Consider the following 115,343-nt stretch of genomic DNA (forward strand, 5'->3'; position numbering starts at 1 on the left):
ACCGTTATTTCGAATTTTATCGAACACTTGCAAAACAAACTTACTGTCTAGCTCGTTTTTCATGTTCCCCTCCTCGCAATTCCATATGTGTTTTGTACTGCACGCTGCGAGAAATAGATCGATGCAGCGTGTAGGAAAAAAACCTAGTTGAAATTATAGCGAATACCCAAAGAGATCATACTGGTGTCGAAGCCATCCTTGCCGCGCATATATTCCGCTTCAAGGCGTACAAACGTTTTGGTTGCCACATAGTAGTCAAACCCCAAACCGATAATACCGGCCGCGATGCCTTCGTCGAACTGACACAAGGTTTGTCCGTTTACAGCCCCCACTGCTGCACCAAACTTACATTGCCCGTCTGCTGAGAGCTCTTGTGCGTGGACGTCAACATTCGCAGCCCCTAAGCGATAAAAGAGTTCGCCGACCGCATGCGATGCCTTTCCGACGACTCCCAGATACAGCCCATTGGCCTGAACACCCAATGTGGAATAGTCGCTCTCAGTGTCAATGTCTGCAAATTGAATAAAGCCCGCTTCTACATACCATTGCCGGTGAAACTCATGACCCAGAATCAGCTTATAACCAAACGACTCTTCTACGGTATTGCTGTACTCTAAATCGGTATAACCAGCACTCACAACGCCGTACATTTTTTCAATCGCGACAGCAGATTGAGACATCAGTCCGCCAGCAATAATTATTGCAATACTTGCTATTTTCATACTTCACATTCCATTTTGACAGTCATGCTGTTCTGTCTCACTGCCAGTTATTCAGTTTCAGATATCCATGCTGTGATATCAGAAGAAATACTCTACGTTGATTTCAATATGATCGTCACGACGCACAAAGAAATACGGGTCTGATTGTGACTGAGTGGAAAAGAAATAACCGTTTAGCGTCCACTTCCAGTTGTCTGTCATACGGCTCGACGCTTCCACAAACGCGCTGTACGTTTCCATGTCATCCAGATCCTGAACATAGCCCACCAGCACCTCGGTACTATCCGGATCATTCCATATCCACCGCACGCCAACCATTAAGTCGTTTTGAGCCGGCACAAAAAAACTGGCATCACGCTCATCGTATTGATACTCGGCCAGCCATCCGATGTCATACACCGAATCAAAAATGCCGACACTGGTGTATTCAAGCCCAGCCACTGCGGCCACGAAACTTTGCGTGTTGCTCTTGCGATGGACTGCCTCAAACTTGTACAACACCGCACCATTGACCCAAAGCAGATCCGCACCAACCTGTTGCATTTGTTCATAGTAAGGGCGCAGGACCAGATCATTTGTTTCAAGCCCCCCCTCAACAATCAGTTGTGGCTCTCGATTCGTGCCGTCAAAATAAGACAGTCCGACTTCCCAGTCGCCAAGGGTTTGTTGCCAGCGCAGGGCGTAATCCAGGTTCGATTGTTCGTCTTCTGACTCATACACAGCATTGTCATTGCTAATTGGCACTATCGGACGCAAACGACCTTCTGCCCCGGCAAACGTGCGCTCGCGGAAATACGGCAGCACATAGACGCTAACCGCGCCACTTTCCATCAGGTAAGAGGCACTTAGCATAGGTTGTCCAAGTTTTTCCTCACCATCAACCCGCTCGACGGAGTCGGTTTGATTGATCACATCAACCAGATGAACCGACTCGGCCTGCCCCCAAAATACTTTGCCGATCCCAGCGCGCAATTCATAGCTATCGGAGGCATGCAGCCACATTAACTCCCGAATATCGGCATGCGTTCGCTCAGAGTCATACTGGTCTGCACGAACAAAGGGCTTAAACGTCAGGCTGTCATAGCCGTCGTTCCAACTCATAAACACTTCGGGTAACAAAGTAACTGATGTTTGGGCACGTTGCTGTTCAGGGAAGAGCGGATCCTGTAAAAAATACCGCTGCTCGATTGTTGCGGTTCCGCTGTATTCAATATCTGCCTGTGCGATGGGTGTGATCGCGCCGCAACACAGTGCAATAAATGGAAGTAACTGACGCATGAATTATCGGGCCCTCTTCAGACTGTCTTTGTCTAAATCGCTATCTTTCAACCCGGTTTTAAATTCGATTTCATTAATAAACATTGCGGTACTTTTCCCTGTCTGTTCATTAAACATCTCTGAAGTATGCGGACGCCAGTACTGATCGAGATACAACTCGTAGTCATCTAAGATCAGGGTTTTCAGCAAATCCCCTTTTTTATCGAAGAAGTCCATCTTTAATAAGCGGTAGTGTTCCTGATCGATAAACGCGAGCTGCTTTGAATAACCCGAAAATTTGTCGACAGGTGTTTGTTCCACCACAAATACCGATTGACCATCAAATTCGTCATCTCGAAGGTAATTGAACGTGTATTTTTCTAATTCAAAGGACGCCATGTCTTCGTAAGCAAATTCGCTGCTCATGAAAGGCCCGGACTTATTTTGCGACGCGATGCGTTTCACTCGCTTTACTTTGGGCAGGTACATCCATTGATCGTCAGGCGTTAAAGTATTTGAAAAGCTGAGAAACGCCGCACCTTTCACGTCTGCCGGCGAATCAAATACAGTCAGGGATTTGTCTCCCTCGTCAGCCCGTTCCAACGTATACACGCGCAATTCACGCTCTGATTCTTTACCCCGCGTGTCGCGAAGCACCATAGTGGTAGACGCCACTGTATCTTCCCAGCCGGAATTGCGTGCTTTACGCTCCGTTGCAATTCGTAAACCTTCGGCTTCATCGGCAATAACCGTTGACGTCGCCACGCTGGTAAAACAAATTGCCAGCAAAGTGCGCGCAAACACCCGTCCGAATTTAGTCATAGGTAATTCCTTCTTATTATGATGATGCCACTATACCCATTGGCAGCGTAAAGCACCATCGCATCATAGTAATTCGATGTCACTCAACAACACCCATTGTTTTTTTACTCGTCTCAGTGTAGCCCAGTGTGCCGGAAACAGGGGCTTTGCGCGGACGTTGTATCGGAAACTTTCCGAAGCCCTATTCAAAAACGTTTATTTTTTGCGCTCTTTTTCTGTTTCTTCCGTAGTGGTAAGTGTCTGATTTTTCGTATCAGATTTACAAGCACGGCTAATAAACTTCTACATTCTTCATACTTTTCAACAAATTAACAATAAATTTGCAAAATAAAAAAAAGGATGTAGTATTAGCCTCACACAACTGGTCAGATGAGCGGATGAGTTATGAGTATCAGAACAAGTTTGAAGAAAGTTTTACCTCCAATTTCAATTACAGAACAGGAAGCACTGGACGCCGGTGATATTTGGCTGGAGTCGTCTATTTATCGCGGACTGCCTGATATGGAGGCGTTACGTGCAGTTCCTCAAGCCAAGCTGAGTGCTGACGAGCAGGCATTCCTTGATGGCCCTGTACAGAAATTACTGGAAATGATCGATGATTTTGAATTAAGCAATTCAAAACACATCCCCCAGCACGTGCTGGATTTCCTGGGCGAGAATCGATTCTTTTCAATGATCATTCCGAAGAAATTCGGTGGCCTGGAGTTCAGCCCTTACGCGAACTCTACTATTGTAGCGACTATCGCTGCTAAGAGTGGCGCACTGGCAGTTACCGTAATGGTGCCTAACTCGTTAGGCCCGGGTGAACTGTTAATGCACTACGGCACAAAAGAGCAGCAAGACTACTGGTTGCCTCGTTTGTCTGTAGGTAAAGATATTCCATGTTTCGCACTTACCAGCCCGGAAGCAGGGTCAGATGCCGGCGGCATTCCTGACGCAGCAATCGTGACCAAAGGTCAATGGGAAGGTAAAGAAGTTATCGGCTTAAAAGTAAGCTGGGACAAGCGTTACATCACACTGGCACCAATCGCAACAGTACTGGGTCTGGCTTTCAAAGTATTCGACCCGGACCAGTTACTTGGCGACAAGTTAGAACTGGGTATTACCTGTGCTTTATTACCTAAGTCACACCCAGGTGTGCAACTGGGTAATCGTCACGACCCAATGGGCGTTCGTTTCTATAACGGTACAACACGTGGTACTGATGTATTCATCCCAATGGATTTCATCATTGGTGGACAGAAGAACATTGGCCGCGGCTGGCAGATGCTGGTTAGCTGTTTAGGTGCAGGTCGTGGTATCTCATTACCAGCGATGGGTACGGCAACAGCGCAAAGCGCACTGAAATCGACTGCTGAGTACGCGTTTGTACGCGAACAGTTTGGTCTGCCAATTGGACGTTTTGAAGGTATTCAGGAAAAACTGGCTGAGATCGCGGGTAAAACGTTCCTGTGTGAATCCATGCGTGTACTGACAACCGAAGGCCTGGGTCTTGGACTGAAGCCGTCGGTAGTAACCGCTATAGCGAAATACCACATGACCGAACTTGGTCGCGATGTAATGAACGCAGCGATGGATGTTCAGGCAGGTAAAGCAATTCAACGTGGTCCTCAAAACACGTTGGCTGCAGGGTACTCTGCACTGCCGATTGCCATCACGGTTGAAGGGGCAAATATTCTTACCCGTAACCTGATGATTTTCGGTCAGGGCGCGATGCGATGCCACCCATACCTTAAAGAAATGGTTGACCTGATCCACAGCAACGACAAGAAAGCTGATGGTGAGTTTAACAAAGTACTGCGCAAAACAGTGGGCTTTAGTGTTGGCAATGCATTCCGCAGCCTGTTCAAGAGCTATTTGCCGTTTACTCGCGGTGCGCAATCGAGTCTGCCTGAAGTACGCAAGTACGAGAAGCGCCTGAACGCCCTGTCGGCAAAGTTGGCGCCTTTGGCTGACTTGTCGCTGGCTGTACTGGGCGGCGATCTTAAGAAAGCCGAATTGTTGTCTGCACGTCTGGGCGACATCATGAGCTACCTGTACGGTGCAATGGCGTCGATTCGTTTCTACGAGCAGCGCATTGAAGACCGTCAGCAAGCTAAGCCGTACTTTGACTACGCTATGCAGTGGTCTTTACAGCAGGCTGAACAAGCGCTGGTTAACTTTGTTCGCAACTTCCCGAACACAGCGACTCGCGGTTTGATGCGCTTACTGACCTCTACGTACAGCGGCAGTGTGAGTACTATCAGCGATGACCTGATTCGTGAGTTGTCATTGGCAGCACTGCAAGACAACAGCGTAAAAGCGCAGTTGACGCATCTTGTGAAAACAACGCCAAACGATGGTAATGACATCAACGAGCAAGCGTTCAAGGCTAAGCATGCTGTACTGCCATTACTTGGCAAAGTACAAAAAGCCTTGCGCAAAGAGCCTGTTGTACCGTTCTTATCGTTTGAACACGCATTGAACAAGTTGCAGGAGCGCGGTGTAATTACTGCTGAAGACGCGGTAGCACTGCACGACTACAACGAGAAACGCAAACTGGCGATTCGCGTGGATGAATTTACGTTTGATTTGGAATTACTTTCCTCTGAAGACACAGCGTCAGAAACAAAAGACGCAGCCTAATCCGTACTCAATAAGTACCTGTTTGCCGGACGGTTCGCCGTCCGGCTTTTTTTTATCTGCCAAAACCTCAGGTTAAGGCAATAGCTCGCTTTGCTGCCGCTGGCGAATGGTTAAAACTTTACTATGCTTAACCCTAGGCACCAGACCTGTTCCTGGCCACTTAAAGCACATGCCACACTAAACAGGGTTTCTCACCGGAAGTAGAAAGAACAACCATGCAGCAAGCCCCAAAACTCTCCAGACTCAGTACAGTTAATCAGGACGTGGTGGAATTACTTTATTCCAATGTGTTTAACGGCCTGGCCATTACGTTGTTAAGTATTAGTGCTATCACTTTCGGGTTTGATTCTGGCAGCGCCCAATACACCAAACAAGTCATTTGGGCAGTAATGCTGGTGCTTTTACTGATAAGAGCGCTCGACGGGGCTTATTGGTTTGTAAAGTTGAAGCACGCACCCTACTCACCGCGAGCGCCTTTCTATCGTTTTTGTGCCGGTTCGCTTGTGACTGCCGTGCTATGGGCGGCGTTTGGTATAGCTATATTTCCAACCTTGTCGACCCTTGAAGTCGCGTCCACCATGATCATCATGTCGGCTATGGCCGGGGGCGCGGCAACTGTTTTAGCGCCCAGCCTGCCCTTGGTTATAACCTACACCACCATTATGGTTGTGCCCATGTCAATGCGTGCAATTTACGACTTCCGAGATGAATACAATATGCTTGGATTCCTTGGCATGCTGTTCTGGCTGTCAATGTGTGGCGCGGCTAGCCGAGCCAATATATTTATACTCAGAGCGATCGAGATAAAGCACAAAAATGATGAACTCGTCGAACTCATGCGCAAGGAACAAAATGAAGTAACACGAGTAAACAAACAGCTGCTTGAGTCAAACCAGAAACTCGACACTGCTAATAACACCCTTGAAAAAGAAGTCCTGCGGCGAACCAAAACAATCCACCAGCTATCCAATCTGGACCCACTCACCGGCCTGATGAATCGAACCGCTTTTATGCAACACTTTGAGGGGGTGATTGAACAGTCATTACAAAGTAGTAGCCAATTGGCCATCCTCTTTATTGACCTTGATGGGTTTAAACAAATTAACGACAGTTTTGGTCATGAAATCGGTGACGCTGCACTGGAGCAGGCCGCCAAACAACTGAGTCAGTTTTGCGATAGCCAGTGTGTAGGGCGTTGGGGCGGTGACGAATTCATTATGGTGTTGCCCTACGCCGATGAAGAGACCGCTATCGCGGTGGGTCAGGCCGTGCGACGCAGTCTGACGAATATCCAACACGTTAACGGCAATGATGTCAGTCTGGGTGCAACAATAGGGATAGCCATTTATCCCGATCACAGTAAAGACGCGGCAACGCTGGTACAACTGGCAGATCTCACCATGTACCAACACAAGCGGGTGACGCCTGGCGTCGTTGGCGTATTTTCCAGCTTACTGTACGATAAACTCAACGAAGAGCAGCGCCTTCGTGACGGCTTGCGTCAGGCTATTCAGCGGCAGCAATTTCACGTCGTTTATCAGCCTATCGTGAATGCGAATGACAGTAGTTTATGGGCCGTCGAAGCATTGGCCAGATGGCAATTTAACGACCAATGGATAAGCCCGGCACTGTTTATTCCGCTGGCCGAAAAAACCGGGATTATCCACGATATCGGCAATTGGGTTTTACACCGCGCTTGTATTGATACTGCGCAATGGCCAGATGACACACTGGCGGTGTCAGTCAATGTGTCGGTGCTGCAAATGCTCAGCGATTCCTTTATTCGCCAGGTCGACCAGGCCATCAATAGCTCCGGACTGGCACCGCACCGGTTGCATTTAGAGGTAACGGAGTCCATCTTCGCCGACGACATGGCTATTCTGACAGACCGCATTGCCGCGCTCAAAGCCCGCCATATTAATATTGCCATTGACGATTTCGGCACCGGTTTTTCGTCTCTCAGCCTGTTACAGGCACTGGACTTTGATCTGTTGAAAATTGATCGGGCATTCATTCAACAAATCACTGACGGCAATGACACTATCGTTCGTGCCACGTTATTAATGGCAAAAGAATTCGGTTGCCGCACGGTTGCCGAAGGTATAGAGACCACCCAACAAGCTGAAGTACTCACTGCCATGGGGGTCGATTGCTTGCAAGGTTACCTATTTGCCAAACCCCTAGAGAAAAAAGCACTGTTAAAGTGGTACACTGACCGAACTGGCTAGATAACCATTAAAAAACGACAGCAACATGGCACAATTGTATTTCTATTATTCGGCAATGAATGCCGGTAAATCGACCTCCTTACTTCAATCCGCCTACAACTACAAAGAAAGAGGAATGCGGGCAATCATCTTCACCGCCGCGGTTGATGACAGATACGAAGTGGGCAAAGTCACATCGCGCATTGGATTGCAGGCCGATGCCCAGCTCTATCGCTCCGAAGACAACCTGTACCAGGCAATATCATTACTCCACAACGAAAAGCCCCTCGACTGCGTGTTTATTGATGAAGCCCAGTTCCTTACCAAAACACAGGTATCTGAGCTCATTGAAGTGGTCGATGAACTGGATATCCCGGTATTGGCCTATGGTCTTCGCACCGACTTCCTCGGTGAGACATTCGAAGGCAGCCATTACCTGCTGGCGTGGGCCGACAAGCTGTTTGAACTCAAAACAGTATGTTACTGCGGGCGCAAGGCTAACTTCGTGGTCAGACTCGACGAAAGTGGCAACGCCGTCACCAGCGGAAATCAGGTCGAAATTGGAGGTAATGATCGCTACGAATCCATGTGCCGGAAACACTTCAAGGCACTGGTCTGGGATCGACAGGAATAAACTATTCCCCCTGTTAATCACCTTAAATATTATTTATGCTAACTTATCCCCATTGACGCCACCCTGAACATTCAGCGACAGTGAGCTTTCACGTTGACTGCTGAATGCTCGATATCGTCACGGGTAATAACGCCGCATGCGGTAGATACAAGTCTAAAAGGAAGCATAGGTATGGTTTTACACAGGATTTCACAGCTGGTTGCAGGTTTATCACTCTGCGCTGTCACCGCATGCGCGGCTTCTAACCCCACTTCGTCTCAGCTGAACCAGCTCGATTCAGTTATCGACAACGCGCTTACTACATTTCACACACCGGGCATGTCGGTGGGCGTAATACACAACGGCAAGGTGCTGTATGCCAAGGGCCGGGGATACCGTCACCTCAACAACAAGCAGCCTGTTAATGCTGACACCCTGTTTCGACTAGCCTCAACGTCAAAGGCATTTACTGCTGCGGCACTGGCACTCGCCATCGACGAATTTGATTTAAGTTGGAAAACCCGGGTTACCGACATACTTCCCGAGTTTCAAATGCAGGATCCCTGGGTAACCAGAGAATTTACCTTGCTGGATCTCCTGACCCACCGCTCAGGGCTCGGCGGTGGCGCCGGTGACAGCATGCTTTGGCCGGAACCAAGCGGCTTTTCCCGTACAGAGATTATTCATAATTTGCGCTACCTGACGCCCGTTAGTAGCTTTCGCAGTGAATATGCTTACAGTAATGTTATGTACATTACCGCCGGCGAGGTGGTCGCTGCGCTTTATCAAAAGCCTTACGCTCAGGTGATTCAGGAAAAATTCTTTACGCCTCTGGACATGCAGTGTTTCGCCGGCGACCTGACCGATGCCGCACTCAACAATGTCGCCATGAGCTATGGCCATAACGACGAGCGGGGTATTTACGCGATTCCGCGCAACAGCATCGATGGGCGTGAGCTAGTTTCTGCTGCGGCTGGCGGCATTGTGTGTAACGCCAATGACATGCTCAAGTGGCTGCAAATGTGGTTAGACAAGGGTTCATCACCCGACGGGCAGCAAATCCTGACACCGGCCCAAATCGAATCCCTCCAGCAGGCCTATACGGTATTGCCGGTATCTGACACCGAAGAAGAGTGGGATGGCACCTTATTTAAGTCCTACGCACTTGGCTGGCGTCTGTCGGATGTGTCCGGTAAGAAAGTGATTTCTCATACCGGTACCTTGTCTGGATATCAGGCCTATGTGGCCCTAGTCCCCGAGTTAAATTTAGCGGTCGCAGTACTTAACAATGGTTCTAATTACGGTGCCCGTGGCGCCGTAATGCAGCATATTCTGAAATCATTTATCAGTCCGTCAGATAATCAGGACTGGGTTCAGCGCTATGTAGACTATCAGGATGAACGAGAGCAACGTTATCTGGCGAATTTTGCTCCGCCGTCGGGCTCCGGCGAAGTTATTTTAGATCCCATTGCCTACGCTGGAGATTTTGCCGATACCTGGTTCGGAACCTTGTCGATAACCACTAAGGCCGATACATTACGCATTGCCTCTGAAAAAATGCCCATGTTAACAGGCTCGCTGGAACCCTTTGAAGATCATACTTTTGTAATACGCTGGGACAATCAAAATGCCGCCAGTGATGCCTTCATTCACTTTGATGTGAACACACAGCGGCAGGTTACTGGTTTCTCTCTATATCCGTTTACCAACAAAACCAGAGAGAATCACGAATATCGTGACATGTACTTCACGGCCAAAGATTCAGAAAATTAATTACATTGATAGATTTTAATTAATTTAACAAAACACAGATGCGCTCTATGCTTTACCCATCAATCACAAGGAGAGCGCATCATGGCGACATTCATTAAACAGATCATTAGTAAACCAACAACAAAGGGCACATCTGGTAAACCTGTCGAGTGTAACTACAGTAATAACTACTATGGCGATCAGGTATGCAGGCCTGCCAACCCGGCTGCGACTGATAACCGCTAAGCATTAACCTCAATCACGGTCATTCAGTCGTAGACAAACAACAATAAAACCCGCTATTCTGGGAATGTGAGTCTAACGACTTTAGGTGAGCGGGTGCTAATGTGCTGCCCAACCAGGTACATGGCACCCGATTCATCTTTCACTTGTGTTCCGAAAAACAAAAAACCGTCCAGTTCTGGCATGGGGTATGACACTGTGGTACCGCTCACCGTTTCATAAATTAGCCATTCAGGCACACTGCCTCGGCGCCGGCTCGCGCCCATCACAAATTGTTCGCCGTCAATACTGAACAAACTGGGAATATTCGCTTCTCCGGCAGGATTAAAGAACCCGATCTTCTGTAATTTTTCGTCCTTGCTGCCCTCAGCTCGCAAGTGAAATAGTTGCCCTTTGTGCAGCGTAAAGAACACATCGCCGTTTTTCATTGTTGTATACCCAACAATCCCCCGATACGATGACATGTTTTTGTCAACGTACTCAGGTAAAGCAAACTCGTGTACCACATTCAGGTTGTGGTCCAGTTCAGCCAACATGGGGACAAACCCTTGTTCATTTCCCGCTGGACTTAGTTTAGGCACATAAACATGCCCTTCACCGTCCACCAGTATTTGCCTCGACACGTGGCCCGGTACAGCCCCCACTTCGGTTTTGTTTACCCGCCCGGTCAATGTGTCGAACTGATACAGCACATGTCCCCAGTAACCCAGCGCATAGACATAGTGACCATCTGTATTGATGGCAATTAAGGCTTCAGGCGTCTGTAACAGATGTTCCCAGTGCTTTGCTATTGGATCAAAGCGCCATAAATGTCCACCCCAGGTTGGCAGCCTGGTATCGCTCTCCCCTTCCTCGTCGAAACTGGTAAAGTAAACCAAGCCATCAGCTGCGGTAACAAACTGGCTATGGATTTTCCCCTGACTGGCAAGCGGTTGTGCGAGCTGATGTTGTTTGAGGGCTTGCATGATATTACCGAGACTCTCTACATTCTGGCTGTCCGGTTGCCATCGCAACATACTGGCACTTCGGGACTCTCCATAGGATTCAGACAACCCTACATAAATGTTACCTGACCTATCCCGGCCTACGGCCCCCCATGACACATCACTACTTCCCACTTTCGGTAACAATACCTCCTGCACCTGAGGCGCTTTGAAATGACGGGGGCTTGCTGTGAAAAAAGGGCCACTGTCTAACCTTATCGGCGCAAAACCTCTCTGGCTAACGCTTTGCAAACCTGACGACCCGGTACTCTCGACATCAGCTAGCCAGCCATATCCTGCCAACGCGACAACTGCGACTAAAAAAAGTAAGACAACGTACCTCATTTACAGCTCTCCTTTTCATTACAACGTGTCGCAGTTTACCTGCCTGAAACGGCGCGCTCAGCCTACTGAGCCTTAATTGAAAATAACAGACGACGTGAAATCAATAAGCTAGCAAAATTACTTATGACTTCACAACAAAAAATCGATGAAATATCAGTCGATTTACTCGACTTATTCAGGACTTAAGCTACGCTTATTAACATTCATTAACATCATGTACTCCCCGGCCTTTTATACGGTTAGAAAAAACCACAACATCAACAGCTGAACGTGTACTTTTTGTTAATGCAGCCGCACCTCATGTAAAAAAATATCGACTGAAAACCCTTTCGATTTTGTATGACTTAATCGAAAAAATCTAAATCCATTAAGTATCTACCTAATAATCACATAAACCATAACCATTACTGTTAATTTTATTTTCTTAATTGATTAAGAAAATAACTTGACCTGAGCGCAAGCATTAACTATTGTTAACATCGATGTAACAAGCTTACGTAGATATTTATCTGACTTAGGGCACTAAAACATGAAAACCAAACACATATTCAAACCTGCGATTTTGTCACTTGCTGTGACGTCTGCCATGTATGCTGGACAGACGTTTGCACAAGAGGGCAATGGCGCAACAGATCAAAACGTTGAAGTAATTGCGGTAAAAGGTATCCGCGGTTCACTTATGCGTGCTCAGGCGATCAAGATGGACAACACATCAATCGTCGAAGCAATCTCTGCGGAAGACATTGGTAAGCTTCCGGACTCTTCAATTGCAGAATCACTGGCGCGTCTGCCAGGTCTTGCCGGTGAACGTGTAGGCGGTCGTACGTCAGGTATCTCTGTACGTGGCTTTAAAGAAGACTTTACGGGTACATCACTAAATGGCCGTGAGTTAATCGGTATTGGTGATAACCGAGGCGTAGAATACGATTTGTATCCGTCAGAAATCATGACCGGCGCCACAATTTACAAATCCACTGAAGCCAACCTGGTCGTTCAGGGCATTGGTGGTACCGTCGATCTGCAAACCGTTCGTCCTCTGGCAGCAGAAGAAACCCTCACGTTAACTGGCGTGTATGAAATGGGTGGCAACGACTCTGACAACCCTGAGTTCACTAACACGGGTAAGCGTTACGCTCTGTCTTTTGTAGAGAAGTTTGCCGACGACACAATTGGTTTAGCCGTCGCCCTGGCTACTACCGAATCACCTCGTAACGAACGTAAATATGGCGTTTGGGGTTACAACGCGAACGACGCAGGCCAAATTTTGCCTTCAGGTCTGGACACTCAGGCAATCAGCCGTGTGTTAGACCGTGACACTATCTCAGCTATCCTGCAATTCCGTCCTACCGACGATTTGGACATTGTTGTTGATGCACTAAGCATCGATTACTCTGACTCTGGTGTAATCCGTGGTTTCATCGAACCCTTCAATGCCGATCCAGACTCGCTGGCTGGCAGCGGTATCAATGCTTCAGGTACCCAGGTTGGTGCCAACCCGGTATTGCGTACTGACCCGGCTCAAAAAGACGGTGAACTGCAAACCTTCGGCCTGAACGTTAAGTACAACATTGATGAAAACTGGTCAGTGATGCTGGATGCAGCAAACAGCCAGTCTGAAAAGCGCGATCTTCGCGGTGAATCCTATGCAGGTCTGGCCCGTAACGGCGCCATCGACGAATTTGGTACGCGTGACTTCCAAATGAGTTCTGACGGCGTGTTCTTTACCGGTAGTACTGGTCTGGGTGCGTTTGCTGATGCGTCTCAACTGCAACTGACCGGCCCACAACAGTGGGGTGGTGGTATGGCGAATATCGCTGACCAATTCGCGTCAGACGTGAACACTGTATTTACCGACGCAGACGGTAACCCGGTTCCATTCAGCTACCTGAATGCACAGGACGGCTTCCTCAACTACGCTGATTTCGAAGAAGAGCTAACTACCGTTCGCTTGGAAACAGAAGGTTATGTCGAGTGGGGCGTAATCAATAAAGCGACCTTTGGTATTTACTACAGCGATCGCTACAAAATGAAAGACAACAAGGGCTTCTTTGCTACTGCGTCGTCTTATCCGTATTCAGAATCAATTCCAAGCGAGTACCTGTACAACGGTCTGGCTGACCTGACCTGGGCTGGTTTGGGTATGGTTGTTGCGTACAACGGTTTTGCCCCTTACCGCGACGGCGAGTACACGCTGAATGACGCGGGTCTGCTTGAGCCGGATCGTTTAGGTGACAGCTACGAGGTTAACGAAGAAGTCACTACCCTTTACGCTAAGTTTGATTTCGAAACTGAAATCGGTGACTTCCCGGTAATGGGTAACTTTGGTGCTCAATACGTCAGTACTGATCAGTCATCAACAGGTTACCTGGGTATTGTCGGCTCAAACTTCGCGGTATGTGACGACGACAACAATGGTGTTGTTGACGCAGACTGTGTGCTTTCTGGTGGTGACTCTTACAGCCACTTCCTGCCTAGCCTGAACCTGAGTGTTGAAGTAGGTGACAACCGCTACGTGCGTTTCGCAGCGAACAAAACCATCAGCCGTGCTCGCGTAGACCAAATGAAAGCCTCGGGTTTTGTTAAGTTCGACCAGAACATTGACCTGATTGCTATCCCGAATACGGAAGCAGACGTAGAACAGTATGGTACGCCATGGTCTAAGTTCCAGGGCAACCCAACACTGCGCCCACTAGAAGCGAATAACTTCGACCTGTCGTTCGAAAACTACTTCGAAGACGAAGGTTATGTGTCGTTGGCATTGTTCTACAAAGACCTGGTTAACTGGACAGATGATGCCCGTGACCTGATCAACTTTACCAATGATACTACCAACGATGGTGCGAACTACTTTATTCCAGGGTTCCACGACCGTATCATTCAAACATCTGGCCTGTATGGTCCGGCTAACGTTGCCTATGAAGCTGGCGACCTGGCTACACCACCAGACTTCGGTTACTTCTCATACTTCCAGGACGGCCTGAAAGGTGAAGTGAAAGGTGCTGAAATTACTGCAAACATTCCACTGGGTGGCTTTGTTGACGCACTGGAAGGCTTTGGTGTTGCAGCCTCTGCAACCTTTATCGATGCAGAGTTAGACAACGGTAGCCCAATTCCTGGTCAGTCTGACGAAGTACTGTCAATCACTGCCTACTATGAAATGGATGGTTTTGAAATTCGTATCGCGGCTACAGACCGCTCTGAGTTCTCAACCTACCAGCGTGGTGGCTCTAACAAGATTGACACTGCAACGCGTGATGCTATTACTGTTGTGGATGCGCAAATCAGCTATGACTTCGAAGGTAGCGGTATTGAGTACCTGGAAGGTCTGCGTATTTCACTGCAAGGCGTTAACCTGACCGACGAGAAAGAAGAGACTATCGACAGCAACGGTATCGTTACCCTGCGTCGTGAATTCGGTCCTTCATACATGTTGAACTTCAACTACTCGTTCTACTAAGCAAGACCTCAAGCCCCGCTGTTTCAGCGGGGCTTTTTACTTTTCTTTGTAATTCATTTTGCTTTTGGCGCTGACTCCGCTAGAGTCAAAAGCACAGTGAATTAAATCAGTCAGTGAGCGGTTTGCTCCCAGGCACTCATCATTCAGCCTGCTCTTCGCATTCTCCTCATCTCGACACCGTGGTAACGCAATACAGGAAAACCAATGCCGCAAACTATTCAAAATGTTGTGATTGCAGGCGGGGGAACCGCAGGTTGGATGACCGCAGCACTGCTTCGCAGAGTCCTCTCCCCTACTATTCGAATTGAACTTGTTGAGTCGGAACAGATTGGCATTGTGGGCGTTGGCGAAGCGACGATCCCGCCCATTCAGACCTTTAATCAGTTTCTAGGCATCGACGAAAAAGCCTTTTTGCGCGAAACACATGCCACTATTAAACTCGCGATTAAATTTGAAAACTGGAAAACCCAGGGTGACAGTTATTACCACACCTTTGGCGCACCGGGCACAACCATGGGTTTTTGCAGCTTTCACCATTACTGGTTGAAAGCCAAACAAGCCGGTCTGGCGCAATCCCTGTGGGATTTCGACCTCAATTACTTGAGCTGTCTGCAAGGCAAATTCAATAAAATCAATACCCCAAACCCGCTCTATGAAATGCAGTACGCTTACCATTTCGATTCGGCGTTATACGGACAGTTTTTACGCAAGACAGCAGAACAAGCCGGTGTTGTACGTACAGAAGGCATCATTGAATACGTTCAGCAGGACCCGGACAGCGGTTTTATTACAGCGCTGCAACTCACTAACGGCCAGCAGATTCAAGGCGATTTATTTATTGACTGTACGGGTTTAAGCGGCCTGCTCATTCAACAGGCGCTGGGTGTAAGCTATGAGGACTGGAGCCACTGGTTACCCGCAGACAGCGCACAAGCTGTACCCAGTGAGCGTTTCGACAAAACGCTACCCTACACACGCAGCATCGCCCATCGGGTTGGCTGGCAATGGCGTATTCCTCTGACACACCGCAATGGCAATGGTATTGTCTATTCCTCGCAATACCTTAGCGATGATGAAGCTGGTCAGACACTGCTGAATAACCTGGACACAAAAGCGCTCGATACTCCGCGTACCATTCGCTTTAAAACCGGGCGAACCGACCAGCAATGGTGTAAAAACGTGGTGGCCATCGGGTTATCCAGCGGCTTCCTTGAGCCTTTGGAGTCTACCAGTATTCACCTGATTCAGTCGGGTATTGTGCGATTGATGAAAATGTTCCCGAATCAGGGCATCTCTCAGGCCATGGTGGATTTATACAATGCTGAGTCCAAAGATGAATTTGAAACCATCCGCGACTTTATCATTCTTCACTATCATGTTAATCAGCGGGATGATTCTGATTTTTGGCGCGACATGCGCAACATGGCAATCCCTGATCGTCTGGCACAAAAAATAGCTGCCTTTGAAGACACCGCGGCTATCTTTAATGAACAAAGCGACATCTTCCGGGACGCATCCTGGGTGCAGGTGATGATGGGGCAAGGCCTGGATCCGAAGGACTACCACCCTGCTGCCGATGCCATGGACAACGCCCAGCTTATGGACGCCATGCAGCAAATCTACAAAGCCAAGCAACAGCCTCTGGACAAACTAATGAACCACGACGAGTTCATTAAGCGGTACACCGCATGAATGCCAGCCCGCTGAACATTGTTATTGTCGGGGGCGGCACTGCCGGGTGGATGGCCGCAAACCTATTGGCCAAACGCTGGCAGCACAAGGCTGTTAGTATCACATTGGTAGAATCACCGGATATCGGCATCATCGGTGTCGGTGAAGGGTCAACGCCCACGTTAAAACGCTTCTTTGAAGACATGAACATTGCTGAATCTGACTGGATGGCAGCCTGTAACGCCACCTATAAAGTCAGTATTCAGTTTGATGGCTGGAGTCCTGAATCCGGGGTTGGTAGCTACGCTCACCCGTTTATCAGCCAGTTAGATACCTTTAGCGAGAGGCCTTTTTATGTCAACTGTCTGACCCGCCGTATGGGGCTCGACGTCAACGTCACGCCCGGCGATTTTCTGTTTAACGGCTGGCTGGCAAAGCACAAGCGCTCACCTCAAACCCCGGCGAATTTCCCGTTTCGGATTGAATACGGCTATCATTTTGACTCCGGCTTGTTAGGCGCATTTCTGCAACGCCATGCTCACACTCTGGGGGTGAACCACAAGTCACGAAATATCGAAAGGGTACAGTGCCACCCAAATGGCGACATCGCCTCCCTGCACACCCGAGAAGGCGAAATCATCGAAGGCGACCTGTTTATCGATTGCTCCGGTTTTCGAAGTTTATTACTGCAACAAACGCTGAAGGTGCCGTTTAAATCTTTCAAAGACAATCTATTCAATGACGCTGCGGTCGTTTGCGCCACCGATGCCTTAGAAGACCGCCCTGTAGAAACCCGTTCAACCGCGTTGTCGACCGGTTGGGCCTGGCAAATCCCACTGACTAATCGCACCGGTAACGGCTATGTGTATAGCTCTGCGTTCATTTCGCCGGAAGATGCCGAAAAAGAATTACGCGCGCATCTTGGTGTAAATGATGACGATGCGCAAACTCGTCATTTGACCATGAAGGTGGGTCAGGTTAGCGAGCACTGGAGCCGTAACTGTCTGGCGCTGGGCCTGTCCCAAGGGTTTATTGAGCCCCTTGAAGCAACAGCCCTGCATTTGGTTCAGACCAGTGTTGAAATCTTTATGGATCACTATGAAAAAGGCGGCTTCAACGACCAATACCGAGCGGCATATAATAAGGTTATTGGAGAGCGCTTTGAACGCGTAAGGGATTACATCGTCGCTCACTATAAACTCAATACGCGCAACGACTCTGAGTACTGGCGGGCGAATCGCAACAACGACGTGCTGTCTGAATCGCTGCTGCAATTATTGGACGTCTGGTTTCGACGAGGGGATTTACAGCAGGAAATTCAGCGTCAGAAGCTGGACTCTCACTTTGGAGCAACGTCCTGGCATTGCTTGCTTGCGGGATATGGTGCGTTTCCTCGTCTGGCTGCCCAGCAGCCTAATCAAGGCGATTTGTACAAAGACAATAATCTGGCGCAGTTCTTTTCGGGGTGCTTACTTAACTTCTCTGCGCAATAACGCGACGACTCACATTTATGAGCCTGTGAATACTGATTTGCAGGCTCACATCAAGCCCGCTTATCAGCCAATGGTTTCGCCCAGCTTCAGCTCGTAAGACAGCGACATCGACTGGTTTTCGCCACTGAGTAACAGGTTGGCGGCTTGCATACCTTTCTCAACACTCGACTGACACACTGTAGACAAGTAAGGACGGGTGCGGGAAGCCTCTTCGATACCATCGAAGCCGGTGATCTTAAGCTCGCCAGGTACATCAATACCCATCGACAATGCGCATTGCAGCAGCTCTAGCGCAATGATATCACTCATGCACAGAATGACATTTGGCCGTGGTTGGCTGTAAAGCACTTCCTTAGCAGCCTGCACTGCATACACCACGTTGTTTTCAGGCAGGCTCCATATCCAGTCTGAATCTACCGTGATCCCCGCTTCTTTCAGTGCTTCACTATAGCCATCTAAACGGCGGTGGGTAATGGAGGACTCTACGTTTAACAACGGGTTGTCGTAAATGCGGCAGGTGCTGGGTGAATCAATTAAGCGCAATCCCAGAATTGCTACGTGATCGCCCGGCTTCAGTGCCGCTTTGGCAATTTCATAACTGGCTTTCTCGTTGTCGATGTTGATTGCCGGGCGGCCTTCAAGGTTAAAATCGACAGTCACCACGGGCTTACTTTGTTGATTCAACTGTTCGGACAATGCAGCATTGCGCGGCGCCCCATAACATATGAACCCATCAACAAAATCCACAACGTCGGCAATCGATTCAGAATCACCGGCGTAGAGTAACAAGTGCTTTTGATTTTCCCGCAATACCCGGGAAACACCCTGAATAAATGTACTGGCAACCGGGTCCGTGACCATGTAGTCCAGGCTGTCCGCTAACACCAACGCTACAATATTAGACTGGCCTTTGCGCAAAATCTGCGCGGCGCGATTCGGGCCGGTATAGCCGATTTTCTTGCAGGCTTCGAGGATTTCCGTGCGCTTCGCCGCTGATAGTTGATCCGGGCGGTTAAACGCATTCGAAATTGTAGCAGTAGACACGCCTAACTCTTTGGCGACATCTTTTAGCGTGAGCTTCTTCATAGCAAGTGTACTGTTCTTGTAATTGTGTATTTACGCCTACTGTGTGCAAAAGGCAATCAAAGAGTAGACCTTCTTAATCAATTTAAGTTTAACTTATTTTTAAAAAAATATTAGCATAAAACAACATCTTAAAAAGCTAAATCGTTTAACTTTTTTGATTTTGAAAGCGGTTGCAATTGGTTAATAATAAAACAAGATTAAGAACAGTAAGTTAGCCGTTAAGTTGCCAATTAACGGGTACCGAAGATTTTGTCGCCGGCATCTCCCAAACCTGGCAGGATGTACCCTTTTTCATTTAAACGGTCATCAATAGCCGCGGTGTAAATGTCTACGTCAGGGTGCGCAGCAACAACAGCATCAATGCCTTCTGGTGCAGCAACAAGAAATAACCCCATGATTTTCTTACAGCCTTTTGCTTTCAGCAAATCGATGGTAGCGATAAGCGTGCCGCCCGTTGCCAGCATAGGATCAACAATCAGCGCCGTGCGCTTGTCGATGTTCTTCACGACTTTGTCAAAATACGCAACCGGCTGCAATGAGGTTTCATCACGGTACAGCCCAACCACGCTGATTTTCGCATTCGGGATCAGTTTCAATACACCATCCAACATACCTAAACCGGCGCGAAGAATCGGCACAATGGTAATTTTCTTCCCTTTAATGCTCTGCACTTTTAACGGTTTACCCGTCCAGCCACTGATCTCTACGGTTTCAGTAGGCAGTGCGCGTGTCGCTTCGTAGGTTAGCAGATTGCCGATTTCACCCGCCAACTCGCGAAAATCCTTACTGCTTATTTGCGCTTCCCGCATTAAGCCAATTTTGTGTTGAATCAGTGGATGTTGAATTTCGTGAATGGCCATAATCAATCAGTCCTTTAATAACGGGGCATGCGCACAAATATACCTTAGAGCCCCGCTCAGGAAAAGTCAGCGACGAGCAGTTACTGAATAGCGGCGATTACCCGGTCGCTATGCCGCGAAAATAGCTCTCGAATTGTGTCGACTGGCTGGCCTTTCCGAAGATTCACAATCACAGCATAACGTTTGTTTCGCACCGCTTCTCGCACCACATCGATAATTTCAGTGCGGTCAGGGCGCAAACTCAGTAATCCGGCAACAAATAAACCAATAAAAATACCCGGGCTGATCATTGCAATATAGGTGAACAGTGGATTGTTCTGCGTAAGTGCAGGTCCGAACTCTACTAACACATACGCCACAATCATCCCGATCAACAATCCGGCACCACCGAGAATAAGATGCGAGTACCACATCATTTTACCCAGTTCTTTACTCTCGCCTTCCAGTTTGCGATTGAAGTTCGGATCATTAGGACTGATAACCGTAATTTGCTCAGGCGCTAAAGAGGTTTGGCGAATCACTTCACTGATCGTCTGTTTTGCTTGTTCCTGTTCGGTAAAAATTGACGCCAGCTGGGTATTATCGGCCCCCGCTAACTCTGTACGAATAGGATGTTGGGTTGTCATCTTAAACTCCTTCGACATCTCAATCATTGAACTCTACGCTATTACATTCAAGCCCCACGCCATAATTTTAGCCAACTGATTTTATTTAGATTTTTTCATTTTGTGTGTGTTATTAAGCAGCACTTTGCTGCCAGCGAGGTCAGTATTTGCTGGCCCGATTGAAAAAATTTCCCACCCGCAAAGTATTGACCCAAATTAAAACAAGTGTTTAAATTTGGCCAAATTAAAACACTTGTTTGATTTTTTAAATCAAACTGCAGTACGCCTACACATTAAGGAACCTCAATGCTCTTCTGGATAATCGTTATTGTTGCCGTAGTCTATGTATTTCGGTCAACCTCATTGCGTCAGCAATGGATAACCGGCCCTGCTTTTAAACTGTTTAAGCGCGTGTTACCGCCACTCAGTCAAACAGAACGCGAAGCCATGGAAGCGGGTTCTGTGTGGTTAGAAGCGGACTTGTTTAAAGGTCAGCCCGATTGGCAAAAGCTATACGACCTTGCGCTGCCAGAGCTGACGGCAGAAGAGCAGGACTTCATTGACAATGAAGTGACCGAGCTCATGTCGCTGATCGATGATTTTGATGCGGTACACAACCGTAAAGATTTCAGTGATGCAGCCTGGCAATACATGCGTGAAAAAGGCTTTTTCTCGCTGATTATTCCTAAAGAGTACGGCGGTAAGGCATTCTCAGCACTCGCGAATTCAACCATTGTATCTAAGATTGCCAGTCGTTCACTGAGTGCCGGCGTGACGGTGATGGTACCCAACTCCTTGGGTCCCGGCGAACTGCTCAGCCACTATGGTACAGAGCAACAAAAAGACTACTGGTTGCCTCGCCTGGCCAGTGGCCAGGACATTCCCTGCTTTGCCTTAACCGGGCCAGAGGCGGGCTCTGACGCTGGGGGAATTCCGGACACAGGCATTGTCACTCTGGGTGAGTTCGAAGGCAAAGAGACGTTGGGTATTCGCCTGAACTGGGAAAAACGTTACATCACACTCGCCCCTGTTGCTACAGTGCTGGGCCTGGCGTTCAAACTTCAGGATCCGGATGGCTTACTGGGTGACAACAAACACATTGGCATTACCTGCGCGCTTATTCCAACCAGCCATGCCGGCGTTGAAGTGGGTAACCGTCACCTGCCGCTTGAGCAGGCATTTATGAACGGCACAACCCGCGGTAAAGATGTGTTCATTCCACTGGATTGGATCATTGGTGGCAAAGACTACGCAGGTAAAGGCTGGCGCATGCTGATTGAGTGTTTATCTGCAGGCCGCGGCATTTCATTGCCCGCTCTGTCTGCAGGTAATGCACACCTTAGCGCGCAGACGACCGCAATTTACAGCGCTATCCGCCAACAGTTTGGTTGCTCTTTGTATGAGTTTGAAGGTGTTCAGGACGGTCTGGCCCAACTGGCAGCCAATGCCTATAAAGCTGAAGCGATTCGACGTTTAACCGCAGGGGGAATCGACCTCGGTCAGAAGCCCGGCGTTGTAACCGCCATTGCAAAATATCACATGACGGAGCTGGCTCGAGAAAGCATCAATATCGCCATGGATATCCACGGTGGTAAGGGTATCCAGATGGGACCGAATAACTACCTGGCTTCCCTGTACACGGCACTTCCTGTCTCGATCACCGTAGAAGGCGCTAACATTCTTACCCGCAACCTGATGATATTTGGTCAGGGTGCGACACGCTGTCACCCTTATGTATTTGAAGAAATGATGGCTGCCGCAGAGCCTGATTTCCAGACAGGCTTAAATCAATTTGAACCCTTGCTGTTTAAGCACGTTAAATTTGCCGTGGGTAATGCATTTGCAGCATTCTTCGGCGGGCTCACCGGTGCGCGTTTTGTCCGTGTACCCAAACAGGATGCCAACAAGCGACACATGCAGCAAATCCACCGAATCAGTAAAGGTCTGGCATTCTGCTCAGATATCGCCATGCTGATGCTGGGTGGTGAACTGAAACGCCGTGAAATGCTGTCGGCCCGCCTGGGAGATGTATTAAGTGAGCTGTATATGGCGAGTGCCGTACTCAAACACTTTTATGCGACTGGCGCCAACCCACAGCAGCAGCCTTTAGTTGACTTTCTGATCCGCGAGAGCCTGGTAAATTGTGAAGCCGCACTGAAAGGTTTCTGTCGCCACATTTCTAATCCGGTTGTCGGCGTGTTACTTAAACGCCTGCTATTCCCGTGGGGAACCAGTTTCACCGCAGTTAGCGATGGCGTTAAAACCCAGTTAGCCACAACGCTTTGTACCGACGATGCATTCAGAAATAACCTCACGCCACTGTGTTACGTTGGACGTGAAGAAGACGATGCCGTGCGTGTACTGAATGACGCAATGACGGCAATCGATAACCTGACGCCGCTGATGAAAAAGGTGCGGGCTGCTCAGCAAGCGAAAACTCTGCCTCGCAAAGGCAGCATTTTCCAACTTCGCGAAGCCGCACTGGCAGCCGGTGTACTGTCTGAATCTGAAGCAGACCAGGTAGCCCAGGCAGATGCGCTTCGCATGCGCGTTATTAACGTAGACGAATTCGACTTCTCGTTAGACTCAGTCGTCAACGCCTAACCCACAAACAATTGTTCCACCTCATTGGCTGGCATCGGTTTTGCCAGCCAGTACCCTTGAATATAGTCACATCCGAACGAGGCCAGTAATTCGCGCTGCGCCTCGGTTTCCACCCCTTCAGCAATAACCGACAAGCCGAGGTTTTTCGCAAGCTGACAAATGGTTAATACAATGGCCTGCTGCTCGGGCTGTTCGTCCATATACTGCACGAATGAGCGATCAATCTTGATTTTATCGACCGGGAAACCGCTCAAATAGGCCAGCGACGAATAGCCGGTTCCAAAGTCGTCAATTGACAGACTCACGCCTAATTCACGCAATGCCACCAGCACCTGACGGGCAGCTGCACCGGTTTCCATTACCGAGGTTTCCGTCAATTCGAGTTCTATAAGCGATGGCGGCACACCGTAACTGTCGAGTCGGCGAGCGATGCCCTGCACAAAATCGGGCTGCATAAACTGACGCGGCGAAATATTGATGGCAATTTGGATGCCCTTCCCTTGTTGATGCCATCTGCGCACCTGATCAAATGCCTGGTCCAGCACCCATTCGCCCAGCGGCAAAATAAGACCACTGCGCTCTGCAATCGGTATGAATTCAGCAGGCGAGATAAAGGTGCCATCATCAAACCAACGCAGCAGGCTCTCACAGCTTTTTACCTGCCCTTCAGCAAGGTGTTGTTTGGGTTGAAAATACAGCGTCAGCGCGCCGTCGTCGATGGCTTTCTCCAGCCTTTGCGTGATCATCAGGCGGCGCTGGTGTCGGTCACCGTCGTCATTACTAAAATAGTGAACCTGTTTGCTGGCCGAAATTGCCGACTCAACGGCAATATTAGAATGCAACATAATACTGGCGTAATCCGCACTTTGCGCAGGGTATACGGTGCATCCAAACGTTAAATGAAACCGCATATCGCCAATTGGCGTGTGCAAGGCCTGGGTAAACTGTTTAGCCAGATGGTCTATGCACTTTGTCGCCAGGGTGTCGGGCGCGACTAGTAACATAAAGCATGCATCGGCGATGTGAAACAGTTGGATCGTGTTCGATAAGTTGTTCGCCAATGCGGTGGTTCTGGCCTGTAGCACTTCACCAACCTGATAAACACACAACAACGCATCGGCCAACCCGTAGTTTTCACTGAGCACCTTAAAATCAGTCACATCGATCATGATGGCCGCAAACCCGCGTTGCTGCTGTAGGTGATCGTTTACCACCTTTTCAAGAAACGTGCGGTTACCAATATTCGTCACAGGGTGATGATATGCCTGAAACGCCAGTGCATCCTCCGCTTCCTGACGCTCAGTAATATCCCTCAGGTGCAAGTCAAAGGTTTGATGATCCGCAATCCAATGGCTTTGCATCAGGTAATGCCGATGAGCAATTGTTCGCGTGTGCTGCGAACAGGCATCGCCGGCATACTTAGCGGATTTCAGATAGTTATTTAGCCAGTTGGCGGGCAATGTCGCTTCCGCCTCATGGTTCTCGAATAGCTCACCCAGGAGCGGTGTTGCGGCGGGATTGGCATAAAGCAGGTGTCCTTTTGCATCCAGGCGAATTACCGGATTGGGGTTACGCTTGGGAAACAAAGCCAGCTTTTCGTTCTCTGAGCTGAGCAGGATAAACCGGGCGGCATGTCGTCCAAGGTAAATGCTCATCCCCCCAACGCCCACAGAAAAGACAATAACCAACCACACGGTAACCGACAGTAAGTCACGAATATTGTCGTAGCCGTGTGCCACTGATGCATTAATCTCGGCCTCGATTTCCGTTAGCAAAGGTAAAGAGGCTCTGCGCAATTCACTGATCTCCGCTAACTGTTCACGGGCAAGATCCCAGTCGGTGAAATCCGCCGCCAGATTTTCATCCAACGCTTTGGCCGTGTCATAGGCCGACAACAAGTACGCGTTCACCATCCCAATGGCATGGCTATCGCCACCGTCGTTACTCACCGTAGTCAGTAAGCTGGTGAGCTGATGAAAGTTGTGCATGTAGTTGTCGGTATACAGTGCCGGCTCGGTCGTGGCGTAGTATTCGTACAGGATACGTTCTTGTTCGCTAAGCAGTCGACCAACCTGTTGGGTCTCACTGTAAAGCGCCAGGTCATGAGACATAAATCGCATGGCCGTCTCCTGCACTGATTGTGCAAGTGCGTACACGCTCAATGCCAGCAGGCTGCCGAGCAAGGTTATTACAATATAGGTCCGTCTGGTTTTTGTGGCTAAGTGCGTTTCATTCATGATGTGCGTGCCTCGTTGTCTCTAAGTGAAGACCTTGTCTTTACAAGGAAACTTTCAAATTAAGATGAACTACCTGAACAAATTAGCAGTAGCTATTACAATTAGCATGAATGCGAATAAAAAGGAGGTGCGTAATGGATAAAATCACCGAGCTTTCTGAAGTCGTTGAGAATTTTTTAAAAAGAGAATCGTCAGCCGGCATTATTCTGATGGCGGCCACTGCCCTTGCCCTTATCATCGCCAACTCCCCGCTTGATGTGTATTACGATCAACTCATCTCACTTCCCGTGATAGTCGCTGCCGGGGACTTTCGTATCGACAAGCCGTTACTGCTATGGATAAACGACGGCTTAATGGCTGTTTTCTTCTTTCACGTCGGGCTGGAGCTAAAGCGTGAATTATGCGAAGGCGAACTGTCTAACCCGCGAAATTTAATCCTGCCAGCCAGCGGTGCCGTTGGCGGCATGGTGTTTCCTGCCCTGATCTACGTGGCCATTAACTGGGGTAATCCCACTGCCATGTCAGGCTGGGCCATCCCTGCTGCTACCGATATTGCCTTCGCGCTGGGGATTATGGCTTTATTGGGCAGTCGGGTACCGGCCAGTTTAAAAGTCTTCCTGGTCACGCTGGCCATTATTGATGATATCGGTGCCATTGTGATCATTGCGCTGTTTTACACCGACAACATTACAGAAGTTGCGCTCATGATTGCCGCGGCGTGTTTTGCCGTTCTGTGGTTAATGAATCGCCGACGCGTTGTTGACCTGCCCGGGTATATCATTGTTGGCGTTGTACTGTGGGTCGCACTGCTAAAATCCGGGGTACATGCCACGCTTGCAGGCGTTCTGTTAGCGGCTTTTATCCCCATGCGCAACCCAACGGATCCCCTCGACTCTCCGGTGATCCGGCTTGAACACGAACTAAACTCGGCGGTTAGTTTTGCAATCCTGCCTATTTTCGCCCTGGCTAACGCCGGTATCAGCTTTTCAAACATTAGCCCTGAAGGCATTTTCCATCCGGTGACTTGGGGTATATTTCTGGGCCTGGTAGTGGGTAAACAGGTTGGCGTATTCCTGTGTTGTTGGCTGGTCGTCAAAATGCGGCTTGCCACCCTGCCAGAGGACCTGAATTTCCGCCACCTGTATGGCTGCGCTGTTCTTTGCGGTGTGGGCTTCACGATGAGCTTATTTATTGGCGGATTAGCGTTTGAACAAACAGGAGTTAACTCTATTTTCGATGAACGCGTTGGAATTCTGGCCGGCTCAGGGCTCTCTGCTCTGCTTGGGTATGCTGTGCTCTATTGGGTCGGACAACAGCAGGTACGCAAGTAATCAACGGGCTTTTAACGCAACAATTCGTTGGGACACGCGAACAAGTGTGTCCCGTTGCTAAAGCGATTTATTCATGTAGTCAAAAATATAGTCCCGCAGACATTGCGCCCGTTTTGACAGCAGTTTTCCACCTGGCCAGATCAGGAAGATGTCCCGCACTTCGCCTTTCCAATCTGGCAGAATACGAACGGCTTCACCGTTGTCGAGTTCGTTTTTCACTTCTGTTAGAGGTACCAGTGCGATACCTTGGGAGTCCAATACAAAATACTTCACAAAAACCGGATCATTGATTTGCGCGCGACACTGCGGGTAAAGCGTGAAGTTCTGGCTGTTTACGTGATTGTGTAACACCCATTTTTTACGCATGGAAATTCCTATCAGATTGTGTTCAACCAATTCTGATGGATGAGATGGTTCCCCATGCGCTTTCAAATACGCTGGCGTGGCAATCAATACCGTTTCCAGCTCGCCCAGGCGGCGTTGATAAAAAGAGGAGTCGGGCTGCTTTCCAATTCGAATAGCCAAATCAGCCTGGGATTCTATCAGGTCCATCTGGTGGTTACTGAGTTCAAGATCCAATTGGATATCCGGGTATTCGTTAGTAAACGACACCCACATTGCTCTTAGAATCCCGTGTGAGATATTGACCGGCGCCAGCACCTTCACTTTTCCTGCCAGCTGTTGATTCTCCTGACTCAACACCTGTTGCGCCTGATTAAACTGCTGAACTAACTCGGCATAGGTTTGAAAATAAACCTCTCCGTCATGTGTAAGCACCAACTTTCTTGCAGAGCGATGCATTAACTTTACACCCAGCTGCGCTTCTAAACGCTGAATGCGTCTGGTGACCGTGGCGGCGGGTAACTTTACCTGTTTAGCGCCGGCGGCCAGGCTACCTCGGTTAACCACTTCTACAAACAAGGCGATGTCATCAAGCATGATTTCATTTTTGCAATTTTAAATTATCAGATAAGACATATTTAACATTAACGCAATCGAATATACTAGGTACTGTTGCTTATTTAAACGAATTACAGGAGAACAATCGATGATCCATAGACGATACACGCAATTAGTCTTCTCCTTCATGATGGCGTTATTCATGTCGGGGATTATGTCTTTAGCGGTGTTGCTCATTAATGTGGGCGCCAACGCAGGCACTATCACTCGCTGGCTAACAACCTGGCCGATGACCTTTTCCATTGCACTGCCGACAATACTGCTGGTTTCACCCGTAGTGAAACGACTCGTCGACCTGATGATGGTAAATCCAGCCGAAGCAGACATTGAAGTAGAGTAAAAAACGCTTAGCACTCAGCTGTGTCGCGCACCCTTAACGGCGCGACACCGCTAAGTTTCAGACACAAAAAAGGCACCAAGCGGTGCCTTTTGTTGTTTATTGTAAGGTGGCGTTACTGCGCCGCAAGAAAGGCGTCAAAGTCAGACTGGTAGGTATCTTTCAACCGTAAGCACTGATTCGATTCATCCATCATGATGTCATAACTACGCGCCATGCCTTCAAACTGGTCTTTCAGCGGGCCGTAGAACGCGATGGCCTTTGCCAGATTATCAGCGTCACAGGTAGTAGACACAAACTCAGGCATACGCGATACGTGATAAGCCGGCATTTTTGCAACGAGTGCATCGGTGTTGGCTTTTAACCAGGTATACAGTGGCGTTTGATCTTCCAGGTTACGTGCAACCGTTACGACCATATACACAGTATTGGCAGGCGTTACGTCATCACCCAGTGCTAAATCAAGCAGCTTATTCACCGTTGCTTCATCGTCAAAGCTCATTGAATACAACAGCGTATTCTTAACATTTGGCAGTTGGCTCGCACGGAATGTTTTCAGAATAGTATCGAACCAGGCAGTTTTACCGTCCTGTTCAGTGGTAACACTGAGTGCAGTGCGGGCTATACCACTTGGTACGCTTGTTGTGTCTGCAACATACTGTTTTGCCAGTGCTTCACTCTTTTCAATCAACGAGGCATTTTGGCTGTGGTGACCCAACAAAGAATACAGTTGATTTCTCAGACGAATCACACTCTCTTCATCGTTGTCACCCTGAGTCAGTGTTAGCTTGTCCAGTAATGGCATGTATTTGTCATTCAATAACTTGGCAAACGCCTCTTCGTTGTCGTCATTTACCAGGTAAAGGAACTCGCTCAGCGTGCCTACCGACGCACGAATAACAACAGGGTCATCGTCCTGTGCTAAGGCGTTCAGTACTTTCATTACACTGTCGATACCCACTTTGCCGCCATTTAACAGCGCCTGCATGTTGTACAACACGTTTTTCTTTTCACGGTTGTTCAGCACGTTCAGGTCGGCTAACAGGTTGTCTAACTGGCTTTCCGGAATCGACCAACGGAAATAGCCTGTCGCATTGTCGTTAGGGAATACCCAGTCAGCCTCTGCTAGCTGCGGTAAACGGGTTGACGATTTGTCGACAAACACGATTTCACGAGAAATTTTGCCGTCTTTTTTGTAGCTGATATTCAGCGGCACCGCCCAGTTTTGCGCGTCAACTTTAGCACCAGCATAGTGATAACGCTGTTGCGAAACCGAACCATCTGACGCAACTTCAATAAGCGGATACCCTGGCTGTTCCAGATACGCTTTCATCATGGCGCTCAGATTAAAGTCCGAAACTTTGTCCAGCGCAGCCCACAAGTCGTCGGCCTGAGTGTTGCCCCATGCGTGCTTTTTCATGTAAGCACGGATACCTGTACGGAAGTTGTCTGTCCCGATCAACGATTCGATCATTTGCAGAATAGATTCGCCCTTCGAATAGTTCAGACCCAGCCCGTCCATTACGTCTGGCTGACTCTTCACCACTTTCTTGACGGGTTTTACGGTTGGGCTGGCATCGGCACCAAACGCGCCTTCCTGAATAATACGGTCGCGGAAATTTAGCTCCGGGTACAATTCCATCATGACATAACTTGCCATCCAGGATGCAAAGGCTTCATTCAGCCACAGGTCATCCCACCATGCCATGGTAACCAGGTTGCCGTACCATTGGTGAGCAAGCTCGTGGGCAATGACATTCAGAGGGCCTGAGCGCTCTGCTAAACCCGGCTCATCTTCCAACAACAGCAGGCTGTCACGGTAGGTAATTAAGCCCGCGTTTTCCATTGCGCCGTGGGTAAAGTTTGGAACTGCAACGAAATCCAGTTTGCGGTAGGGATATTCAATACCGAAGAAGTCTTCCAGCGCCGTTAAAATTTCTGGTGTGTGTTTTACGACAAATTTGGTTTTGTCTGCATAGCCTTTTGGCACGTAAATCTTACCCGGCACTTTCAGGCCTGTCAGTTCAACGCTGTCAAATGGGCCGACTGTATACGCAATCAGATACGTTGGCATTGGCTTGGTTTTCATGAACGTTACGGTTTGCATACCGTCTTTCACTTCATGTTTTTCCACCGGCGTATTCGATACCACCACCTGTTTCTCAGGCGAAGTAATGGTCATTTGGTAAGGAATTTTGAAATTTGGCTCGTCGAAGCTTGGGAAAGCACGACGGGCATGCATGTCTTCAAACTGCGTGAAAATATAGTTTTTATTTTCAAAACTGGACAGGTACATGCCATCAGAAGAGGTGTTCACCTTGCCATGAAAATGAATCTTAAGGGAATAAGTACCAACGGGTATCTCGCGGGTCGCATAACCCCAGTTAATATCGTAGTCGCCCTTTTCAATAGCTAACGGGGTAATTCTTTGGTTCTGGACCAATTCCGCACTGTCTACCTGTAAATCCAACTGGTAGAAGCCGACGCGCTGGGTAGGCTTGGTAATGTCAATGTCGATGATGGTGACACCGCTGTATTCAGGGGTATCAGGGTCGATATTTAAATGGATTTTTTGAAAAGTTGGCTGAATGCCCGATGGCAAACGATACTCAACGTCCCTGGCCATTGCGTTTGTTGCAAGCAACAAAAGCACACAACTGGCCCACGCCAATAGTCGTTTCATTATTTGTCTCCACTGTCGAAAGATGAACGTGTTTTGGTTTTTATTGAGGTGGGAATAATACCACTTACTCCCATTTAGCGTGACAGAATAAAGTGTAACGAACTGTTGTGCTGTGTAAACTGAACCGAAATACAGGTAATTCGTCTAAAATTGGTAACCCAACAGTGCAATTTCAGGGGCAAAGGCCCGTTCAATATGCTGGCGCTGCTGCTGGCTGTAGATTTCCCGATAGTGCCGACGGTCCTTGCGATAATTGCCTTTGGCGTTAACTAAACGCGCTCCCGCGCATGGCACTCCCAATTCGCTAAGCAACTCAAACAGCTCTGCATTCAGGTTCTCATACCGCAGCACGCGGTCAACCATAACCTGCCCTTGTTCGTCAGAATACAGCGGGTAATTCAAACAAAGTGCCGTATTGGCTAGATAATCCGTGAAGCTACCCGGTGGATTAGACCCCCGCAAACACATATGAAAATGTGACAGCGTTTTGTCCCAGGGATTGCGATCGACGCAAAATGTGGTGTAAGACCGCCAAATGTCAGCGCCCACGCGGTGCTTTACATCCTGAGCACCGGAATGATTTCGAAAGCGTCGTCCTTTTATCCAATCTGTCGCCGATTTAACGTTATACCCGGTTCGTTGCCGGGATAGCTCGGCTGATAGTGGCCAGCGCCCTTTGTAGTTGCGGGCCACATGCCCAAGCTCTGGCGGGTAAATGGGTGTACATACATCCCTGTCGTCACACAAAGACGATAAAAGCACTTCTATGCTCGTGCCGGCAGTCTTGCGTGTTTTTATGAAAATAAAACGGTATTTGTGGGAAATTATCACAGTAGAAACACTCAATATCACAACGAGAATACGCTATAGAGTGCGCATCTATTGAGTGTTTCACTCCTTTAAACAACCTTTACAATGACTTACTTATTAGAAAGGTACTTTACCCAGTCAATGACGTTGGCGAACCAGTCTACGCGGTGGCGCATACCAAATCCGTGACCGCCATCCGGCACAATTAACATTTGTACGCTGACGTCTTTTGTCCGCAAGGCATCAAAGTAGTGCAGCGCGTTTTCCACTATCACAACAGTATCGTCTGTGGCGTGAACGAGATACGCCGGTGGCGAGTCAGCCGTCACGTTCAGTTCATTGGAAAACCGAGTGATAAGGCCGGTGTATTCCGGCGTGTCCGCGGGCTCACCAATAAGCAGGTTTCGCGAGCCTTCATGGGTTAACTCCGCAGTCATACTGATCACCGGATAAATCAATATCTGAAATGCCGGCTTTACTGAGTTTATGTGCTGTTTCAATACCGGTTTCGCAAACTGGGTTGCCGCACTGGCAGCTAAATGCCCACCCGCTGAAAAACCCATTACACCAATGTTGTCAGGGTCTACAGAGAACGATTTAGCTTGTTCTCGCACGGTAAAAAGGGCTTGTTGCACGTCCTGAAGGGGGCCTTCATAGGTGACTTCCATAGTGGAAGGTTTGGGCATACGGTAGTGCAACACAAAGGCTGCGATGCCATTGGACGCAAACCGGCGGGCAACATCCTCGCCTTCTTTGATTGTAGATAAACCAAAATAGCCGCCACCCGGGCAAATAATAACGGCGGGCGACAACGCATGTTGTTGCTCGGGTAAATATGCCGTCAGAGACGGTTTAGACACAGCGGCAACAAATTTATCACCCGGGCTTTCCCGATGAATCACTCCGGGGTTATCTGACACTATGGCGCCGGGTATGCCGTCTTTGTAAAGCTGCACCGGTTTAACAGACACCTCAGCATTGGTTTGAAATGCCAGTAACAGTAACGAAATCACTGCCAGACGCAGACAGCAAGACACAGATGTTAACCACGAACGCATAAAATTCCCTTGTTAAGTTCCTGTAAACAAAGACCATAACACCGGATAACGTTAGCGCACAACGAATATACCAGCCATCAGCCTCGTTGGTTCAGATGTAAAACGACCGGCAAGTGCCGGTCGTTATAAGTTGCTTGAGCCTTTAAGATTGAAGCTCGAATGGCTATTCCACGAAACCTTCGTTTGCTTTTACCGTAAGCGGGTGATAGCCAGGCTTGGCTTCCTCAAAGGCCTTTTTAGCAAATGCTTTGCCTTCTTCGGTTTTCGATAATGCCTGATACAGTGGTTTCACCAGTTTGTTACGGCCAATCGATACCAGGTAGCTATACAACCGCTCGTAGGCTGGCTCATAGTTATTCTTCACCGCGATCATCAACCAGCTATGCGCAATTTCATTGTTCGAAGACTGAGTTAAATTAAAGGCTTCATCCAGCGCAGCCAACTGTGCATCAGTTAATGCTTCCGGCATATTGTTCAGGAAGTACAGCCACTCGTGCACTGTCCAGCTTTGCGTATTAATACTGCTGGCTGGTACCTCTCCCGCTAAAAAGTGACTTCTTGCCTGATCGATAAGTTCAAACGCGTCCGATGTAGGTACTGGCGCACCGGCAGGAATGCCCGGGGTAAAAATCCATTCCTGAATGCGGGCTTTGTCGAGCTTGTCTGCGTGATCGGCTAACAATGTTTTATCGAGGTAAGCAACAAACTCGTCAGTGGTAATACTCTTAAACGCAAAATGCTGAAAATAATTCACCAGGAATTTATCGAACTCTGCTCTGCCGACTTTCTGCTCCAACTCTCTCAGAAACAGTGCGCCCTTCTCGTAGGGGATATTTGAAAATACGTCGTCCGGGTTCCGACCACGTAAATCAATCGCCAGAATCTCATCGTTTTCGGGTAACGCTGCCACATCGTCTGTCAGATCCTGATAGCCCAGTACCGCTTCTTTGCGATAACGGTCGTGGCCGTACACCATTTCCATGATGCGATACGTGAGATACGTGGTGAAGCCCTCGTTCAGCCACAGATCGCGCCAGGTGGCATTCGTGACCGTATTACCCGACCAGCTGTGCGCCAGCTCATGGGCAATAAGCGACACCAGGCTCTTGTCGCCGGCTATCACGGTAGGCGTTATGAAAGACAGGCGGGGGTTTTCCATACCTCCAAACGGAAACGACGGCGGCAGAATTAGTAAATCATAGCGATCCCAGCTATACGCACCGTAGGTCTGCTCCGTGACTTCGAGCATACTTTCGGTATCTTCAAACTCCTCGGCGGCGGCATCCAGTAACGCTGGCTCGGCATAAACGCCGGTTCTTTCACCCATCGCTTTGAACTGTAAATCACCAATCGCCAATGCAATCAGATAAGACGGAATTGGCTGTGGCATAGTAAAGTCATACTCGCCGTCTCTCGGCGTGTCCGGGTCGTTCGAAGCGCTCATCACTGCCAGCAGCTCTTCAGGCGTTTTTATTTTAGCCGTATAGGTTACGCGCACCTGAGGAGAATCCTGCAGGGGAATAAAGCTTCGTGCATGCACGGCTTGCGCCTGGGTAAACAGGAAAGGATGTTGCTTTCCGGCCGTTTGCGCAGGCGTTAACCATTGCACGCCCGACGCTTGTGGAGAGGTCTGGTAAGAGACGGTGACCTGATTAATACCATCCGGCACCTGAATACGCAGCGCAGCACCCAGTTCAGGATCCGCCTCGTCCAGCGTGAAAGCGAGGCTTTCGCCGTTGGCAGAAACCGACTGAATATCCAGATCCCGGGTATCTAATACTAGCTCGCTGGCATCCGCAGCAAGCTTGTCAAACGTGAGAGTCACGCTGCCTTTTAACCGTTTTGCGTCGAAGTCTGCGGTTAAATCCAAATCCAGATGAGTGACCTTCATCTCTCCAGGATTTGACAGCGAATGATAGTCTACGCCGGATTTGATTTCTGCCGTCGCAGGCCCAGCTGCATCAGAAGAAGTGGTAGAAGGTTCAGGTGTAACGCTCTGAGGAGAGCAAGCTGCAACAGCTACCGCCATTGCGACAGAACTTAAAAACTTTTTCATGGTATGTCGTCTGTTGTGATTATTATTTCACAACATGATGCCATAAAATGGCGGCAAGACGGCATTAAACCATCATGTTTTTTATTGTGCCCACAGCATTTTTAAACGCACAAAATAAAAGCGCCTTTCAAACAAAAGGCGCTTTGGGTAACACTTAACTAACGAGTGAGTGCGTTATAAGCGGAACTGACCAACCAGAGATTCCAAATGGCGCGTTTTGTCGTTCATAACGTCGCAGGCGTCTTTGTTCTCGGCAGATGAATGCGCAAGCTGACTCGTTTGCTCATTGACTTCGTTTACGCGTACGCTGATATCGCCAGATACCTGACTTTGTTCCTGCGCAGCAGACGCAATTTCTGCGTTCATCTGATTAATGGTCTGTGTAGCTTTAGCGATGGCCAGTAATGCTTCCCTGGTAGCTTCAACCCGGTGTTGCGTTTCCTGACTCTTGGAAATACTGGCTTCCATGGTGGTAAGCGCTGATTGAGAGCCGCTTTGTAGCCGCTGTATCATGTCCTGAATTTGCTCAGTACTGGACTGTGTTTTACTTGCCAGGCTACGTACTTCGTCAGCAACAACAGCAAATCCGCGACCCTGTTCCCCTGCCCGGGCGGCCTCGATTGCCGCGTTCAACGCCAGTAAGTTGGTCTGCTCAGCGATATTCTCGATAACCTGCAGTAGGTTAACAATAGCATCGACGTCGCCACCGACGCGTTTCACCACCTCACTGGCCCGACTGATTTCATCTACCAGTTCATTCATACTGCTGACGCTTTCCCATACCGTCTTGTCGGCAATATTGCCTTGCTGCTCGGCTTCCTGGGCCGCATCGGCAGCAGCGTCTGCATTTTGGGTCACGTTCATCGACGAAGCTGACAGCTCAGTAATCGCGGCCGCAATCTGGTCGGTATTACCTTGTTGTTCCGCTGCAATTCGGTCTAATCGCGCCGCACGTTCATCCAGCTTACCCGTCTCCGCCTTAATATCCTGGGTCACATCGCGGATCATGCACATCATACTATGCAAATTGCCGAGCAACTGATTGACATATTTAGCCAGTAAGCCAATCTCGAACTGATCATCGACTTTGACCTTACGGGTAAGATCACCATTACCTTCAGACAATAGCTTGATTGAGCTGGTGATCTGATCCAATGGCTTGCTAATGCTGCGTCTAACCAGTAGCCCAACAAAAAAGACCACCGCCACTAACACCACGCAAGTCAATACCAGCAGCGTAACCAGCCCATTTCGTGTGGAGTATACGTCTTCTTCTATGCCCGCAAGATGCCGCTCAACTTCGTCAATGTAGAAACCGGTACCAATCATCAGGTCCCAATTGGGAAAATACGCAGAATACGACAGCTTGGGATAAGGCTTAGTATCGCCAGGTTTCGGGAAGTAATAAGTCACATAATTACCGCCTTCGGCGAATTTATTCAGCTTACCGGCCTTAACCAACTCGCGAATGAGATAAGTACCGTTGCTGTCTTTCAGATCCCAATAACTGTTGCCAATACCCGCCGGATTGCTCCCGTTGAATACGCGTATACCGTTATTGTCGTAGCCAAAAAAGTAGCCGGACTCACCGTAAGAAAAACGGCTTAGCAAGGCAACGGCTTCGTCTCTGGAGCCGCCATTTTCATAGATAGGCTTCACTAAACTCACCGCAATTTCTACCAATGATTTAGCTTCGTGTTCACGATCATCAACAAGCAGCGTTCTGCTGCTATCCAGGCGATTTTCAGCCAAATGATTTACCTGAAAAACAGTGAAGGCTGTTAACACAACCCCCAGCACCACAACGGGTACCAACGACAGTAACAATAATTTTTGTTTTATGGAGAGTGCCACCTTCTTACTCCTGTTACTTAACAATTACATAACAACTAGGCTAAGTATGGACACTGACTAGGTTTTTGCAAAAAAAAGAGGATAAACCGAGGGAAAAAACGCACGAACTGAACAACTTAACAGTTTGGACAAAACAGAATCAAAAAAAGATAACTCTACTTCTTTGTTTTATATGAAAAAGCCCTGCGTTCAATTGAACTACAGGGCTTTCGAATAATACGAACTTAACCTAATAACTTCGTCTATTCTGGAGTTGTCTGATCAGCGTGGTTCTATCAACGGGTACTGGAAAATCATGACTGGAATCCAGTACAAGTGAACTACCGTCTCTGAACACATATTGGGTGAGGTCTGAGGAAAGCTCCTTGCATTCTTTGCAGGTTCTGAAGCAATGTAACCAAAGATGCCCTCTGTCTACATTGAGGGCTGAATCTGCCTGTGTTGCGATTTTTTTTGATGTAGGAAAAGCACTTAAGGACATAACATGTCTCCGCGGCGTTACGTGTTTCTCGTACAACATTCGGAAGCACTATTTGTAGGGTGAGCCTTAAGCTTAGCAGCAAAAAATAAATAAATTTTGATCTGTATCTAAAATTTTAAGATTTCTTAAATTGCTTAATAATTTTAGACAGATACTCGCATACAAGTTAACAAATCGGCTTAGTTGGCCGTTTTGACCTTCTCTATAAAATCGCGCCAGGTCTCATTGGGTGTCCAGATCGCTTCCATGTCGGCGCGTGCAGTTGCTTCGTCTTCATTGAGTTGAGTAACGCGGTACAAATAAGTAAACGCTGAGCCTCGCCAGTTCAATTTGCAATGTGTGAGAACCACTTCACCGTTGTCTTTGGCTTCATTCATTATGTCTGTGTAACGCTCAAAGTCCGCTAGCGTCGGATTGTGCCAATCAACGGAAATGTTGTGGTACTGCATGCCCAGCGACTCTGCGATTTGCCGCTCCGCCTGGCGATCTCCTGGAATTAAATCGACAACACGATTTACGCCGCTTTTCGCCAACACTTCCAGGTGCGTATTGTCGGGCAAACCCGCACTGACCATTGTTTCGCTATTGATTTGGAAATTTTTAAGGCCACTCACATTGAGTTCGTTTTGATTTAACTTCGCTGGCGCGTTCAACGCCATTACCGCCAAACAGGCTCCCAGAAACAGTACATACATGTATTTCATTGACGTCAGATCCTTTTGATTTTCTCGTTATCGCTTCGTTAGTCTTGAATTAGCTTTAGTGTAGACAAATAACAGCAAAGATTCAGGAGCCGACCAACGAAGAAAACCTTGTTCTCATCTTATCTTACGTGAACACCCACGCCTAAATATCGCGTCATCTTTGTTTTAAACCAGTAACTGCAGAATCACAGGACGTTCCACTGCACAGGCAATGTTAACGATATTGACTATACTTTAACCAATATGCAGTAAGAAGGTGCCTCCTATGCTTAGTTCACATCTAACATTTCAATTTCTCGCCGAGCCAACAGATATTAACTTTGGCGGCAATGTGCACGGAGGTATGGTGATGAAATGGATTGATCAGGCCGCTTATGCCTGTGCAGCTCAATGGAGTGGCAAATACTGCATTACCATTTCAGCAAATGGCATTCGCTTTATTCGCCCAATCAAAGTCGGACAGATGGTGCGGCTCGACGCCAGTGTTGTGCATACCGGCAGATCGAGTATGCATATCTACGTTGTTGTAAAAGCCATTGAGCCAAAGGTCAACGAACAGTGGATCACTAACCGGTGTTTTATTTCGTTTATGGCCGTAAATGAACATGGTGAAGCGGCGGCAGTGCCTATGTATACGCCGCAAACTGAAGAAGACTTTCAACTGGAGTTAGTGGCAATGCATGCAAAGAATTTTGCCAAGCAACTGGACAACGACTTTGAGCAGTCTTTAAATCACAGCCACTAACCGCGCCGCAAAGTTGCGGTTATTCGCTGGGTTTGTCCTGCCAGGCCTGAGGTTGCCACAACTCAATTTTGTTGCCTTCCGGGTCCATGATCCAGGCGAATTTGCCGTTTTCATGTGACTCTGGGCCGGCTTCAATTTCTATGCCTTTACTCTGCAACTGCGCCAGCAGCTCGTCTAAATCGTCGACCCGATAATTGATCATAAACGGCGACTGACTGGGCGAAAACCACTCTGACTCCTTCGCAGCAACATGCCATACCGTTAACCCGTTGTCGTTCGCCGTATCTTCAGCCCAGTTGAGAATAGCACCACCAAAGTCCTCTAATTTAAATCCCAGGTGCTCGCTATACCACTTGGCCAACTTTCGATCGTTGTGCTTACTTTTAAAAAATACGCCACCAATACCGGTTACTTTAGCCATCATATTCTCCATGCGTTGTGTTTAGGTATAGCTGGATAAAACGGCATTGCAGCAATATATGCTCACCGAGAAAAAATCAGACATAAGCCTGGTCTTACCTGGCGTTGCTTACCGCCACGATTTTTTCAGGCATTAACCCTACGGAATGCACCAAAGCCATGGCGTACCCTGGTCCTTCGTTTGTCAGTGCTGATGCAGGCAAATAAAAATGTTTGAGCGCTGTCGATTGCAATAAGGCGGCGTCAATGATTTGCCAGCTATTCTCGTAATACACTTCCGTCCACGCGTGCCCAAATGCCTGTATTGACGTTGATTCCTCGACAATGACCGTGCCAACAACCAGCCGTGCCGGCAAACCAAGTGAACGAGCCAGGGCTGTCGTGAGTGCTGCGTATTCAGTACAATCACCGCTGCGTTGAGTGGCTACCACAGACGCAAAGTTAAATCCGTGAATATAGCTTGGCTGGTCAATGTATTGATTAACGTACTCCGTAAGATCAGACAATTTCCAGGGCTGTGCCACCCAATGCATAAACTCACTGGCAAACTGCTTGGTGCTGGGTTCGTTAATATCGATAACAAAGCTATCGGCTAAAAAGGCAGTTTCTACGCTACCGTTGTAAACCGGCCGCGGTTTAATGGTAAGGGTCAACTCAGTCGCCGTTGCCTGCAAGATGTTTATGCCTTCCCACGCCTTCAACGCCGCTTTTAATTTGGTCGCTTCAGAGGTGACCAGAGTCGCCTGAATAGTATTTTCTAAAGGCAAAGATTGCTCTGAAGTGAGCTCAACCGAAATCGAAGCCATTAACGGCGCAGTATCGGCGCTGACCGGAACATGCCAGAACAGCACCCATAACGAAACCAGCCACCTCACGGCAGCACCGGTTTACCATGCAGATAAATAAGTTCCATCTGCATTTTCAAAGCACCTCTGGACAATGTGCCTTGCTCAAAGATACCGTGTTCTTTGGCCTGGAATTCCATCACTAAAGCACCCATGTCCAGTTTGAAATTGGCGTTCGGACTGTCGATTTTGCTTAAATTTACTTCCAGCGCACTGAGAGGATCGGCGTCTGGTGCCCACATATGGAATGTCGCAGAGGCCTTATCTGATTGCTTCAGTATTTCTGTTTCCAGGTAGCTGCCAAGACCAGACAATAGCCAACTGTTGTAGTCTAGCTTGCCGCTAACCGCTTTGCCTTGCAGTTCGCCTTCAACATACCAGGCATCTTCGTTGTAGCTAATGGCATATCTAGACGCCAGGGTACTGTTTTCAATCGCATATTGATTCGCATTAATTAACGAACCATCGGCCCGACTCCAGGAAGTTGAAACGTTGTCAGAAGTGGCAACAGAACTGGCATCAACGGGGAAAATATAAGCGCTGTAATTTTCAATACCAACGTCACCGTCACTGTCGACACTGAATACTTCACGGCTAAAACCAACGGGCATGCCATTGATGGAAATCCGATAAACCGGACTGAAGAATGTAGCGGCATCGTGAGGTTGAGCAAAAGCCTGAACAAACGCGTCGAACACTGAACGGAAGGTCGCGCGATAACCAATTTCGTTGTGGGTACAAATTTGCAGGCTCTGTTCAGTTTGCGCAGACATGGCCTTAATGACACCGGATACTTTATCTGCGCCCTCTCCGAGCATGTATAACGTATCGAGTTGCAAATAAGGTGTAGCGCCAGTTAGCCCACTGTCGATGGCATAGTTGAACTGACCCGATAGACTCTTGCCGTTAAGTGCTTCAGCACCTTGCAGGTTGTGCTTGATAATGGCGTTCAGGGAATTAGCAGGGCCGTCAAATTCAGTAAATACATAACATTCAACTGGCGAGCCGGTACCAATATTGATGTTATAGTACCAATACCCTTCTTCTTGCTCTTCTAACGACAACGCGCCAGGCACTTTACCTTTTGCACTCAATGCGGTGAGCTCAAAATCACTGGTGTTTGCAACGGTGACTTCTCTGGCCATCGCGTCGGTAAACCACGCAGGGAAATCTCCCAAATCGATTAAATCCACCGCATTGGCAAATGGCGCAACAACAGCGAAACTCCCCGCAATACCAAGTGATTTCAGCGAGTTTAAAACAGCAGACTTCATATTCGTCCCTTTGAATAGTTATTTCCTGACCGTCTAGCATACGCATTTGTAAAGACTTTGACTATTTAAAATAAATGCGAGACCAGCGCTCAACAAATCATCGTCTATACTCAATAGTGAAGTCTAATGACCCAACTTCACTACGCGCTTCTGCACAGCGCCTGGGGTGGTAGAAAACATCGAGCTGAGGGTAAATGAAAAAAGCACAAGTACCGCACGTGTCTCAGATAGATCCATCGGAGCAGGAAAAGCTGATTGAATCAGAAAAAATGGCCGCGATGGGTGGGTTGGTTGCCGGTGTTTCTCATGAAATAAATACACCACTGGGCGTAAACATTGGTAACTGCTCATTACTTATAGAGCTGTTAGCTGAAGTACGTCGGGACTTCGATGACGGTAAGTTAGATGCGAATCAGTTTGACGAATTCCTCAATACGGCCCAGGACCTGACATCGAGCATGCTGAAAAACATGCAGAGGGCGTCTAAGTTACTATCGAGTTTTAAGCGCGTGGCAGTGAAAAACACCGACGAGGCGTCGAAGTTAGAAACCGTTGATTTGGCTGAATTAGTGGCCGAATTTGTGCAAACGTATAACGCCACTTCGAATAACTCAATCATTACATTCAATACCCGAATCCCCCCTAACGTTAATGTATCCACCTACCCTACAATCATCCTTCAAATTCTGGCTGCGCTTACTTCAAATGTTATTATTCATGCCTTTGCGCCTGGCCAGAAACAGTGCGAAATCACCATTAGCGTTGCGCCCGCCGGTGACGGCTATCAGCTTTCATTTACCGACAATGGCAAAGGCGTTGAAGAAGACGAACTAAAGAAACTGTTTGAACCTTTCTATACCACCAAACGCGGTGCAGGCAATGCCGGTCTGGGTTTAAGCATTGTGTACAACATGGTTAAAGCGGTGCTTCACAGCGATATAAATTATGAAAGCGCGCCAGGTAAAGGCTTTAGTGTGTCATTTAAACTACATAATATTCTGGAAGAGTCTACTGAGTAGTAGCGATTACCAAGTGATTACCACCAGCAACTCAAGCACCTGTTTTCACAGAGTGATAATGGCCTGGCGTTGTACTCCAACTCATCGTCGCGATAGCGTTGTACCGCGCACTGCAGGCCCCTCTTTTTGACTTAAACAACAGCTCCCCAATTACCAGATACTTTTCTACCTGTACCACTGTATCAAAACCACCAAATTGTTAATTTAATTAACATTTTCGAAATAAGAATTAAACATTATGAAATGTTGTTTATTGCTAGAGATCACGACCGGATCACCTAGTATCGGCCCTTGTTGCGGTCTCATCCTGCCTCTCTGAGTGGCGGCAATGATGTCTGGCAGCACACCTTTACACATCTTTGAATGGCACAAACAAAGTTAAAAGGAAACAAAAATGGGCACAAAATCAAAACGCTTGGCAATGGGACTTTCATTGCTCACCTGCAGTTTAGGCGTCACGGCACAAACACTATACGAAAATGAAACCGGCACTCACGATGGGTTCTACTACTCATTCTGGAAAGACAGCGGCAATGCCAACTTCACTTTGCAACCCGGCGGACGCTACCAGTCTCAATGGAATAGCGGCACCAACAACTGGGTAGGCGGTAAAGGCTGGAACCCCGGAGGAAGAAAAACCGTTAATTATTCCGGCTACTATGGTGTAGACAGCTCTCAAAACTCCTATTTAGCGTTATACGGTTGGAGTCAGAACCCGCTCGTTGAGTATTACATCATCGAAAGCTATGGCTCTTACGATCCGTCTTCCTGCGCTGGCGGGGTGGATTACGGCACATTCCAAAGTGATGGCGCGACCTATAAAATCCGGCGTTGTCAGCGCGTACAGCAACCCAGTATTGAAGGTACACAGACCTTTTATCAGTACTTCAGCGTTCGCCAACCTATCAAAGGCTACGGCAATATAAGCGGCACAATTACCACCGGCAATCACTTTGATGCCTGGGCCAGTGTCGGGCTAAACCTGGGTACATTTAACTACATGGTTATGGCCACTGAAGGTTATCAAAGTAGCGGTAGCTCAGATATTACGGTAAGTGAAGGCAGTGCGAATTCGGGCGGCGGTAACTCGGGCGGCGGCTCTACAGGCGGCACAGGCTCTCCCTCTTCAACGGATATTGTAGTAAACGCAAGAGGTGTCACCGGTACTGAACATATCAATTTGTTAATCGATGGCAATGTAGTAGCCGATTGGACACTGACTACCACAACATCGTCCTACGTGTATTCCGGCAATGCTGCCGGGGACGTGCAAGTCGAATACGACAACGACACTTCGGGTGCCGATGTCATCTTAGACAGTGTGTATGTAAACGGCGAAACTCGCGAAGCTGAGTCCATGGAATACAACACGGCAACCTACGGAAATGGTGAATGCGGTGGTGGCAGCTACTCTGAAACCATGCACTGCAATGGTGTTATCGGCTTTGGCGGCACAGGCGCATGCTTTAGCGGTAATTGTGCATCGGCATCACCGGGCGGAAATAGTGGCAACGATACCATCACGGTAAGAGCTCAAGGGGTAACCGGTAGCGAGCATATCAACCTGGTGATAGACGGTAACGTGGTAGCCGACTGGACACTGTCATCAACAATGGCTGACTACACCTATTCAGGCAGTGCATCCGGTAATTTACAGGTTCAATATGATAACGATGCCTCAGGCAGAGACGTCGTTGTTGACTATGTATTCGTAAACGGAGAAATCCGCGAGGCAGAAGACATGGAATACAACACGGCGAACTATGCCAACGGACAATGTGGCGGCGGCAGCTACGCCGAAACCATGCACTGTAACGGTGTCATCGGATTTGGCGATACCAATGCCTGTTTTAGTAACAGCTGTAACTAATCAGGCGAATTCACAAACTGTGTACATATAAACGAAAAAGGCGAACCACATTTGGGTTCGCCTCTTAAAGTACATCGTCTTGGTTTAGTAAGTCATTGACTTAGGTCACGACAGACGGTTACATCACTCCTCAATATAACTATCCAGTGTTGGGCAGCTACAAATCAGATTGCGGTCGCCGTACACATCGTCGATACGGTTTACGCTTGGCCAGAACTTGTTGCGTGCAACGGTTGGTACCGGGTAGGCCGCTGTGGTGCGGTCATAGCTGCGGTTCCAGTCGTTATCACAAATGTCAGCCAGGGTATGAGGCGCATTGTGCAGCGGGTTGTCCGTTGCATCCCACTCGCCGCTTTCCACTTTAGCGATTTCTTCGCGAATGTGAACCATGGCTTCTACAAAGCGATCCAATTCAAATTTTGACTCAGATTCAGTTGGCTCAATCATCAGTGTACCCGCTACCGGGAAGCTCATGGTTGGCGCATGGAAACCGTAGTCATTCAAACGCTTGGCGATATCCAGTTCAGACACACCAGACGCTTCTTTCAGCGGGCGCAGGTCGATAATACATTCGTGTGCAACACGACCGTTACGGCCTTTGTAGAGTACCGGGTAATGTCCTTCCAGGCACTTCGCTACGTAGTTTGCATTCAGAATGGCCACTTCGGTTGCTTTGCGCAGTCCGGCACTGCCCATCATTTTGATGTACATGTAGCTGATAGGCAGAATTGAGGCACTTCCCCATGGCGCAGCCGACACGGCGCCACAGTCTTTGCCCGCACCGTCAATATTCACCACAGTGTGGTTAGACAGGAATGGTGCCAGGTGTGCTCTAACACCAATGGGTCCCATACCCGGGCCACCACCGCCGTGTGGAATACAGAAGGTTTTGTGCAGGTTTAGGTGCGACACGTCTGAACCAATAAAGCCCGGTGCAGTAATGCCCACCTGCGCGTTCATGTTTGCGCCGTCCATGTAAACCTGACCACCGTACTGATGCACGATGTCACAGATTTCGCGAACTGTTTCTTCGTATACACCGTGAGTAGACGGGTACGTGATCATGGCACAAGACAGGTTGTCGCCCACTTCTTCGGCTTTCTTGCGAAGATCGGCCAGGTCAACGTTACCGTTTTTATCACAGGCAACCACAACCACTTTCAGGCTAACCATTTGCGCAGATGCCGGGTTAGTACCGTGTGCAGAGCTTGGGATAAGGCACACATTACGGTGACCTTCACCACGGCTTTCGTGGTAGCGCTGGATTGCCAGCAAGCCGGCGTATTCGCCCTGTGCACCTGAGTTAGGTTGCATAGACAGCGCATCGTAACCGGTAATGTTGATCAGCCAGTCGCTCAGTTCCTGAATCATTTCCTGATAACCCTGCGCCTGGTCAAGCGGTGCAAACGGGTGCAACTGACCAAACTCAGGCCAGGTCACCGGGATCATTTCGGCTGTGGCGTTCAGTTTCATGGTGCAAGAGCCCAGCGAAATCATCGAATGATTCAGCGCTAAGTCTTTGTCTTCCAGGCTCTTGATGTAACGCAGCATTTCAGTTTCAGATTGATAGCTGTTAAATACGTCGTGCTTTAAGAATTCGCTGGTACGAACCAGTTCGGCCGGAATTGAGTGGCTGCCCTGTGTTGTGACTTCGGCATCCAGATTTTCAATGGTTAAACCGTGGTCATCGCCCAGCAATACGCTGAACAGATTCAGGATATCAGCACGGGTTGTGGTTTCGTCCAGTGCGATACCGACTGCGCCTTCAAGGTCGCTACGCAGGTTCATGCCTTTTGCTGCCGCGGCTGCAAGAACAGCGTCTTTGTCGCTAACCTGAACAGTAACGGTATCGAAGTATGTGGCGTGCTTCAGCGCCAGTCCTTTTTGCGTTAAACCGGTTGCCAGAATGTCAGCAAAACGGTGAATGCGGTTCGCAATGGTTTTTAAGCCTTCCGGACCGTGATATACCGCGTAGAAAGACGCCATATTGGCCAGTAACACCTGTGCAGTACAGATGTTGGAGTTGGCTTTCTCACGACGGATATGCTGTTCGCGGGTTTGCAGTGCCATACGCAGTGCCTGACGACCTCGGGTGTCTTTACTTACGCCAATGATTCGGCCTGGCAAAGAACGCTTGTACGCGTCGCGAGTTGCAAAGAATGCAGCGTGCGGGCCACCGTATCCCATTGGAACACCAAAGCGCTGTGCACTACCCAGTGCTACGTCAGCACCCAGTTCACCCGGCGACTTCAGCATGATCAGGCTCATCAGATCAGCGGCAACGGCCACAATCCCTTTTTTGGCTTGTACAGCAGCAATGACCTCAGACAGGTCTTTTACTTCGCCGGTTGTGCCGGGATATTGCAACAAAGCACCGAATACGTCGTGCTCAGCGGCCTGTTCAGCAGGACCAGTAATGATACCAAAACCGAACATTTCAGCGCGGGTTTCAACTACGTCCAGTGTTTGTGGGTGAACGTCATCAGCCACGAAGAACAGGTTTGCTTTCTTGTTTTTAGATACACGCTTGGCCAGTGCCATGGCTTCTGCCGCAGCGGTACCTTCGTCAAGCAATGATGCTGACGCTAATTCCAGACCGGTTAAATCAATGGTCACTTGCTGGAAGTTCAGAATGGCTTCCAAACGGCCTTGGGCAATTTCTGGCTGGTAAGGTGTGTACGCTGTGTACCAACCAGGATTCTCCAGCACGTTGCGCAGGATCACATTCGGCACGTGGGTGTCGTAGTAACCCATACCAATAAAAGAACGATAGACCTTGTTCTTCGCTGCAGTCGCTTTTAATGCGGCTAGCGCCTCAACTTCCGTAGCGCCCTCACCCACCTCAATAGGTTTGTCCAGGCAAATTCCTTTTGGAACGGTTTGCGACATCAAATCGTCTAACGACGACGCGCCTACTTTTTCCAGCATGGATTGAATTTCATCTTCACCCGGACCAATGTGGCGACGAACGAAGGCATTTTTTTGCTCTAACTGAGCCAGTGAAATTGAAGCATTAGACATAATAGTGTTAAGCATTTGCAATGGGTTGGGGGGATTCAACTCAGGGCTTAGCGCCCCTTCAGGCTAAACAGCAACATCGGGATTTGAGTTGCTGCATAACCTGCAGGTTGACACGCAATCGAAGGCGTCGAATTAGTCTTCGTCTTCTTCAATGCTGCTGCCGTAAGCTTCAGCATCCAGTAATTCAGCGATTTCAGCTTCGTCTTCAGCTTTAACCTTAAACATCCAGCCATCACCGTACGGGTCAGAGTTAACCAGTTCAGGTGAGTCTTCCAGGTCTTCGTTTACCGCCAGTACTTCACCGGTGATTGGTGCGTACACGTCAGAAGCGGCTTTAACTGACTCAGCTACGGCAACGTCGTCGCCAGCACTGATTTGGTCGCCAACGTCTGGCAGTTCAACAAATACCATGTCACCTAAAAGTTCCTGAGCGTGTTCGGTGATGCCAATGGTATAAACGCCATCGCCTTCCGGACGAACCCACTCGTGTGATGATGCATAACGTAAATCTGAAGGGATATTACTCATGAGATGTTCCTGCTCTTTTCTAAATTCGTTTATAAAACACTTTTACCATTGCGGACAAAGCTGGGCTTAACCACTTCTACTTTAACCCACTTTTTGCGCATTTCCACCTCAACGGTGCTGCTATTAGTCGCAGGAATACGCGCCATGGCAACGGCGTGGCCCAATGTTGGAGAGAAAGTACCAGAAGTAATAATGCCTTCTTCACCTTCTTCGGTTTTTACTTTCAGGCCAGCGCGCAATACGCCTTTTTCTTTCATTACCAGGCCCACCAGCTTTTTGGTGCCAGCAGCACGCTGCGCTTCGAGGACGTCACGGCCCACAAATTTGCGGTCAGTGGGTTCCCAGGTAATAGTCCAGCCCATGTTGGCTTCAAGCGGAGAAATGGTTTCATCCATGTCCTGACCATACAGGTTCATACCCGCTTCCAGGCGTAATGTGTCACGCGCACCCAGACCACTTGGTTGAACGCCTTGGTCCAGCAGTTGCTGCCACAGTTCAGGGGCTTTTTCTACTGGCACCATGATTTCGTAACCAGCTTCTCCGGTATAACCTGTGGTCGCGATGAACAGGTCTTCAGCCTGAACGCCGTAAAACGGCTTCATGCCTTCAACCGCTTCGTTTTGCGCAGTAGAAAACACCTTCGCGGCCTTTTCTTTGGCATTCGGGCCCTGTACGGCAATCATCGCGAACTCAGGACGCTCGGTAATGGTTACGTCAAAGCCTTCGGCCTGGCTCATCAGCCAGTTCATGTCTTTTTCACGGGTCGCCGAGTTAACTACCATGCGATAGTTTGTCGCGTCGAAGTGATACACAATGAGGTCGTCAACTACGCCGCCCTGTTCGTTAAGCATGCCGCTGTATAGCGCTTTGCCTTTGTCTTGCAGCTTTTCTACGTCGTTGGCTAACAAATGACGCAGGTAAGCTTTGGCCTGAGCGCCTGTAACATCCACAATGGTCATGTGCGATACGTCGAACATCCCGGCATCGCGACGCACTGCATGGTGCTCTTCGATTTGTGAGCCGTAATGCAATGGCATGTCCCAGCCATGAAAGTCGACCATCTTGGCACCTGATTCCAGATGCTTGTTATATAACGCTGTGCGTTGTGCCGTTGTGCTTGTCATAGTTGTCACTCAGGTTATGAATCGTATTGAGTAAAAAGTATAGGGAGGCATTTTCGACACAACAAATTGGAAATTCTTATCCATACATTTAAAATACTTATATAAATAAACCTTAGCATCAGCATTTCTAATCTTTATGAAGCAGTTATCCTTAGACAATTTGCGTACGTTTGTGGGCGTTATCGAGCTCGGAGGCTACGCCAAAGCGGGCGAATGGCTGGGTCGGTCGCAGCCCGCCATCAGCCTGCAAATCAAAAAACTGGAAGAACAGTTGGGCAAAAAGTTGTTCACAAAAGTAGGTCAGCGGCACCTGCCGAGTGCCGACGGCAACTGGTTGTACCCCAAGGCCAAAGAATTACTGGCGCTTAACGATGCTATTTTCAGAAGTGTCGACCCTACTCCGTTGCGCGGACGGCTGCGTTTAGGTATTCCCAATGAGTTTGCATCTACCCTGCTGCCCGGTTTAATCGGCGAATTTTCTAAACGCTACCCTGATGTGTCACTGGAAGTCACCTCTGCGCTGAGTAGAGAATTATTGCATCCCTCACGTCGCAACGAATTCGACCTTATTCTGGCGTTAGTGAATCCCGATCAGCAGACCGAAGGGGAACTGGTTCTGGAAGATGAAATGGTGTGGGTAGGCGACCCGCTGCATCCGGCCAACATGGATGCCATTTCGCTGGTGCTGGCACCAGACGGCTGCATATACAGAAGCCGGGTAATCAACCATTTAAAACAGCAAACCACAGCCTGGAAGATTACCTACACCAATGCCGACCTCACCGGCCTGGTAGCGGCTATTCAGCAGGGTTTAGGGATCACCGCACTCGCTAAATCCAGCATGCCAGCCAACTTACAGGTGCTGAATCATCGGAATTTACCCAAGTTGGGCACCATTAATATTTGTTTATTTCAGCTATCCAACCAGCACCCGATTGTCAGCGAAACGCTGGGCAATTTTATTATTCACCGTCTGCGGGCACAGCAATAAGCAGGAAGCTGATAAAACATGCACAAGAACTGGCTGTTTTTACGCCTGACGGCCAGCTTTATCAGCAAAATAACTTCGATAGAGTGTACACACTGCCCGAATCCAATGTTGCAAGGGCAGCCATTGACTAACTATATCGGAGCAAAAAATGAAACAAACAACATTGAAAGAGTTGAATACCGAGGCATTACACCTGGTTCAAGGTGGTTTGATCAGCCTGCCAGGCTTTCCCTACAGCCCAAAACCCATGCCAGCGCCAATTGAGCCACTAAAGCTGCCAACGGCATAACCATTGTGTCACGCACCGGGTCTTCGATTCTGAATACCCGGCTGTCGCCCCGGTTAAGAAAAGGTGGCGCTTATACCGACTGAAGCGGGACCAACTTGCCAAACGGATCTTCCAGTGAAGACGGCGGCTCCGTAAAATACACAGGGCCTTTGTGGGTCATATACAAGCAGTCTTCCAACCTGACACCAAACTCTCCTGGAATATAAATGCCCGGTTCATTTGAAAAACACATACCCGCATTGAGTGGCGTGCTTTCGCCGCGCACAAAATTCACACTCTCGTGCCCTTCCATGCCAATACCGTGACCGGTGCGATGCGACAACCCCGGTAAAGCATAATCAGGGCCGTATCCTTCGGAAAGGTAATAGGCACGCACAGCGTCGTCCACACTGCCTGCCGGTGCACCGACCTTCGCGGCGGCCATGGCTACGCGTTGCCCTTCACGCACCATGTTCCACACCTTTTGTTGTTTCGCATTTGGTTTACCAAACACAAAGGTACGGCTAATGTCGGCCTGATAACCTTGTACCGCACAACCACAGTCCATCAGCACCACCGAGCCATTACTTATTACCTGCGACTGTTTGGTACCATGTGGATAAGCACTCGCTTCGTTAAACAGTGCCAGGCTCCAGGGGCGTTCGCCGCCCAAGGCTGACATAGCCCTGTTCATCAGGCTCTTCACCTCGCCCTGTGACATGCCTTCCTGCAGTTGGCTATACACAAATGCATAGGCTTTTAAAGTAATCGCATTGGCCCGATGCATTAATGCAAGTTCGTGATTTGTTTTATACATGCGGCAACCGCGCGTAACGGGCTCAGCGCTGACTGCAACCAGCTTGGAATTTGCTTCTGTAATGCCTTGGCTAACAAAAAAGCGAACACTGTGTTCAAACCCTACACGGCCTGCACGAATTCCCCGATCTTTTAAAATAGCCACTACCTGTGCAAACGGGCTTTCATGCTCCTGCCATACACGCACGTCTTCCCCAACCTGCAAAGACTCACGAATACTGGGCTCTTCAAAGAACGGGCACACTACGGCCACGTCACCTTTTCTGGGTATCACGACGGCTGTCAGTCGCTCGCTGCGCCACCATTGAATGCCCGAGAAATACACCATGGCCGCGCCGGGTTCCAGCACAATAGCGTCGATATCTTGCTTTGCCATAATCGCCTGTGCATTGGCGATCCTCGCCAGTCGCTCCTCGCGACTTATGGGAGCGATATCATCCACCATGGACGTCAGGCTTTCCAAACCTGACTTAGCGGAAGTTGGTGAGTTTGCCGACACTGTTGTGGCAAATAATCCGGCTGTCGCCAGGCCGCTGAACTTTATAAAGTCTCTTTTATTCATGTTAAAACCGATGTGAAAATGTAGATTGTGACGGGATCACGTGCAATGCACGCTGCCGCCCGTTGAAATACCAAACACCGCTGGCATCAAAAAAGGCATCTTCCTCCAGCATGATACGAACGCTTTTACCCCAGGCTTCCAGTTCAACCGCGTTGTTCAACTCAATGCTGTAAGCACTGTTTATGTGTAATGGGTAATCGCCGTCACCCGGCACGCCGCCTTGTTTGTCCCACATACCAAGCGTGGTGCCCGCTGCATGCCCGTGTAACCCCAACGGATGGGTATAAATAGTAGGTTGAAGCCCTTCGGCTTTGGCCTCAGACAAACTCATGGCCAGTACTTCATTACCCGTTCTGCCTGCCGCAAAATTGCCGGTAAAAATATCCTGCAGTCGATTCGCTTTATTCAGCGCATCGGTTAAATACGCCGGCGGCTTGCGTTCGCTGGGTCTCAGCACATAAGCGTGTTGCTGTGTATCCGTGTTCAGACCCATATAGGTGATACCGAAATCCACATGCAGTAAATCGCCCGGAATAACCGTTTGTATGCCATATCCGGCAGTAAAGCTGCTTTCGTGATCGAAGGCTTTTTCGTCGCTGCGCTGAATAGACACCGACGGATGAAACCAGGTATCCAGCTTGAGCAACGCCACCTTCTCACGGAACCACCATACAAGGTCATCCGTTGTGGTTACGCCCGGTGTAACCACCTTCTCAGAAAAACCTTCGGCAATGATTGCGTGAGCCACTGCCACCATGGATTTCATTAATTCAACTTCTTCAGGAATGCGCGTTTCCAGCCAGCCAACGGCTAAGGGCTCTGAAGACACCACGCGTTTTTGGTATTTCTCTGACAGCGAGTCCATGAGTTTGCGGTGCTCAGTGAGGGTAATACCATCGGCATGCGCCCAAATAGCCGACTGATTAATAGCAATTTGCTTTGGGTCATGTTTAGCAACAAATTCGCTTAATGCCTGCCATTGGTCGGGCTGGGCTTTTTTGTCCCAGGCACGCTCGAATAAATCTCCGACTTTGTACGGTGCGATGGCATAGGTACCTATACTGTTATCACTCTAGCGGGTGATCACCAGCATTGTAGTGCGCCTGGCGGTTTCCAGCCAGGTCGCCGGCAGCATGGTTTTGATCACCGGATCTTCATTGTATTCACGGCTGATCAAAATCCACATATCGATGTTGGTGCGCTGCATGAGGTCGGGCAGTAACTGTATTACCCGTTTCGACAATATATCGTCATAAAGCGCCGCCCTTTCTCTGAGCGGCAGAAGGGTGTTGTAGGGTGTGTCCAATGCCGCCGTTTTGGCGGGCGTGGCAAGCGCACTGCAGGTTGTAAGCAGCAGTGCACCGAACAAACAGGCTAGCTTTTTCATTCTTGTCAGTACCTTGGTCAAACAGACCAAACTACTCTAAGCCGTTACTTTCGCCTGCGCAATGGCACTGGTCCTATGAAATACCTTACCAGCCCATGGCTTGAGTAATGAATTTTTGTTTAATACCTGGAATGGCATCTGCTGTGCGCATACCCACGCCGCGGATCAGTTTTTTCAATGGGTTGTCGCCACCAAATAGCTGCTTGAAGCCTTCCATCGCGGCAATCATTTTTACCGCTTCCGCTTTGCGGGCGCGCTCGAACGGCCGCAAATGACGCGCTAAATAGAAGGGCTTTTCATCACGTACTAACTGCTGAATACTGTCTGCCAGAGCAAAGGCATCCTGCAACCCCAGGTTCGCGCCCTGTCCGGCTAAGGGGTGAATGGTGTGCGCTGCGTCACCAATAATCACCAGCCCGTCGCTCAGCCACTGACGGGCGTAGCGCATGGTTAACGGGAAGTGCATTCGTGCACTTTCCACTGTGATATGCCCTACCTCGCCATTCATGGCAATCTGCAGCCCTTTGGCAAACTCAGCATTGTCCTGCGCTAGCAATGACTGTGCTGTTTCACTGGTTTGCGACCACACAATTGAGCACAGATTCGGGTCTCGTAACGGCAACAGTGCCAACGGTCCACTTGGCGTGAATACCTGTCTCGCGACTTTTCCATGGGGTAATTCAGTGCGCACCGTCGCCACAATGGCGGTGTGGCCGTAATCCTTAAACGTAAGCGGGAAATTCCCATGCTGGCGAATGGCTGAATTCGCGCCATCTGCGCCAACCACCAAGCGACAAGACACCACGTCGTCGTTATTCAGCATTAACATGGTTTCAGACTTCCCGGCCAGTACTTTGTCGATGCGAACCGACGGCAGCAGAGTCACGTTTTGCTGTGTTTTCACCACCTCAGACAACGCATTCACCAAAGCCTGATTTTCAACAATATGGCCAAGGCTTGGAGCGCCTAAGTCATCGCAATTAAAGGCAATGCGGCCAAAGCTGTCATGATCCCACACTTGCATATGGGTGTATGGGCTTAGTCGGTTTTCCGGCAGCGCCTGCCAAACCGCGAGTTCACTCAATGCCTGCTGATTGGCCGCATTGATGGCTGACACCCGCAGTTCAGGTTTATCTGACAGCGGCTTGTGAATCGGTGACGTATCTATGACCACAACAGAAACCGGCGCATCTTTAAGCGCTCTGGCTAACGCCAGCCCCACCATGCCAGCGCCTACAATTGCAATATCTGCCTGATACATACGTTTAATCCTGCTCTAATTCTGAAACGGGCGCGTGGCGGGTCCGAATCCCGTCGTTTGTCGCACGAATTGCCCGGCCATTGCGTCACAATATTCCATGGCCAGTAATCCCAGATTACGACCAACGACTATGGGCCAATGATGATTTGAAAACACGGTCACCAAACCGTCGGTTAATCCAATAGTCGCGGCTTTGTCTGCCTGACGTTGTTGCCGGTAGCCATTAAGTACCGCAAACGCGCCGGGGTCCGGCTGCGATTTCAATGCGCTCACCAGGTCCATTACGTCGCGCAGGCCCAGATTAAAACCTTGCCCGGCAATAGGGTGCAGTGCCTGCGCGCCATTGCCTACCACCACAGTGCGGTGGCGCACGCAGTCATCGGTTTGTTGTAACGACAACGGATAAGCATAACGCTCACCCACTTTCACAATGTGGCCGTGTCGAAATCCAATGGCTTGCTGTAACTGCGTTGCAAACTCTCCCTCTTCCCACTCACAGGCCTGCTGTGCGTCATCATGAGGTAACGTCCATACCACAGAAAAGCCGGCACCTGAGTCGTCTCCGGCCGCGCCGGTTGCAAACGGCAGCAACGCCAACGGACCGTGCTCGGTGAACCGTTCATGCGCCCAGTTATTGTGCGGCTGACTCATCTGGATATTGGTAACAATGGCTGTTTGCCCGTAGTCCCGCTGCGTGCGGCTGAATCCCAGGTTAGCGGATACCGGGCTTCGCCCTCCGTCGGCCAGCACCAGCAATTTTGTACAGATTTGCTTACCGTTACTCAGGGTTACCGCTACCGACGTATTCGTTTGCGTAGCATCGGTAACCGTGACGTTGTCAATTAAATGAAAGCGCGGTTGTGGTTCGGGCAACAGTTGCGTGCCCAACGCCTGGATACTGACTACCCGTCCGAAACTGTCCAACTGATGTTCATGGGCATGTAAATGCGTTTTACCCAAAAAGCCCCTGTCTGACACCACAATATGCTCAATGGGTGTAGACGGGCACATGTGGGTATTGAGATTCACGCCCATGTCAGATAACGCGTCAACAGTGCGTTTGGCTAACGCGATCACACGGGCATCAAATCCGGGTGTAGACAAGCTGTCCTGCTGTAACGCGTTGGCGTCAACCAGCGTTACGGTCAGGTCCGTCGACTGAAGAAGTCCGGTTGCCAGTGTGCAGCCAACTGCACCACCACCAACAATAAGGATGTCTGTTGTATCCACCGGTTGTTATTGCTCCATCAGGGCTTCAATGTCTTGAATGGTTTTCGGTACACCGTTGGTGAGCACCTCGTTACCAGTTGCGGTGATCACCAGGTTATCTTCTATGCGTATGCCGGTGCCGCGAAACGATTCTGCTATGTCAGGCTCATTGGGAACATACAATCCCGGTTCGACTGTAATGACCATGCCTGGTTCGAGCGGCCGCGGGCTCCCCTGTTGGGTATACTCTCCGACATCATGCACATCTAACCCAAGGTAATGCCCGAGTCCGTGCATGAAGAACCGTCGCCAGCTTTTATTTTCCAGCGCGTCTTCAACTGACTCCTTGAGTAACCCCAATTCGCACAACCCGGTTGTGAGTACTTTCACTACATTTTCAGTAACGCCGGGTAAGGTTGCGCCCGGCACCAACTGGTCAATGGCTAACTCCTGAGCATCCAGAACCAGTTGATAAAGTGCTGCCTGAGCTTTACTGAATCGACCGTTTACCGGAAACGTTCGGGTAATGTCCGCAGCATACCCGTTATATTCTGCTCCGGCATCGATCAGGATCAAACTTCCGTCTGCAATGGCATCCTGATTCTCGGTGTAATGCAAAATACAGGCATTTTCTCCACCGCCTACGATAGTGCCATACGCAGGGTACCGCGCACCGGCCATCGCGAACTCGTGATGAATTTCAGCTTCAAGCTGATATTCGAAACACCCCGGGTGAGCAAACGTCATGGCCCGGCAATGAGCGCGTGCTGAAATATCCGCGGCGGTGCGCATGATGGCAATCTCATCGCTGGATTTCAACAACCGCATCTCGTGTATCAACGGCCTGCAATCTACCAGTGTTGCTGGTGCTTTATTTTGTTTAGGGGTGTTGCGAAGTGTAGATAACGCATCAAATATCGCATCGTCTGCCTGGGTATATTCGCCCTGAGGAAAATACAGGTTGTCGTGCTCGGCTAACCACTCTGTTAACACGTCAGCCAGTGATTCGGTGTCATACGCTTCGTCATAACCCAATTCGCAGACAGCCTGCTCCGGCCCGAGTCGACGACCATGCCAAATCTCCATGGTGGGATCTTTCGGCAGGCACACCAGCGCCCGATAGTCGCCGTCAAACCGGCTGTGGTTAGACAACAATAACCAGGCCTGAGGCTCGTTAAATCCGGTTAAGTACCAGAAGTCGCTGTGTTGCCGAAAACCAAACTCGGTGTCTCTGCTGCGGGTCTGCAAATCAGCCCCGGGAATAACACACACGCTGTTTTCAGGGAGTTTTGCCAACAGACGGGTCTGGCGCTGCCGGTATTGCTTGAGGGTAATCATGTGCTGAGCGCCCTAGTGCACCGACGGGGTATCTTGCTGATCGTCCAGTAACGACTGCCCCAACTCGTTAAAGCAAAGCAAAGACGAAATTTTCACGTATTCGATAACTTCAAACAGCGCCTGTTCAGACTCTTCGTCATCGTTCATGGGCTCTTCCATGCGGGCGATATCGGAAAAGTCTTCCAATACTTCACGCACGTCGTCGGAGCAATTGCTGAGTTTTTGCTGGTACAACCCAAACCCCGCCATAAATCCTTGTACCCAGTTGATCAACGCCAGTCCACGATCGTTAATCGGGCTGCTATCGTCGGGCAGCAGTAGCACTAGACCAAACTGACCATCAACGAGTTGCTGACAGGTTTGATTAAATAAATTCTGTAAGCATTCTGCCACCGGCTTATCCAGTGTCTGGCCCTGATTCATGGTGTCCTGCAACACCTCAAGCCATTGCTGCTCACTTAATGACATACCGCCGCACAACATGCCACACATCATGCCGTGGATCTCGGCACCGTCTACTACCATGTCGTGATTGGTCAAACACTGAGTGACCGAATCGAAATCTGCTGTTTTATTCACGCAAAGAATGTCCTGATAATTTTCACAAGATACTACCAAAACCACCGAATTATTGCCAAAATTGCGTGGTGTAAAAGTCAGCCAAGGCATTTCCTAACCATTTGGTCAGGTTTTTTACTTTTAGGGGCTGGCAGTTGTGCGTTGTTTACACTATGATCAGGCGCTGAGTGCCATTTTCAGCACTCTTGCAAGGATTCACTTGCAACCCAACGAAGAGGGCGTACACTATGCGCCCTTTCACGACGCATACAACAATGTTTCCTGGGGTGTTTGCCAGTCTATTCATGTCCCTGGCCGATGCTTTAAACCAAGGAAGTTGACATACAGCTATTGTGCAGGCTCGGCGCGTATCGAGAAGCCTACGGTTGTAGAGATGCTTCCGCCCTGAACTTTTCGGTTCACGGGCGAATAATAGACAGCGGCACTCTGGGAAGCGCCATTTATCGACGGATACAATAATGGCAATAATAAACTTTGGTTCGATAAATATTGATCATGTTTATCAGGTAGACCACTTCGTAGCGCCCGGTGAAACACTCGCCTCAAAAGGCTACCAGCAACTGTTAGGTGGCAAAGGCGCGAATCAATCTATAGCGCTCGCAGCCGCAGGCGCTGAAGTCCGCCACGTAGGTAAAATTAATCAGGCCGATGTCAGCTTCAAACAAACGCTGATCAAGCACGAAATTGACTGTCAGTACCTGCAATGCACCGAAACACCATCGGGCCACGCCATTATTCAGGTTACGCCATCGGGTGAAAATGCCATTGTGCTTTTCGGCGGTGCCAATCAGGAAATCAACGATAAAGACGTCATGCGCGCATTGGACAAAACCAAGAGCGCCGACTGGGTACTCACGCAAAATGAAACCAGTTGCCTGGAAGAAACCTTGCGTCAGGCACACGACAAGCACCTTAAAGTCGCCTTCAACCCGGCGCCAATGAGCGAGTCGGTGAAATCCTTGCCGTTTGAATGTATCGACCTGCTAATCGTTAACGAAGTTGAAGCCGCCGCGCTGTCGGGTCAACAATCACTCGACGACATCGTTACGCATTTCAAAACTCACTGGTCACACGCTGAAGTTATTATTACGCTGGGCAAGGCCGGTGTCATGATGCTGAGAAAGCACGACACCCTGCAGGTCGACGCCTTTGTGGTAGATGCAGTAGATACCACCGCAGCGGGCGACACCTTTATTGGTTATTTCCTGGCAGCGTACAGCAAACACGCTGATGCCAAACAGGCGTTAAAGCGCGCTTGTGCAGCATCTGCAATCTCCGTTACACGCGAAGGCGCAGCACAGTCCATCCCAAAACGAGAAGAAGTGGACCGCTTTTTGGCGAAGCACGGCAGCTAACGAAAACAGAATTTAGGAACCCCTATTCATGACCCACAAAATAATTATCGACACAGATCCGGGCATCGATGATGCAATGGCTATCTTTTTTGCTTTCCAGTCTCCTGATATTGAAGTACTGGGGCTAACGACCGTTTACGGCAATATTCCGGTTAGCATGGCAGCCCGCAATGCACTTACGTTATGCGACGTAGCCGGGCGCCAGGACATTCCGGTAACGGAAGGCGTTGGCATGCCATGGGTGGGACCTGAATCGGGTTATGCGCACTTTGTTCATGGTGATGATGGTTTTGGTAACATTGGTTTTCCGCCTTCAACCCGCGACGTCGATCCGCGCAGTTCAGCCGAATTTATTGTAGAGATGGCGCGCAAGCACCCGGGTGAAATTACGCTGGTCGCCATTGGCCCGCTGGGCAACATCGCGTTAGCACTGCGTCTTGAGCCAAATTTGCCTAAGCTGGTTAAAGGCTTGAGTATTATGGGCGGAGCCGCCTTTGTACCGGGTAACGTGACCCCGGTTGCAGAAGCAAACATCTGGAACGACGCACACGCGGCAGACATCGTATTCTCAGCAGACTGGGAAGTAAAAATGTTTGGTTTGGACGTAACCCTGTTCGCACCCACCGACCCGAAATTTGTGGACGTCCTGGCCGATAAAAACCCCACCATGGGCGGTTTTGTGCAAAAAGCAGCACAATTTTACATTGAGTTTTATTCTCAGGGTCGCGACGAAAAAGTTTGTTATTTCCATGACGCCTTCCCTCTGGCGCACCTGGTACAACCGGATTTGTTCGAATTTACCCAGGGTAACATTCGCGTTTCAACCGACGACCTGAACCGCGGACAAACCATTGTCGCTCCGTTTGGCACTACAGCCAGCCCGCTGTGGACGGAAGCCAAAACTGTTCAGGCTGCCACAGGCGTCGACCACGAGCGTTTGTTCCAGCTGTTTGTTGATACCTACGCCCTGTAATCAATACGCGCTGTGAGTACATTCTCACAGCGCACTCACTTATCGCCCTGTTTCACTATGTCAGAGCCTTCGGTAACCAGCAGACAATCACTGCGCAAGTCACTGCGGCAAGCACGTCGCGCACTTTCAGCCGATGCACAGCAACGGGCGGCACAGGCGTTACAGCAGCAATTAAGCGAATATCTGCCATCCCATACAAAGCAACTCGCCGGCTACCTGGCCAGTGACGGCGAAATTAGTCTGTTGCCCACGCTGTCGTGGTGCCATCAACGAGGCATCCTTACTTCACTGCCGGTTATCCACCCGTTTACTGGTAAGCATTTGCTGTTTCAACACTTTAGCCACGACACGGCAATGACCCGCAACCGGTTTAATATTGAAGAACCCGCGCTTGATAGCACTGCGATCATTGAATTAACCGCACATGATTGCTTACTTATGCCATTAGTGGGCTTTGATGCAAAGGGTAATCGACTTGGCATGGGTGGCGGCTTTTACGACCGCACGCTCGCGCCATTGCAGCAGCTACGCGATGGCACACCCAGACCTCTGCTTATTGGCGTTGCCCATGACTGCCAGCAGGTGCCGGTCCTGCCCATTGAGCCCTGGGATATTCCGCTGGACGTGATCATTACCCCCACACAATGCATCGAACTATAAAAAAATCACAATAGTTGTTTAATGATCCTGCAGTTTCGCTAAAATAACGCCTCATTTTCAGGCGGGAACCACTATGGATCAAAATGCGAAGAAGCAGGCCGTAGGCCGTGCAGCCCTAAAATACGTTGAACCAGACACCATCATTGGCGTGGGAACAGGCTCAACAGTCAATCATTTTATCGACGCGCTGGCCGACATTAAACACACCATTACCGGTGCAGTATCCAGTTCTGTTGCCTCAACAGAGCGGTTAAAAGCACTGGGTATTGAAGTGTTCGACTTAAACAGCGTTAACAGCCTGTCGATTTATGTAGACGGTGCCGACGAGGTAACCGAGCACAAGCATATGATCAAAGGCGGTGGTGCAGCGCTGACACAGGAAAAAATTGTGTCTGCGGTAGCCAAAACATTCGTGTGTATTGTCGATGACAGCAAAGAAGTCGGTGTATTGGGCGACTTCCCGCTGCCGGTTGAAGTGATCCCCATGGCCCGCTCTTACGTGGCTCGCGAACTGGTGAAACTGGGCGGCGATCCGGTTTACCGTGAAGGTGTGGTAACCGACAACGGCAACGTGATCCTGGATGTGCACAACCTATCTATTGTGAACCCAAGAGAAATGGAAAAGACCATTAACAATATTGCGGGTGTGGTCACAAACGGGATTTTTGCCCTGCGTGGCGCAGACGTTGTGTTAGTTGCCACCAACGAGGGTGTGGTAACGCGTTAAGCATTCACTATTTAGCCGGGGCCGGCAGTCAATTGCCGGCCTATAAGTTAAATAAATGCATATTATTCCAAACTGAACTATACAAACCGCTTTCACCGCTGGAACAGTTTGTGTTATTTTAACCATATAGACGTCCAGATGTCTCTTAACCCCTGACTGAGAAGCGATGTAATGAGCAAATATTCACTTTCTAAAGATAAGATCCGTATCCTTTTGCTGGAAGGCGTGCACAAAAGTGCCGTTGAAACCCTTGAGGCAAATGGTTACACCAATATTGAATACCTGAAAACGTCTTTGCCTGAAGACGAACTGATTGAGAAAATCAAAGATGTTCACTTTATCGGTATTCGCTCGCGCACGCACATCAGCGAAAAAGTGGTTGAGGCTGCCAGTAAACTGGTTGCGATTGGCTGTTTCTGTATTGGTACCAATCAGGTGGATTTGTCTGCCACTAAAGCACGCGGTATCCCGGTATTTAACGCGCCTTTCTCGAACACGCGTTCAGTAGCTGAGCTGGTATTAGGCCAGTTAATTCTGTTGTTACGTCGCGTACCAGAAAAGAATGCGCTGGCACACCGCGGCGGTTGGGACAAGTCTGCTGTAGGCTCTTACGAAGCGCGCGGTAAAACACTGGGTATTATCGGCTATGGCCACATTGGTACACAGTTGTCGATTCTGGCTGAACACCTGGGCATGAAAGTCCGTTTCTACGACATCGAAGACAAGCTGGTGTTGGGTAATTCAGAACAAATCAAGACCATGGACGAGCTACTGGCGATGTCTGACGTAGTGTCACTTCACGTTCCGGAAACGCCACAAACCAAGAACATGATTGGCAAAGCACAGTTTGCCGCTATGAAGCCTGGCGCTATCTTCATTAACGCGTCTCGCGGTACTGTTGTTGATATCGATGCATTGGCTGCGGCAATGGCTTCTGGTCACTTAGGTGGTGCGGCGATTGACGTATTCCCGGTAGAGCCTAAGTCAAACAACGAAGAATTCGTGTCACCGCTGCGTGAATTCGACAATGTGATCCTGACTCCACACGTTGGCGGCAGCACACAGGAAGCGCAGCAAAATATCGGTATTGAAGTTGCGGGTAAACTGGCTAAGTACAGTGACAACGGCTCTACCCTGTCTGCGGTTAACTTCCCGGAAGTATCTCTGCCAGAGCACGTTGGCCGTTCTCGCCTGTTACACGTTCACGAAAACCGCCCGGGTGTGTTAACCCAAATCAACCAGGCGTTTGCAGAAAAAGGCATCAACATCGAAGCCCAGTACCTGCAAACCAGTGCCGATATTGGTTACGTGGTTATTGACGTGGAAGCAGACAAAGCCGACGACGCATTGGCTGAGCTGACAGCTATCAGCGGCACCATCAAGACCCGCGTTCTGCACTAAGGCGTCATTCTCTGAATAGCAGGCGCTGTAAAGCGCCTGTAAAAAATCCCCGCTGCGTTGCCGCAGCGGGGATTTTTTTATCTATTCGCAACGAGCGTATATTTCGCTCAGAGTCGTTCTTCTTAAAAGAAGTTGTAAACCAGGGTAACAGCCGTTTCAGTATCCAGGTTTTCAACACCCGGGTTAACGTCGCTGTTGTGGTCAAGGCGCAGTGACACCTTCATCGACAATGAACCACTGATAGTGGCCGTCAACGCAGACTCTGCACGCGATTTTGTGTTCTCAGAACCCACTTCCGTACTCACGGTTTGAGTGAATTTAGCCGTGTCGGAGATAAACCATTTGTAAGCCAGTGAACCACGAACAATGAAGCTACTGGTGTCTTCGCCGGTTTGAGTTTCAGAGAACGAGTAACCCGGACCAATGCTGTATTCAAACGCAGATTTATCTGTTTTCCATACTTTTTGTGACCAACCGCCAGCGATTGTCGCCTGGTAGTCGAAATTGCTCAGACGGTCATCTTCATATGAAGAAAACACGAACAAACGGTGATCAGGATTTTCTAACTTGTAGTTACCCTGAGCAGAGGCGAAAAACTTTTGTGCAGAGGTACGTTCTACTTCTACGCCATCTACCGGAACGGTTTCTTTTTTATATAAACCTTCCAACGCGTAATCGTTTGACCAGTTTTCGAATTCCTGCTGCGCAGTAATACCGGCAGTCATTGAAGATGTTTCGGTGTTACCCGTAGTCACAATGAGGCCGAACTCGCCGTCCATTGTAAAAGGCTTGGTTTCATCCTGAGCAACTGCAGATGTAGCAACACCCGCAATAGCAGCGGCAAGTAGTAGTTTTTTCATGGGATTTCCTAAATTGACTCAATTCCTGGCAGGCCAGACTGAAAACAGGCCTAGAACGCGCTATGTTAAAGCAAACTAACGCAAAATCAATTAATCAATTTGATAATATTCAGAAAAATCTATATACCACAGCAACCGAAGTTTCTGTATTCAATGCCGTATTGCTATCGGTGGGATTGCTGTTGTGCTGCATAATAAAAGACAGCTTAAGTGCCAGTGACTCAAACAGGTTTGCCGACAACGACGTTTCTGTTCTGGACTTGATATTGTCTTCTCCGGCTTCGGTACTCACAAACTGTCTGAGCTTCGCGCCGGTTGGCCAGATGTAGTGGTATTCGGCAGATGCCCTGACTATAAAACCGTGAATATTCTCGGCCTTCTCACCAGATTCAAGCTTAGCCAGACTGTAACCCGGACCAACAGAAAATCGAAAATCGCTGATTTCGTTACGCCAGACCAATTGTGACCAACCACCAGCAATAGACGAGCGGTAATCATAACCATTGAAGCGATCGTCTTCGTAGTCGCCATACACAAACAATCGCTGGTTTTCGACTTTAAGCTTATAGTCAGACTGTACATAGGTATACAGGCGCTGAGCAGTCGTTTGTTTTACCCTGCCTTGTTCGCCATCGACTTCTGATTGCTTGTAAAGGAACTCTACCCAATACTGATTGGCAAAAACATTGGTCTCGTGCTCAGATTTGAGGCTACTTTTTATCGAGGATGCATTGGTATTACCCGACGCAAAAATAACGCCTAACTCGCCATCCAGTGTGAAGCGGTCTTTGGGCTCATCGTCGTATTCTACAAAATCGGCGTGATAGAGTGTTCTGATCAGGTCTTTATCGGCAGCGTTCGCGCTAAAGCTGCTCAATACCAGTGAAACTAATGCACTGACAATTATTCGGTGTACCATTAGAAAGCGTTTTGTTTATTGTTTTATGCCTGTTGGTGCTACATCACAGACACTGCCACTTTATTGGTTTCCTTTTGTGCATAAAGTTTGGCGTTTTGTAGCACTTCTTCGTCAATCGGCAATAAGCGGGTCATATCAGGCGTAATGATATCCAAATCTGCGTATTTATCGCGCTGATAACATGCTGTTGTAAGCCGTATGGCACAGGTTAACAAAGACACGTCTAAGTCGCTAGCCAATTTCACTCTATTGTGGGCAAACTTCACCGGATAATACAGCGGCATGGGTAAACGCCATAATTCCATGATCTCACCGCTACATTCACTAAAGCAAAATCCGAAGTGGGATTGTTGACGTTCCCACGGCAAACCTGGCTGTTCATCCTGCATATAAGCCTGGTATTTCTTCGGATCTTTTTTGGCAACAACCAACTCACTGAGGTTTTGCAGGATCCCCATAACAAAGAACCGGTCACTGCCGCGCACATTCAATTCTTTGCCGAGGTATTTAGCCACCATGCCGGTGAAAACCGACTGTCGCCAGTGTTCATCCAAAATCAAGCACTCGTTGTCGAAGTGTTTAAATGCAATATTCGCGGTTTCGGCCAGCACTAAATTGTACAGCGCTTCCCCACCAATCACGCTAACCGCTTTGGTTATAGAGTCAACCTGTGATGGAAACCGAAACAACGCACTGTTTGCCAATCGAAGGATTTTTGCAGTAAGGGAAGGATCAACACTGATCAACGCGGCAATATCATCCATATCAGAACGAGGATCGTCCAGCACATTGCGCAGCCTCAAACAAATATCAGGCAACGTAAACGAATTGGTCGCGTATTCTATGTATTGATTCATTAATGCTAAAACCTCTCACTTTTCAAATTAGTATATCAGCGAATTTGAAGTTTACCGTGATTTTTAACGCGAAAATTATCGAAAATACTGACGCTTATCACTCACTACAAGCAACTAATCTTCATCCGGGAATAAACTCCCCTGTTGCGTTAGTGCATTGCTGGCAGCATCACTGCCAGTGGACTTTTTACGCTGCGCATAGCGCTTTCTGCGCTGACAGGCGTCCAGAATAACCCGCCGTGTTGCATCGTCAATTTGCAACCAGTACAAACGCTCTTCCCGCGAACGAAAGCAGCCTTTGCAATAGCCTTTTGGCCCGCTTTGGCAAATGCCTATACACGGGCTTTGAAGCGCAAAAAATTCGAGTTGGGCCGGTTGTTGGGAGTCCGCCATAATCGCATACATAAGCTATTAACTATAAACAGCTTAGCATGGCTTTGGTTATCGTTCCTATACTCGCGGTACCGACTAATCGACCAAGGTATATTCAATGGTCGACACCACCCGCACTTTTTTAATATGCGGATGCTGGCTGTCTCGATCAAAAATGGAAAACTGCCCTTGATTAGCACGCTTGATTTTTCCCAGCGTGCTGTTGGAATCCTGAGCAAATTTTTCGGCCACTTCACGGGCATTGACCGTCGCTTCTTCAATCATGGCCGGCTTAACATCGTTTAACCGGGTAAACATAAACTCCGTGCGCGCCTGGTAGCTTTCGGTGCTCAAGGCGATGCCTTTTGCCAGCAATGCCGACATGTGCTTCATAGCTTCGCGAACTTTGAGTACCTCATGAGTAAATACCGTAACCGTTTGTGTGGCACTATAGCGAAACTTAATGCCTTCATTACCACCGTAGCGCTGTGCGAGCTTGTCGGTAATTTCGGGCAAGCCAATACTGATGGTTTCCTCGTCGATTCCTTGCTGAACCAGAAACTGTTTAACCAGCTCACTATTTTGCGCAGTAGATGCGTACAAGGCGGTCAAGTCATTCCCGGCTTCTACAAATTGTACGGGCCAGATGACCTGATCAGCCATATATTCCTGCTCGGACAGTCCCTTAACAACAATGGAACGCTCCCATTGCTTTGCCTCCAGCAGAGCATTACCTGTTAAGCTCCCCAATGCTGCCAACCCAATAACTAAGCCCACCGCCAAAATGGTCGCTGCACCTTTATTCATCTGTTCATTCCTTTTATTTTGGTATTACGCAAATCCTACTACCTGATTCTGACCATAAAGAGGCAGCTTAGTGCAGATCCAATTGCATTTGTATATCGCAGCGACTGTATGGCGACGGTGTGCTGTCAGTCACTTCGGTAAAACCGAGCTTTTCATAAAGATGAATAGCAGGGGTTAATTTGCGGTTGCTTTCCAAAAACAGACGTTTGGCTTTTAGTCGTCTTGCCAGGCTAATGGCTGCCAGACCGAGTTCAAAGCCAAGTCCCCGGCCTTGGTGGGCATCACTGACTGACATTTTTGCCAGCTCAAAGGTATGCTTGGGCATGGAAATAAGGGCAACCGTACCGCATACCGAGCCGTCGGGTGCTAACATCAGCAAAATATGACCACCTTTATTCACTATGTAGTTTTCGGGGTCCAGCAAGGCGGCTCGGTCTGAGTCCTCCATTTCAAAGTGGCGTTCGATCCAGATTTTATTTAGTGTGTAAAAGGCGTTTTCGTCTCCCTGCCGGAAAGGAACCACACGATACCCCTCCGGCAACCTGCCACGCTGTGTCACAAGGTCGATTAAGCTGGTGTTGTTCAGCCCGTTCTCGAGTTTTTCCAGTGCTTTTAGGAAGTCTGGTGACACGTCATTTAACCAAACAGACAACGCCTGCCCAATGTCATTAACCTGCCTGTCCAGCACTGGCATTAACGCCTTTCCTTGCTCACTCAGGGTGAGTGTATTTACCCGTTTATCCGCTTTTGACGGAACGCTTTTTAACAAGCCAGCCGCCTGTAGTTGCTTCACGCTTTTACTTATAAATGGATGAGATTGACCAGTCATGCCTGCCAGCTCGGTAATACTCGCCGCACCGTGCTGATTTAGTGCATATAACACCGGAAACCACGCGGGCTCCACTTGTAATTCATAGTGCTTATAGACTTCTGCGGCCTGTAGGGACAATCGTTCAGCCAATCGACGAAATCGGCTCCCCAAGGCACTGGCGCCAGCTTGCTGCAAAATATCCATGACTTCCCCCAGATAAATATACGTAACTAGTTACGTATATTTATCTGAAAAAACAAAAAGTGCAAGTAATAATATGCGAGACGAAACAAAAGCCGACTCACAAGCAATAAAAAACCCCGGCAAGCCGGGGTTTCATCAATGCGTAATTAGCGTATTACTTTTTCTTCGCTTTTGGATTAGGCAAGTCAGTGATGCTGCCTTCGAAGATTTCTGACGCCAAACCAATAGATTCGTTCAGCGTTGGGTGAGCGTGAATGGTCAGTGCCACATCTTCTGCATCTGCGCCCATTTCGATAGCCAGGCCAATCTCACCTAACATCTCACCTGCGTTCGTACCCACCATGGCACCACCGATAACACGACCCGTGTCTTTATCGAAGATCATCTTAGTCATACCGTCAGTCGCGTCAGACGCGATAGCACGACCAGACGCCGCCCATGGGAATACGGCAGTTTCGTAGCTTACGCCCTGCTCTTTCGCTTCTTTCTCAGTTAGACCAACCCAAGCCACTTCTGGCTCAGTGTAAGCAACTGAAGGAATGCAACGCGGATCGAAGAAGTGCTTCTTGCCCGCAATGTTTTCTGCAGCAACGTGGCCTTCGTGAACCGCTTTGTGTGCCAGCATTGGCTGACCAACGATGTCACCGATAGCATAAATGTTTGCTACGTTAGTTTTCATTTGCTTGTCGACGTTAATGAAGCCACGCTCGTCAACGGCTACACCGGCTTTCTCAGCATCGATTAGTTTACCGTTCGGGCGACGACCTACTGCAACCAGTACTTTGTCGTAACGCACTGGCTCTGCAGGTGCATTTTTGCCTTCGAATGTTACGTAAAGACCATCGTCTTTCGCTTCTACGCCTGTAACCTTCGTTTCCAGCATGATGTTGAACTTCTCTTTGTACGACTTCATGAACACCTTGATGATGTCTTTGTCGGCCGCTGGGATCAGTTGATCCAGGAATTCAACAACGTCAATTTTTGAGCCCAGCGCTTCGTACACTGTACCCATTTCCAGACCGATGATACCACCGCCCAATACCAGCATTTTTTCTGGAATGTCTTTCATTTCCAGTGCGCCGGTTGAGTCGATCACACGCTCGTCCTGAGGAATAAATGGCAAAGATACAGGCTCTGAACCCGCTGCAATAATGGCCTGGTCGAAAGTAATGGTCGTTTTACCGTCTTTACCTTCTACTTCCAGGGTATTTGCACCGGTGAACTTGCCCAGACCCTGAACGTGCTTCACTTTACGCATTTTAGACATGCCAGCCAGACCTTTAGTCAGCTGACCTACAACGCCGTCTTTGTACGCGCGGATTTTATCCAGATCGATTTGAGGCTCGCCAAATGTTACGCCGTGGCTCGCCAGGTGCTTAGCTTCTTTCATTACCTTAGCAACGTGCAGTAATGCTTTTGATGGGATACATCCCACGTTTAAGCACACACCACCAAGGGTTTCTCTTGCATCAACCAAAATCGTTTCGATGCCCAAATCAGCAGCACGGAAAGCTGCTGAGTAGCCGCCTGGTCCGGCGCCTAGTACCACTAACTGCGTTTTAATTTCGCTCATCGTGACCTCAAATCTGTCCTGTTCGTCTTGCGTTGTATAGCGTTTGTAGGGTGAATTCTAACTAGCTGTTGCCAGTTGGTAAAGCCAAAGCCGCGAATTCTTTAAATGTGCATCCCGCGGTTAAAAGCGGGATGCAACAGTGATTTACAAAATTAACTGGCGTAAATCTTCCAGTACGTTTTTCAGGTGTACAGCAAACCTTGCTGCGACCGCGCCGTCAATAACACGATGGTCGTAAGACAATGACAACGGTACTGTTAAACGTGGTTCAAACTCTTTGCCATTCCACTTAGGCTTAATGTCTGACTTAGACACACCCAGTATAGCCACATCAGGCGCGTTAACGATTGGCGTAAAGCCGGTACCGCCAATGCCACCAAGGCTAGAGATCGTGAAACAGCTACCCTGCATGTCAGCCGCTTTCAGCTTGCCGTCACGGGCTTTTTTACTGATTTCCATCAATTCTTCAGACAGCTCGTAAATGCCTTTCTTGTCCACATCACGAACGACTGGCACTACCAGGCCTCCGGGAGTGTCCACTGCGAGACCAATGTGAATGTACTTCTTCTGGATCAGGGTTTCACCTGATTCACCCAGTGATGTATTGAAGATTGGATAAGCACGCAGTGCGTCAGCCGCCGCTTTCATCATAAACACCAGCGGGGTAATTTTAACGCCCAGCTTGCGCTTTTCAGCGATGGCATTCTGCTCTTTGCGGAACGCTTCCAGGTCAGTGATATCGGCTTCTTCGAATTGCGTAACATGTGGGATAGTCACCCAGTTGCGATGCAAGTTCGGACCAGAAATCTTCTGGATACGGGTCAGCGGCTTCTCTTCAATTTCACCAAACTTCGAGAAATCGACCTTAGGCTGAGCCAGTACTTGTAAACCACCGTTACCAGAGGCAACTGCACCTGGCGTCGCTTTCGGACGTGACAGCTCGTACTTCACATAAGACTGAATGTCTTCTTTCAGAATACGGTTTTTCGGTCCGGAGCCAGATACTTCTGCCAGGTCTACGCCAAATTCGCGCGCTAAACGGCGAACTGAAGGCGAAGCGTGTACCTTACCCGTTTTAGGCTTGTTGCCTGCAGACGGATGATGCGGCACAGGTGGCGGCTTAGGCTTACCAGGTTCTGGTGCTTTCGCTGCCGGTGCAGGTGCACTTGCTGCTGGCTGAGGTGCAGGTGCTGCCGGCTTGGCTGCGCCTTGCACTTTCAGAATACACACTTTAGAACCCTTTGATACTTTATCGCCGGTATTCACCAACAATTTGGTTACTACACCCGCTTTAGGCGACGGCACGTCCATAGTGGCTTTGTCGGTTTCCAGCGTGATGAGGCCATCTTCAATGGCAACCGTATCGCCTTCGCTAACCAGTACTTCGATAACATCAACGTCGCTGGCGTCACCAATATCCGGTACGGTAACTTCAATTTCTTCATCAGCGGCCGGCGCTGACGCTTCTGCAGCTGGCGCGGCGGCAGGTGCCGGAGCGGCTTCTGCTGCTGGTGCTGATGCTTCAGCAGCCCCACCTACTTCCAGTAACAGTACCAGTGAACCTTCACTGACTTTGTCACCTTCTTTCACTTTCAGCTCTACCACTTTACCCGCTTGCGGGCATGGCACATCCATAGTGGCTTTGTCGGTTTCAAGGGTAATCAAACCGTCTTCGGCCTGAACCTCATCGCCAACACTAACCAGAATTTCGATGACGTCTACGTCTGCAGCGTCGCCGATATCCGGTACAGTCACTTCAATAGTCTGTGAAGCACCACTGGCAGCAGGCGCTGGAGCGGGTTCCGCTGCAGCTGCCGGAGCAGCAGGTTCAGCGGCAGCAGGTGCTGCCGGTGCTTCAGGCTCGCTGGCGGCAGGGGCTGCACCAGCACCTGCGACTTCCAGTTTCGCCAACAAGTCACTTTGCTTGATCTTGTCACCAACGTTTACGCACAGCTCTTTTACTGTACCGGCGAAAGGTGCAGGTACATCCATACTGGCCTTGTCGCTCTCTACCGTTACCAGCGCGTCTTCGGCTTCAACGCTGTCGCCAGGCGACACGCAAAGCTCAATGACTTCAACTTCATCTTCACCTAAATCCGGTACGAATACGTCTTTAATGTCTGACATCGTTTATAGTCTCCCTGAACTTATGCGTACAGTGGGTTGGTTTTTTCCGGGTCAATGCCCAGATCCTGCATAGCTTTATTCAGTGTCTTGCCATCCAGTTCGCCCTGTTTAAACAGCTCATACAAAGCTGCAAACGTTACATACTCTGCATCAACCTCAAAGTGGCGACGCAAGTTCGCGCGGCTGTCTGAACGACCAAAACCATCGGTACCCAGTACACGGTAAGTACCTGGTACATAAGCACGTACCTGCTCACCATAGTTCTTGATGTAATCCGTCGCTGTGATGGTCGGACCGTCAAAACCTTCGCTCAGTACTTCAGTGATGTAGGGTACTTTGGCGTCTGCTTCTGGATGCAGCATGTTAAAGCGGTCACATGTCTGACCGTCACGAGCCAGTTCGTTGAACGACGGCACGGAATAAACCTCTACCGCTACGCCGTAGTCGTCATGCAGTTTAATTGCTGCTGCACGTACCTGCTCCAGGATAGTACCTGAACCCAGCAGTTTAACTTTCTTCTTGCTGTTAGCACGACCAAGGGTTTCCAGCTTGTAGATACCTTTGATGATGCCTTCTTCAACACCCTTAGGCATTTCAGGCTGCTTGTAGTTTTCGTTCATTACAGTCAGGTAATAGAACACGTCTTCCTGCTCTTCGAGCATTCTGCGCAGACCGTCCTGAACAATCACTGCCACTTCGTAGCCGTATGTCGGGTCATAGCTTACACAGTTAGGGATAAGCGCTGCCTGAGTATGGCTGTGGCCATCCTGGTGCTGCAAACCTTCACCGTTTAGCGTTGTACGACCAGCCGTACCACCTACCAGGAAGCCACGAGTCTGACTGTCACCAGCTGCCCAGGCTAAATCGCCCACCCGCTGGAAACCAAACATCGAGTAGTAAATGTAAAACGGTACCATTGGCAGGTCATTGGTGCTGTAAGACGTACCTGCTGACAGCCATGACGCCATAGCGCCCAGCTCGTTAATACCTTCCTGTAGTACCTGACCTTTCTGGTCTTCGCGGTAGTAAGCTACCTGATCAGAATCCTGCGGCTCGTATTTCTGGCCCTGACTTGAGTAGATACCGACCTGACGGAACAAACCTTCCATACCGAAGGTACGGGCTTCATCCGGGATAATAGGTACGATACGCTTACCGATTTGCTTGTCTTTCAACAGTGCAGTCAATACGCGTACAAATGCCATGGTGGTGGAGATTTCACGGTCACCAGAGCCCTTGGTTACCGCTTCAAATGCTTTTAACGCTGGTGCTGGCAGCTCTTCGGTAGACTTAGCCAAACGGCGCGGCATGTAACCTTTCAGGGCTTCACGACGCTCGCGAAGATACTTCATTTCAACGCTGTCTTCGTCGAACTTGTAGTAAGGCAGGTCAGCCAGTTTGTCATCTGACACAGGGATATTGAAACGGTCGCGATAATGTTTAATCGCGTCCATGTCCATTTTCTTCACCTGGTGAGCAATGTTCTTACCTTCACCCGCTGCACCCATACCGTAACCTTTAACGGTTTTGGCAAGGATAACCTGTGGACGGCCTTTGGTGTTTACAGCGCGGTCGTAAGCAGCGTAAACCTTAACCGGATCGTGACCACCACGGTTCAGGCGCCAGATGTCTTCATCTGACATGTTTGACACCATTTCTTTCACTTCCGGGTACTTGCCGAAGAAGTGTTCACGGGTATAGGCACCGCCTTTGGCTTTAAAGTTCTGGTACTCACCGTCAACCGTTTCGTTCATGATCTGCAGCAATTTACCGGTAGTATCACGCGCTAATAGCGGATCCCAGTAACGGCCCCAGATGACTTTAATCACTTCCCAGCCAGCGCCGCGGAAGGTACCTTCCAGTTCCTGAATGATTTTACCGTTACCACGTACCGGACCATCCAGGCGCTGCAGGTTACAGTTAACAACGAAAGTCAGGTTGTCCAGACCTTCGCGAGATGCCAGGCCGATTGCCCCCAAGCTTTCCGGCTCATCAATTTCACCGTCACCCAGGAAGCACCATACGCGCTGATCAGAACAATCTTTTAAGCCACGGTTAGTCAGGTACTTCAGGAAACGCGCCTGATAAATCGCCTGCATTGGGCCCAGACCCATAGATACCGTGGGGAACTGCCAGAACTCTGGCATTAATTTAGGGTGCGGATAAGAAGACAGGCCTTTGCCGTCTACTTCCTGACGGAAACCGTCTAACTGCTCTTCAGTTAAACGACCTTCGATGTATGCGCGTGAATAGATTCCCGGCGCTACGTGACCCTGGTACATAATAAAGTCGCCGCCGTCTTTGTCGTTTGGCGCTTTAAAGAAGTGGTTAAAGCCCACATCGTAAAGCATGGCAGAAGAGGCAAAACTTGAGATGTGACCACCCAGTTCCAAATCTTTTTTCGATGCACGCAATACCATCATCAAGGCATTCCAACGCAATGCGTTGCGGATGCTACCTTCAATCGTCTGGTCACCCGGCATTGTTGGCTCTTGCCCTGGTGGGATGGTGTTGATGTACGCGGTCGTCGCGTCATAGGGTAAGTGAGCGCCGTTGCGTCGCGCCTTTTCAATTAATGATTCTAATAAAAAGTGCGCGCGTTCAACCCCTTCTTCTTCCAGTACTGACTCTAACGAGTCCAGCCATTCCTGGGTTTCCTGAGGGTCAACATCTTGGTGCATCATTTCAGTCATGGTGCCGTCCTATAGTTACTGATATAGAAAAACATCCACGCGTACCCGGCGAAGGCCGACGAATGGATGAATACCTAACATTTTTATTGATATGCAACACAGACTGCCCGTTGCATACCCGCTTTACCACTAATACCCGGCCCGAAGGTCAGGTCAAATTTCCAGTCTTCGCAACGCCCGCTGTACGCGGCTGTCGCGTTGATTAATTGCCAGCAACGTTCTCTCGATATAAGCGAGGTGAGCATTACAGGCTTGCCTTGCCGCTTCTGGATCGCGGCTGGCAATTGCTTCAACTATTTCTTTACGCTGGCGGGCTATGTCCTGCCCGGCCTCTTCACTGGCATGTAAAGCCAGCATTTCGAGGTTGCGCTCAATGTTTTCTACCAACATGGTTTGCATGGTGCTCATTACGTGTAATAACACCATGTTGTGTGACGCTCTTGCCATAATGACGTAAAAGCGTCCAAGGCATTCGGCCTGCTCCCGCTTACATTCACTGCGGCCGGGCATTGGCATGTTATCAAGCGCCTCGCGCAACGCCGCGTAATCTTCTGGTTGTCCTCGAAGTGCTGCGTAATAAGCTGCCATTCCTTCCAGTGCGTGTCTAAATTCAAGCAAGTCGAACTGAGTTTCAGGACGTCCGCTAATTAGTGCCATCAACGGGTCGGTCATTGCCGCATTCAACTGACGGCTGACAAACGTGCCACCACCTTGTTTGCGTTCAACCAGGCCGCGAGCCTGAAGATTACCAATAGCCTCGCGTAACGACGGACGAGATACCTGGAATTGCTCGGCAAGTTCACGCTCCGGTGGTAGTTTTTGACCGGCTAATAACGATCCGTCCAGAATCATTGATTCCAGTTGTTCCGTGATCACATCAGCAAGTTTTCTACGTCCGGGTTGCATCCAGTCAGCGCTCCGCCAATAATCCTTGTAAGCGCGTAATCGATGATTTTGTAAACAAACTCACATTGCGCTCAAAATTGGTATTACCATTTTACCTATCTATTTAGTGTAGTGCAGATTATCACTCAGGTAAATAGTAAGCATAGATAGAGTTTTATAAAGACTCTTTTACATTTTGCTTAACTTTTGAAATATTTAATAAATATTTGCAATACCAACTGGTCGTACAAGCTGTTTTACCCCGTATAAATCGGTAATAATCCTACACTTAATCACGCTTGATACACCTGGGTACAAAATTTAGCCAGACAGTTTTACATTACCAATTGCATAAAATTGCGGTTTTTATGCAGTCATACCACTATTGAAATAGGATTCGTTTCCCCAATTGTTAAACGAATCCCGTGCTGCATAGGCAAACTTTCTGTTTTGCCTACGCAGTCAGGCTGGTTGGCAATAAATAGAAAATGGCATCAGAAGATACTTGGACGACATTCCGTCGGCAGAAACCGGATGCAAAAACGCCGCTAAGCAAGCGGCGTTTTTAATGGTGTAGGTTAACTACTGCGCTGCGATAGGGTTTTAATCAATTAACCCCAACATGGTTAACACTGCAATGACAGCCAGAATCAGCATAACGTTGCGTTTCGCTAATGTAACCAGCGCTTTGGGTTCACACGCAGGGTCGCGGGACTGTTCGTCATTTAGTTCCACTTCCTCGGCTTTGGACGCCACCTCCGTCAGTAACACCTCTGCAGGCACCGCAGAATGTGTTAAGTATTTCAGCCATACCGGCATTGCACGGGAAAAATGACCGACTAACAACAAACCACAAGCGGTAATGCGGGCCGGGACAAAATCCAGAATATGCATCCAGGTAGCCAGTCTGTCGGCGCGTTCATCGGCACTTTCACAGGTTAAGCGGTACCACTCACGGCTGGTAACGTAAAGAATAGCGCCGGCTGCACCAAACACGGCAAACCAAATAATCACCGCGGCATAGTGCTGGTAGTTCAACCACAGTAAATGCTGACCGAAACTTTTGCCTTGCTGGCTTTCGTCAGTTTCAATATCCAAAGCGGTGCAATGGCCTAGTTGTTCCGTGTATAAATGACAGGCCTCTAAATCGCCTCGCTCTGCTGCCTGCAAGAATGACTTGTACGTATCTCTTAACCTATCGCTGCCTAAACACAGGTACAACAGCACACTTTGTAAAACAAAGCTGATAAATCCACTAAATACCCATTGTGCAATAACAAACGTTATAACAACCGGAAGCGCAACCTGAATAATCAATCTGAGTTGCGCAGATTGTTTATTGATCCACGATTGCGATTGCGCCCAGTCCAGGTATTTCGCCAGGTGGGCCTCAATATGCCAGCCTGGCGTTTTGCGCATCGAGCGCTCTATTGCCAATACTAACAATACACTGATCAATATCATGTTATCGGTCCTGCAGAATTGCAGCCAGCGCTTGTCGGTATGCTGGCCAGTTAAAAGCGACACCCGGGTCAGTTTTTCTGCCGGGTGCGATATCGTTATGCCCCACTACCCTGCCAAGCGTAATCAGCGGATATTGGTTTAGGATTTCTTTGCTTACCTTTATAAGGCTGTTGTATTGGGCATCTGTATACGGCAACACGTCGGTGCCTTCCATTTCTATGCCTATGGCAAAGTCATTACACTTTTGTCTGCCCTGAAATGACGACACCCCGGCGTGCCACGCCCGATAATTAAAAGGCACGTATTGTTCGACATCGCCGTTGCGACGAATAACGCAATGCGCAGACACCTTCAAATGCGCGATTTCCGGGTACACAGGATGGTCATCGGGGTTGATAGTCCCGGTAAAGAGCTGCTCTATGCCTGGCGTACCAAACTCCCCGGGTGGCAACGAAATATTGTGAATCACTAACAAGCTGACATCTGCCGCATCCGGGCGCTCGTCATAAAACGGCGAGGCTTTGCGTAAAGCCGCGGAATAAGTGATCGCTTCTGATTGATTTTCCATACCTTTATTGTGTAGCGTGTACCCATTCTCAGCAATGTGGGATAGTGTGACAGTGAAGCATTATAATCACAACAAAAATCCGGAGCCGGTATGACCTCTGCTGACAACCAACACAACGGAGCAGCCAAGTGGATGCTGATCCTGGCATGGGTCAGTGCATTTGCATTGCTTATTTATGTGTTTAGTGACCTGCTGGAAAAGCAAATCAATCCGAATAGTCAGCCGGAAAGTGCCTTTCAGGGCAATCAGATTACTGTGAATCTGGTGCAAAATAAACAAGGTCACTATGTGGTAACTGGCGCCATAAATGATATCCCCGTGGTGTTTCTGGTAGACACCGGCGCCACAGATGTTGCCGTGCCCGCCAGTCTGGCCGGTGAGCTGGGATTAACCAGAGGCAGGGCTGGCTTGGCAAATACAGCCAATGGCACCGTCACGGTATACCAAACAGAGATCAACAAACTCAGCATTGGGCAAATAACCCTGTATAATGTCGACGCCAATATTAACCCAGGCATGCAGTCCGGCCATGTATTACTTGGCATGAGCGCTTTGAAGCAGCTCGAGTTTACCCAGCGTGGAAACACCTTAATACTGCGTACCTTAAACTAAGAAGACAGCTATTGTGAGCCAACAACCTTTACCCTCTCAGGACGAAATCAACAGTCAGGTTACCGCTGCATTGGCCGAGGATCTCGGTGGAAATGCCGATGCCAGTGCCGACATTACCGCAAACCTGATCCCTGCCTCTCAACAGGCAACCGCCACAATTATTACCCGCGAAAACTGTGTTGTGTGTGGTGTAGCCTGGGCAAAGGCCGCGTTTACGCTGGTCGACAGCACAATTGAACAGCACTGGATGGTAGAGGACGGCGACAAGGTTGAAGCGAACGCCACTTTCGTTACCTTAAAAGGCTCAGCTCGCGCATTGCTTACCGCAGAACGCACTGCACTTAACTTTTTGCAACTGCTGTCAGCGACGGCAACGGTGACGTCTTATTACGCCAGTTTGCTGGAAAACAGTGAAACGCGCATTCTGGATACACGTAAAACACTTCCTGGCCTGCGTCTGGCCCAAAAATACGCAGTCGCTTGCGGCGGCGGTAAAAACCACCGTATTGGTTTATTTGATGCTTTCCTTATAAAGGAAAACCATATCGCCGGTTGCGGCAACATCGCTACAGCCGTTTCCAATGCGCGACAACTGGCACCCGGTAAACCGGTGGAAGTGGAAGTGGAATCACTGGACGAGCTGCAACAAGCAATCGATGCAGGGGCCGACATTGTGATGCTGGACAACTTTACCAACGAACAGATCCAACGCGCAGTTAGCATTAACCAAAAACGCTGTAAACTGGAAGTCTCAGGTAATGTAACGTCTGAGCGTCTGTCAACCCTGTCAACATTGGGTGTCGATTTTATTTCATCGGGTGCATTAACCAAGAACGTGAGTGCCATTGATCTGTCGCTAAGGCTGGTATTGTAAGGCCTCTGGCGACCCTGATATCAGTTGGCAGAGTGTTAGGTATAAACGCATACACCCTACATGGCAGCAAATATAGACATGAGTATAATTTCTAATACTTGTCAGATGCTTAGATGGTTCTATACTGAGAATCAAGTACCGGGGACGTAAGTGACGACGAACCAGGTATCAACTTTAAACTTTATGCAAAATGACTGTTATCGCTTACGCGACCCGGAGATGTGACCATGCAAAATATCAAACTGAATAACAAAGGTTTTACCTTAATCGAATTGATGATCGTTGTAGCTATCATCGGTATTCTGGCTGCGGTAGCCTTACCGGCTTATCAGAACTACACCACTAAAGCGCGTTTCTCTGAAGTAACACTGGCCACTCAGGCACACAAAACTGGCATCGAAGTCTGTGCTCAAACTGAACTGGATTTAACTTCATGTGGTGCCGGTTCAAATGGTGTTCCAGCTAATATTTCTACTGCTAGCGGCCTGGTTAACTCTGTAACCTGGACAGCGGCCTCGTCTACTTCTGGTACTCTGGTTGCCACTGCAATTACAGGTAGCGGTCTGTCTGGCCAGACTTACACGCTGACTGCAACACTTGACGCGGCGACTGGTAAAGTAACCTGGGCAGAGTCTTGTTCTGACGCAGCACTGTGCTAATCAGATGACATAATCAAAAGCCCAGTTTAAGCTGGGCTTTTTGCTTTCTGAACAGGTGGAAATTACATGGCCAAAACAGAATCACTGACAACCTATACCTGGCAGGGTAAAAATCAGAAAGGTCAAACCATCAAAGGCGAGACCAGTGCCAAGTCCATTCAGGAAGCGAAAAACCTGTTACGTCGCCAGGGCATTTCTGCCACCAAAGTCAGAAAACTGTCCAAGCCAATGTTTGGCAAAGGGCGAGAAAAAATAACCGCCGCTGATGTGTGTGTTATTTCGCGTCAGATAGCTACCATGCTGGCCGCCGGCGTTACGCTGATTCAAACCATCGACATGTTGGCAAAGGGCCATGCTAAAGCCGAGATGCGCAAAGTACTCACGCAAATTGGTGATGAGGTAAAAGCCGGTAATCCACTCTCAAAAGCGCTGCGCAAACACCCTAAACACTTCGATGACCTTTACTGCGATTTGGTTGAAACCGGCGAGCACTCAGGTGCACTGGAAACCATTTACGACCGAATTGCTACCTACAAAGAAAAAGCCGAAGCGTTAAAGTCTAAAATTAAGAAAGCCATGTTTTACCCTATCGCGGTATTAGTGGTCGCCTTTATCGTTACAGCTGTACTACTTATTTTCGTTGTGCCTCAGTTTGAAGAGATTTTCTCGAGTTTTGGCGCTGAACTCCCTGCCTTTACCTTATTTGTACTGGCGATTTCGAGGTTCGTGCAGGACTTTGGGGTATTTATCGCCGCCGGCATGGCGGTAGCCGGTTACCTGTTCAAACAATATTACGCCAAGTCCAAAGATCTACGCGACAGTATTGATGCTAAATTACTCAAAGTTCCGGTGATTGGCGAAATCCTGAAAAAAGCGTCAATCGCCCGCTTTACCCGCACACTGGCAACCACGTTTGCGGCCGGTGTACCGCTTATCGGCGCTCTCGAATCAGCCGCTGGCGCATCGGGCAACGCGGTGTATCGCGATGCAATTTTGTTTATTCGAAAAGAAGTCGCAGGTGGTATCCAAATGAATACCGCCATGCGCGGCACCAATGTCTTCCCCGACATGGTGACGCAAATGATTGCCATTGGTGAAGAATCCGGTGCGGTCGACGAAATGCTCAGTAAGATAGCCACCATTTACGAGGCGGAAGTTGATGATATGGTTGACGGGCTAACCAGCTTGCTGGAGCCTATGATCATGGCGGTGCTGGGCGTGGTCATTGGTGGTTTGATCGTTGCGATGTATTTGCCAATCTTCCAAATGGGTATGGTAGTGTAACGCCTGCTAAGGTGTTATTCTTGCGTTAGTTTTTAATCCAGTTTTCATACCCGACGAAGCCACATGCAACCTATTATTGATCTGAGTCTTTCTTCGCCCTGGTTCTTCTACAGCATGGTAGGCATTGTCAGCCTGATGATTGGCAGTTTCCTCAATGTGGTCATTCATAGATTACCCATCATGATGGAGCGGGCCTGGAAACAGGAGTATCAGGGGTACTTTCACCCCGACGACAAACCAGAAGTCTTTGAACGCTATAATTTAGTTAAACCCGACAGCACCTGCCCTAAATGCGGACACAAAATCCGTTTTTGGGAGAATATTCCTTTAATCAGCTACGCCATACTCGGCGGGCGTTGTGCCGGCTGTAAAACGTCCATATCTATACGCTATCCGCTGGTAGAGCTGCTTACTGCGGTACTATCGGTGTGGATTGCTATGCATTTCGGCCCTGGCAAAGCGGCTTTGGCCGGCGTGGTATTAACCTGGTTGCTGGTTGCCATGACCTTTATCGACCTGGACAAAATGCTGCTCCCCGATCAACTCACTCTGCCCGCATTGTGGTTTGGCTTGCTACTAAGTCTTGATCACGTATTTGTTTCCCCACAGGATGCCATTCTGGGCGCAGCGTTTGGTTATTTGATTCTGTGGAGTATTTACTGGTTATTCAAATTACTTACCGGTAAAGAAGGCATGGGTTACGGTGATTTCAAATTGCTGGCCGCATTGGGTGCATTCACCGGTTGGCAGGGCCTGCTGATTATCGTGTTATTGTCATCGTTTGTGGGTGCTATTTTCGGTGTGGTGATCATGATTAAACAACGTCAGGGTAAAAACCTGGCCATTCCTTATGGTCCGTACCTCGCCATTGCGGGCTGGATAGCCCTGCTCTATCAGCAAGAAATTAAAACTGCGTACTTCAATTGGGTATTCAGCTAAATGGCAGTATCTGCGCAAAGCCGCCCTTTCCTTGTGGGCCTGACTGGCGGCATTGGCTCCGGTAAGACACTGGTAAGCGATACGTTTGCCCGGTTGGGTGTCGACATTGTCGATGCCGATATCATCGCCCGCGACGTGGTTGCCCCGGGGAGTGAAGGCCTCAGCGCACTCGTTGAACATTTTGGTTCAGGTATTGTCACTGCATCAGGAGAACTAAACCGCGCTGCTCTGCGGGAACGCGTATTCAGTAACGAAGAAGAAAAAGCCTGGTTAAATGCTTGCCTGCACCCTCGTATTCGTCATGCAATGCAACAGGCCGCAGCAAACGTTAAGTCGTCGTATGGCATTCTGGCGGTACCATTGTTAATTGAAAACGATTTGACTGGCATGGTCGATAGAGTGACCGTAGTGGACTGCCCGGAAGACATGCAAGTGGCTCGTGCCATGCAGCGTGATGGCAGTAGTGAAACCATTATCAGAAGTATTATTGCCTCACAAGCTACACGAGAACAGCGTCTCGCCGTTGCTGATGACGTGATTGACAACAGCCTTACGCCCGAACATACCCGTGAGCAGGTGAAAGCCTTGCACGCAACGTATCAGGCAATAGCATCGCAATCTAACTAATTACAAAAGCTGAGAACGGGCGACGGTTTGTGCAAACCGCCACAGGGCATGACGCTTTCTTCCTTTTGATGTTCCAGGATCAGACTCCTGCCCGGCCTTTGCCACACCAAGTGAAAAACTACTTAATAACCCGGCTGGGGTTGCCAGCCATTGCGTTGCCGCCGTTATTGCTTCATCACGGCAGTAGTCACTGATTTCCGCCGCTTCTGTGGCGTGCTCCCGCCATTTTTGACGCTCTGTAAGTTCCTTTCGCAACAGGAAATTAATCATCTGATACCGCCTCTTGTTTAGATCCGGTGAATACTTCAACAATACGGCTTAGTGAAACCAGTGTTAACGCCTTTGACGCTGTTCGCCAGGCTAACCAACACAGTGCGCCGTTAATAAAAAGCAGTCCAAGTGCGATTGCGACCAGCGGAACCGCGAAGTGATGTAAAGCAGCAGCAATACTTATGTTGACCAGCAACCAACAACAACATGCCAGTGCAAAGGCTGCCAGTGTTGCCAGTGCGGTAACCAAAATGGATTTTCTGACAAGCCTGGCTTCAGCCTTTACCCACGCCCACTTAACAGACCACTCATATTGCTTGGCATGCAAAGCGTCCGTAGCCAATTCTACAATCTCTTCGACGGTAGGATCCGGAGTGGACGCGGTTTGCTGCGCATCTGCACAGTCTGTTTTCGTCTCTGTGTAGGCTGACATGTTATCGTTAGCTGGTTGCATAGTGCTTACTTCGATTTTTTCAGCAATGTTGTTACCAACATACCCGCAGCAAACGCAATACCTGCCGCGGCAAGTGGATTTTCCACCGCGTAGTTACGTACTTTTGATTGCTGCCACTTCTGCTTGGCCAACCGTTTTCGGGCGGCCAGATTATCGGCCGTTGCCGATGATGTTTCCCGCATTGACGCTTCTGCGTTCCCGGCCTTTTCGGCCAACGTATCGACAGACTCATGCAGCGTTGACTGCAGTTTATCGGTCATGGGATGTGTTGATGTGTCTGCACCATTTGTAGCGCGTTTTGACGTAGCCATAAATCACTCCTTGTAGATGAATTAAGCATCGGTATGGTTATCGCCTGAGCGTTTACCATGTTGTTAACAATGCAATCGTTATTCCAGTCACTAAATCAAACATAATTAATTGAAATACTTAAACTATTTCAAATTTAGCTTTATACTCTTTTCCCAATTGGGAAAATAATGCCAATGGACTTGTAAAAGCTTCACAATCCACTTAGCGCAAATGCTGGCATATTCACTGGGTTAGTACCCAGATGTATTGGAAAATTTACGGCCGGACTGGTAGTCTGTTGAGATAAACCGGTACTGAGGAATTGAATGGCAAACTTCACAGTGTATGAATTTCCGCTGAAAGAAAAAGTTCGCAATTACCTGCGTATCGAGCAGCTAATGGGGCAACTTAAAGCGGGCGCGTCAGGCCTGGACGCTGGCATGCAGCTGTACTTCTTCGAGCAGTTATTCACGCTGTTAGATTTGTTCGAACGCATCGACATTCGTACCGATATAGTGAAGGACCTGGATATGCACGAAAAGAATCTGGTGCATTGGTCTCAGTTACCTAATATCGACAACGACGCTCTGCAACAAACCCTGCGCACTATTATCACTATTCGCGACAACCTTAAGCAGAGTAAGAAAATCAGTGCAGCCTTAAAGGACGACAAATTTTTGGCCAGCATTCGCCAGCGCTTTGCGATTCCCGGCGCAACCTGCAGTTTCGATTTACCCAACCTGCACTACTGGATGCACCTGCCAATTGCTCAGCGACAGGAAGATGTTAAACAGTGGATCCAATGTTTTGCCCTTACCGAAGAAGCAATCAGTATTACCCTGTCGTTCCTGCGCGAGCGTTCGGTATATTCAACAGAAACCGCAAACAATGGTTTCTATCAGGGTGTCGCCGACGATAAAAACGAACTGATCCGTATTCGCTGCGCAAGTGGTACCGATTTTTATCCGACGTTAAGTGGTAATAAATACCGTTACGCCCTTAGATTTATGTATTTTAATCCGCCTGAGGGGCGCTCAGGCGCAGTAGAACAACATGTACAATTTGATATAGCAGCGTGTTAGCCGTGAAAGTAAAATGTCCAACATGCCAGACTGATGTGGTCTGGTCTCAAGAAAGTGAATACCGTCCATTTTGCAGTAAAAAATGTCAGTTAATTGACCTTGGTGAATGGGCGTCAGAAGAAAAAGTCATTTCAACGCCAGCGCAAACGCCGTCTCCCGAAGAAATAGACATTGAGGAAATCGAAGCCATGCTCGCCCAACAGCAGGATGACTTTTTTAAACACTAGAGGTTATATGTTGCAGAAGATTGCGATTGTCGGGGGCACCCACGGCAATGAAATGAGCGGAATTCAGTTAGTCAGTAACTGGATAAGACACGGTATACCAGGTGCATTCAGTGATCTGGACATAGACTGTTTATTTGCCAATACCGCGGCAATGGACGCCAATGTTCGATTTCTGGAAGAAGACTTAAATCGCCAGTTTACTCCACAAAAGCTGTCAGCCTCTCCAACTTGCCTTGAAGCGCGTCTTGCTCAACAGTTGAATGAGACACTGGGTCCTAAAGGCAAGTCCGACTTTGATCTTGTTATCGACATACACAATACAACCAGCAGTATGGGCGCTACGTTAATCATTCTGGAAGCCGACGAATTCCACGTGCAGCTTGCCAGATATGTTAAACACCATATGCCAGAGGCTAACGTTTTAGTAGAAGACGAAAAGCAGCCTCAGGAACACCCTTATCTGTGTACGCTTGGCAAACGCGGCCTGATGATTGAAGTAGGCGCGCAACCACAGGGTTTACTTCGCGCAGATGTGTATTCTCTCACCGAAAAAATGGCGGAAGTCATTTTAGCTTTTGTTCAGCTTTACAACCAACAAGCCGTGCCCGCATTGCCGAGCTGTGATGCCTTTCGATTTATCGAAAACATTCAGTATCCACTGGATACGGAAGGCCATAGACTAGCCATGATACACCCGCAATTACAGGACCGGGACTTCGCTGAACTTGACCAGGGCATGCCCATCTTTCAGCACTTCGATGGCAGCACGGAAGTCTGGCACGGTGATACTGTGTATCCGCATTTTATAAACGAAGCCGCCTACCACAAACTTCATGTTGCCTTTGCAACGGCAGTAAAAACACAGCTCTAATCTTAGCAATCTGCAGTGGTAGGACCTCTCTACCACTTCTCCACAAAAACATCAACTTTTCATTAACAATCAAAGCTATTCAAACTTCATCGTATCGAACAAAAAAGCAGCGAAATTAGGTGATTCCCAATAGTTATATAGGTATTAACCCCTGTTTTTATAACTAAATTGAATTTTCTTATAAAAACTATTCTTTAGGCGAATTGTCGACTGCAAAAGAAATGCTAAACTTTATTAAGTAAAGTAAATGTAAATTATCACAATAAATCAAAAATAATAATGTGTGCGTGATTTGCGAATAAGAACTGTTTGTACATAGAAAAACAGTGGGCAACAACGACAATCTCTGAATGAAGCAATGGCGCTTGTGGGTTACTAACGAAAAGATGCGCCTTCATGGATGAAAGTTTGGAGTGTACTACTGAGGTGTAATTCATGATCGTATCTTTAGCCACACACAAGGCTGAAGTCGCTAAGCTTACAGCATTAGCTGATGCGCAGCTTCATATTATTGATTCCATTAAGCAATGCGTTGCTACCATCCAATTTACCCCAAACGGCGATATTTTAGAGACTAATTCGCTGTTCAGACAGGCAATGGGGTACAGCGAAGCAGACCTACAGGGCAAACATCACAGCATGTTTTGCGTCGGCAATTACGCCAATACCCCTGAATACGCAGCACTATGGCAACAACTTCGGGATGGAAGAAGCAAGACTGGTACGTTTGATCGTCGCAAGGCCAATGGTGAGACCATTTGGCTGGAAGCCACTTACATTCCGGTAAAAGATGCCAACAATCGCGTTACCTCAGTGCTCAAAATTGCCTTTGACGTAACAGCAAAAATTATGGAAACGAGTGCATTAAAGGCAGTAAGTAAAGCGCTCGACACGTCTATGGCCGTTATTGAGTTTGAGCCAGACGGTACCATTATTACCGCGAATACGAACTTTACGAACACCGTCGGTTATTCCCTCGAGCAAATCAAAGGTAAAAAACACGCCATGTTCTGTACTAGCGAGTTCTTAGAACAAAACCCAGGCTTCTGGTCGCAACTAGCAAGCGGCCAGCATAAGTCCGGTTTGTTCGAACGCAAGGACTCTCAGGGCAATACGGTTTGGCTCGAAGCTACCTACAACCCGATCAAAGGCCCAGACGGAAACGTGTTCAAAGTGGTTAAGTTTGCCACCAATGTCACCGCACAGGTTGAAGAAAAGAACCTGATTGCACAAGCCGCTGAGCTGGCATTCGCTACCGCAGAAGAAACTGCACAAATTGCGAAACAAGGTGGCGATTTACTACATCAATCGGTAAATGTATCAGATGCAACTCAGCACGAAGTGGACACCACCAGCGCACTGATGACGAAGCTTCATGAGCAATCCGGCAACATTGAACAGATCGTGTCTACGATCCGCGCCATCGCTGAGCAAACCAACCTGCTGGCCCTAAACGCAGCTATCGAAGCCGCACGTGCGGGTGACCAGGGTCGAGGCTTTGCCGTTGTTGCCGATGAGGTACGTCAGTTAGCCAGTCGTACCAGTGAGTCGACCATCGAGATTGAGTCTGTGGTAAACGAGAACAAACAACTCTCCTCACAGGCCACAGAGCAAATGACGAAGGTGAAAACCAACGTTGAGCAAAATAATGAGCAAATTGCTCAGGTTCAGGAAGTCATGAATGAAATACTGAAAGGCGCTGAAAACGTGTCGCAATCAGTGTCATCCATTGTAACTAAGTAAGCTACTTCACTAAACAAGAAAACTCAGAAAGGCGCTTGATTGTATCAGCGCCTTTTTTATTGCTGTTTGTTTGGGGAAACGCACAACTAACATCTGAGCATGTTAGCGCTCAGTTGTTGCGTTTTCTTCACTGTGTGACTGGATATCGATGAGATTCAGCTGAGCCATTTCCGGAATGGTCATTTGCAATTCAGCTTCCATGGCATCAAGACGCGCAAAATAGTCACAATACCACCTGGCCTTCTGTGCCAGTGTACTTTGGGCTGGCGGGCCATCCACACCGGTTTTTAACGCATAACGCGCTAACTGCTGGTTAATATTGTCCATCGCTTGTTTATCGATAGCCAGTTTGTCGGAATCCATACTGCCTAGGGAAGTAAGAATAGCCCCCGCAGAAGTGGTCAGTGTGGTTGAAATTGGCAAACCGAAATCATCATCCTCAAACTCGTCACTCAAGTTACTGGAGCTGGGGCCAATGTAATAGTTGGCTCTGGCATAACGGAACTTCTTACGCACGCGATGTTTGATTTTGTCGATGGCGACATTCAGCCGCTCATAACTGTCATGGTCACTTCCCACCAGGCTTTCATACATCTGCTGTACCGTGTCCGTTGCCAGATCAATCCCAATGGTGGCCAGCAATGTCACTTGAGGAACCAGCGCATGTAGCCCCTCGGCATACTCTTGCACCAACCCGGCTTGTGCAGGTGTCAGTTTTAACCAATGGCCAGCCACAAACAATTGCTGCTGGTCGTTAATCTGATAAAGAGTCTGGTACCTTTTCAGCACGCGCAGTTGATTGTCGTTAACCACGACGCCGTAATTGAGGTCGACATCACAAGCATAGTGGGCATAGGCAGGCTGAAACGCACTGCTAACGACACTGATGACCAGGAGCCAAAAAGAAATGAAGAAGAATTTCATGCCCTTATTTTGAAACCTGGCAGTAAAATGAAAAGGGGCTTTAGACCAGATCACTAAAAATTCGGTTGAATCCTCGGCGTCTTTACCCGGTAAGGAAAGCGTGATTTTTCGGACAACGACGAAACGCCGAACAACCCGGTTTAGTAGCATTTAAGGGATGTGGCACCCACATTGAATAACAGACAGGCAGGACGAAGATGTCTGATTTACTGGCCAGGACGCTGCATATGCTGACGCTCGAATGCCTCACTCTGAGCTACCTGTAACGCTTCAAGCTGTTTTTTACCCGACGCTATGTCTGTCATGTCGTAGACCATCATACTGATGTTTTCGACTTGCCCAGTGGCAGACACTAGTGGCGACAGAATAATATTCTGATACATGAATTCTTCGCTACCAGTAATAGGCCGGTAGTTTGAAAATTTAAATAAATACGGCCGTTGTTCCCAAATCATAAACGCCCTGGTTTTAAGCCCGAACACCGGCTTGGCTTTTTGCATAAACCAGTCCTGGTCGATATCTGGGAACAAATCAAAGAGGCACTTATCGCGCACATCTGAAGGAAGTCTGCCGCTGTGACTTTCCATAAAGCCATTCCACATTTTTACGTTAAATTGCTTGTCGAGGACAACGATCCCTACGTCCACGGTTTGCAGCATGTCGATGATCCAATGAAACTCCTGCATTTCACTTACGGCCTGATCACTCATTAAAAGTCCTCCAGTAAATGCGCTAACTTGTAATTCATGACTTCCATGGATGCCTCAGTGAACAGCAGAATCAACTCACACACTACGTTGTAGCCTTCCAGCCCGTATGAGATTTCAATGGCAAGGGTGCGGCGCCATTTAAGCTTGCCGGTATTAATAATATCGGAGATGTTTCGATGCTGCCCCAATACAACGGGTTGCCCTTGCGCAAAAGACACATCTAACTGTTCAGCAATACCGCTCAGGCAGGTTCCAATCAGTATACTGGCCGCATCCATTAACAGCTCAAGTTGTTTCTGGTCATCTACATCGCCCGAAATATTCAGAATCTTTGCTACGTCGCCCAGACTGGAGTCACTTAAAATGCACAAAGCCTCACCCTGTACGCCGGGCCCTACGAAGCCCTGACACACAGCACTTACCCGTTCGTGGGTCTCAATGTCACTGAGCAGCATATGTAGCTCAGTGACTTCAATAAGATTGACATTGGGGATAGGCAAATGCACAAACACATTCAGGGTTCTGGCAAGGTGATCGCCAGCGCGGCCCATCGCGATATTCGTTATCTCCTGATAGCAATCACGAATATCCGGATCCAGCGGCGTAGTATCGATTTCCGACTCTGGCTCGGCCTCTAACAGGTTGTTTGAGGTCAGAACGTCATGTAGTTCGGCTGCACTCACGGGTTTTCTGATAAACGCCACTGCGCCTAGTGCTTTCACGCGATCATGAGCCTCAGGTTGCACGTCACCTGATATCACCACAACCTTGGTGTTTAACCCCTCTGACTGAATAGCCTGGAGCGTTTGATAGCCGTCCATGACAGGCATATTGAGGTCCAGCAAGAGTAACTGCCCCTTCCCTTCCTTTAGCGCACCTACCGCTTCCTGCCCATCTTTTGCAAAATGGATCGCTACCTCCCAATCCTGAGGTAAACACTTGGCCACCTGTTTGCGGGCAACCAGGGAGTCATCACAAATCAATACAGAATACATGGCTATCCAGAAGTAAAAGCGAACTCGCTGTCATAGACGTTTGGTCTCTTTAACGAATAGCAGTAGTCTGGTAAAAATCAATGTTTATTGCCTGTTTACGCGCAAGTTTCCTTGCATGTGACAACTTTAAGAGTGCAGCAAATGATGCTTGCGAACATAAAGGTTAATCGTTTCCGTGACACGGCATAGACGCCCGTATCGATATCCCAATGTTGAGTACTGGCAAAACACGAAAGAATGTTCAGTTGAGATTAGAATAACAGAGGCAACACAACGGCGGTCATCACGCCATTGACACATAGCCCCACGGTTGCGAGTGCCCCCTGAATCTCGCCCATGTGCAGTGCTTTTGCCGTACCTACAGCATGACAAACTGAGCCCAGAGGAACGCCCTGCGCCTCAGGTAAAGTGACATTGAACACCCTGTAAGTTAACGGCGCGGCCAAAGCGCCTACGATACCGGTGATAATCACAAACGCGGCAGCTAACGCGGGTATACCGCCAATAATCGCCCCGGTTTCCATAGCAAGCGGGCTGGTAATAGACTTCACCAGCATGGTCATTTGAATAGCCAGTGGCGCGTCCATGATATACACCATCAGCCAGGCCAACACGGGTGCAATAACGCCTCCAACGGCAACGCTTAACAATAATGGCCAGCCGAGGTGTCGTATACGCTGCCACTGATTAAACAGAGGTACCGCTAAAGCGACTGTTGCAGGCCCAAGCAACCAATGCAGTAATCCGGCATATTGATGGTATTGCGCCACCGGGGTATCCGTAATGCCAAGCAACACACCCACAGCGATTGCCGTAAGCGTAAGGGGGTGTATTAATGGATGATTGTTTAACCGACGAAATACCCATACCGCAAAGCTGTAAAAGACCAGGGTGATACCCAGCCAAGCGGCGCTCTGCCAACTCAGTGTATGATTAACAACAGAGAATACTGGTGTCAGCGTTTGTGCTAGAGACGTAACAGCCATTAGCGCGAGTCCTGCACTTTACGCTTCAATATTTGCTGCGCAATCCTGGCAGTAATCCCCATACTCAGCACCGTTGTTATAACCAGCGCCAGTACTATCCCAGTCAGGTTCTGCTTCACTTCAGGCCAAAATGCCATAACCCCCACAACAGCGGGAACAAATAACAGGGTCATATGACCCAGCAATGGTTGCGCAACCTGACCCACCGCGCCTGGTGACCGTTGTCGAAACAACAAGATAACCAGCAACAGCAACATACCGATTAGCGCGCCGGGTAAGGGTACACGGGTAATTTGCACCAACCACTCGCCGGTTAAATAGCAACTCACAATACCAATAAAACCCAATGCGCTACTGATAGCCTTTGGCATAGCTGTCTCATTCAATTAGAAATTCTGACCATCATAACCGCACAAAGTCGGCCGAACCAGAAGACTTGAGTCGTATATACAGGAGATAAACAGGCGTTATGCCTACTCAGGATTGCTATCCAAAAGCGGCAGGCAATGGGGTAAGAGTCGACGACTGATCTTAATACGGCTGCCGTCCTGAAGCTCTACATAATTCACTGTGGGGCTTACCTTATTCAGTCGCTTCACGTGGTGCAAATTAATGATCGCTGAGCGATTTACCCGTACAAAGTGCGCTTTGGGCAAGCGTGTTGCTAACTCAGTCAGCGTTGAACGAACAATCAGGGTTTCTTCCTGCGTATACACGCACATGTAGTCCCCAGCTGCTTCCACGTAACGAATTCGCTGCCAGTCGATGTAATGCCATCCACTGCTACTTCGCAACGAAACCTGCTGTTGTGACGCAGTACTGCGTGTTTTTAACGCTGACAGTTCCTGCATGAGCCTGGCCGGCGAACAAGCCCGCTGCCAACTCAGGCGTTTAATAATCCAGTGCCACTTTAAGGCATTCAGGCGCGCGTTGTAGGCTTCAATGAGCCCAGTCATTTGCTGTTGCCGAAGGGAGACTGGTGCGTCGGGTTGGTAAAAACGGTGGATCCCGGTCGCAAACCCGTCAATGGCCTGCTGATTGTTGTACCCGCAAAGTACGCTTAGTGCTGGACGAGGATGGGCAGAAGACAGGTTTTCCAGCTCCTGGCAACCCACAACAATGATTTTGAGACTGGTCTCAGGTTCAGTTTGCTCACCGACAATGGCTACCCGGTCTTGTAACGTCGCCTGACGGTGAAAATGCGACAACAAATCCTGGGTAAATTCACACCGAAATGCTGGCAATGCAAGTTCACGCAAACTACTTGAGAATGCGTTCGCCATTTTACCTTCAGTCATAACGAACGAGATAACCTCGGTTCGTGATTTGTTCAGCACGTAATTACCTTCTGAAAAAAGAGGCTGCCTCCTGACAACCTCAAACCCAGGGAAAGGGAAAAAAACGTTATCGTTTAGCGGTTAAGCTGCGCTCATCTAAATTAGTGCGTTTCGCGATCAGCGCACCGGTTTCATTTGCCTTGTTGTTCATCGCAAAGCTATACATATCCTGCCCATTGCAGACAAGGCCTTCGGCCAGGGTTCGATAACTTACGCCACTGGCTTTAATCGCCCGATAAAGCGACAGTCGGTTGTTATCTTTGATCGCCTCACACACAGCAACCAATTTCTTTTCCATACTCGCAGACATTGTGCCCGCCTGAGCTGAGCCCGCGGCTGCAATTGAACTGAATACCAACAGGGTGGCCGCGGCCAGTGGAACAGTAATACGGTGACTAACTTTCATGATCTTATCCTCTGATTAACTCGATGCTGCGCCGGGAAACACAGCAAAAACTTTCCGGTACGCACCTATACAGTAGAGATTGAAAGTGAAAAGGTTGTCTCAGAAACGTTAAAATGCTGCTATTTGAGATTTTGCGACAAACGGGATATAACTGCAGTTAAACGGTCGGATTAACATTAAAGTTAATCGCGCAGGCCACACAATTTGTAACATTCGAAGAAAGGAGTAAATCGCTTCATCACTGCATATCAAGTGCAGCGAGCTAGCGATTTACGGATTGTCGCTTCGCAATCTGTAAAAAAGGAAAACCCCGTGTTAAGTCATAAACAGTATGAGGATGTTAAGCACCTTATCGCACCCGGTGACATTATCGCCTTTGGCGGCACCAGCTTGTTTTCGCGCTGGACCAAACTGACAACAAGTTCAGTGGTCACGCACACAGCACTGGTAATTGATTCCCCCGACACCCCGACAGACCAGCACCTGAATGACCTTACTATGATAGAAGCGACCTCGATTAAAGGAAAAAAGGGAGTAATGCACAATTATGTTGGGGAGCGCATACGGACCTATAAAGGCGATATCTGGTGGTTGCCACTACACAACGACGCAAAGACTTCGCTTGAACAGAACTGGCTTCAATTCCACGACTTCCTCGCCGACCAGTTAAATAAGTCTTACGATATCTGGCAGCTGTTTGGCGCCGCCATAGACACTTTTGACGACCACAAGTGGTTCAGGTGGCTGACCTATAACCGACGTAAATTCAACCGCTGGTTTTGTTCTGAACTCGTCGCAGAAGGCTTGCGACACGGGGGAGTGCTGAGTGAACTGAATGCCTCTGAAACCACACCGAAAGACGTATGTCAGTTTAATATTTATGACCGCAGGTATGTGCAGCTAAAAGGAACGCCCAAGCCGATACCGCAGTTTAATACGCTGGACCCCGAAGGATGGGGTTTTGTAGAGGGGTTTGAAAAAAGCAGGTTATCGAACGAATAACCTGCAATACGCAATTTAAAAAATGCTGTCCTGGTGAACACGAATAAACATAGACGTGCCCGCTTTGGAGTAGTCAATTTTGTATTCTTTGCCATTGAGCGTTTGAACGAAAATCAGCGTTTTTTCATCGCCGAACACTTCGCCTGAAGTTACATCAACCAGCTCCATGTCCATCATTTTTGCTTCGCGCTTGTTATCCGGCACTTTGCCTTCGTATACTTTTATACCGCGAAAGGTAACAACAATAGGCGGCGCTTCGTCGCCATTGATGATTAATAAGTCAAACTTGCGAATTTTGTGAATAAGCGTATTTCGGCCACTAACCAGATATGGTTTTTCAGTCATTATTATTCTCCAGATGAATTGCCGATGTGAAGAAATTCTCATTAAGTAGCTGAAAGATAGCAGACAACCAATAAATTTGCACTAATCTCGCCAGCGCAAAAAAGCAATTATTTACAACAAACTGATAACATAGCGACAGTCATGCCCAAAGCGATGAAAATTCGCTCAATTAAGCGCGCCGGATGCATGAGATGGGGTGACAAGGCATAAAAAACTGCTTATACTTGCGCCCGCTTATCGAATGATAACGCGTCGCAACATTTCAAATGGCCCTATAGCTCAGTTGGTTAGAGCATCCGACTCATAATCGGCAGGTCCCCTGTTCAAGTCAGGGTGGGGCCACCATCTTTCCTTGAAGTTTCAATAATTTACTACGGAAATAACATCCTTTTTTGCATATGAGCGCAGGTTGCTTTTTTTTAAGGATAGCTTTTACTTGCTGCCTTTTAAGCAAAGACCTCGATCTGAAATTCTGAGTATCTAAAGAACAAGTAAACGGTGTTACTAGATTGATACTTCTTTGTATTTATTGCAGTATTAACCAAAATCAAATTGATACCGTACGTAGAGGGAAACTTGGATCGTAACCACCAGATGGAACTGATGAATGCATCAATGGCGACTGCTATATGTGCACAGGTTGGATGTACTTGGTCTACGAGAAATCAAGACTTCGGAATTGATTTACAAGTCCATGGTGAACTGTATGAAACTGATCCTCAAATTGATTTTCAATTAAAAGCAACGACAAATTTCGCTATCATCAAAGAAAAATTAGGTATTATCAAATATCCTCTTGATGCGAAAAATTATGCTGATTTAATTAAAACGAATGTGCGCAAACCCAGACTTCTTTGCTTAGCTATCTTGCCAAATGACCCTATGACGTGGGTGGTGCAAAGACCGTTTCAGCTGGAATTGCGCTATGGTATTTATTGGTTAAATCTCCAAGGTCTCCCCCCCAGACCGAACACTTCAACTGTCACTGTAGAAATACCTCTCAACAACAAGTTAGATTCAAGTACCTTGTCTAGACTTATGAAAGCAGTTAACGAAACGGGGTCTATCGCATGAGCACACTTGAATATGACTTGTTAACCCCTACCGCCTTGGCAGACTTCCTGTACTCTTATGGTTGGCAGGTGATAAAAACTTTCGATAATGGAGTACAAGTATGGAGCTCCCGATCTACAAACAAGAAAGTATGGATTCCAACTGACAGTACATTTGAAGATTACGAAGAGGCAATCGAAGAGCTCATTCAGTTGCTATCTGTTGAAGAACATATCACCACTGAAGAAGTTATTTTAAGATTGAAGCAAGCCTATCTCACTAAAGATTTGCTCCAGCTTAGAGTAGATGCTTCTGATATTAAGTCTGGGAATATTTCATTCAATGATGGTGTCAGTATATTCAACTCATTAAAGAATATAGTCTTGGGTGCAATAGCAGAGCTTAGTAAATCTCTTCCTGGTTTAAAGTCTAAATACCTTTTTGATACAGATTTAGGTCAGACAGCTGAGGGGAGTTATATCGTTAATGCGTATTTGCCATTGTTATCTGATACAAATTCAAATGAACATCAACTTGCGCTGAAACATTTAGAAGGTAATGGTACGATTGGTCGATTAGTTAACAAGGCTTTAATTAAAAGACTTGTCACTTTGAAAAAAATCATAGATCAATATACAGACAGCAACTCTAACTCATTGATTCAAAAATTATTAACTATCGGTTATACCAAACAAGAGTGTGACGCAGTCGCAAGTCTTTTTGGTGAAGTGGGCAATAGAGACTGGCAGATAAAAATTCACTGGTCTCAAACTCAGAAAGAGTCGCCGGAGCAAGTTTCTTATGTTGAATTCAATAAGGATGATGCATCAAAAGTTAGAAAAATAGCAGCGAAACTTCAGTCTACCGATTATTTAGAAGATGTCGTTATTTATGCAAGAGTAGTTGGCCTAAAAAGGGATCACACTCTTGAAATACCCACAGGGGTTGTAACACTTAAAGCTGAATTCGCTGATAATGAGAAACAAATCACTTCTGAGATGGATGACGTATCATATTCAATTGCAAACGAAGCGCACAAAACCAAAAAGTACGTATGTATCGAAGGCGATTTGATAAAAGCAAAAATAGGGAAATCAACTAAGTTTTTTATGCCCAAAGTGATAGAAATAAAAATTGTAGAAGAAGAGTTAGAATTCTCAAACGTCAATCCTCAACTAATAAGCTTATCTAAGCCCGATAAAAATAAAGATGACTAGGTAAAATACTCTATTCAACTATATAACTAGGAAATAGCTTATAAGCCAGCAAAGCCTAATATGCCACTATAAGGCATTGCAAGGAGACACTTTGTGATTATTTCCTGAAAGCCTTATTTCTTGATAATAGAGCGAAGAATTAAAATAACTAAAATCACACTTTACCTAAGCGGTAATATCACAAGACATTGTTACTGAAACATATCCTTAGTAGTATTCTTAGGTTCAAGTAAAGTAGGAATCAATTCGTTATTACCTCTTTTAATTGCCTCGATAAAATTAGTCACGTTATTAAAATTAAGATATCTATCTCTTGGGTACGCTTTAACTTCATACCTAACGATATCCTCGACATTTCTCCCTTCAAACTTTTCAATAATGAACTGTCTAATATCCGGAGAAAATAAAGTGGCTTTCTTCATGAAGTAAAATCTTAGAATTCTGACTAAGCAACCGATTACATTTGGGTTTCGATATAGATTTAAGCTGAGATATCCATCATTCATATCTGTAAAATACTGGTCACGGCATACAATTTCACTTTCATTCCACTTATAAAAAATGGCATCCCAGTTCGTAATTGTGGTATCTAGAAGTGAATTTATAGAATGGTACTGTACATAACCTTTTTTAAATGCCCACGTTGTTTCGATTGCCCAAAGGTCCACATCCCAGTTTTTTACGACCGTCCGATAACCACCAAACTTGTTTTGAGTTAACTCATACTCGCACTTCATACGCTCCAGTACTCTAGCTAACTCGTCACTAGAGCCCGTATAAACTAAGTCAATATCTGATGAGAAGAGCTTCACTCCATAGAGTGCAATATCTCTAACACAACCGCCAAAAACCAGCACTTCACTTTTTGAAGATAGGCTTTCTATAAATTTGGCGAGAGGCTTCCTTGCTCCTTGTGGATCAAAGAACCGCAAAACTCTCTTCTTTAATTCAGTTGGGTTTTTAGCTATTCGAACCATGTACTGCTTTTAAGTCATCATGAAATTTAATTAGGTAACTATCAGTCATACCAGACACAAAATCTGCTAAAAGTTGTGCTTTTGCATAAGTGGTATCTTTATCACTTCTTCCGTTATAAACCCTAGTATAACTCTCTGATATACGTGCTTTCACATACTTATCGAAAAGCGAATTTCCAGACAAACCATTTAACGCTTCCCATAACATATCCAAAGTATTTTTTATGTAATGAGAACCGTTCAGCTCAAGTTTTAAAACGTCTTTATGTTGGAAACCAAACTCAAATGCAAACCTCTTTAAAGTCTTACAAAGGTACGCTGAATCTGATTTTTCAATTAATTCATAATTCTTTGCTTTTCCAGATAAGATAATATTTTTATCTTTTACAAAAGTATCTACACTATCTTTTACCATTTCTGCTATCGCGTACACTCTGAACATCTGCATCGAGATATCACTTAATTCAGCGCCGCTTAATTCTTCTTTTGAAAACTCTTCAAACTTACCTTCAGATTTAGATATCAGTGATAAAACCTTGCCATTATGATTAGCATGCTTTTTCAGATAGCTAATTAAGTCCTGAAAAGATGCCAAGCCTTTTTTTATTATATCTTCAGCATCAATTACTGAGTACGCAATATCGTCACAAGCTTCCATAACGAATGTGAATGGGTGTCTGACCCCTTCACCCAACCCAGTTTCACTCCAAATTTCCTCTGCAACTTCACGTTCTGATTCAAAAACACCAGGCTTTTTGAAAATCTTGTCAGTCGATAAACTAAACTGGGGATATTTAATCAATGAGGCCAATGTTGCGTATGTCAGGTTTAATCCAAAGTCATCATTTAATATTTGCAACCGTGATAGCATTCTCAAAGTTTGTGCGTTTCCATCGAACTCTGTGAAATCCTTTAATTTGGGCTCTTCCTTTAATTTATCTTTTAATTTCTCTTTAAACCATTCCCGGATTGCAACTTCACCTTGATGACCAAACGGAGGATTACCAATATCATGTGCAAGCCCTATCGCTGCAAGAAGAGATGGAACCACTCTCTGAACATTGAGTTCAGCTGCATTTTCTCCGAACACCTCCTCTGCATAATCAAAGGCAAGCCTTACACCTATACTTCTCGCTAAATTCGATACTTCGTGCGAATGTGTAAGCCTAGTTCGTACACTGTCAATTGACTCCAAAGGGAACACTTGTGTTTTGTCAGCCATCCTTCTAGTTGGAGTGGCAAACAAAATTCTGTCATAGTCTCTCTCTAACTCTAATCGGCCTGCTGAAGATTCACTTATAGCGGAGCCCAGCTTCTTATCTTTTCTTCTTGCGCCATTTAGTAATTTTTGCCAATCCAGCATAAAAAACAAATCCTTATTCTCAATATCAACACAACGTATACAATCGCATTATCATGTCAAATTTCGCGACAATTTTCATTAAGTTAAAAACAACTTCAAGATTTATTATCCGTCTTAAGCTCGTTTTCAATGCTGGACTTTACTGCCCAGTTTCGCCGATAAATATCTCATAAGCAAAATACGCAAAAACGGGGATCTTATTTGAATACATCATTCAAATAGGAACCTCAAATGAAACACATTAAACAATGGCCCGAGCACATCGACTTAGGCCTGCCTTCCCCCTCCCATAAAGGCCTAATCGCGCTATTAACTGAGCCATTTAGCACTACACAGGAAGCCGCAGAGTTTTGGCTCGAGTACTGCCGCGAGCTTCTCATCATCGAATCTGAATCTGAACTGGTATCTGAATACGAGCTTATCCAACTGTGCCTGGAAAGACCTTGTAATTCCCATACCACATTTCAGTTCAAGTCAGGGTGGGGCCACCATTTTCTGCTTCACCATATCATTTTGCCCACTAACACAGATTACTGTGTACTTAGCATGCCCTCATTAAACTACTTTGTGCTCTTTGTTAATCTACCTTCGTGTGAATTCAGTATAATCACCAAGTTAACTCAGCGAGGCTGACCATGCATTTAAACAGCGATTTTTCCCAGCGTGTTGTAATCAGACCGGAAGAATATGGCTTCGTACCTTCCCCACTGTCGGGTGTGTCACGAATGATGTTCGACCGGGTAGGTGATGAAGTGGCACGCGCCACCAGCATTGTTCGCTACGAACCCGGCGCTGGCTATTCTGGTCATGTACATGAGGGTGGCGAGGAAATCTTTGTGCTGTCCGGTACCTTTAGCGACGAGCACGGGGATTATCCGGCAGGCAGTTATTTACGCAATCCGCCTGGCAGTGCCCATACCCCCTACTCTGCTGAAGGCTGTACTATTCTGGTTAAGCTGTGGCAGTTTGCCAGCACGGATTCCGAATTCGTTAATGTCAGTACCCTCGATATGCGCTTTATGCCGGGGCTGGTTGAGGGTTTATCGGTCTTGCCGTTACATGAACACGAAGGCGTGAACACTGCATTAGTGCGCTGGGCACCTCACACGCAATTTAATCCTCATACCCACCCAGGTGGTGAAGAAATTCTGGTGCTCGAAGGCTGCTTTTACGATGAACACGGCGAATACCCTGAAGGTACATGGATTCGCAGTCCAAGATATTCACAACATACGCCATTTACGAGGGATGAAGGGGCGCTTATTTACGTGAAGGTGGGCCACCTTGGCGCTAATTTGCTGGGTGATAATTTATAGCGCCCGCATTAATCATGGAGCGGGCAAAAGAGCCCGCCAGCGATAAACTAACGGATTAGCTCAGCCATCCTTTGCGAATGCGGGAAACGCGATAGCGCCATACGCAAGCGGCAAAAACAATGAATGCCGTGTCGATAACCAGCGAGTTTGCCACCAGAACGTCCGGGTAATGCACCACGATATGCGTGACTGGCAATAAAACAAGCAGTGCCGTAAGTATTTTCAGCAAACTCATGTGTGTCTTTACCAGGGTTTTCTGCAACAGTGCGCCAATTAGCACAGCCGTTAAAACAAACCAGAAAACCGGCTTGGTCGGCAGGCCGATAACTAGAGAGGCAATCGCGGCAATCACCATTGCAATGGGCGTTCCCCACACTGTGCCCATCCAAAGTTGGTTTAGCACATCCTGCTTCTGGCGCTTTGCCAGCCACAGGTTTATTCCCGTTACAGAAATTATCGTAAGCGCGAAGCCCATTAATCCGAAAAAGATTTTCATAGTTTCAGGCCCGAAGTGGCCAAAGTGAATGCGGTACACCGAAAAAATCGCCTGCTGCCCGGCTTTGCCGTCGGAATACCCCACTTTGTTAATGTAATTGCCGTAGGAGTCAAAGCGGTACTGTTCAGCGTAGATCAGCTTATCCATGTGCTGCGAACTCAATAAGATATACTGGCCGTCCCGCGTGGCATTCTCGAGCGTTACGAAAATGGGCTGAGTATCAGGCGCAATGCGTTTTAATTCAGACAACGCCCCCGCTATGTTCGCTACCTGGGGTTGCGCTTCTACCTGTATGGATGAACCGTAGATGTCGGCAAACAAATCCATTTTGTTACCGTCATACAGCGCATCGGCGTAAAATGACGTCAGGAACGACGCCAGGCCAAAATACACACCGGTTAGCGCAATCATTAAATGAAAGGGGAGTCCCCACACGCTCATTCGATTGTGCAAATCACCTTGAGTTAGCTGTTCGTTATTGCCGGTACGCAGGCGAAATGCGTCTTTAAAAATACGCCTATGGGCAATGATCCCGGAAATAATCAGTGCGCTTAGCATGGCCCCTAACATACTCACTATCATCATGCCCGTGTCTTCAGGCAAATGCAGTGCAACATGCAAATCTACAATCAAATCAGTAATGGGGGTACTGGAAGGTTCACTCAAGGTGCCATCAGGCGCAATGTTCCACACCTCGCCGTCTGCACTAATACGCGCACGAGGCAGGTCCTGTGTTGGCAAGCGCACAACAATATCGCCTTCCGCGCTGCCGCCTTGCATGGTTAAAAACTGCTCGTAGGCAGCCTGAATGGTGTCAGGTGAATAATCGAGGTTGTCTGCGATGTGGGGTTGTTCCCAACGCAGCAGTTCCTGTGAAAACACCGAAAGCGCACCGGAAAAGCACACCCAGTACATCAGCACACTCACGGCCAGCCCAATCCATGCATGGCTTTTTAACGCATTTTTATTGGCGTTGGGAGAAATCGAAATTTTCATACTAAACACTGTAAATTAGCAAATAACTCAATGCGCCAATGACGCTGACTGATATAACCGGTCGCCACTCTGTGTTGTCGGCACACAGCCAGTAAACAAACGCCCCCCACAACACCGGCATGGTGTATATGCCCAATGCAATCTGGTCCACCTTGTCCATGGGCAAAGTCGTGGTCCACACAACGGTGAGTAGCATGGCACTTATGGCGCAAAGAAATATACAGGCAGCGGCTTTCAGCAAGCGTAGCGTTAAGTGACTGGCGCCCGGCCATTGCATACCCGACTCAAAGGGCAGCACAACCCGCTTGATATCTTTGTCTATGCGCTGTCTGGCGAGGTAAATCCAGGTCCATGCCTGCAGTGAAAACGCCACAACGGCATAACATGCTCCCAGTTCAGGCCCGTGTTCAAGACACCATAACCAAAGGCTGACCAGCATCAAACCAACCGCAAAGCCTTTTATGAGTCGCCCGGTTGTGGGCTGATGGGTGCGCCAGGCTGCATAAAACAGCCCAACCGCAAAAGCGCTGCCGGCGAAGGCAGCGAGAGATAACATCATGGTTTACCTATTAAAAGTTCACTGACGCCGATAGCTTAACCGTTCGCGGTTCACTCAGCACCAGATAATTAGAACCAGGATAACCACCAACAGAGGCCCAGTAATTGTTGTCGAAAACGTTATCGATGCGTGCACGCAGCGTGATGTCGGTCAAACCAACCAGGAAGCTGTAACGCGCACCAATATCAAACCGGTTCGATGCTTCAACTTCCAGACTGTTGTCTGCACTGGCGTATTGCTCTGAGGTATAGGCTGCACGCGCGTCCAGCGTAAGACCAGGTACGGCAATTACGTCCCACTCAACATTCACATTCAGTTGAAGCTCAGGTACGCCGATTGCTGTTTTGCCGTCTAACAGGCCGTCCTGCGTTTTGGTCATTTCGGCATCCAGCCAGGTGAAACCTCCCACAACGCGCAGGTTGTCGGACGGCATGCCGAACACACTTAATTCAACGCCCTGATTTTCCTGCTCGCCGTCAGTAGAGAATACATTGTCTTTCACCACAGATGATTGCTTGGACGTGCTAAACACACTCAGCGCGCCACCATACTGACCCGCATCGTATTTTACGCCCACTTCAATTTGTTCGGCACTGTAAGGGGCAAACACTTCACCGGCATTGGTGATTGGTTCGCCACCGCTGCTAGCCGGTGCCACTTCACCTGGCAATAGTCCCTCAATGTAGTTAGCGTAATAAGACAGCTGCTCTGACGATTTATAAACCACACCCGCGACTGGTGTGAATTTGGACTCGTCATATAACGACAACGCAGAGCCATCGTTATAGTTGAACGTACGGGTTTCGATATTCTGTAAACGGCCACCTACTGTTACCAGTAATTTACCTTCCAGCAATGACAGCATATCGGCAATGGCAACACTCGACAGGTCGGTTTCTTCGGTCACCAGCGGGTTGTTAAGTTCACCCCCTACAAAAAAGTCTGCTGCAGGCATGTCAGCCGGTTGAGGGTCGTAAATGCTACCCGGGAAACCAGCGAAGCTGGAAAACGCGTAGGCGTTTTCAGAAGACAGAGAAAACACAGATGCAGACGTGATGAGCGTATGCGCCACATCGCCGGTTTCAAATTCCATGTTCACGCCAACTTCACCAGAGCGAATGCTATCGTTGCGAACGTTATCAAAGCGATAAGCGCTGCTGTCGCCACTCACTTGTGCAGTAGGGTTAGCAAAGATATTGTCTTCTTCCCCTTCGCGGAAACCATACGCTACCCAGCCAGTGATAGTGTCGGTAAAGTCATATTCACCGCGCACTGCACCAAAAAACTGACGTTCGTTTGTATAGGTCCAGGGCTGAGCAAAATTGGTATCACTTTCCGGCGCTTTTGGAATGCCACCTGATGGCGTGACTGCCGGGCGTGGCGCATCGACCTGGTGGTCCTGAAAGCCTAAATCCAGGGACACGCGCACTTTTTCGCCTTCGTGATCGATACCTACCGAGGCCACGCTCAAATCGCGATCCTGATTATCAACACTGGTTTCACCGCCGCGTTGAACCAGATTAACACGGACACCCGTGCTGTTACCTTCTTCACCAAAACGACGGCTCACATCTACTGCACCTAACAAGTGCCCTTGTGATTCGTAGCCCAGAGTGAAGCGATTAAGCGGCTCTTCGCCGGCCCGCTTCGGCACAATATTCACCGAACCGCCCAGTCCACTGCCACCCGGAGCCGCGCCGTTTAGGAAAGCACTGGCACCACGAAACACTTCAACGCGCTCTAACAGCTCAGCCGCCACATATTGACGAGGCAAAATACCGAATAACCCGTTGTAGGTCATATCGTCAGAATACACGGGCAAACCGCGCATTACGTACAGTTCCTGGAAATTACCAAATCCTTTTGCAACGCGCACTACCGGGTCGTTTTGTAGCACATCAGCCACACTGCGTGACTGCTGTTCGCGAATAATATCGGCCGTAAAGTTAATGCTGTTAAAAGGTGAATCCATCATATCCAGGTTGCCCAGGATACCGGCTCGGCCCCCACGAGACACCTGTCCACCAGCAAAACTGTCGTTCAGTTTTACCTGAGAACCACTTACGGTGATATGTTCAACATCGTCAGTTGCGTCACTGTTTTGCTGCGGGGCCTGAGCATATACAGCCTGACTGGCCATCGCTAAACCGATCATTACCGCTAACGCATTTTTACGAGGACTCATTAATACTCCAACTCTGAATTGCACTTATAAAATAAAATGCAAATGATAGTTATTTTTATATAGATAGACAACGCATTTGCCGTGTTCAGCACTGAAAATAAGACCATTGACGGCCAAAGCGCTGACCGTTGATTACTATACGAACAACCAGGTCCGAAGCCGGATAAAAAAAGAAAGTCACAGGGAAGTGTTATGCCTGACCGCAGGCGCAGTCAGGCGAATGTGCTGGTAATCCTACGTTTAGTCAGCTTTGGGTTGCGTGGATTGAACGTAAGCACCCGTTTCCCACAGCGGCACGGTGGAAATACTGTGCTTGTAGCTACCAGAGGTTTCTTTGGTGCTGTAAGACAGGTAAATCAGCGTTTGCGATTTGGCGTCGTAAATACGGCGCAATTTCATGTTTTTGAAAAACACGCTTTTGGATTTTTTAAAAATCACTTCACCGGAGTCTGACTTGTCGATAGCCGCGATCATCGCTGCGTTGATTGGGCCGGTTTGACGGCAGGCAATAGAACTGTCTGACGGGTCCGATAAATCCAAATCCGCTTCGATACTTGAAATATGACAGGTTACGCCAGTTACCACCGGATCCTCTAAAGCATCGATTTTAATGTCTTTGGTTGTAAAGACACCCAGCGACACATCGCCCACTTCGCTGTCGCTACAGCCGCTCAACACCACCGCTGAAGTCATTACCAGTACTGACGCTATTGATTTTAAACACCGTTGTACACGCATCTTTTCTATCCTTATGCTCTGTCGCCATACAGCAAAGCCGTTGAAGGTAACCCGTTTGGTTACCTTACTCACTGTCTTCTCCGCTACTCATCGAGCAGCTGTAGTTGAGTAGTGTCCATCAAATCATGACGCTTTATCAACTGTTTCGCGGCTTCAATGTCTGGCGCAAAATACCTATCCTTGTCGTAAAAAGGCACGTCATTGCGCAGCAACTGCATTAAAGACTGCAGACGCTCACTGGTTTGCAGCGGCTTTCTGAAATCCAGTCCCTGACATGCCGCCAGCCACTCAATAGCCAGAATGCCCGCAACGTTGTCGAAAATATCACGCAGTCTGCGCGCTGCGAACGTTGCCATCGACACATGGTCTTCCTGGTTTGCAGACGTAGGTAACGAGTCAATCGACGCTGGATGCGCCAGTGTTTTGTTCTCACTCGCCAGTGCCGCACAGGTAACCTGCGCAATCATAAAGCCAGAATTCACACCGCCATTTTCTACCAGAAACGGAGGGAGTCCGCTCAGGTGCGTGTCGATCATCAGTGACATTCTGCGCTCAGACAGCGCACCAATTTCCGATAAAGCTATAGCCAGCATATCGGCAGCCATCGCGACCGTTTCAGCATGGAAATTACCACCAGACAAAATATCACCGGTATCGGCAAACACCAGCGGATTGTCACTTACGCCATTGGCTTCTGTTACCAGAATCTCCGTTGCGAAACGCATTTGTTGTAAACACGCGCCCATTACCTGAGGCTGACAGCGCAAGGAATACGGGTCCTGCACTTTTTCGCAGCCCTGGTGCGAATTGCCGATGTCACTGGTTGCCAACAACTCGCGAAACGCTGTGGCTACATCGCTTTGGGTTTTATGACCACGCACTGCGTGAATACGAGCATCAAACGGCACACGAGAGCCCAACGCGGCATCCACGGTTAACGCACCAATACCAATGGCGCTGTACAAAGCGTTTTCGGTGTAAAACAGCCCCTGTAATGCGAACGCCGTTGAAGCCTGGGTGCCGTTCAGCAGTGCTAAACCTTCTTTTGGCGCAAGGGCGATAGGCTCTAACCCAGCGATATTAAGAGCTTGTTTAGCCTCAATGCGTTCACCGCGATAAAATGCTTCACCTTCGCCCAGCAACACCACGCTCATATGCGCAAGCGGCGCTAAGTCACCGCTTGCCCCTACAGATCCTTTTTCAGGAATAGCCGGGTACACTTCGGCGTTATACAGCTTAATCAGCGCTTCGACCACACTCAGGCGAATACCGGAATAGCCGCGCGCCAGCGAGTTGATTTTCAAAAGCATCAACAGGCGCACCGTGTCTTCACTCATGAAATCACCGGTTCCGGCCGCATGCGACAACACAATACTGCGCTGCAGAAGCTCCAGTTCCTCTACATCGATACGGGTATTGGCCAGCAGGCCAAACCCGGTATTAATGCCATATACAGTGCGGTTTTCTTTTATGACGTCGAGCACGGTTTGCTCTGAAGCCTGAATAGCCGCTTTGGCGCTGCCATCGAGCGACAGACTGACATGTTGTCGAAATACAGTGCGCAGTTGCTGTAGCGTCAGGGTGCCAGGAATAAGGGTTAACGTATCCATTACTTGTCTCCCTTGTCTGCGGCAACATCGAGCATGGGAAGATCCAGGTTGTGCGCTCGCGCACAGTCTTTAGCAATGTCGTAGCCCGCGTCCGCATGGCGCATGACACCGGTAGCCGGATCGTTGTGCAGTACCCGCGCAATTCGCGCATCGGCTTCTGCACTGCCGTCACATACAATCACCACACCAGAATGCTGGCTAAAGCCCATTCCCACGCCACCACCGTGATGCAAACTTACCCAGGTTGCGCCGCCTGCGGTATTCAGCAATGCGTTCAATAATGGCCAGTCAGACACGGCATCAGACCCATCCAGCATGGATTCAGTTTCGCGGTTAGGTGATGCCACGGAGCCTGAATCCAGGTGGTCGCGGCCAATCACTACAGGCGCACTTAGCTCGCCATTTCTGACCATTTCGTTAAAAGCAAGCCCCAGCTTTTGGCGCTCGCCCAACCCGACCCAACAGATTCGCGCAGGCAAGCCCTGGAACTGAATTCGCTCACGCGCCATATCCAGCCAGTTGTGTAAATGCGGGTTATCCGGAATAAGCTCTTTAACTTTGGCGTCGGTTTTATAAATATCTTCCGGGTCGCCCGACAACGCTGCCCAGCGAAACGGACCAATCCCCTGACAGAACAGCGGGCGAATGTACGCTGGCACAAAACCAGGAAAATCAAACGCATTGGCGACGCCTTCTTCCAGTGCCATCTGGCGAATATTGTTGCCGTAATCCAACGTGGCCGCGCCTGCCGCCTGAAAGCCGAGCATGGCCTTAACCTGTTTCGCCATGGATTGTTTGGCGGCTTTCACCACGCCGGCTTCATCGGTTTTGCGTTTGGCTGCGCCCTGCTCCATGGTCCAGCCGACAGGCAGATAGCCATTAAGGGGATCATGGGCACTGGTTTGGTCGGTCACCACGTCAGGAATAATATTGCGCGCCAGCATTTCCGGGAATATCTCAGCGGCGTTGCCCAGCAGGCCTACAGAAATAGCTTTTCCGTCCTGTTTCGCTGCTTCTAACATACCCAGCGCTTCATCCAGGCTAGTGGCTTTCTTGTCTACGTAACCTGTTTTTAAACGGAAATCGATACGGCTTTCATCCACTTCAACCGCCAGCATGGAAAAGCCCGCCATGGTTGCAGCCAGAGGCTGTGCGCCGCCCATGCCGCCAAGGCCTCCGGTCAGGATCCAGCGGCCTTTGCTGTCGCCGTTAAAGTGCGTTTTCGCCACGCTCACAAACGTCTCGTAGGTGCCCTGAACAATGCCCTGCGAGCCAATGTAAATCCACGAACCGGCGGTCATCTGGCCATACATCATCAGGCCTTCTTTATCCAGCGCGTTAAAGTGTTCCCAGTTTGCCCAGTGAGGTACCAAATTTGAGTTGGCAATCAATACACGAGGGGCATTTTCGTGGGTAGGAAATACGCCCACGGGTTTGCCCGACTGTACCAGTAAGGTCTCATCGTTGTTTAACCTTTTAAGTACTTCTACAATCTTGTCGAATGACGCCCAGTCACGCGCAGCCCGGCCGATACCGCCGTAAACCACCAGGCTTTGCGGGTGTTCGGCCACTTCCGGGTCCAGATTATTCATAAGCATGCGCAACGGCGCTTCGGTCTGCCAGCTTTTGGCGTTCAGTGTAGTACCACGCGGTGCGCGGATCTCACGGGTAGGGTCGAAACGTGTCATCATTTCTCCAGGCAATCATTATTTTATTTTTGAAAATCCAGGTGGCCGCCCAATCGATAACGACTGCCCGGATGATAGAGCACCGCATGACTCACCACGCCCTGCTTCTTACCTTCCTTCGACGCCGGGCTATGTGACTGCCCTGAGGCCTTGGCCTGCTGCGGAGAATGAATGGAAGAATAGGTACGACGGGTCACCTTTAGGCAAGGCTCTGTAGTTTGAATTTGTAATGCGTCTGCAATTTCCCCATCGGCAATCACAGCTTCAACGCTATGATCGGCCTGCGTCAGGGGCGCGACTAAATTAAGGTAATAGTTAGCTGTTTGCGCGTGAAAGTCGCTTTGCAGATATTCAGGTGCCCAATGCGGGTTTACCCAGCGGTCTTCATACTGCACCGGCAAGTCATTCTCACAGTGCACAATCACGCTGCGAAACACCTCATCACCCTCATTAACCGCCAGGTGCGTGGCGATATTGTGGTCAGCCCTGCGGGCTTCCAGCAACACAATGCGATTGGCATAGCGGTGGCCACGGTGCTCAATTTCATCGCGGATACTTTTAATTTCCAGCATCGAACTCATGGGGCGGTGATCAGACACGAACGTGCCCAGCCCCTGACTGCGCAATAAAATCCCTTCGTCTACCATTTCACTTAGTGCCCGTCTGGCAGTCATACGGCTCACCCCGTGTTGCTGGGCAAGCTGATTTTCAGACGGCACCTGATCGCCCGGCTTCATATGCCCGGCCTCAATGGCATCCAGAATAAGTGATTTAATGGCAATGTATCTTGGCTGCATGGCTCTTTAATACGCTAACAATTTGTATCAAGCATACTTGTATATACAAGTATGTACAAGTATGCTTGTCACATCCTTTATGCATCAGGAATGTGAGAGCCCGTGCAATACGACACCCTTATCTACAATGTACGCATTGCGTCTATGCAACATAATGCCCAGCCTTATGGTCAGCTGTCAGAGTCGGTTGTCGCACTGCTTAAAGGGGTTATAGCGGGCGTTTTTAACGCCGACGCAATACATTCGCTGTCGGCCAGAACGATGATCGACGGGCAACAACAATGGTTATTGCCCGGGTTTATCGACTGCCATACGCATCTTGTCTATGGCGGTAATCGTGCCAATGAATTTGAAATGCGCTTGCAGGGTGTGAGCTACAAAGACATTGCGTTACAGGGCGGCGGCATAAAAAGTACCGTTGAACAGACCCGCAGAGCCAATGAAGCCAGTCTCTTCAAAAGCGCAGCAAAACGCGCCCGGCGATTGGCCGAAGAAGGTGTTACTACCATTGAGGTAAAATCCGGATACGGACTGGATAACGACACAGAACTGAGAATGTTGCGCGTTGCTAAATCACTGGAAACTCAGCTGCCGGTCAGGATCGCCACCACTTTCTTAGGAGCCCACGCCCTGCCCCCTGAATTTGCCGACAACGCCGATGCCTACATTGATTTTGTTTGCGACACCGTATTACCCGATGTTGCCCACAATAATCTTGCTGATGCCGTGGATGTGTTTTGCGAGTCCATTGGATTTACCACCGCACAAACCGAAAAAGTGTTTAAAGCTGCTCAGCAATATGGCTTGCCGGTTAAAGCCCATGTTGAACAACTCACCGACAGCAAAGGCGCAGTACTGGCCGCAAAATACAATGCGCTGTCGGTAGACCATATTGAATATCTGGCCGAGAGCGATATACCGCATTTGGCTGCAAGCGGCAGTGTGGCAGTGCTATTACCCGGCGCGTTTTATTACCTGCATGAAACACAAAAGCCGCCAGTAGAAGCGCTTCGGCAGCACAACGTCCCTATGGCCGTCGCCACCGATTTAAACCCCGGCAGTTCGCCGATAGCGTCGCTGCTAACCGCCATGAACATGGCTTGCGTATTGTTTGCACTGACGCCCGAAGAGGCGTTACGCGGTGGAACATTGTATGCCGCAAAAGCGCTCGGACTCAGTGACAGAGGCGAAATCAAGCCCGGTAAACTGGCCGATTTAACGCTGTGGGACATCGAGTCCCCTGCCGAATTGGTTTATACCCTCAACGGTCATCGCCCCACTAGAGTATTTTTAGGCGGTCAGCATGTTTAACTGGCAGGGACGAACAGACACAGAGGACGGCAATAAAGGCCTTCGATGGCATCAGGTCGTCAACCAGCAAGGGCATTCAGATCTCCCGGCAATCAATCTGGTTGGGTTAGCCAGTGACTTGGGTGTGCGGGCAAACAAAGGCCGGCCCGGCGCAAATGAAGGCCCGGTTAGCATTCGTGAAGCGCTGGCAAATTTACCATGGCACTGGGGTGCCCGGCTTATTGACAGCGGCGATACCCTCGCCGACTCAGATTTAAGCGATGCCCAGTCCCATTATGCAAACGCCGTGAGCCAGGCGCTGTTGCAGTCGCAGTTTGTACTGGGTTTAGGCGGCGGCCACGAAATTGCGTGGGGAAGTTATCAGGGGTTATATAACGCCTTGCAAACCTCTTCACATCAAACGAAAAAGATCGGCATCGTTAATTTTGATGCGCATTTTGACTTGCGTCGCCCAGCACCATACACCAGCTCAGGCACGCCATTCAGACAAATTCACGCTCACTGTGAACAGCATGGCGACGATTTTCAGTATGCTTGTATCGGCATATCACGGGCGGCTAACACAAAGGCGTTATTTGATTTTGCAGACACAACTGGCACCCGCTACTTACTGGATACACAGTGTACCCTTGATGCGGCAAAAGCGTTGCTCACGCCCATGTTGCAAAATGTCGATCAGCTCTATGTGACTATTTGCCTGGATGCGTTTCCGGCATCAGCCGCACCTGGCGTCAGTGCGCCCAGTGCGCTGGGTATCGATGTACTTTTTGTTATCCAGGTTTTGCATTTTCTGGCTCAGCAACAGGCCGCCTGCAATTACCGATGGGCACTGTGCGATATTGCTGAAATGAACCCGGCTTTTGACATCGACAAGCGCACTGCCAAACTGGCTGCGCGCCTGGGTTTTGAGGTAGCGGATGCGTTGCTGCCAACCCGCTAACCTTGTTTACGTTTTCGACGAAGGCTTGTAAAAACACCCAGTGCAATCGCACTAACAAGAATAACCACCGCGCCAATCAGCACTCGCATGATCATAGCCGGAAAGGTATTTCCCAACACATAAATATCGGGTTTACCGGTTTTCCACGTTGTCCACTCGGTAGCCAGGTTCGATGCCAGAGCCTCTTTATTGCCCGATTGAATGGCAATTAACCCGTCGCCGGTTGCAGGGTCAATACGTACAGTACTGTTTAAGTACGGAGACTGGCCGCCATGCCCGACAATGTTGTCGCCTGCGCCATTCGGAGCGAATAGCATGATGCCCGTGCCCCAGATATCCAACCCGTCGACGTTTGCCTCAGGCATTCGCATCGCTGCCAGACTAGCGTCGCTGAGTAATCGTGGCATCGCAGGATCTGCCTCTGCCGAAGGCAACTGAGCATTGGCGAAGCGCACTAAATCACTCAGTGTGGTGTAAAGGCCTGTTGCCGCCAGAGACGTGTAGTTGGGATAGATTTGCTCGTCGCCATTTTCGCCAAAATACTGCGCCAATGCCGGGTTTGCACGGTCTAACTCAAAACTCGAATGCTCCATACCCAACGGCGCAAATACGGCGCGCTGCATGAAATTGGCGAAGGGTTCACCTGTCACCTCTTCAATAATTAACTGCGTCAGATTGTAGCTACCGCCGGAATACATCCACTTCGTGCCGGGCTCTATGCCCACCAGCACTTTGCCACTTTTACCCGGATCCGCATCTAAGGCCTGGGTAAGATGAGACTCTAACGGCTGTACCGGCTCGCCGAGTTTGAAGCCGCTATGCCCAAGCCCATCGGTAATACCCGCAGTGTGGCTCAGCAATAATCGCAAGGTAACTTTGTTGTTGTCGAAGTCACTGGGCGGCAGTTGCCAACGCGTCAGATATTCAGAAACTGGCGTATCTAAATCCAGTTTGCCTTCCTCGACTAATTGCATCACACCCACTGCGGTGACCCACTTGCTTAACGACGCCACACCAAAAACCGACTCCTCTGTTACCGGCTTGCCAACAGACATAGTGTCTGTATGCATGACTTTGCCTTTTTCCAGCATCGCTAATACCAGGTTACCTTGAGCTTCATTGCGCGCTTCAACACTGACTGCCTTGGCAAAACTGACTGTGTCACCTCGCTCCGCGAGAGGCGTCAGCCCCCACCCTTCGGTTGTGGCCACAAAATTTATTGCTACCCAGGCAACTAACATTGTCAGTGTCCCCAGGGTCCATAAAATAAACCGCTTCATGCTCGTTTCTGTCTTTTTTTGATATGTTTCGCACCGGGGGCTTTGTCCCGTTTAATGCGTAATCTTATGCTGGCAAAAAAATAGTGCTGAACAGAAATACCGAAAACACATACTTTTCGTCCGTTTTGCGCTGGTAACAAAATGTAAGAAACAAAAATGGTGAAATTGCGTTTTCAGATGTTTAGAGTTACTGAATAAAATCAATAATTTCGTCAATAACCGCAGGGCTATTCAGAATACGGCGATGTCCCAGCCCCTCGGTTTTATATAGCCGGGCATAGGGATAGGTTGTTACAAATTGCTCGGCATCGCCAAAAGGGACTTCCTTATCCTGTGTATCGTGGACCACCAGTGCCTGCTTAGCGATTCTCGACAAATTGCCCGAAGCATCCAATACCCGATGCGATGTGCCAACGCGGTTATCAGCAACATCATAGAGCGCATCAAGGCCGCGTTGATTGAGCCCCAACATGGAAGCAAAACGGTTGAGCACACCGGTTAAATTTGCCGGTGCGCCAACCAGCACCAGCTTATTAAATCGCGAATAACGGATGTTATGTAAAGCCAGTGCAGCACCGCCCAATGAGTGACCGATTGCCGCATGAACCTCCACAGCCTGACTGCTCAGGACGTGTTCTACTGCCCTGATAAACTCCCCCGGATGCGAGAGACATTCGCCCTGATAGTGGTGTCCTTTAGGCACAGGGGCAATGACCCGGTAGTCGTGCTGCAACAACCGGGTTAGCAAATCCGAAAATTGAGATACCGCGCCGGACCAACCATGCAACAGCATTATCGTCGGTCCAGTCCCTCGCCACACCTTGACGCATGTCTCTTCACTCACGTGCAGCACTTCGTCAGGGACTGGTATTTCCGCGTTATTGACCGGCAGCTGTGGGGTGAACAGGAGTTTTCCAGCCTGCCTGGCCGCCATTTTGGGCCAGACCCGGCTTAGCAGAAAGAAATAGATTTTAATAACAGCACGCATAGTAGGCACTTCACAATGATTCAAACAATGGCGCACATTCATACGCCGCCATACTCGTTATCGCAAGGTCGTGCCCCGATTACCGGACGTTCTGCACAAAAATACGGACGCGTAGTTCAGGCGAGCATGAGGTTTAACAGGTCAATGTGCTCCAGTCCTGACACATCCGGTTAAACGCAGCTTGTAATCGCGGGGTCATAAAATCAATGAAACTGCGCTGTTTTAGAGGCAGCACGTCCTGACGAATATAAAGCAGGTTCACTGGAAAGGGTTCTGGCGCAAACTCCTGTAGCACACGGTTAAGTTCGCCGCTTTTTAACCAGGGCAGCGCCTGATAAGACAGCACCCTGGCAATCCCTAAGCCCTGCCGGGCCGAATGTACAGCAATGTCGGTTGAGTTTGCTCTGATACGGGAGTTTACCGGCACACTCAGTTCTTCATTGTTAGCACTGAAACGCCAATGCGTGGCAGAATCCAGTCCTTCAAACGTAATGCAGTCGTGTTCGCTGAGGGATGCCAAATCTGTTGGCATGCCACGCTGTGCAATATACTCCGGACTGGCGCAGAGAATTTTTTGCACCTGTCCCAGACGCTTTGCCACCAGCTCACTGTCGGGCAAACGCCCGACCCGAATAGCTACATCGACAACATCTTCATACATATGCATGTTTTGGTCGGTCAATATCAGTTTTACGCTCACATCACTGTAGAGCTTGAGGTATTCAGCCAACAGAGGAAAGACGTGCATACGACCCATAATGATCGGTGCGGTAACGGTTAAACAGCCTTTGGGTTCGCGGTATTCCCCTTTTGCATCCCGCTCAATCTCCGACACCATCGACAACACTTCGCGACTGGACGCCAGGTATTTTTCACCGGCGTCGGTCAGTACCAGATTTCGCGTAGAGCGCAGTACCAGCTGCACACCAAGATACTCTTCCAGTTCTTTTACCTGGCGGCTGACTGTGGTTTGCGGTTTATTCAGTTTTCTGGCCGCCGCCGAGAAACTTCCGCACTCCATTACGGTACTGAAAATCTGCATTGCACTGAGTCGATCCATCTATCTCTCCAAAAAATGGGTAGGTGCTAAACAAAATCACCCACTACTCACATCCATTAAGGCGCTTTACATTAACAATCAAGACGACAATTTAACCAATCGAGGAATACATAATGTCTCGTTTAACTATCCCGGAGTCAATTGCCGATGCACCTCACGCTTCGCAATCGTTGCTTGAGGCCGTCCAGGGTAAGTTAGGTATGGTGCCTAATTTATTTCGTCTGGTTGGCAACAATCCGGCGGCACTGAAAGGTTATCTGTCGCTCACTGAATCGTTAACTGAAGGCATACTCCCTCTGCAGTTGCAGGAAGCCATTGCACTGGCTATCGCAGAAACAAACCGGTGTACATATTGCTTGTCTGCACACAGTTTTATAGCAGCGAACTTAGCGAACGTGCCTGAAGACGAAATCAGGTCGAACCGTAAAGGCTTGTCTGATGACGCCAAAACACAGGTTGCTTTGCAATTTGCCGTGGCGGTCGCCGAACTGAATGGCCGGGTCAACGACCAGTTGCTCAACGCCGTAAAGCAAGCTGGCTTCAGCGACGCCGAGATTATTGAAATTATTTTGCACGTTGCCCTGAACACCTGGACCAACAGCGTGAATAACGTAGCCGATACCGAAGTGGACTTTCCACTGGTGATCCCTTTTTAAGTTTACTAATACAAGGAGTTATACCATGCACGCCATCGACGAATACCGCCCACCCGTGCCGCCATTTACACGTGAAACGGCCATCAAAAAAGTACGCCTGGCTGAAGACGGCTGGAACTCGAAAGATCCGGAACGCGTAGCACAGGCCTATAGTCTGGGCACCAAGTGGCGTAACCGCGCCGAGTTTGTTGAAGGGCGGGACCAAGCCCGCGACTTTCTGGCTCGCAAATGGGCAAAAGAGCTGGAATACCGATTAATCAAAGAGCTCTGGGCGTTTACCGATAACCGCATTGCCGTGCGCTACGCCTACGAATGGCGCGACGACTCAGGCAACTGGTTTCGCTCATACGGCAACGAAAACTGGGAATTCAATGAGCAAGGCTTAATGACCAATCGCCATGCCTCGCTGAACGATCTCCCGATCACCGAAGAAGAGCGATTGTTCCGCTGGCCAGAGGGACGCCGTCCTGATGACCACCCGGGTCTCTCTGATCTGGGGTTATAAACCTGACTGCTGACGCACTTCCGCGTCAGCGTTAAAACACAATTTTTGCACAGTCACTTCGTTGATACGCAGTAGTGACGCCACAGGTCTGTCGCTTTGGCAGCAGGCCAGGGCTTCGTATTGCTCGAATTTAGCGGTCTTATGCCGGGCAACAGAAGGTTCAACATCGACTGTTATCGTTAAAAAGAGACAATTGACATGGAAAATTTAAGTGCATTACTCAACCAACATACCTTCACTAGCGAAGTTAATCACTGCGGGTTGTTAACCGCTGCTAAACACTTCACTGCGCGCGGTCAACTGCATTTGCTGGAGTCCGGCAAAGTCCGCATTCTACGCAAAGGGCAACGGGAATTACTCATGGACAGACCGTCAATGGTGTTTTTTCCCATTGGCGTAACACACCGCGTTGAGCCGGTGGACGCTGACACTGCACCAAAACTGATCAGCGCCAGTGTTACGTTTGCCGCAAACCAGTCTTCGCTGCTGGTAAATGCATTACCCGATGTCATGTATTTACAGCTGACACCCGACTGCGCGGTATCCGGCACGGCCCGCTGGTTGATCAACGAAATACAAACCCAACGGTTTGGTAAACAAA

At 48.7% G+C, this 115,343-nt stretch carries 103 protein-coding genes, 1 tRNA gene, 1 other RNA gene and 1 pseudogene (2 of these 106 only partly in view); 43 read left to right on the plus strand and 63 right to left on the minus strand.

Annotated features, from left to right (window positions below; genetic code table 11):
• From BUB81_RS05620 to BUB81_RS05635, 4 genes are all read right to left on the minus strand, one after another.
• Positions 1–63, minus strand: the 5' portion of a protein-coding gene (locus tag BUB81_RS05620; RefSeq protein ID WP_073319588.1) for a DUF3081 family protein. The gene continues 195 nt to the left of window position 1, outside the view; only the first 63 of its 258 coding nucleotides appear in the window; its start codon is at positions 61–63; its stop codon lies beyond the left edge, outside the window.
• An 80-nt stretch (positions 64–143) separates the two neighbouring features.
• The gene (locus BUB81_RS05625; RefSeq protein WP_073319591.1) at positions 144–722 is read right to left on the minus strand and encodes an outer membrane beta-barrel protein; all 579 of its coding nucleotides are present in this window, start codon (positions 720–722) and stop codon (positions 144–146) included.
• Between the two features lie 78 nt (positions 723–800).
• A complete protein-coding gene (locus BUB81_RS05630; RefSeq protein WP_073319594.1) occupies positions 801–2,000 on the minus strand; it encodes a hypothetical protein in 1,200 nt (399 codons plus the stop codon).
• A 3-nt stretch (positions 2,001–2,003) separates the two neighbouring features.
• Complete coding sequence (locus BUB81_RS05635; RefSeq protein ID WP_073319597.1) at positions 2,004–2,801, minus strand: outer membrane lipoprotein-sorting protein; 798 nt, start codon at positions 2,799–2,801, stop codon at positions 2,004–2,006.
• Positions 2,802–3,185: 384 nt separating this feature from the next.
• Here BUB81_RS05635 and BUB81_RS05640 point away from each other — a divergent pair, with 384 nt between their 5' ends.
• The 5 genes from BUB81_RS05640 (at position 3,186) to BUB81_RS22100 (ending at position 10,244) form a co-directional block, all read left to right on the plus strand.
• Positions 3,186–5,426, plus strand: a complete 2,241-nt coding sequence (locus BUB81_RS05640; protein ID WP_073319600.1) for an acyl-CoA dehydrogenase — start codon at positions 3,186–3,188, stop codon at positions 5,424–5,426.
• A 215-nt stretch (positions 5,427–5,641) separates the two neighbouring features.
• Positions 5,642–7,654 carry a putative bifunctional diguanylate cyclase/phosphodiesterase gene (locus BUB81_RS05645; RefSeq protein ID WP_073319603.1) on the plus strand — a complete coding sequence of 671 codons (2,013 nt, stop codon included), beginning with the start codon at positions 5,642–5,644 and terminating at the stop codon, positions 7,652–7,654.
• A 25-nt stretch (positions 7,655–7,679) separates the two neighbouring features.
• A complete protein-coding gene (locus BUB81_RS05650) occupies positions 7,680–8,267 on the plus strand; it encodes a thymidine kinase (protein WP_073319606.1) in 588 nt (195 codons plus the stop codon).
• Between the two features lie 171 nt (positions 8,268–8,438).
• Positions 8,439–10,019 carry a serine hydrolase gene (locus BUB81_RS05655; RefSeq protein WP_073319608.1) on the plus strand — a complete coding sequence of 527 codons (1,581 nt, stop codon included), beginning with the start codon at positions 8,439–8,441 and terminating at the stop codon, positions 10,017–10,019.
• An 81-nt stretch (positions 10,020–10,100) separates the two neighbouring features.
• Positions 10,101–10,244 (plus strand): hypothetical protein, encoded by a 144-nt coding sequence (locus BUB81_RS22100; RefSeq protein ID WP_175555770.1) that lies wholly within the window; start codon positions 10,101–10,103, stop codon positions 10,242–10,244.
• A gap of 53 nt (positions 10,245–10,297) precedes the next feature.
• Here BUB81_RS22100 and BUB81_RS05660 read toward each other — a convergent pair whose 3' ends face one another.
• Positions 10,298–11,569: an NHL repeat-containing protein gene (locus tag BUB81_RS05660; protein ID WP_139241510.1), complete on the minus strand. Its 1,272-nt coding sequence runs from the start codon at positions 11,567–11,569 to the stop codon at positions 10,298–10,300.
• Between the two features lie 529 nt (positions 11,570–12,098).
• On the opposite strand from BUB81_RS05660, the gene BUB81_RS05665 reads away from it, so the two are divergent.
• From BUB81_RS05665 to BUB81_RS05675, 3 genes are all read left to right on the plus strand, one after another.
• Entirely contained in the window at positions 12,099–15,026 is a 2,928-nt protein-coding gene (locus tag BUB81_RS05665; protein ID WP_073319614.1) for a TonB-dependent receptor, read from the plus strand.
• A 204-nt stretch (positions 15,027–15,230) separates the two neighbouring features.
• Positions 15,231–16,718, plus strand: a complete 1,488-nt coding sequence (locus BUB81_RS05670; protein WP_073319617.1) for a tryptophan halogenase family protein — start codon at positions 15,231–15,233, stop codon at positions 16,716–16,718.
• Positions 16,715–18,190 carry a tryptophan halogenase family protein gene (locus tag BUB81_RS05675; protein WP_073319620.1) on the plus strand — a complete coding sequence of 492 codons (1,476 nt, stop codon included), beginning with the start codon at positions 16,715–16,717 and terminating at the stop codon, positions 18,188–18,190. Before BUB81_RS05670 ends, BUB81_RS05675 begins: the two co-directional genes overlap by 4 nt.
• A 63-nt stretch (positions 18,191–18,253) precedes the next feature.
• Here BUB81_RS05675 and BUB81_RS05680 read toward each other — a convergent pair whose 3' ends face one another.
• The 3 genes from BUB81_RS05680 to BUB81_RS05690 all read right to left on the minus strand — a co-directional run bounded on the left by BUB81_RS05680 (position 18,254) and on the right by BUB81_RS05690 (position 20,762).
• Positions 18,254–19,276 (minus strand): LacI family DNA-binding transcriptional regulator, encoded by a 1,023-nt coding sequence (locus BUB81_RS05680; RefSeq protein ID WP_073319623.1) that lies wholly within the window; start codon positions 19,274–19,276, stop codon positions 18,254–18,256.
• A gap of 230 nt (positions 19,277–19,506) precedes the next feature.
• Positions 19,507–20,136: a uracil phosphoribosyltransferase gene (gene upp, locus BUB81_RS05685; RefSeq protein WP_073319626.1), complete on the minus strand. Its 630-nt coding sequence runs from the start codon at positions 20,134–20,136 to the stop codon at positions 19,507–19,509.
• An 80-nt stretch (positions 20,137–20,216) separates the two neighbouring features.
• Positions 20,217–20,762, minus strand: coding sequence for a hypothetical protein (locus BUB81_RS05690; protein WP_073319629.1), 546 nt, complete (start codon positions 20,760–20,762; stop codon positions 20,217–20,219).
• A gap of 285 nt (positions 20,763–21,047) precedes the next feature.
• On the opposite strand from BUB81_RS05690, the gene BUB81_RS05695 reads away from it, so the two are divergent.
• Positions 21,048–23,345 (plus strand): acyl-CoA dehydrogenase, encoded by a 2,298-nt coding sequence (locus tag BUB81_RS05695; protein WP_073319632.1) that lies wholly within the window; start codon positions 21,048–21,050, stop codon positions 23,343–23,345.
• On the opposite strand, the gene BUB81_RS05700 is transcribed toward BUB81_RS05695, so the two are convergent.
• Positions 23,342–25,465 (minus strand): putative bifunctional diguanylate cyclase/phosphodiesterase, encoded by a 2,124-nt coding sequence (locus BUB81_RS05700; RefSeq protein WP_175555771.1) that lies wholly within the window; start codon positions 25,463–25,465, stop codon positions 23,342–23,344. The two genes, BUB81_RS05695 and BUB81_RS05700, sit on opposite strands and share 4 nt — an antisense overlap.
• A 251-nt stretch (positions 25,466–25,716) precedes the next feature.
• On the opposite strand from BUB81_RS05700, the gene nhaA reads away from it, so the two are divergent.
• Complete coding sequence (nhaA, locus tag BUB81_RS05705; protein WP_073319638.1) at positions 25,717–26,913, plus strand: Na+/H+ antiporter NhaA; 1,197 nt, start codon at positions 25,717–25,719, stop codon at positions 26,911–26,913.
• Between the two features lie 57 nt (positions 26,914–26,970).
• Here nhaA and BUB81_RS05710 read toward each other — a convergent pair whose 3' ends face one another.
• Positions 26,971–27,852, minus strand: a complete 882-nt coding sequence (locus BUB81_RS05710; RefSeq protein ID WP_073319641.1) for a LysR family transcriptional regulator — start codon at positions 27,850–27,852, stop codon at positions 26,971–26,973.
• Positions 27,853–27,961: 109 nt separating this feature from the next.
• Here BUB81_RS05710 and BUB81_RS05715 point away from each other — a divergent pair, with 109 nt between their 5' ends.
• Complete coding sequence (locus BUB81_RS05715; protein WP_073319644.1) at positions 27,962–28,213, plus strand: DUF2798 domain-containing protein; 252 nt, start codon at positions 27,962–27,964, stop codon at positions 28,211–28,213.
• Positions 28,214–28,325: 112 nt separating this feature from the next.
• Here the strand turns inward: BUB81_RS05715 and BUB81_RS05720 are convergent, their stop codons facing one another.
• The 6 genes from BUB81_RS05720 to BUB81_RS05745 all read right to left on the minus strand — a co-directional run bounded on the left by BUB81_RS05720 (position 28,326) and on the right by BUB81_RS05745 (position 37,856).
• Positions 28,326–30,893, minus strand: a complete 2,568-nt coding sequence (locus tag BUB81_RS05720; protein ID WP_073319647.1) for a M1 family metallopeptidase — start codon at positions 30,891–30,893, stop codon at positions 28,326–28,328.
• A gap of 144 nt (positions 30,894–31,037) precedes the next feature.
• A complete protein-coding gene (locus BUB81_RS05725) occupies positions 31,038–31,655 on the minus strand; it encodes a hypothetical protein (protein WP_217653452.1) in 618 nt (205 codons plus the stop codon).
• Positions 31,656–31,813: 158 nt separating this feature from the next.
• The gene (locus tag BUB81_RS05730; protein WP_073319653.1) at positions 31,814–32,761 is read right to left on the minus strand and encodes an alpha/beta hydrolase; all 948 of its coding nucleotides are present in this window, start codon (positions 32,759–32,761) and stop codon (positions 31,814–31,816) included.
• A 163-nt stretch (positions 32,762–32,924) separates the two neighbouring features.
• Positions 32,925–34,817: a M1 family metallopeptidase gene (locus BUB81_RS05735; RefSeq protein ID WP_073319656.1), complete on the minus strand. Its 1,893-nt coding sequence runs from the start codon at positions 34,815–34,817 to the stop codon at positions 32,925–32,927.
• 174 nt (positions 34,818–34,991) lie between these two features.
• Positions 34,992–36,671 (minus strand): methyl-accepting chemotaxis protein, encoded by a 1,680-nt coding sequence (locus BUB81_RS05740; protein ID WP_073319659.1) that lies wholly within the window; start codon positions 36,669–36,671, stop codon positions 34,992–34,994.
• Between the two features lie 660 nt (positions 36,672–37,331).
• Positions 37,332–37,856 carry a protein tyrosine phosphatase family protein gene (locus BUB81_RS05745; protein ID WP_084526263.1) on the minus strand — a complete coding sequence of 175 codons (525 nt, stop codon included), beginning with the start codon at positions 37,854–37,856 and terminating at the stop codon, positions 37,332–37,334.
• Between the two features lie 265 nt (positions 37,857–38,121).
• On the opposite strand from BUB81_RS05745, the gene BUB81_RS05750 reads away from it, so the two are divergent.
• Entirely contained in the window at positions 38,122–38,601 is a 480-nt protein-coding gene (locus BUB81_RS05750; RefSeq protein ID WP_073319663.1) for an acyl-CoA thioesterase, read from the plus strand.
• A gap of 19 nt (positions 38,602–38,620) precedes the next feature.
• On the opposite strand, the gene BUB81_RS05755 is transcribed toward BUB81_RS05750, so the two are convergent.
• From BUB81_RS05755 to BUB81_RS05765, 3 genes are all read right to left on the minus strand, one after another.
• A complete protein-coding gene (locus BUB81_RS05755; protein WP_073319666.1) occupies positions 38,621–39,022 on the minus strand; it encodes a VOC family protein in 402 nt (133 codons plus the stop codon).
• A 94-nt stretch (positions 39,023–39,116) separates the two neighbouring features.
• Positions 39,117–39,896, minus strand: coding sequence for a transglutaminase-like domain-containing protein (locus BUB81_RS05760; protein ID WP_073319669.1), 780 nt, complete (start codon positions 39,894–39,896; stop codon positions 39,117–39,119).
• Positions 39,893–41,140: a hypothetical protein gene (locus BUB81_RS05765; protein WP_073319672.1), complete on the minus strand. Its 1,248-nt coding sequence runs from the start codon at positions 41,138–41,140 to the stop codon at positions 39,893–39,895. Before BUB81_RS05765 ends, BUB81_RS05760 begins: the two co-directional genes overlap by 4 nt.
• 194 nt (positions 41,141–41,334) lie before the next feature.
• Between BUB81_RS05765 and BUB81_RS05770 the strand changes: the two genes are divergently transcribed.
• Positions 41,335–42,159: a sensor histidine kinase gene (locus BUB81_RS05770; RefSeq protein ID WP_073319675.1), complete on the plus strand. Its 825-nt coding sequence runs from the start codon at positions 41,335–41,337 to the stop codon at positions 42,157–42,159.
• Between the two features lie 394 nt (positions 42,160–42,553).
• Entirely contained in the window at positions 42,554–44,029 is a 1,476-nt protein-coding gene (locus BUB81_RS05775) for a glycoside hydrolase family 11 protein (protein ID WP_073319678.1), read from the plus strand.
• Between the two features lie 123 nt (positions 44,030–44,152).
• On the opposite strand, the gene gcvP is transcribed toward BUB81_RS05775, so the two are convergent.
• From gcvP to gcvT, 3 genes are all read right to left on the minus strand, one after another.
• Positions 44,153–47,050, minus strand: a complete 2,898-nt coding sequence (gene gcvP, locus BUB81_RS05780; protein WP_073320979.1) for an aminomethyl-transferring glycine dehydrogenase — start codon at positions 47,048–47,050, stop codon at positions 44,153–44,155.
• Between the two features lie 132 nt (positions 47,051–47,182).
• Positions 47,183–47,578, minus strand: a complete 396-nt coding sequence (gene gcvH / locus BUB81_RS05785; protein ID WP_073319681.1) for a glycine cleavage system protein GcvH — start codon at positions 47,576–47,578, stop codon at positions 47,183–47,185.
• A gap of 29 nt (positions 47,579–47,607) precedes the next feature.
• Positions 47,608–48,702 (minus strand): glycine cleavage system aminomethyltransferase GcvT, encoded by a 1,095-nt coding sequence (gene gcvT, locus BUB81_RS05790; protein WP_073319684.1) that lies wholly within the window; start codon positions 48,700–48,702, stop codon positions 47,608–47,610.
• A 136-nt stretch (positions 48,703–48,838) separates the two neighbouring features.
• On the opposite strand from gcvT, the gene BUB81_RS05795 reads away from it, so the two are divergent.
• Together BUB81_RS05795 and BUB81_RS22105 are read left to right on the plus strand one after the other, a co-directional pair.
• Entirely contained in the window at positions 48,839–49,693 is an 855-nt protein-coding gene (locus BUB81_RS05795) for a LysR family transcriptional regulator (protein ID WP_073319687.1), read from the plus strand.
• Between the two features lie 148 nt (positions 49,694–49,841).
• On the plus strand, positions 49,842–49,982 hold the full coding sequence (locus BUB81_RS22105) for a hypothetical protein (protein WP_175555772.1): 141 nt from the start codon (positions 49,842–49,844) through the stop codon (positions 49,980–49,982).
• A 70-nt stretch (positions 49,983–50,052) separates the two neighbouring features.
• On the opposite strand, the gene BUB81_RS05800 is transcribed toward BUB81_RS22105, so the two are convergent.
• The 6 genes and pseudogenes from BUB81_RS05800 to BUB81_RS05825 all read right to left on the minus strand — a co-directional run bounded on the left by BUB81_RS05800 (position 50,053) and on the right by BUB81_RS05825 (position 57,113).
• The gene (locus tag BUB81_RS05800) at positions 50,053–51,339 is read right to left on the minus strand and encodes a M24 family metallopeptidase (RefSeq protein WP_073319690.1); all 1,287 of its coding nucleotides are present in this window, start codon (positions 51,337–51,339) and stop codon (positions 50,053–50,055) included.
• A gap of 1 nt (position 51,340) precedes the next feature.
• Positions 51,341–52,726: pseudogene (locus tag BUB81_RS05805) on the minus strand (M24 family metallopeptidase).
• Positions 52,727–52,811: 85 nt separating this feature from the next.
• Positions 52,812–53,987: an FAD-dependent monooxygenase gene (locus BUB81_RS05810; RefSeq protein ID WP_073319692.1), complete on the minus strand. Its 1,176-nt coding sequence runs from the start codon at positions 53,985–53,987 to the stop codon at positions 52,812–52,814.
• A 15-nt stretch (positions 53,988–54,002) separates the two neighbouring features.
• Positions 54,003–55,217 (minus strand): 2-octaprenyl-6-methoxyphenyl hydroxylase, encoded by a 1,215-nt coding sequence (gene ubiH / locus BUB81_RS05815; protein WP_073319695.1) that lies wholly within the window; start codon positions 55,215–55,217, stop codon positions 54,003–54,005.
• A gap of 6 nt (positions 55,218–55,223) precedes the next feature.
• Entirely contained in the window at positions 55,224–56,534 is a 1,311-nt protein-coding gene (gene pepP / locus BUB81_RS05820; RefSeq protein WP_073319698.1) for a Xaa-Pro aminopeptidase, read from the minus strand.
• Positions 56,535–56,546: 12 nt separating this feature from the next.
• Positions 56,547–57,113 carry a UPF0149 family protein gene (locus BUB81_RS05825; RefSeq protein ID WP_073320981.1) on the minus strand — a complete coding sequence of 189 codons (567 nt, stop codon included), beginning with the start codon at positions 57,111–57,113 and terminating at the stop codon, positions 56,547–56,549.
• Between the two features lie 255 nt (positions 57,114–57,368).
• On the opposite strand from BUB81_RS05825, the gene ssrS reads away from it, so the two are divergent.
• From ssrS to serA, 6 genes are all read left to right on the plus strand, one after another.
• Positions 57,369–57,550: non-coding RNA, 6S RNA (ssrS, locus tag BUB81_RS05830), on the plus strand.
• Positions 57,551–57,571: 21 nt separating this feature from the next.
• Positions 57,572–58,468 (plus strand): ribokinase, encoded by an 897-nt coding sequence (locus BUB81_RS05835; RefSeq protein ID WP_073319701.1) that lies wholly within the window; start codon positions 57,572–57,574, stop codon positions 58,466–58,468.
• A 28-nt stretch (positions 58,469–58,496) separates the two neighbouring features.
• Positions 58,497–59,441, plus strand: a complete 945-nt coding sequence (locus BUB81_RS05840) for a nucleoside hydrolase (protein ID WP_073319704.1) — start codon at positions 58,497–58,499, stop codon at positions 59,439–59,441.
• Between the two features lie 57 nt (positions 59,442–59,498).
• Complete coding sequence (locus tag BUB81_RS05845; RefSeq protein WP_073319707.1) at positions 59,499–60,101, plus strand: 5-formyltetrahydrofolate cyclo-ligase; 603 nt, start codon at positions 59,499–59,501, stop codon at positions 60,099–60,101.
• 73 nt (positions 60,102–60,174) lie between these two features.
• Positions 60,175–60,828 carry a ribose-5-phosphate isomerase RpiA gene (rpiA, locus tag BUB81_RS05850; protein WP_073319710.1) on the plus strand — a complete coding sequence of 218 codons (654 nt, stop codon included), beginning with the start codon at positions 60,175–60,177 and terminating at the stop codon, positions 60,826–60,828.
• 171 nt (positions 60,829–60,999) lie between these two features.
• On the plus strand, positions 61,000–62,229 hold the full coding sequence (gene serA, locus BUB81_RS05855) for a phosphoglycerate dehydrogenase (RefSeq protein ID WP_073319713.1): 1,230 nt from the start codon (positions 61,000–61,002) through the stop codon (positions 62,227–62,229).
• Between the two features lie 122 nt (positions 62,230–62,351).
• On the opposite strand, the gene BUB81_RS05860 is transcribed toward serA, so the two are convergent.
• From BUB81_RS05860 to ampD, 12 genes are all read right to left on the minus strand, one after another.
• On the minus strand, positions 62,352–63,089 hold the full coding sequence (locus BUB81_RS05860) for a DUF481 domain-containing protein (RefSeq protein ID WP_073319716.1): 738 nt from the start codon (positions 63,087–63,089) through the stop codon (positions 62,352–62,354).
• A gap of 109 nt (positions 63,090–63,198) precedes the next feature.
• On the minus strand, positions 63,199–64,008 hold the full coding sequence (locus tag BUB81_RS05865; protein ID WP_073319720.1) for a DUF481 domain-containing protein: 810 nt from the start codon (positions 64,006–64,008) through the stop codon (positions 63,199–63,201).
• 38 nt (positions 64,009–64,046) lie between these two features.
• The gene (locus tag BUB81_RS05870; protein ID WP_073319721.1) at positions 64,047–64,865 is read right to left on the minus strand and encodes an HDOD domain-containing protein; all 819 of its coding nucleotides are present in this window, start codon (positions 64,863–64,865) and stop codon (positions 64,047–64,049) included.
• Between the two features lie 114 nt (positions 64,866–64,979).
• A complete protein-coding gene (locus tag BUB81_RS05875; RefSeq protein ID WP_073320984.1) occupies positions 64,980–65,258 on the minus strand; it encodes a DUF1289 domain-containing protein in 279 nt (92 codons plus the stop codon).
• A 75-nt stretch (positions 65,259–65,333) separates the two neighbouring features.
• A complete protein-coding gene (locus BUB81_RS05880) occupies positions 65,334–66,044 on the minus strand; it encodes an SIMPL domain-containing protein (protein WP_073319724.1) in 711 nt (236 codons plus the stop codon).
• Positions 66,045–66,111: 67 nt separating this feature from the next.
• Positions 66,112–67,059 carry a bifunctional helix-turn-helix transcriptional regulator/GNAT family N-acetyltransferase gene (locus tag BUB81_RS05885; RefSeq protein ID WP_073319726.1) on the minus strand — a complete coding sequence of 316 codons (948 nt, stop codon included), beginning with the start codon at positions 67,057–67,059 and terminating at the stop codon, positions 66,112–66,114.
• Between the two features lie 154 nt (positions 67,060–67,213).
• Positions 67,214–68,632: a dihydrolipoyl dehydrogenase gene (gene lpdA / locus BUB81_RS05890; protein WP_073319729.1), complete on the minus strand. Its 1,419-nt coding sequence runs from the start codon at positions 68,630–68,632 to the stop codon at positions 67,214–67,216.
• A gap of 144 nt (positions 68,633–68,776) precedes the next feature.
• A complete protein-coding gene (gene aceF, locus BUB81_RS05895; RefSeq protein ID WP_073319731.1) occupies positions 68,777–70,759 on the minus strand; it encodes a pyruvate dehydrogenase complex dihydrolipoyllysine-residue acetyltransferase in 1,983 nt (660 codons plus the stop codon).
• Between the two features lie 20 nt (positions 70,760–70,779).
• Positions 70,780–73,452 carry a pyruvate dehydrogenase (acetyl-transferring), homodimeric type gene (aceE, locus tag BUB81_RS05900; protein ID WP_073319734.1) on the minus strand — a complete coding sequence of 891 codons (2,673 nt, stop codon included), beginning with the start codon at positions 73,450–73,452 and terminating at the stop codon, positions 70,780–70,782.
• Between the two features lie 153 nt (positions 73,453–73,605).
• Entirely contained in the window at positions 73,606–74,358 is a 753-nt protein-coding gene (locus tag BUB81_RS05905; protein ID WP_073319737.1) for a GntR family transcriptional regulator, read from the minus strand.
• A 582-nt stretch (positions 74,359–74,940) separates the two neighbouring features.
• Positions 74,941–75,801 (minus strand): beta-lactamase regulator AmpE, encoded by an 861-nt coding sequence (ampE, locus tag BUB81_RS05910; RefSeq protein WP_073319740.1) that lies wholly within the window; start codon positions 75,799–75,801, stop codon positions 74,941–74,943.
• A gap of 1 nt (position 75,802) precedes the next feature.
• Entirely contained in the window at positions 75,803–76,369 is a 567-nt protein-coding gene (ampD, locus tag BUB81_RS05915; RefSeq protein WP_073319743.1) for a 1,6-anhydro-N-acetylmuramyl-L-alanine amidase AmpD, read from the minus strand.
• A 90-nt stretch (positions 76,370–76,459) separates the two neighbouring features.
• On the opposite strand from ampD, the gene BUB81_RS05920 reads away from it, so the two are divergent.
• The 6 genes from BUB81_RS05920 to coaE all read left to right on the plus strand — a co-directional run bounded on the left by BUB81_RS05920 (position 76,460) and on the right by coaE (position 81,364).
• Positions 76,460–76,981 (plus strand): retropepsin-like aspartic protease family protein, encoded by a 522-nt coding sequence (locus BUB81_RS05920; RefSeq protein WP_245819125.1) that lies wholly within the window; start codon positions 76,460–76,462, stop codon positions 76,979–76,981.
• A gap of 13 nt (positions 76,982–76,994) precedes the next feature.
• Entirely contained in the window at positions 76,995–77,855 is an 861-nt protein-coding gene (gene nadC / locus BUB81_RS05925) for a carboxylating nicotinate-nucleotide diphosphorylase (protein ID WP_175555773.1), read from the plus strand.
• Between the two features lie 227 nt (positions 77,856–78,082).
• On the plus strand, positions 78,083–78,514 hold the full coding sequence (locus tag BUB81_RS05930; protein WP_073319748.1) for a pilin: 432 nt from the start codon (positions 78,083–78,085) through the stop codon (positions 78,512–78,514).
• Positions 78,515–78,580: 66 nt separating this feature from the next.
• Positions 78,581–79,798 carry a type II secretion system F family protein gene (locus BUB81_RS05935; RefSeq protein WP_073319751.1) on the plus strand — a complete coding sequence of 406 codons (1,218 nt, stop codon included), beginning with the start codon at positions 78,581–78,583 and terminating at the stop codon, positions 79,796–79,798.
• Between the two features lie 63 nt (positions 79,799–79,861).
• On the plus strand, positions 79,862–80,737 hold the full coding sequence (locus BUB81_RS05940) for a prepilin peptidase (protein WP_073319754.1): 876 nt from the start codon (positions 79,862–79,864) through the stop codon (positions 80,735–80,737).
• Positions 80,738–81,364: a dephospho-CoA kinase gene (gene coaE / locus BUB81_RS05945; RefSeq protein WP_073319756.1), complete on the plus strand. Its 627-nt coding sequence runs from the start codon at positions 80,738–80,740 to the stop codon at positions 81,362–81,364.
• Here the strand turns inward: coaE and BUB81_RS05950 are convergent, their stop codons facing one another.
• From BUB81_RS05950 to BUB81_RS05960, 3 genes are read right to left on the minus strand one after another with little or no spacing between them, the layout of a single operon-like run.
• Positions 81,365–81,634, minus strand: a complete 270-nt coding sequence (locus tag BUB81_RS05950; RefSeq protein ID WP_073319759.1) for a hypothetical protein — start codon at positions 81,632–81,634, stop codon at positions 81,365–81,367.
• A complete protein-coding gene (locus BUB81_RS05955) occupies positions 81,627–82,088 on the minus strand; it encodes a hypothetical protein (RefSeq protein WP_073319762.1) in 462 nt (153 codons plus the stop codon). Before BUB81_RS05955 ends, BUB81_RS05950 begins: the two co-directional genes overlap by 8 nt.
• A gap of 5 nt (positions 82,089–82,093) precedes the next feature.
• Entirely contained in the window at positions 82,094–82,399 is a 306-nt protein-coding gene (locus BUB81_RS05960; protein ID WP_073319764.1) for a DUF883 domain-containing protein, read from the minus strand.
• Between the two features lie 306 nt (positions 82,400–82,705).
• Here BUB81_RS05960 and zapD point away from each other — a divergent pair, with 306 nt between their 5' ends.
• The 4 genes from zapD to BUB81_RS22460 all read left to right on the plus strand — a co-directional run bounded on the left by zapD (position 82,706) and on the right by BUB81_RS22460 (position 86,302).
• Positions 82,706–83,461, plus strand: coding sequence for a cell division protein ZapD (gene zapD / locus BUB81_RS05965; protein WP_073319768.1), 756 nt, complete (start codon positions 82,706–82,708; stop codon positions 83,459–83,461).
• 2 nt (positions 83,462–83,463) lie between these two features.
• Positions 83,464–83,688, plus strand: a complete 225-nt coding sequence (gene yacG / locus BUB81_RS05970) for a DNA gyrase inhibitor YacG (protein WP_073320990.1) — start codon at positions 83,464–83,466, stop codon at positions 83,686–83,688.
• A 7-nt stretch (positions 83,689–83,695) separates the two neighbouring features.
• Positions 83,696–84,559 (plus strand): aspartoacylase, encoded by an 864-nt coding sequence (locus BUB81_RS05975; RefSeq protein ID WP_073319771.1) that lies wholly within the window; start codon positions 83,696–83,698, stop codon positions 84,557–84,559.
• A 435-nt stretch (positions 84,560–84,994) separates the two neighbouring features.
• Entirely contained in the window at positions 84,995–86,302 is a 1,308-nt protein-coding gene (locus BUB81_RS22460; RefSeq protein WP_073319774.1) for a methyl-accepting chemotaxis protein, read from the plus strand.
• A gap of 102 nt (positions 86,303–86,404) precedes the next feature.
• On the opposite strand, the gene BUB81_RS05985 is transcribed toward BUB81_RS22460, so the two are convergent.
• The 7 genes from BUB81_RS05985 to BUB81_RS06015 form a co-directional block, all read right to left on the minus strand.
• Positions 86,405–87,226: a DUF2884 family protein gene (locus BUB81_RS05985; RefSeq protein WP_073320994.1), complete on the minus strand. Its 822-nt coding sequence runs from the start codon at positions 87,224–87,226 to the stop codon at positions 86,405–86,407.
• A gap of 206 nt (positions 87,227–87,432) precedes the next feature.
• Positions 87,433–87,936 carry a PAS domain-containing protein gene (locus tag BUB81_RS05990; RefSeq protein ID WP_073319777.1) on the minus strand — a complete coding sequence of 168 codons (504 nt, stop codon included), beginning with the start codon at positions 87,934–87,936 and terminating at the stop codon, positions 87,433–87,435.
• The gene (locus BUB81_RS05995) at positions 87,936–88,931 is read right to left on the minus strand and encodes a response regulator (protein ID WP_073319780.1); all 996 of its coding nucleotides are present in this window, start codon (positions 88,929–88,931) and stop codon (positions 87,936–87,938) included. The genes BUB81_RS05990 and BUB81_RS05995 overlap by 1 nt, the downstream gene beginning before the upstream one ends.
• Before the next feature lie 251 nt (positions 88,932–89,182).
• Entirely contained in the window at positions 89,183–89,917 is a 735-nt protein-coding gene (locus BUB81_RS06000) for an LrgB family protein (RefSeq protein ID WP_084526268.1), read from the minus strand.
• Positions 89,917–90,288, minus strand: a complete 372-nt coding sequence (locus BUB81_RS06005) for a CidA/LrgA family protein (RefSeq protein ID WP_073319783.1) — start codon at positions 90,286–90,288, stop codon at positions 89,917–89,919. The genes BUB81_RS06000 and BUB81_RS06005 overlap by 1 nt, the downstream gene beginning before the upstream one ends.
• Positions 90,289–90,390: 102 nt before the next feature.
• On the minus strand, positions 90,391–91,254 hold the full coding sequence (locus BUB81_RS22280; protein ID WP_073319786.1) for a LytR/AlgR family response regulator transcription factor: 864 nt from the start codon (positions 91,252–91,254) through the stop codon (positions 90,391–90,393).
• Positions 91,255–91,321: 67 nt separating this feature from the next.
• Positions 91,322–91,660, minus strand: a complete 339-nt coding sequence (locus tag BUB81_RS06015) for a DUF3718 domain-containing protein (RefSeq protein WP_073319789.1) — start codon at positions 91,658–91,660, stop codon at positions 91,322–91,324.
• A 312-nt stretch (positions 91,661–91,972) separates the two neighbouring features.
• Between BUB81_RS06015 and BUB81_RS06020 the strand changes: the two genes are divergently transcribed.
• Positions 91,973–92,662, plus strand: coding sequence for a hypothetical protein (locus BUB81_RS06020; protein WP_073319792.1), 690 nt, complete (start codon positions 91,973–91,975; stop codon positions 92,660–92,662).
• Positions 92,663–92,677: 15 nt separating this feature from the next.
• Here BUB81_RS06020 and BUB81_RS06025 read toward each other — a convergent pair whose 3' ends face one another.
• Entirely contained in the window at positions 92,678–93,007 is a 330-nt protein-coding gene (locus tag BUB81_RS06025; RefSeq protein ID WP_073319795.1) for a hypothetical protein, read from the minus strand.
• Between the two features lie 268 nt (positions 93,008–93,275).
• On the opposite strand from BUB81_RS06025, the gene BUB81_RS06030 reads away from it, so the two are divergent.
• The 3 genes from BUB81_RS06030 (at position 93,276) to BUB81_RS06040 (ending at position 95,277) form a co-directional block, all read left to right on the plus strand.
• Positions 93,276–93,352 (plus strand) — tRNA-Ile (locus tag BUB81_RS06030).
• 231 nt (positions 93,353–93,583) lie between these two features.
• Complete coding sequence (locus BUB81_RS06035) at positions 93,584–94,081, plus strand: DUF4365 domain-containing protein (protein ID WP_139241511.1); 498 nt, start codon at positions 93,584–93,586, stop codon at positions 94,079–94,081.
• Entirely contained in the window at positions 94,078–95,277 is a 1,200-nt protein-coding gene (locus BUB81_RS06040; protein ID WP_073319801.1) for a hypothetical protein, read from the plus strand. The genes BUB81_RS06035 and BUB81_RS06040 overlap by 4 nt, the downstream gene beginning before the upstream one ends.
• Before the next feature lie 191 nt (positions 95,278–95,468).
• Here BUB81_RS06040 and BUB81_RS06045 read toward each other — a convergent pair whose 3' ends face one another.
• Positions 95,469–96,254: a nucleotidyltransferase family protein gene (locus tag BUB81_RS06045; RefSeq protein WP_073319804.1), complete on the minus strand. Its 786-nt coding sequence runs from the start codon at positions 96,252–96,254 to the stop codon at positions 95,469–95,471.
• Positions 96,238–97,617, minus strand: a complete 1,380-nt coding sequence (locus tag BUB81_RS06050; RefSeq protein WP_073319807.1) for a deoxyguanosinetriphosphate triphosphohydrolase family protein — start codon at positions 97,615–97,617, stop codon at positions 96,238–96,240. The genes BUB81_RS06045 and BUB81_RS06050 overlap by 17 nt, the downstream gene beginning before the upstream one ends.
• A 231-nt stretch (positions 97,618–97,848) precedes the next feature.
• On the opposite strand from BUB81_RS06050, the gene BUB81_RS06055 reads away from it, so the two are divergent.
• Both BUB81_RS06055 and BUB81_RS06060 read left to right on the plus strand, forming a co-directional pair.
• On the plus strand, positions 97,849–98,250 hold the full coding sequence (locus BUB81_RS06055; RefSeq protein ID WP_073319810.1) for a hypothetical protein: 402 nt from the start codon (positions 97,849–97,851) through the stop codon (positions 98,248–98,250).
• A gap of 2 nt (positions 98,251–98,252) precedes the next feature.
• Complete coding sequence (locus tag BUB81_RS06060) at positions 98,253–98,933, plus strand: cupin domain-containing protein (protein ID WP_073319812.1); 681 nt, start codon at positions 98,253–98,255, stop codon at positions 98,931–98,933.
• Positions 98,934–98,988: 55 nt separating this feature from the next.
• Here the strand turns inward: BUB81_RS06060 and BUB81_RS06065 are convergent, their stop codons facing one another.
• From BUB81_RS06065 to BUB81_RS06095, 7 genes are all read right to left on the minus strand, one after another.
• Positions 98,989–100,425, minus strand: coding sequence for a PepSY-associated TM helix domain-containing protein (locus BUB81_RS06065; protein ID WP_073319815.1), 1,437 nt, complete (start codon positions 100,423–100,425; stop codon positions 98,989–98,991).
• Position 100,426: 1 nt separating this feature from the next.
• Positions 100,427–100,984 (minus strand): hypothetical protein, encoded by a 558-nt coding sequence (locus tag BUB81_RS06070; RefSeq protein ID WP_073319818.1) that lies wholly within the window; start codon positions 100,982–100,984, stop codon positions 100,427–100,429.
• 10 nt (positions 100,985–100,994) lie between these two features.
• Positions 100,995–103,169 (minus strand): TonB-dependent receptor, encoded by a 2,175-nt coding sequence (locus BUB81_RS06075; RefSeq protein WP_073319821.1) that lies wholly within the window; start codon positions 103,167–103,169, stop codon positions 100,995–100,997.
• Positions 103,170–103,409: 240 nt separating this feature from the next.
• Positions 103,410–103,862: a CreA family protein gene (locus BUB81_RS06080; RefSeq protein WP_245819140.1), complete on the minus strand. Its 453-nt coding sequence runs from the start codon at positions 103,860–103,862 to the stop codon at positions 103,410–103,412.
• A gap of 128 nt (positions 103,863–103,990) precedes the next feature.
• A complete protein-coding gene (gene hutH / locus BUB81_RS06085; protein ID WP_073319827.1) occupies positions 103,991–105,517 on the minus strand; it encodes a histidine ammonia-lyase in 1,527 nt (508 codons plus the stop codon).
• On the minus strand, positions 105,517–107,205 hold the full coding sequence (hutU, locus tag BUB81_RS06090) for a urocanate hydratase (RefSeq protein ID WP_073319830.1): 1,689 nt from the start codon (positions 107,203–107,205) through the stop codon (positions 105,517–105,519). Before hutU ends, hutH begins: the two co-directional genes overlap by 1 nt.
• A 23-nt stretch (positions 107,206–107,228) precedes the next feature.
• Positions 107,229–108,002 (minus strand): histidine utilization transcriptional repressor HutC, encoded by a 774-nt coding sequence (locus tag BUB81_RS06095; protein WP_073319833.1) that lies wholly within the window; start codon positions 108,000–108,002, stop codon positions 107,229–107,231.
• 144 nt (positions 108,003–108,146) lie between these two features.
• Between BUB81_RS06095 and hutI the strand changes: the two genes are divergently transcribed.
• Positions 108,147–109,313 (plus strand): imidazolonepropionase, encoded by a 1,167-nt coding sequence (hutI, locus tag BUB81_RS06100; RefSeq protein ID WP_139241537.1) that lies wholly within the window; start codon positions 108,147–108,149, stop codon positions 109,311–109,313.
• Positions 109,306–110,253 carry a formimidoylglutamase gene (gene hutG / locus BUB81_RS06105; RefSeq protein WP_073319836.1) on the plus strand — a complete coding sequence of 316 codons (948 nt, stop codon included), beginning with the start codon at positions 109,306–109,308 and terminating at the stop codon, positions 110,251–110,253. Before hutI ends, hutG begins: the two co-directional genes overlap by 8 nt.
• On the opposite strand, the gene BUB81_RS06110 is transcribed toward hutG, so the two are convergent.
• From BUB81_RS06110 to BUB81_RS06120, 3 genes are all read right to left on the minus strand, one after another.
• Complete coding sequence (locus BUB81_RS06110; RefSeq protein WP_245819126.1) at positions 110,250–111,533, minus strand: serine hydrolase domain-containing protein; 1,284 nt, start codon at positions 111,531–111,533, stop codon at positions 110,250–110,252. The genes hutG and BUB81_RS06110 overlap by 4 nt on opposite strands.
• Positions 111,534–111,720: 187 nt before the next feature.
• Positions 111,721–112,521: an alpha/beta fold hydrolase gene (locus BUB81_RS06115; protein WP_084526270.1), complete on the minus strand. Its 801-nt coding sequence runs from the start codon at positions 112,519–112,521 to the stop codon at positions 111,721–111,723.
• A 133-nt stretch (positions 112,522–112,654) separates the two neighbouring features.
• A complete protein-coding gene (locus BUB81_RS06120) occupies positions 112,655–113,581 on the minus strand; it encodes a LysR family transcriptional regulator (RefSeq protein ID WP_073319839.1) in 927 nt (308 codons plus the stop codon).
• A gap of 113 nt (positions 113,582–113,694) precedes the next feature.
• On the opposite strand from BUB81_RS06120, the gene BUB81_RS06125 reads away from it, so the two are divergent.
• The 3 genes from BUB81_RS06125 to BUB81_RS06135 form a co-directional block, all read left to right on the plus strand.
• Entirely contained in the window at positions 113,695–114,237 is a 543-nt protein-coding gene (locus BUB81_RS06125) for a carboxymuconolactone decarboxylase family protein (RefSeq protein ID WP_073319843.1), read from the plus strand.
• 25 nt (positions 114,238–114,262) lie between these two features.
• A complete protein-coding gene (locus tag BUB81_RS06130) occupies positions 114,263–114,742 on the plus strand; it encodes a nuclear transport factor 2 family protein (protein ID WP_073319846.1) in 480 nt (159 codons plus the stop codon).
• Between the two features lie 198 nt (positions 114,743–114,940).
• On the plus strand, positions 114,941–115,343 hold the 5' portion of the coding sequence (locus BUB81_RS06135) for an AraC family transcriptional regulator (protein ID WP_073319850.1). The gene runs 440 nt beyond the window's last position; the window shows 403 of its 843 coding nt (coding positions 1–403); the start codon lies at positions 114,941–114,943; the stop codon falls past the right edge of the window.

This window comes from Marisediminitalea aggregata, from assembly GCF_900129565.1.
GTDB classification, from domain to species: domain Bacteria; phylum Pseudomonadota; class Gammaproteobacteria; order Enterobacterales; family Alteromonadaceae; genus Alteromonas; species Alteromonas aggregata.

Excerpts from the sequence above, each read along its gene's own strand:
- BUB81_RS05625 (WP_073319591.1), bottom strand. The coding sequence starts at position 722 with ATGAAAATAGCAAGTATTGCAATAATTATTGCTGGCGGACTGATGTCT.
- BUB81_RS05630 (WP_073319594.1), bottom strand. The coding sequence starts at position 2,000 with ATGCGTCAGTTACTTCCATTTATTGCACTGTGTTGCGGCGCGATCACA.
- BUB81_RS05635 (WP_073319597.1), bottom strand. The coding sequence starts at position 2,801 with ATGACTAAATTCGGACGGGTGTTTGCGCGCACTTTGCTGGCAATTTGT.
- BUB81_RS05640 (WP_073319600.1), top strand. The coding sequence starts at position 3,186 with ATGAGTATCAGAACAAGTTTGAAGAAAGTTTTACCTCCAATTTCAATT.
- BUB81_RS05645 (WP_073319603.1), top strand. The coding sequence starts at position 5,642 with ATGCAGCAAGCCCCAAAACTCTCCAGACTCAGTACAGTTAATCAGGAC.
- BUB81_RS05650 (WP_073319606.1), top strand. The coding sequence starts at position 7,680 with ATGGCACAATTGTATTTCTATTATTCGGCAATGAATGCCGGTAAATCG.
- BUB81_RS05655 (WP_073319608.1), top strand. The coding sequence starts at position 8,439 with ATGGTTTTACACAGGATTTCACAGCTGGTTGCAGGTTTATCACTCTGC.
- BUB81_RS22100 (WP_175555770.1), top strand. The coding sequence starts at position 10,101 with ATGGCGACATTCATTAAACAGATCATTAGTAAACCAACAACAAAGGGC.
- BUB81_RS05660 (WP_139241510.1), bottom strand. The coding sequence starts at position 11,569 with ATGAGGTACGTTGTCTTACTTTTTTTAGTCGCAGTTGTCGCGTTGGCA.
- BUB81_RS05665 (WP_073319614.1), top strand. The coding sequence starts at position 12,099 with ATGAAAACCAAACACATATTCAAACCTGCGATTTTGTCACTTGCTGTG.
- BUB81_RS05670 (WP_073319617.1), top strand. The coding sequence starts at position 15,231 with ATGCCGCAAACTATTCAAAATGTTGTGATTGCAGGCGGGGGAACCGCA.
- BUB81_RS05675 (WP_073319620.1), top strand. The coding sequence starts at position 16,715 with ATGAATGCCAGCCCGCTGAACATTGTTATTGTCGGGGGCGGCACTGCC.
- BUB81_RS05680 (WP_073319623.1), bottom strand. The coding sequence starts at position 19,276 with ATGAAGAAGCTCACGCTAAAAGATGTCGCCAAAGAGTTAGGCGTGTCT.
- upp (WP_073319626.1), bottom strand. The coding sequence starts at position 20,136 with ATGGCCATTCACGAAATTCAACATCCACTGATTCAACACAAAATTGGC.
- BUB81_RS05690 (WP_073319629.1), bottom strand. The coding sequence starts at position 20,762 with ATGACAACCCAACATCCTATTCGTACAGAGTTAGCGGGGGCCGATAAT.
- BUB81_RS05695 (WP_073319632.1), top strand. The coding sequence starts at position 21,048 with ATGCTCTTCTGGATAATCGTTATTGTTGCCGTAGTCTATGTATTTCGG.
- BUB81_RS05700 (WP_175555771.1), bottom strand. The coding sequence starts at position 25,465 with ATGCGATTTATGTCTCATGACCTGGCGCTTTACAGTGAGACCCAACAG.
- nhaA (WP_073319638.1), top strand. The coding sequence starts at position 25,717 with ATGGATAAAATCACCGAGCTTTCTGAAGTCGTTGAGAATTTTTTAAAA.
- BUB81_RS05710 (WP_073319641.1), bottom strand. The coding sequence starts at position 27,852 with ATGCTTGATGACATCGCCTTGTTTGTAGAAGTGGTTAACCGAGGTAGC.
- BUB81_RS05715 (WP_073319644.1), top strand. The coding sequence starts at position 27,962 with ATGATCCATAGACGATACACGCAATTAGTCTTCTCCTTCATGATGGCG.
- BUB81_RS05720 (WP_073319647.1), bottom strand. The coding sequence starts at position 30,893 with ATGAAACGACTATTGGCGTGGGCCAGTTGTGTGCTTTTGTTGCTTGCA.
- BUB81_RS05730 (WP_073319653.1), bottom strand. The coding sequence starts at position 32,761 with ATGCGTTCGTGGTTAACATCTGTGTCTTGCTGTCTGCGTCTGGCAGTG.
- BUB81_RS05735 (WP_073319656.1), bottom strand. The coding sequence starts at position 34,817 with ATGAAAAAGTTTTTAAGTTCTGTCGCAATGGCGGTAGCTGTTGCAGCT.
- BUB81_RS05745 (WP_084526263.1), bottom strand. The coding sequence starts at position 37,856 with ATGAAATACATGTATGTACTGTTTCTGGGAGCCTGTTTGGCGGTAATG.
- BUB81_RS05750 (WP_073319663.1), top strand. The coding sequence starts at position 38,122 with ATGCTTAGTTCACATCTAACATTTCAATTTCTCGCCGAGCCAACAGAT.
- BUB81_RS05755 (WP_073319666.1), bottom strand. The coding sequence starts at position 39,022 with ATGGCTAAAGTAACCGGTATTGGTGGCGTATTTTTTAAAAGTAAGCAC.
- BUB81_RS05765 (WP_073319672.1), bottom strand. The coding sequence starts at position 41,140 with ATGAAGTCTGCTGTTTTAAACTCGCTGAAATCACTTGGTATTGCGGGG.
- BUB81_RS05770 (WP_073319675.1), top strand. The coding sequence starts at position 41,335 with ATGAAAAAAGCACAAGTACCGCACGTGTCTCAGATAGATCCATCGGAG.
- BUB81_RS05775 (WP_073319678.1), top strand. The coding sequence starts at position 42,554 with ATGGGCACAAAATCAAAACGCTTGGCAATGGGACTTTCATTGCTCACC.
- gcvP (WP_073320979.1), bottom strand. The coding sequence starts at position 47,050 with ATGTCTAATGCTTCAATTTCACTGGCTCAGTTAGAGCAAAAAAATGCC.
- gcvH (WP_073319681.1), bottom strand. The coding sequence starts at position 47,578 with ATGAGTAATATCCCTTCAGATTTACGTTATGCATCATCACACGAGTGG.
- gcvT (WP_073319684.1), bottom strand. The coding sequence starts at position 48,702 with ATGACAAGCACAACGGCACAACGCACAGCGTTATATAACAAGCATCTG.
- BUB81_RS05795 (WP_073319687.1), top strand. The coding sequence starts at position 48,839 with ATGAAGCAGTTATCCTTAGACAATTTGCGTACGTTTGTGGGCGTTATC.
- BUB81_RS22105 (WP_175555772.1), top strand. The coding sequence starts at position 49,842 with ATGAAACAAACAACATTGAAAGAGTTGAATACCGAGGCATTACACCTG.
- BUB81_RS05800 (WP_073319690.1), bottom strand. The coding sequence starts at position 51,339 with ATGAATAAAAGAGACTTTATAAAGTTCAGCGGCCTGGCGACAGCCGGA.
- BUB81_RS05810 (WP_073319692.1), bottom strand. The coding sequence starts at position 53,987 with ATGTATCAGGCAGATATTGCAATTGTAGGCGCTGGCATGGTGGGGCTG.
- pepP (WP_073319698.1), bottom strand. The coding sequence starts at position 56,534 with ATGATTACCCTCAAGCAATACCGGCAGCGCCAGACCCGTCTGTTGGCA.
- BUB81_RS05835 (WP_073319701.1), top strand. The coding sequence starts at position 57,572 with ATGGCAATAATAAACTTTGGTTCGATAAATATTGATCATGTTTATCAG.
- BUB81_RS05840 (WP_073319704.1), top strand. The coding sequence starts at position 58,497 with ATGACCCACAAAATAATTATCGACACAGATCCGGGCATCGATGATGCA.
- BUB81_RS05845 (WP_073319707.1), top strand. The coding sequence starts at position 59,499 with ATGTCAGAGCCTTCGGTAACCAGCAGACAATCACTGCGCAAGTCACTG.
- rpiA (WP_073319710.1), top strand. The coding sequence starts at position 60,175 with ATGGATCAAAATGCGAAGAAGCAGGCCGTAGGCCGTGCAGCCCTAAAA.
- serA (WP_073319713.1), top strand. The coding sequence starts at position 61,000 with ATGAGCAAATATTCACTTTCTAAAGATAAGATCCGTATCCTTTTGCTG.
- BUB81_RS05860 (WP_073319716.1), bottom strand. The coding sequence starts at position 63,089 with ATGAAAAAACTACTACTTGCCGCTGCTATTGCGGGTGTTGCTACATCT.
- BUB81_RS05865 (WP_073319720.1), bottom strand. The coding sequence starts at position 64,008 with ATGGTACACCGAATAATTGTCAGTGCATTAGTTTCACTGGTATTGAGC.
- BUB81_RS05870 (WP_073319721.1), bottom strand. The coding sequence starts at position 64,865 with ATGAATCAATACATAGAATACGCGACCAATTCGTTTACGTTGCCTGAT.
- BUB81_RS05875 (WP_073320984.1), bottom strand. The coding sequence starts at position 65,258 with ATGGCGGACTCCCAACAACCGGCCCAACTCGAATTTTTTGCGCTTCAA.
- BUB81_RS05880 (WP_073319724.1), bottom strand. The coding sequence starts at position 66,044 with ATGAATAAAGGTGCAGCGACCATTTTGGCGGTGGGCTTAGTTATTGGG.
- BUB81_RS05885 (WP_073319726.1), bottom strand. The coding sequence starts at position 67,059 with ATGGATATTTTGCAGCAAGCTGGCGCCAGTGCCTTGGGGAGCCGATTT.
- lpdA (WP_073319729.1), bottom strand. The coding sequence starts at position 68,632 with ATGAGCGAAATTAAAACGCAGTTAGTGGTACTAGGCGCCGGACCAGGC.
- aceF (WP_073319731.1), bottom strand. The coding sequence starts at position 70,759 with ATGTCAGACATTAAAGACGTATTCGTACCGGATTTAGGTGAAGATGAA.
- aceE (WP_073319734.1), bottom strand. The coding sequence starts at position 73,452 with ATGACTGAAATGATGCACCAAGATGTTGACCCTCAGGAAACCCAGGAA.
- BUB81_RS05905 (WP_073319737.1), bottom strand. The coding sequence starts at position 74,358 with ATGCAACCCGGACGTAGAAAACTTGCTGATGTGATCACGGAACAACTG.
- ampE (WP_073319740.1), bottom strand. The coding sequence starts at position 75,801 with ATGATATTGATCAGTGTATTGTTAGTATTGGCAATAGAGCGCTCGATG.
- ampD (WP_073319743.1), bottom strand. The coding sequence starts at position 76,369 with ATGGAAAATCAATCAGAAGCGATCACTTATTCCGCGGCTTTACGCAAA.
- BUB81_RS05920 (WP_245819125.1), top strand. The coding sequence starts at position 76,460 with ATGACCTCTGCTGACAACCAACACAACGGAGCAGCCAAGTGGATGCTG.
- BUB81_RS05930 (WP_073319748.1), top strand. The coding sequence starts at position 78,083 with ATGCAAAATATCAAACTGAATAACAAAGGTTTTACCTTAATCGAATTG.
- BUB81_RS05935 (WP_073319751.1), top strand. The coding sequence starts at position 78,581 with ATGGCCAAAACAGAATCACTGACAACCTATACCTGGCAGGGTAAAAAT.
- BUB81_RS05940 (WP_073319754.1), top strand. The coding sequence starts at position 79,862 with ATGCAACCTATTATTGATCTGAGTCTTTCTTCGCCCTGGTTCTTCTAC.
- coaE (WP_073319756.1), top strand. The coding sequence starts at position 80,738 with ATGGCAGTATCTGCGCAAAGCCGCCCTTTCCTTGTGGGCCTGACTGGC.
- BUB81_RS05950 (WP_073319759.1), bottom strand. The coding sequence starts at position 81,634 with ATGATTAATTTCCTGTTGCGAAAGGAACTTACAGAGCGTCAAAAATGG.
- BUB81_RS05955 (WP_073319762.1), bottom strand. The coding sequence starts at position 82,088 with ATGCAACCAGCTAACGATAACATGTCAGCCTACACAGAGACGAAAACA.
- BUB81_RS05960 (WP_073319764.1), bottom strand. The coding sequence starts at position 82,399 with ATGGCTACGTCAAAACGCGCTACAAATGGTGCAGACACATCAACACAT.
- zapD (WP_073319768.1), top strand. The coding sequence starts at position 82,706 with ATGGCAAACTTCACAGTGTATGAATTTCCGCTGAAAGAAAAAGTTCGC.
- BUB81_RS05975 (WP_073319771.1), top strand. The coding sequence starts at position 83,696 with ATGTTGCAGAAGATTGCGATTGTCGGGGGCACCCACGGCAATGAAATG.
- BUB81_RS22460 (WP_073319774.1), top strand. The coding sequence starts at position 84,995 with ATGATCGTATCTTTAGCCACACACAAGGCTGAAGTCGCTAAGCTTACA.
- BUB81_RS05985 (WP_073320994.1), bottom strand. The coding sequence starts at position 87,226 with ATGAAATTCTTCTTCATTTCTTTTTGGCTCCTGGTCATCAGTGTCGTT.
- BUB81_RS05990 (WP_073319777.1), bottom strand. The coding sequence starts at position 87,936 with ATGAGTGATCAGGCCGTAAGTGAAATGCAGGAGTTTCATTGGATCATC.
- BUB81_RS05995 (WP_073319780.1), bottom strand. The coding sequence starts at position 88,931 with ATGTATTCTGTATTGATTTGTGATGACTCCCTGGTTGCCCGCAAACAG.
- BUB81_RS06000 (WP_084526268.1), bottom strand. The coding sequence starts at position 89,917 with ATGGCTGTTACGTCTCTAGCACAAACGCTGACACCAGTATTCTCTGTT.
- BUB81_RS06005 (WP_073319783.1), bottom strand. The coding sequence starts at position 90,288 with ATGCCAAAGGCTATCAGTAGCGCATTGGGTTTTATTGGTATTGTGAGT.
- BUB81_RS06015 (WP_073319789.1), bottom strand. The coding sequence starts at position 91,660 with ATGAAAGTTAGTCACCGTATTACTGTTCCACTGGCCGCGGCCACCCTG.
- BUB81_RS06025 (WP_073319795.1), bottom strand. The coding sequence starts at position 93,007 with ATGACTGAAAAACCATATCTGGTTAGTGGCCGAAATACGCTTATTCAC.
- BUB81_RS06040 (WP_073319801.1), top strand. The coding sequence starts at position 94,078 with ATGAGCACACTTGAATATGACTTGTTAACCCCTACCGCCTTGGCAGAC.
- BUB81_RS06045 (WP_073319804.1), bottom strand. The coding sequence starts at position 96,254 with ATGGTTCGAATAGCTAAAAACCCAACTGAATTAAAGAAGAGAGTTTTG.
- BUB81_RS06050 (WP_073319807.1), bottom strand. The coding sequence starts at position 97,617 with ATGCTGGATTGGCAAAAATTACTAAATGGCGCAAGAAGAAAAGATAAG.
- BUB81_RS06055 (WP_073319810.1), top strand. The coding sequence starts at position 97,849 with ATGAAACACATTAAACAATGGCCCGAGCACATCGACTTAGGCCTGCCT.
- BUB81_RS06060 (WP_073319812.1), top strand. The coding sequence starts at position 98,253 with ATGCATTTAAACAGCGATTTTTCCCAGCGTGTTGTAATCAGACCGGAA.
- BUB81_RS06065 (WP_073319815.1), bottom strand. The coding sequence starts at position 100,425 with ATGAAAATTTCGATTTCTCCCAACGCCAATAAAAATGCGTTAAAAAGC.
- BUB81_RS06070 (WP_073319818.1), bottom strand. The coding sequence starts at position 100,984 with ATGATGTTATCTCTCGCTGCCTTCGCCGGCAGCGCTTTTGCGGTTGGG.
- BUB81_RS06075 (WP_073319821.1), bottom strand. The coding sequence starts at position 103,169 with ATGAGTCCTCGTAAAAATGCGTTAGCGGTAATGATCGGTTTAGCGATG.
- BUB81_RS06080 (WP_245819140.1), bottom strand. The coding sequence starts at position 103,862 with ATGACTTCAGCGGTGGTGTTGAGCGGCTGTAGCGACAGCGAAGTGGGC.
- hutH (WP_073319827.1), bottom strand. The coding sequence starts at position 105,517 with ATGGATACGTTAACCCTTATTCCTGGCACCCTGACGCTACAGCAACTG.
- hutU (WP_073319830.1), bottom strand. The coding sequence starts at position 107,205 with ATGACACGTTTCGACCCTACCCGTGAGATCCGCGCACCGCGTGGTACT.
- BUB81_RS06095 (WP_073319833.1), bottom strand. The coding sequence starts at position 108,002 with ATGCAGCCAAGATACATTGCCATTAAATCACTTATTCTGGATGCCATT.
- hutI (WP_139241537.1), top strand. The coding sequence starts at position 108,147 with ATGCAACATAATGCCCAGCCTTATGGTCAGCTGTCAGAGTCGGTTGTC.
- hutG (WP_073319836.1), top strand. The coding sequence starts at position 109,306 with ATGTTTAACTGGCAGGGACGAACAGACACAGAGGACGGCAATAAAGGC.
- BUB81_RS06110 (WP_245819126.1), bottom strand. The coding sequence starts at position 111,533 with ATGAAGCGGTTTATTTTATGGACCCTGGGGACACTGACAATGTTAGTT.
- BUB81_RS06115 (WP_084526270.1), bottom strand. The coding sequence starts at position 112,521 with ATGCGTGCTGTTATTAAAATCTATTTCTTTCTGCTAAGCCGGGTCTGG.
- BUB81_RS06120 (WP_073319839.1), bottom strand. The coding sequence starts at position 113,581 with ATGGATCGACTCAGTGCAATGCAGATTTTCAGTACCGTAATGGAGTGC.
- BUB81_RS06125 (WP_073319843.1), top strand. The coding sequence starts at position 113,695 with ATGTCTCGTTTAACTATCCCGGAGTCAATTGCCGATGCACCTCACGCT.
- BUB81_RS06130 (WP_073319846.1), top strand. The coding sequence starts at position 114,263 with ATGCACGCCATCGACGAATACCGCCCACCCGTGCCGCCATTTACACGT.